This is a genomic window from Paraburkholderia lebeckiae, assembly GCF_014201005.1.
Taxonomy (GTDB): Bacteria; Pseudomonadota; Gammaproteobacteria; order Burkholderiales; family Burkholderiaceae; genus Paraburkholderia; species Paraburkholderia tuberum.
Genome location: NZ_JACHDK010000003.1, coordinates 112,275 through 223,646, shown reverse-complemented (window position 1 = coordinate 223,646; position 111,372 = coordinate 112,275). Strand labels below are relative to the sequence as shown.

General features: G+C 62.5%; 110 protein-coding genes and 7 pseudogenes (2 of these 117 running past the window's edge). 63 read left to right on the top strand and 54 right to left on the bottom strand.

The features are described from left to right. The 13 genes from HDG39_RS07555 to HDG39_RS07495 form a co-directional block, all read left to right on the top strand. Positions 1 to 276, top strand: partial view of a hypothetical protein gene (locus HDG39_RS07555; protein WP_184004560.1) — the 3' portion only. Its footprint begins 243 nt before the window's first position; the window shows 276 of its 519 coding nt (coding positions 244–519); its start codon lies off the left edge, out of view; its stop codon occupies positions 274 to 276. A gap of 137 nt (positions 277 to 413) precedes the next feature. Beyond that, positions 414 to 590, top strand: a complete 177-nt coding sequence (locus HDG39_RS07550; RefSeq protein WP_184004558.1) for a hypothetical protein — start codon at positions 414 to 416, stop codon at positions 588 to 590. A 321-nt stretch (positions 591 to 911) separates the two neighbouring features. Next, complete coding sequence (locus HDG39_RS07545; protein ID WP_184004555.1) at positions 912 to 2,267, top strand: MFS transporter; 1,356 nt, start codon at positions 912 to 914, stop codon at positions 2,265 to 2,267. A 35-nt stretch (positions 2,268 to 2,302) separates the two neighbouring features. Further along, a complete protein-coding gene (locus tag HDG39_RS07540) occupies positions 2,303 to 3,520 on the top strand; it encodes an acyl-CoA dehydrogenase family protein (protein ID WP_184004552.1) in 1,218 nt (405 codons plus the stop codon). Between the two features lie 20 nt (positions 3,521 to 3,540). After that, on the top strand, positions 3,541 to 4,062 hold the full coding sequence (hpaC, locus tag HDG39_RS07535; protein ID WP_184004549.1) for a 4-hydroxyphenylacetate 3-monooxygenase, reductase component: 522 nt from the start codon (positions 3,541 to 3,543) through the stop codon (positions 4,060 to 4,062). Positions 4,063 to 4,064: 2 nt separating this feature from the next. Beyond that, positions 4,065 to 4,769, top strand: coding sequence for an EthD family reductase (locus tag HDG39_RS07530; protein WP_184005211.1), 705 nt, complete (start codon positions 4,065 to 4,067; stop codon positions 4,767 to 4,769). Positions 4,770 to 4,818: 49 nt separating this feature from the next. After that, positions 4,819 to 5,739, top strand: coding sequence for a LysR family transcriptional regulator (locus HDG39_RS07525; protein ID WP_184004546.1), 921 nt, complete (start codon positions 4,819 to 4,821; stop codon positions 5,737 to 5,739). Between the two features lie 161 nt (positions 5,740 to 5,900). After that, positions 5,901 to 7,208, top strand: a complete 1,308-nt coding sequence (locus HDG39_RS07520; RefSeq protein ID WP_184004543.1) for an MFS transporter — start codon at positions 5,901 to 5,903, stop codon at positions 7,206 to 7,208. Between the two features lie 136 nt (positions 7,209 to 7,344). Continuing rightward, a complete protein-coding gene (locus HDG39_RS07515; protein ID WP_184004540.1) occupies positions 7,345 to 8,247 on the top strand; it encodes a LysR family transcriptional regulator in 903 nt (300 codons plus the stop codon). A 206-nt stretch (positions 8,248 to 8,453) separates the two neighbouring features. Next, complete coding sequence (locus HDG39_RS07510; protein WP_184004537.1) at positions 8,454 to 9,662, top strand: CaiB/BaiF CoA transferase family protein; 1,209 nt, start codon at positions 8,454 to 8,456, stop codon at positions 9,660 to 9,662. Then, positions 9,659 to 10,435, top strand: coding sequence for an enoyl-CoA hydratase (locus tag HDG39_RS07505; RefSeq protein ID WP_184004534.1), 777 nt, complete (start codon positions 9,659 to 9,661; stop codon positions 10,433 to 10,435). The genes HDG39_RS07510 and HDG39_RS07505 overlap by 4 nt, the downstream gene beginning before the upstream one ends. Before the next feature lie 69 nt (positions 10,436 to 10,504). Beyond that, complete coding sequence (locus tag HDG39_RS07500) at positions 10,505 to 11,809, top strand: MFS transporter (protein ID WP_184004531.1); 1,305 nt, start codon at positions 10,505 to 10,507, stop codon at positions 11,807 to 11,809. 120 nt (positions 11,810 to 11,929) lie between these two features. Next, positions 11,930 to 12,898, top strand: coding sequence for a PDR/VanB family oxidoreductase (locus HDG39_RS07495; RefSeq protein WP_184004529.1), 969 nt, complete (start codon positions 11,930 to 11,932; stop codon positions 12,896 to 12,898). 15 nt (positions 12,899 to 12,913) lie between these two features. On the opposite strand, the gene HDG39_RS07490 is transcribed toward HDG39_RS07495, so the two are convergent. After that, positions 12,914 to 13,834, bottom strand: a complete 921-nt coding sequence (locus tag HDG39_RS07490; protein ID WP_013092856.1) for a LysR family transcriptional regulator — start codon at positions 13,832 to 13,834, stop codon at positions 12,914 to 12,916. Positions 13,835 to 14,009: 175 nt separating this feature from the next. Between HDG39_RS07490 and HDG39_RS07485 the strand changes: the two genes are divergently transcribed. From HDG39_RS07485 to HDG39_RS07460, 6 genes are read left to right on the top strand one after another with little or no spacing between them, the layout of a single operon-like run. Beyond that, positions 14,010 to 15,293 (top strand): aromatic ring-hydroxylating oxygenase subunit alpha, encoded by a 1,284-nt coding sequence (locus tag HDG39_RS07485; RefSeq protein ID WP_184004526.1) that lies wholly within the window; start codon positions 14,010 to 14,012, stop codon positions 15,291 to 15,293. After that, the gene (locus tag HDG39_RS07480; RefSeq protein ID WP_184004523.1) at positions 15,290 to 15,790 is read left to right on the top strand and encodes an aromatic-ring-hydroxylating dioxygenase subunit beta; all 501 of its coding nucleotides are present in this window, start codon (positions 15,290 to 15,292) and stop codon (positions 15,788 to 15,790) included. Before HDG39_RS07485 ends, HDG39_RS07480 begins: the two co-directional genes overlap by 4 nt. Positions 15,791 to 15,843: 53 nt before the next feature. Continuing rightward, positions 15,844 to 16,221, top strand: a complete 378-nt coding sequence (locus HDG39_RS07475; protein WP_184004520.1) for a hypothetical protein — start codon at positions 15,844 to 15,846, stop codon at positions 16,219 to 16,221. Further along, positions 16,214 to 16,744 (top strand): nuclear transport factor 2 family protein, encoded by a 531-nt coding sequence (locus HDG39_RS07470; protein WP_409339017.1) that lies wholly within the window; start codon positions 16,214 to 16,216, stop codon positions 16,742 to 16,744. Before HDG39_RS07475 ends, HDG39_RS07470 begins: the two co-directional genes overlap by 8 nt. Then, positions 16,741 to 17,883: an amidase gene (locus tag HDG39_RS07465; RefSeq protein ID WP_184004516.1), complete on the top strand. Its 1,143-nt coding sequence runs from the start codon at positions 16,741 to 16,743 to the stop codon at positions 17,881 to 17,883. Before HDG39_RS07470 ends, HDG39_RS07465 begins: the two co-directional genes overlap by 4 nt. 22 nt (positions 17,884 to 17,905) lie before the next feature. Next, positions 17,906 to 18,649 (top strand): SDR family NAD(P)-dependent oxidoreductase, encoded by a 744-nt coding sequence (locus tag HDG39_RS07460; RefSeq protein WP_184004513.1) that lies wholly within the window; start codon positions 17,906 to 17,908, stop codon positions 18,647 to 18,649. A gap of 28 nt (positions 18,650 to 18,677) precedes the next feature. Here HDG39_RS07460 and HDG39_RS07455 read toward each other — a convergent pair whose 3' ends face one another. The 7 genes from HDG39_RS07455 to HDG39_RS07425 form a co-directional block, all read right to left on the bottom strand. After that, the gene (locus HDG39_RS07455; RefSeq protein ID WP_221305650.1) at positions 18,678 to 18,815 is read right to left on the bottom strand and encodes a hypothetical protein; all 138 of its coding nucleotides are present in this window, start codon (positions 18,813 to 18,815) and stop codon (positions 18,678 to 18,680) included. Between the two features lie 273 nt (positions 18,816 to 19,088). Next, entirely contained in the window at positions 19,089 to 19,958 is an 870-nt protein-coding gene (locus HDG39_RS07450) for an MOSC domain-containing protein (protein WP_184004509.1), read from the bottom strand. A 187-nt stretch (positions 19,959 to 20,145) separates the two neighbouring features. Continuing rightward, entirely contained in the window at positions 20,146 to 21,147 is a 1,002-nt protein-coding gene (locus HDG39_RS07445; RefSeq protein ID WP_260327576.1) for a 2Fe-2S iron-sulfur cluster-binding protein, read from the bottom strand. A gap of 94 nt (positions 21,148 to 21,241) precedes the next feature. Next, positions 21,242 to 22,168 carry a diiron oxygenase gene (locus HDG39_RS07440; RefSeq protein ID WP_184004503.1) on the bottom strand — a complete coding sequence of 309 codons (927 nt, stop codon included), beginning with the start codon at positions 22,166 to 22,168 and terminating at the stop codon, positions 21,242 to 21,244. Between the two features lie 179 nt (positions 22,169 to 22,347). Then, positions 22,348 to 23,250, bottom strand: coding sequence for an EamA family transporter (locus tag HDG39_RS07435; protein WP_184004500.1), 903 nt, complete (start codon positions 23,248 to 23,250; stop codon positions 22,348 to 22,350). 107 nt (positions 23,251 to 23,357) lie between these two features. Continuing rightward, entirely contained in the window at positions 23,358 to 25,265 is a 1,908-nt protein-coding gene (gene asnB / locus HDG39_RS07430; protein ID WP_184004497.1) for an asparagine synthase (glutamine-hydrolyzing), read from the bottom strand. Between the two features lie 176 nt (positions 25,266 to 25,441). Continuing rightward, positions 25,442 to 26,200, bottom strand: a complete 759-nt coding sequence (locus HDG39_RS07425; protein WP_184004494.1) for a crotonase/enoyl-CoA hydratase family protein — start codon at positions 26,198 to 26,200, stop codon at positions 25,442 to 25,444. A gap of 218 nt (positions 26,201 to 26,418) precedes the next feature. On the opposite strand from HDG39_RS07425, the gene HDG39_RS07420 reads away from it, so the two are divergent. After that, positions 26,419 to 27,192, top strand: coding sequence for an AraC family transcriptional regulator (locus HDG39_RS07420; protein ID WP_184005207.1), 774 nt, complete (start codon positions 26,419 to 26,421; stop codon positions 27,190 to 27,192). Between the two features lie 304 nt (positions 27,193 to 27,496). On the opposite strand, the pseudogene HDG39_RS07415 reads toward HDG39_RS07420, so the two are convergent. Then, positions 27,497 to 27,935: pseudogene (locus tag HDG39_RS07415) on the bottom strand (response regulator transcription factor); the annotation flags it as partial. A 128-nt stretch (positions 27,936 to 28,063) separates the two neighbouring features. On the opposite strand from HDG39_RS07415, the pseudogene HDG39_RS07410 reads away from it, so the two are divergent. Continuing rightward, positions 28,064 to 28,608 (top strand): annotated as a pseudogene (locus tag HDG39_RS07410) (flavin reductase). 110 nt (positions 28,609 to 28,718) lie between these two features. Here HDG39_RS07410 and HDG39_RS07405 read toward each other — a convergent pair. The 3 genes from HDG39_RS07405 to HDG39_RS07400 form a co-directional block, all read right to left on the bottom strand. Next, positions 28,719 to 30,365, bottom strand: a complete 1,647-nt coding sequence (locus HDG39_RS07405) for an NRAMP family divalent metal transporter (protein ID WP_184004488.1) — start codon at positions 30,363 to 30,365, stop codon at positions 28,719 to 28,721. Between the two features lie 46 nt (positions 30,366 to 30,411). Then, the gene (locus HDG39_RS34925; RefSeq protein ID WP_018424053.1) at positions 30,412 to 30,546 is read right to left on the bottom strand and encodes a hypothetical protein; all 135 of its coding nucleotides are present in this window, start codon (positions 30,544 to 30,546) and stop codon (positions 30,412 to 30,414) included. Positions 30,547 to 31,261: 715 nt separating this feature from the next. Next, on the bottom strand, positions 31,262 to 31,642 hold the full coding sequence (locus HDG39_RS07400) for a BON domain-containing protein (RefSeq protein WP_018424054.1): 381 nt from the start codon (positions 31,640 to 31,642) through the stop codon (positions 31,262 to 31,264). 398 nt (positions 31,643 to 32,040) lie between these two features. Here HDG39_RS07400 and HDG39_RS07395 point away from each other — a divergent pair, with 398 nt between their 5' ends. Continuing rightward, on the top strand, positions 32,041 to 32,163 hold the full coding sequence (locus HDG39_RS07395) for a hypothetical protein (RefSeq protein WP_260327574.1): 123 nt from the start codon (positions 32,041 to 32,043) through the stop codon (positions 32,161 to 32,163). Between the two features lie 543 nt (positions 32,164 to 32,706). Here the strand turns inward: HDG39_RS07395 and HDG39_RS07390 are convergent. Together HDG39_RS07390 and HDG39_RS07385 are read right to left on the bottom strand one after the other, a co-directional pair. Then, the gene (locus tag HDG39_RS07390; protein WP_184004486.1) at positions 32,707 to 33,465 is read right to left on the bottom strand and encodes an SDR family oxidoreductase; all 759 of its coding nucleotides are present in this window, start codon (positions 33,463 to 33,465) and stop codon (positions 32,707 to 32,709) included. Positions 33,466 to 33,518: 53 nt separating this feature from the next. After that, positions 33,519 to 33,713, bottom strand: a pseudogene (locus HDG39_RS07385) (helix-turn-helix domain-containing protein); the annotation flags it as partial. Between the two features lie 41 nt (positions 33,714 to 33,754). On the opposite strand from HDG39_RS07385, the pseudogene HDG39_RS07380 reads away from it, so the two are divergent. Next, positions 33,755 to 34,521 (top strand): annotated as a pseudogene (locus HDG39_RS07380) (MFS transporter); the annotation flags it as partial. 394 nt (positions 34,522 to 34,915) lie between these two features. Here HDG39_RS07380 and HDG39_RS07375 read toward each other — a convergent pair. Then, the gene (locus HDG39_RS07375; RefSeq protein ID WP_184004484.1) at positions 34,916 to 35,647 is read right to left on the bottom strand and encodes a GntR family transcriptional regulator; all 732 of its coding nucleotides are present in this window, start codon (positions 35,645 to 35,647) and stop codon (positions 34,916 to 34,918) included. 170 nt (positions 35,648 to 35,817) lie between these two features. Here HDG39_RS07375 and HDG39_RS07370 point away from each other — a divergent pair, with 170 nt between their 5' ends. The 4 genes from HDG39_RS07370 to HDG39_RS07355 all read left to right on the top strand — a co-directional run bounded on the left by HDG39_RS07370 (position 35,818) and on the right by HDG39_RS07355 (position 42,313). Further along, positions 35,818 to 37,038, top strand: a complete 1,221-nt coding sequence (locus HDG39_RS07370; protein ID WP_184004482.1) for a pyridoxal-phosphate-dependent aminotransferase family protein — start codon at positions 35,818 to 35,820, stop codon at positions 37,036 to 37,038. Between the two features lie 155 nt (positions 37,039 to 37,193). Beyond that, positions 37,194 to 38,480 carry an MFS transporter gene (locus HDG39_RS07365; RefSeq protein ID WP_184004480.1) on the top strand — a complete coding sequence of 429 codons (1,287 nt, stop codon included), beginning with the start codon at positions 37,194 to 37,196 and terminating at the stop codon, positions 38,478 to 38,480. 3 nt (positions 38,481 to 38,483) lie between these two features. Beyond that, positions 38,484 to 39,233, top strand: coding sequence for a 2-keto-4-pentenoate hydratase (locus HDG39_RS07360; RefSeq protein WP_184004478.1), 750 nt, complete (start codon positions 38,484 to 38,486; stop codon positions 39,231 to 39,233). 47 nt (positions 39,234 to 39,280) lie between these two features. Beyond that, the gene (locus HDG39_RS07355; protein ID WP_184004476.1) at positions 39,281 to 42,313 is read left to right on the top strand and encodes an FAD-binding and (Fe-S)-binding domain-containing protein; all 3,033 of its coding nucleotides are present in this window, start codon (positions 39,281 to 39,283) and stop codon (positions 42,311 to 42,313) included. 38 nt (positions 42,314 to 42,351) lie between these two features. On the opposite strand, the gene HDG39_RS07350 is transcribed toward HDG39_RS07355, so the two are convergent. Further along, the gene (locus HDG39_RS07350; protein WP_184004475.1) at positions 42,352 to 43,227 is read right to left on the bottom strand and encodes a helix-turn-helix domain-containing protein; all 876 of its coding nucleotides are present in this window, start codon (positions 43,225 to 43,227) and stop codon (positions 42,352 to 42,354) included. A gap of 234 nt (positions 43,228 to 43,461) precedes the next feature. Here HDG39_RS07350 and HDG39_RS07345 point away from each other — a divergent pair, with 234 nt between their 5' ends. From HDG39_RS07345 to HDG39_RS07335, 3 genes are all read left to right on the top strand, one after another. Continuing rightward, a complete protein-coding gene (locus HDG39_RS07345) occupies positions 43,462 to 44,364 on the top strand; it encodes a DMT family transporter (protein ID WP_184004473.1) in 903 nt (300 codons plus the stop codon). Positions 44,365 to 44,764: 400 nt separating this feature from the next. Then, positions 44,765 to 46,810 (top strand): NHL repeat-containing protein, encoded by a 2,046-nt coding sequence (locus HDG39_RS07340; protein WP_260327573.1) that lies wholly within the window; start codon positions 44,765 to 44,767, stop codon positions 46,808 to 46,810. Between the two features lie 94 nt (positions 46,811 to 46,904). Continuing rightward, positions 46,905 to 47,162: a hypothetical protein gene (locus HDG39_RS07335; protein WP_018424067.1), complete on the top strand. Its 258-nt coding sequence runs from the start codon at positions 46,905 to 46,907 to the stop codon at positions 47,160 to 47,162. Between the two features lie 107 nt (positions 47,163 to 47,269). Here HDG39_RS07335 and HDG39_RS07330 read toward each other — a convergent pair whose 3' ends face one another. The 4 genes from HDG39_RS07330 to HDG39_RS07315 form a co-directional block, all read right to left on the bottom strand. Then, positions 47,270 to 49,000 (bottom strand): FAD-dependent oxidoreductase, encoded by a 1,731-nt coding sequence (locus tag HDG39_RS07330; protein WP_184004463.1) that lies wholly within the window; start codon positions 48,998 to 49,000, stop codon positions 47,270 to 47,272. A 117-nt stretch (positions 49,001 to 49,117) separates the two neighbouring features. Then, entirely contained in the window at positions 49,118 to 50,110 is a 993-nt protein-coding gene (locus HDG39_RS07325) for a DedA family protein/thiosulfate sulfurtransferase GlpE (RefSeq protein ID WP_184004461.1), read from the bottom strand. 388 nt (positions 50,111 to 50,498) lie between these two features. Continuing rightward, positions 50,499 to 50,750 carry a hypothetical protein gene (locus tag HDG39_RS07320; RefSeq protein WP_008921056.1) on the bottom strand — a complete coding sequence of 84 codons (252 nt, stop codon included), beginning with the start codon at positions 50,748 to 50,750 and terminating at the stop codon, positions 50,499 to 50,501. 457 nt (positions 50,751 to 51,207) lie between these two features. Further along, positions 51,208 to 52,608, bottom strand: coding sequence for a GntP family permease (locus HDG39_RS07315; RefSeq protein ID WP_018424071.1), 1,401 nt, complete (start codon positions 52,606 to 52,608; stop codon positions 51,208 to 51,210). Between the two features lie 328 nt (positions 52,609 to 52,936). Here HDG39_RS07315 and HDG39_RS07310 point away from each other — a divergent pair, with 328 nt between their 5' ends. From HDG39_RS07310 to HDG39_RS07290, 5 genes are all read left to right on the top strand, one after another. Then, complete coding sequence (locus tag HDG39_RS07310; RefSeq protein ID WP_184004459.1) at positions 52,937 to 54,403, top strand: sigma-54 interaction domain-containing protein; 1,467 nt, start codon at positions 52,937 to 52,939, stop codon at positions 54,401 to 54,403. Positions 54,404 to 54,502: 99 nt separating this feature from the next. Then, positions 54,503 to 54,766: a hypothetical protein gene (locus HDG39_RS07305; RefSeq protein WP_184004457.1), complete on the top strand. Its 264-nt coding sequence runs from the start codon at positions 54,503 to 54,505 to the stop codon at positions 54,764 to 54,766. Positions 54,767 to 55,305: 539 nt separating this feature from the next. Then, positions 55,306 to 55,509: a hypothetical protein gene (locus tag HDG39_RS07300; RefSeq protein ID WP_084754379.1), complete on the top strand. Its 204-nt coding sequence runs from the start codon at positions 55,306 to 55,308 to the stop codon at positions 55,507 to 55,509. Between the two features lie 143 nt (positions 55,510 to 55,652). After that, the gene (locus HDG39_RS07295; protein ID WP_184004455.1) at positions 55,653 to 56,852 is read left to right on the top strand and encodes a serine hydrolase domain-containing protein; all 1,200 of its coding nucleotides are present in this window, start codon (positions 55,653 to 55,655) and stop codon (positions 56,850 to 56,852) included. Between the two features lie 125 nt (positions 56,853 to 56,977). Next, positions 56,978 to 57,277, top strand: a complete 300-nt coding sequence (locus HDG39_RS07290) for an H-NS histone family protein (protein ID WP_018424077.1) — start codon at positions 56,978 to 56,980, stop codon at positions 57,275 to 57,277. A 203-nt stretch (positions 57,278 to 57,480) separates the two neighbouring features. Here HDG39_RS07290 and HDG39_RS07285 read toward each other — a convergent pair whose 3' ends face one another. Then, positions 57,481 to 57,732 (bottom strand): hypothetical protein, encoded by a 252-nt coding sequence (locus HDG39_RS07285; protein WP_184004454.1) that lies wholly within the window; start codon positions 57,730 to 57,732, stop codon positions 57,481 to 57,483. 297 nt (positions 57,733 to 58,029) lie between these two features. Between HDG39_RS07285 and HDG39_RS07280 the strand changes: the two genes are divergently transcribed. Beyond that, positions 58,030 to 59,631, top strand: coding sequence for a peptide chain release factor 3 (locus tag HDG39_RS07280; protein ID WP_184004453.1), 1,602 nt, complete (start codon positions 58,030 to 58,032; stop codon positions 59,629 to 59,631). 481 nt (positions 59,632 to 60,112) lie between these two features. Here the strand turns inward: HDG39_RS07280 and HDG39_RS07275 are convergent, their stop codons facing one another. Beyond that, on the bottom strand, positions 60,113 to 60,349 hold the full coding sequence (locus HDG39_RS07275; RefSeq protein WP_184004451.1) for a hypothetical protein: 237 nt from the start codon (positions 60,347 to 60,349) through the stop codon (positions 60,113 to 60,115). A gap of 407 nt (positions 60,350 to 60,756) precedes the next feature. Here HDG39_RS07275 and HDG39_RS07270 point away from each other — a divergent pair, with 407 nt between their 5' ends. The 4 genes and pseudogenes from HDG39_RS07270 to HDG39_RS07255 all read left to right on the top strand — a co-directional run bounded on the left by HDG39_RS07270 (position 60,757) and on the right by HDG39_RS07255 (position 62,716). After that, complete coding sequence (locus HDG39_RS07270; protein ID WP_184004449.1) at positions 60,757 to 61,485, top strand: hypothetical protein; 729 nt, start codon at positions 60,757 to 60,759, stop codon at positions 61,483 to 61,485. Then, positions 61,466 to 61,774, top strand: coding sequence for a phosphatase PAP2 family protein (locus HDG39_RS07265; protein ID WP_260327572.1), 309 nt, complete (start codon positions 61,466 to 61,468; stop codon positions 61,772 to 61,774). The genes HDG39_RS07270 and HDG39_RS07265 overlap by 20 nt, the downstream gene beginning before the upstream one ends. Before the next feature lie 119 nt (positions 61,775 to 61,893). Further along, complete coding sequence (locus tag HDG39_RS07260) at positions 61,894 to 62,091, top strand: heavy-metal-associated domain-containing protein (RefSeq protein WP_184004447.1); 198 nt, start codon at positions 61,894 to 61,896, stop codon at positions 62,089 to 62,091. A 224-nt stretch (positions 62,092 to 62,315) separates the two neighbouring features. Further along, positions 62,316 to 62,716, top strand: a pseudogene (locus HDG39_RS07255) (DUF305 domain-containing protein). Positions 62,717 to 62,879: 163 nt separating this feature from the next. Here HDG39_RS07255 and HDG39_RS34920 read toward each other — a convergent pair. The 12 genes from HDG39_RS34920 to HDG39_RS07205 form a co-directional block, all read right to left on the bottom strand. Further along, a complete protein-coding gene (locus HDG39_RS34920) occupies positions 62,880 to 63,164 on the bottom strand; it encodes a hypothetical protein (RefSeq protein WP_260327571.1) in 285 nt (94 codons plus the stop codon). Between the two features lie 150 nt (positions 63,165 to 63,314). Beyond that, positions 63,315 to 64,010 carry a glycine zipper 2TM domain-containing protein gene (locus HDG39_RS07250; protein ID WP_184004445.1) on the bottom strand — a complete coding sequence of 232 codons (696 nt, stop codon included), beginning with the start codon at positions 64,008 to 64,010 and terminating at the stop codon, positions 63,315 to 63,317. A gap of 290 nt (positions 64,011 to 64,300) precedes the next feature. After that, a complete protein-coding gene (locus HDG39_RS07245; RefSeq protein WP_184004443.1) occupies positions 64,301 to 64,534 on the bottom strand; it encodes a DUF1289 domain-containing protein in 234 nt (77 codons plus the stop codon). Between the two features lie 3 nt (positions 64,535 to 64,537). After that, complete coding sequence (gene dmeF / locus HDG39_RS07240) at positions 64,538 to 65,812, bottom strand: CDF family Co(II)/Ni(II) efflux transporter DmeF (protein WP_184004442.1); 1,275 nt, start codon at positions 65,810 to 65,812, stop codon at positions 64,538 to 64,540. An 8-nt stretch (positions 65,813 to 65,820) separates the two neighbouring features. Further along, a complete protein-coding gene (locus HDG39_RS07235) occupies positions 65,821 to 66,099 on the bottom strand; it encodes a metal/formaldehyde-sensitive transcriptional repressor (RefSeq protein WP_184004440.1) in 279 nt (92 codons plus the stop codon). A gap of 346 nt (positions 66,100 to 66,445) precedes the next feature. Then, complete coding sequence (locus tag HDG39_RS07230) at positions 66,446 to 67,174, bottom strand: cytochrome c biogenesis CcdA family protein (protein ID WP_184004438.1); 729 nt, start codon at positions 67,172 to 67,174, stop codon at positions 66,446 to 66,448. Beyond that, positions 67,174 to 67,560 (bottom strand): thioredoxin family protein, encoded by a 387-nt coding sequence (locus HDG39_RS07225; protein WP_184004436.1) that lies wholly within the window; start codon positions 67,558 to 67,560, stop codon positions 67,174 to 67,176. The genes HDG39_RS07230 and HDG39_RS07225 overlap by 1 nt, the downstream gene beginning before the upstream one ends. Before the next feature lie 77 nt (positions 67,561 to 67,637). Then, positions 67,638 to 67,853: a GDCCVxC domain-containing (seleno)protein gene (locus HDG39_RS34915; RefSeq protein ID WP_260327570.1), complete on the bottom strand. Its 216-nt coding sequence runs from the start codon at positions 67,851 to 67,853 to the stop codon at positions 67,638 to 67,640. Between the two features lie 93 nt (positions 67,854 to 67,946). Continuing rightward, entirely contained in the window at positions 67,947 to 68,444 is a 498-nt protein-coding gene (locus HDG39_RS07220; protein WP_184004435.1) for a DoxX family protein, read from the bottom strand. Continuing rightward, positions 68,441 to 69,244, bottom strand: coding sequence for an HvfC/BufC N-terminal domain-containing protein (locus tag HDG39_RS07215; protein ID WP_184004433.1), 804 nt, complete (start codon positions 69,242 to 69,244; stop codon positions 68,441 to 68,443). The genes HDG39_RS07220 and HDG39_RS07215 overlap by 4 nt, the downstream gene beginning before the upstream one ends. Continuing rightward, positions 69,216 to 70,106 (bottom strand): MNIO family bufferin maturase, encoded by an 891-nt coding sequence (gene bufB / locus HDG39_RS07210; protein WP_184004431.1) that lies wholly within the window; start codon positions 70,104 to 70,106, stop codon positions 69,216 to 69,218. The genes HDG39_RS07215 and bufB overlap by 29 nt, the downstream gene beginning before the upstream one ends. A 15-nt stretch (positions 70,107 to 70,121) precedes the next feature. After that, positions 70,122 to 70,442 carry a BufA1 family periplasmic bufferin-type metallophore gene (locus HDG39_RS07205; RefSeq protein WP_184004429.1) on the bottom strand — a complete coding sequence of 107 codons (321 nt, stop codon included), beginning with the start codon at positions 70,440 to 70,442 and terminating at the stop codon, positions 70,122 to 70,124. 264 nt (positions 70,443 to 70,706) lie between these two features. Here HDG39_RS07205 and HDG39_RS07200 point away from each other — a divergent pair, with 264 nt between their 5' ends. Continuing rightward, the gene (locus HDG39_RS07200; protein ID WP_184004427.1) at positions 70,707 to 71,234 is read left to right on the top strand and encodes a sigma-70 family RNA polymerase sigma factor; all 528 of its coding nucleotides are present in this window, start codon (positions 70,707 to 70,709) and stop codon (positions 71,232 to 71,234) included. Beyond that, positions 71,231 to 71,896: an NrsF family protein gene (locus HDG39_RS07195; protein ID WP_184004425.1), complete on the top strand. Its 666-nt coding sequence runs from the start codon at positions 71,231 to 71,233 to the stop codon at positions 71,894 to 71,896. Before HDG39_RS07200 ends, HDG39_RS07195 begins: the two co-directional genes overlap by 4 nt. 5 nt (positions 71,897 to 71,901) lie before the next feature. Here the strand turns inward: HDG39_RS07195 and HDG39_RS07190 are convergent, their stop codons facing one another. The 3 genes from HDG39_RS07190 to HDG39_RS07180 form a co-directional block, all read right to left on the bottom strand. Beyond that, positions 71,902 to 72,516: a class I SAM-dependent methyltransferase gene (locus tag HDG39_RS07190; RefSeq protein WP_184004423.1), complete on the bottom strand. Its 615-nt coding sequence runs from the start codon at positions 72,514 to 72,516 to the stop codon at positions 71,902 to 71,904. Positions 72,517 to 72,971: 455 nt separating this feature from the next. Continuing rightward, positions 72,972 to 73,211, bottom strand: coding sequence for a DUF2442 domain-containing protein (locus HDG39_RS07185; protein ID WP_184004421.1), 240 nt, complete (start codon positions 73,209 to 73,211; stop codon positions 72,972 to 72,974). A gap of 136 nt (positions 73,212 to 73,347) precedes the next feature. Then, positions 73,348 to 73,737, bottom strand: a complete 390-nt coding sequence (locus tag HDG39_RS07180) for a response regulator (RefSeq protein WP_260327567.1) — start codon at positions 73,735 to 73,737, stop codon at positions 73,348 to 73,350. Positions 73,738 to 73,914: 177 nt separating this feature from the next. Here HDG39_RS07180 and HDG39_RS07175 point away from each other — a divergent pair, with 177 nt between their 5' ends. Next, the gene (locus tag HDG39_RS07175; RefSeq protein WP_184005203.1) at positions 73,915 to 75,672 is read left to right on the top strand and encodes a hybrid sensor histidine kinase/response regulator; all 1,758 of its coding nucleotides are present in this window, start codon (positions 73,915 to 73,917) and stop codon (positions 75,670 to 75,672) included. Between the two features lie 308 nt (positions 75,673 to 75,980). Here the strand turns inward: HDG39_RS07175 and HDG39_RS07170 are convergent, their stop codons facing one another. Together HDG39_RS07170 and HDG39_RS07165 are read right to left on the bottom strand one after the other, a co-directional pair. Continuing rightward, a complete protein-coding gene (locus HDG39_RS07170; RefSeq protein ID WP_184004419.1) occupies positions 75,981 to 77,756 on the bottom strand; it encodes an SWIM zinc finger family protein in 1,776 nt (591 codons plus the stop codon). A gap of 372 nt (positions 77,757 to 78,128) precedes the next feature. Further along, on the bottom strand, positions 78,129 to 78,680 hold the full coding sequence (locus HDG39_RS07165) for a hypothetical protein (protein WP_184004417.1): 552 nt from the start codon (positions 78,678 to 78,680) through the stop codon (positions 78,129 to 78,131). Between the two features lie 419 nt (positions 78,681 to 79,099). Between HDG39_RS07165 and HDG39_RS07160 the strand changes: the two genes are divergently transcribed. After that, positions 79,100 to 79,372, top strand: a complete 273-nt coding sequence (locus HDG39_RS07160) for a hypothetical protein (protein ID WP_184004415.1) — start codon at positions 79,100 to 79,102, stop codon at positions 79,370 to 79,372. A gap of 599 nt (positions 79,373 to 79,971) precedes the next feature. Here the strand turns inward: HDG39_RS07160 and phaP are convergent. Further along, entirely contained in the window at positions 79,972 to 80,544 is a 573-nt protein-coding gene (gene phaP / locus HDG39_RS07155; protein WP_184004413.1) for a TIGR01841 family phasin, read from the bottom strand. Positions 80,545 to 81,360: 816 nt separating this feature from the next. Here phaP and HDG39_RS07150 point away from each other — a divergent pair. After that, on the top strand, positions 81,361 to 81,624 hold the full coding sequence (locus HDG39_RS07150) for a helix-turn-helix domain-containing protein (protein ID WP_184004411.1): 264 nt from the start codon (positions 81,361 to 81,363) through the stop codon (positions 81,622 to 81,624). A 23-nt stretch (positions 81,625 to 81,647) separates the two neighbouring features. Here HDG39_RS07150 and HDG39_RS07145 read toward each other — a convergent pair whose 3' ends face one another. Next, a complete protein-coding gene (locus tag HDG39_RS07145; RefSeq protein ID WP_409259160.1) occupies positions 81,648 to 81,851 on the bottom strand; it encodes an RNA chaperone Hfq in 204 nt (67 codons plus the stop codon). 176 nt (positions 81,852 to 82,027) lie between these two features. On the opposite strand from HDG39_RS07145, the gene HDG39_RS35790 reads away from it, so the two are divergent. From HDG39_RS35790 to HDG39_RS07130, 3 genes are all read left to right on the top strand, one after another. Then, on the top strand, positions 82,028 to 82,393 hold the full coding sequence (locus tag HDG39_RS35790; RefSeq protein WP_184004410.1) for a cold-shock protein: 366 nt from the start codon (positions 82,028 to 82,030) through the stop codon (positions 82,391 to 82,393). Positions 82,394 to 82,535: 142 nt separating this feature from the next. Continuing rightward, a complete protein-coding gene (locus HDG39_RS07135; protein ID WP_184004408.1) occupies positions 82,536 to 82,715 on the top strand; it encodes a DUF2934 domain-containing protein in 180 nt (59 codons plus the stop codon). A gap of 552 nt (positions 82,716 to 83,267) precedes the next feature. Further along, a complete protein-coding gene (locus HDG39_RS07130) occupies positions 83,268 to 83,657 on the top strand; it encodes a response regulator (protein ID WP_184004406.1) in 390 nt (129 codons plus the stop codon). Positions 83,658 to 83,741: 84 nt separating this feature from the next. On the opposite strand, the pseudogene HDG39_RS07125 reads toward HDG39_RS07130, so the two are convergent. The 3 genes and pseudogenes from HDG39_RS07125 to HDG39_RS07115 all read right to left on the bottom strand — a co-directional run. Continuing rightward, positions 83,742 to 84,263 (bottom strand): annotated as a pseudogene (locus HDG39_RS07125) (error-prone DNA polymerase); the annotation flags it as partial. A gap of 60 nt (positions 84,264 to 84,323) precedes the next feature. Then, positions 84,324 to 85,031, bottom strand: coding sequence for a phosphate signaling complex protein PhoU (gene phoU / locus HDG39_RS07120; protein WP_184004404.1), 708 nt, complete (start codon positions 85,029 to 85,031; stop codon positions 84,324 to 84,326). A gap of 186 nt (positions 85,032 to 85,217) precedes the next feature. Beyond that, positions 85,218 to 85,670, bottom strand: coding sequence for a hypothetical protein (locus HDG39_RS07115; RefSeq protein WP_184004402.1), 453 nt, complete (start codon positions 85,668 to 85,670; stop codon positions 85,218 to 85,220). A gap of 384 nt (positions 85,671 to 86,054) precedes the next feature. On the opposite strand from HDG39_RS07115, the gene HDG39_RS07110 reads away from it, so the two are divergent. Beyond that, the gene (locus HDG39_RS07110) at positions 86,055 to 86,240 is read left to right on the top strand and encodes a DUF3562 domain-containing protein (protein ID WP_128590512.1); all 186 of its coding nucleotides are present in this window, start codon (positions 86,055 to 86,057) and stop codon (positions 86,238 to 86,240) included. A 156-nt stretch (positions 86,241 to 86,396) separates the two neighbouring features. Then, positions 86,397 to 86,621, top strand: coding sequence for a hypothetical protein (locus HDG39_RS07105; protein WP_184004400.1), 225 nt, complete (start codon positions 86,397 to 86,399; stop codon positions 86,619 to 86,621). A gap of 22 nt (positions 86,622 to 86,643) precedes the next feature. Here the strand turns inward: HDG39_RS07105 and HDG39_RS07100 are convergent, their stop codons facing one another. Next, a complete protein-coding gene (locus HDG39_RS07100; protein ID WP_311666001.1) occupies positions 86,644 to 86,931 on the bottom strand; it encodes a CHAD domain-containing protein in 288 nt (95 codons plus the stop codon). 794 nt (positions 86,932 to 87,725) lie between these two features. Then, positions 87,726 to 88,532: an IS5 family transposase gene (locus HDG39_RS07095; protein ID WP_260327565.1), complete on the bottom strand. Its 807-nt coding sequence runs from the start codon at positions 88,530 to 88,532 to the stop codon at positions 87,726 to 87,728. A gap of 792 nt (positions 88,533 to 89,324) precedes the next feature. Here HDG39_RS07095 and HDG39_RS07090 point away from each other — a divergent pair. Further along, complete coding sequence (locus HDG39_RS07090) at positions 89,325 to 91,820, top strand: bifunctional acetate--CoA ligase family protein/GNAT family N-acetyltransferase (RefSeq protein ID WP_184004396.1); 2,496 nt, start codon at positions 89,325 to 89,327, stop codon at positions 91,818 to 91,820. 42 nt (positions 91,821 to 91,862) lie between these two features. On the opposite strand, the gene HDG39_RS07085 is transcribed toward HDG39_RS07090, so the two are convergent. Both HDG39_RS07085 and HDG39_RS07080 read right to left on the bottom strand, forming a co-directional pair. Beyond that, positions 91,863 to 92,408 carry a hypothetical protein gene (locus HDG39_RS07085; RefSeq protein WP_184004394.1) on the bottom strand — a complete coding sequence of 182 codons (546 nt, stop codon included), beginning with the start codon at positions 92,406 to 92,408 and terminating at the stop codon, positions 91,863 to 91,865. Positions 92,409 to 92,522: 114 nt separating this feature from the next. Beyond that, positions 92,523 to 93,308, bottom strand: a complete 786-nt coding sequence (locus HDG39_RS07080) for an IclR family transcriptional regulator (RefSeq protein WP_184004392.1) — start codon at positions 93,306 to 93,308, stop codon at positions 92,523 to 92,525. A 258-nt stretch (positions 93,309 to 93,566) separates the two neighbouring features. Here HDG39_RS07080 and HDG39_RS07075 point away from each other — a divergent pair, with 258 nt between their 5' ends. Genes HDG39_RS07075 through HDG39_RS07060 form a run of 4 tightly spaced genes read left to right on the top strand, consistent with a single transcriptional unit; the run spans position 93,567 to position 97,123 of the window. Then, positions 93,567 to 94,607, top strand: coding sequence for an aldo/keto reductase (locus tag HDG39_RS07075; protein ID WP_184004390.1), 1,041 nt, complete (start codon positions 93,567 to 93,569; stop codon positions 94,605 to 94,607). Positions 94,608 to 94,614: 7 nt separating this feature from the next. Continuing rightward, positions 94,615 to 95,445: an amidohydrolase family protein gene (locus HDG39_RS07070; RefSeq protein ID WP_184004388.1), complete on the top strand. Its 831-nt coding sequence runs from the start codon at positions 94,615 to 94,617 to the stop codon at positions 95,443 to 95,445. Between the two features lie 33 nt (positions 95,446 to 95,478). Next, positions 95,479 to 96,222, top strand: coding sequence for an SDR family oxidoreductase (locus HDG39_RS07065; RefSeq protein WP_018424084.1), 744 nt, complete (start codon positions 95,479 to 95,481; stop codon positions 96,220 to 96,222). Positions 96,223 to 96,274: 52 nt separating this feature from the next. Further along, positions 96,275 to 97,123: an ureidoglycolate lyase gene (locus tag HDG39_RS07060; protein WP_184004386.1), complete on the top strand. Its 849-nt coding sequence runs from the start codon at positions 96,275 to 96,277 to the stop codon at positions 97,121 to 97,123. An 87-nt stretch (positions 97,124 to 97,210) separates the two neighbouring features. Here HDG39_RS07060 and HDG39_RS07055 read toward each other — a convergent pair whose 3' ends face one another. Next, entirely contained in the window at positions 97,211 to 97,645 is a 435-nt protein-coding gene (locus tag HDG39_RS07055) for a PaaI family thioesterase (RefSeq protein WP_184004384.1), read from the bottom strand. Between the two features lie 285 nt (positions 97,646 to 97,930). Between HDG39_RS07055 and HDG39_RS07050 the strand changes: the two genes are divergently transcribed. Beyond that, positions 97,931 to 99,553: a methyl-accepting chemotaxis protein gene (locus HDG39_RS07050; RefSeq protein ID WP_184004382.1), complete on the top strand. Its 1,623-nt coding sequence runs from the start codon at positions 97,931 to 97,933 to the stop codon at positions 99,551 to 99,553. A 131-nt stretch (positions 99,554 to 99,684) separates the two neighbouring features. Here the strand turns inward: HDG39_RS07050 and HDG39_RS07045 are convergent, their stop codons facing one another. Continuing rightward, a complete protein-coding gene (locus HDG39_RS07045) occupies positions 99,685 to 99,888 on the bottom strand; it encodes a cold-shock protein (protein ID WP_018424088.1) in 204 nt (67 codons plus the stop codon). A gap of 308 nt (positions 99,889 to 100,196) precedes the next feature. Then, complete coding sequence (locus tag HDG39_RS07040; protein ID WP_184004380.1) at positions 100,197 to 101,324, bottom strand: AGE family epimerase/isomerase; 1,128 nt, start codon at positions 101,322 to 101,324, stop codon at positions 100,197 to 100,199. Between the two features lie 327 nt (positions 101,325 to 101,651). Here HDG39_RS07040 and HDG39_RS07035 point away from each other — a divergent pair. From HDG39_RS07035 to HDG39_RS07010, 6 genes and pseudogenes are all read left to right on the top strand, one after another. Continuing rightward, positions 101,652 to 102,154: pseudogene (locus HDG39_RS07035) on the top strand (MgtC/SapB family protein); the annotation flags it as partial. Between the two features lie 151 nt (positions 102,155 to 102,305). Continuing rightward, on the top strand, positions 102,306 to 103,652 hold the full coding sequence (locus HDG39_RS07030) for a hypothetical protein (protein WP_184004379.1): 1,347 nt from the start codon (positions 102,306 to 102,308) through the stop codon (positions 103,650 to 103,652). A gap of 154 nt (positions 103,653 to 103,806) precedes the next feature. Next, on the top strand, positions 103,807 to 103,965 hold the full coding sequence (locus HDG39_RS07025; RefSeq protein ID WP_018424094.1) for a hypothetical protein: 159 nt from the start codon (positions 103,807 to 103,809) through the stop codon (positions 103,963 to 103,965). A 497-nt stretch (positions 103,966 to 104,462) separates the two neighbouring features. Further along, on the top strand, positions 104,463 to 104,777 hold the full coding sequence (locus HDG39_RS07020) for a hypothetical protein (RefSeq protein ID WP_184004377.1): 315 nt from the start codon (positions 104,463 to 104,465) through the stop codon (positions 104,775 to 104,777). A 213-nt stretch (positions 104,778 to 104,990) separates the two neighbouring features. Continuing rightward, complete coding sequence (locus HDG39_RS07015) at positions 104,991 to 105,869, top strand: 3-hydroxyacyl-CoA dehydrogenase family protein (protein WP_260327629.1); 879 nt, start codon at positions 104,991 to 104,993, stop codon at positions 105,867 to 105,869. Between the two features lie 110 nt (positions 105,870 to 105,979). Then, positions 105,980 to 106,591, top strand: a complete 612-nt coding sequence (locus HDG39_RS07010) for a flavin reductase family protein (protein WP_184004373.1) — start codon at positions 105,980 to 105,982, stop codon at positions 106,589 to 106,591. Between the two features lie 147 nt (positions 106,592 to 106,738). Here the strand turns inward: HDG39_RS07010 and HDG39_RS07005 are convergent, their stop codons facing one another. Continuing rightward, positions 106,739 to 108,184 (bottom strand): polyhydroxyalkanoate depolymerase, encoded by a 1,446-nt coding sequence (locus HDG39_RS07005; RefSeq protein WP_184004371.1) that lies wholly within the window; start codon positions 108,182 to 108,184, stop codon positions 106,739 to 106,741. A gap of 226 nt (positions 108,185 to 108,410) precedes the next feature. On the opposite strand from HDG39_RS07005, the gene HDG39_RS07000 reads away from it, so the two are divergent. Then, the gene (locus tag HDG39_RS07000; RefSeq protein ID WP_026226457.1) at positions 108,411 to 109,064 is read left to right on the top strand and encodes a glutathione S-transferase family protein; all 654 of its coding nucleotides are present in this window, start codon (positions 108,411 to 108,413) and stop codon (positions 109,062 to 109,064) included. A 45-nt stretch (positions 109,065 to 109,109) separates the two neighbouring features. Here the strand turns inward: HDG39_RS07000 and HDG39_RS06995 are convergent, their stop codons facing one another. Both HDG39_RS06995 and HDG39_RS06990 read right to left on the bottom strand, forming a co-directional pair. After that, positions 109,110 to 111,083 (bottom strand): methyl-accepting chemotaxis protein, encoded by a 1,974-nt coding sequence (locus HDG39_RS06995; RefSeq protein ID WP_184004369.1) that lies wholly within the window; start codon positions 111,081 to 111,083, stop codon positions 109,110 to 109,112. Positions 111,084 to 111,277: 194 nt separating this feature from the next. Next, positions 111,278 to 111,372 carry the 3' end of a heavy metal translocating P-type ATPase gene (locus HDG39_RS06990; RefSeq protein WP_311665908.1) on the bottom strand. 2,548 nt of this gene lie beyond the right edge of the window, so 95 of the gene's 2,643 nt are visible here — the last part of the coding sequence; its start codon lies off the right edge, out of view — the gene reads right to left on this strand; the stop codon is at positions 111,278 to 111,280.

Below are 111,372 nucleotides of genomic sequence, written 5' to 3'. Positions count from 1 at the left end.
AACTCGCTGCGTCGGCCGTCCTACTACGGCGGCGGCGTGTGGGCGCCGGAGTTCGCGCATTGGGGCATCGTTCGGATCGCGGCGATCGGCGGGATCATCTCTGGCTATAACTACGGCAACTGGGGGCTTGGCAGCAATCACACGATCGGCCCGGTGGTCGCGCCGATCGTGATGCTCGAATACAAGCGCGTCGGCGCGAACTTCATCGTCATTCCGCCGATCCCATCGGACAATCTGCCCTTTACGATTGGTTTTCAGCTGAAGGTAAAGTTCTGACGGAGCCCCAAGCAACGTGAGCGATCGCCCTCAGGTGAGGTTTTTCGGGAGCCAAAGGCTTCCGTTCTACTCGGATTGAGCAATTGCCGCGAGCGCGAGGTCTCGAATGCGGGGCCGACCTCCTGGAACTCCTCACCATGGCGCACAAAGCGTCGTTCTCTCGACTCCTGGAAATCCTCACCATCCTGGAAGACCTCACCTCAACAGGCTCGCTTCAACTTTTAGCCCTGAATTTCAGCGTGTTTTTCGCGCACTGGACACCGACGCGCTCCGCGCTCGCTGGTCCGAAACGCAATCGTTCACCGCAACGCTGAAGCCAGCGAAGCACGTGCTGCGCGCTTCGACGCACCTCATTTCTATCCCCGTTCCGACGCACACCGCGTGAGCAGTCGCGCATCCCGCCCACTGCTCCCGAAAACCCTCACCGTAGTGCCACCTCCTGGAACTCCTCACCATTCGCGCGTCGCTCGATCCGGGCCTCGCCCATGCACGCCATTCATATCGACCATTTTTGGCCCGAATTTGACCGCGTTTATCGCCGCTCATATCGTGCAGCCATGTCGTCCGGATGTGATTCGCCCCGCTGCGTAGAGCCATCGTCATGCGGGAACCTCAATCTTCGTTCTCCCTGAGCCATGAACTCTGACGCCGTGAATTCCGATCTGAGCGCCCCGCTCGCATCACGCCGATCCGCCGCCGCGACGAGCGGCGTACGACGCGCGGTCACGACCGCCGTGCTGGGTCAAATCCTCGAATGGTATGACTTCTTCCTGTATGGAACGGCCGCGGCGCTGGTATTCGGCAAGCTGTTCTTCCCCGTCGGCAGCGATCCGCTCACCGGCACCATCGCCGCGTTCGGCGGCTTCACGGTCGGCTTCATCGCGCGGCCGATCGGCGGCGTGCTGTGCGGACATCTCGGTGACCGCTACGGGCGCAAGCTCGTGACGATGCTGACGCTGTTCGCGATGGGCACTGCGACTATGTTGATGGGCGTGCTGCCCACCTACCAGCAGATCGGCCTCGCCGCGCCGGCGCTGCTCGTGTGTCTGCGCATCGTGCAGGGGCTCGCCGCGGGCGGCGAATGGAGCGGCAGCATCCTGCTGATCCATGAGAACGCGCCGCAATCGAAGCGCGGCGCGCTCGCCGCGTGGAGTCCGTGCGGCGCGGCGCTCGGCTTCGTGCTGTCGACCGGGGCGTTCCTGCTGGTGCAGAACCTGTCGTCTGCCGATTTCCTGAGCTGGGGCTGGCGCATTCCGTTCCTCTGCAGCGCCGCGCTCGTCGCGCTGGGCTTGTGGATGCGCCGCTCGGTCGGCGAAAGCGCCGCGTTCGCTCGAGCGAAGGCAACCCGTCGCGACACTCGCATGCCGGTGATCGAAGTGTTGCGGCAATGTCCTCGCGAAGTGCTGACGATCTTCGGTTTGCGCTTCGGCGAAGGCGGTGCGTCGTACATCTTCTTCGCGTTCTCGATCGCGTATGGCCAGTTCCTCGGCATCAAATCGAGCTGGATGCTCGGCGGCCTGACCCTTTCGATGCTGCTGATGATTCCGTTCTCGCTGTTCTTCGGCTACCTGACCGACAAGGTCGGACGCAAGCCCGTGTATCTCGCCGGCGCGATTGCGATGGTGCTCGTCGCATGGCCGTACTTTGCGCTGCTCGGCTCCGGCGAATACTGGAAAGTGATCACGGCCCTCGTGCTGGCGAACAGCCTCACCCTCGGCATCCTCGAAGGCGCGCAGCCTGCGTTCATCAGCGAACTGTTGCCGGTACATCTGCGCTTCTCGGGGCTTGGCATCGGGCGCGAAATCTCCTCGGTGCTCGGCGGCGGCCTGTCGCCGATGATCGCCACGGCGCTGCTCGCGCACTATCGCAGCGCGACGCCGGTCGCTCTGTATCTCGGCGTGCTCGGCCTGATCACCGTGATCGCGACACTGCTCGCCCGGGAGACCTATCCGAAAGCGATGCGCATCGAAGCGCATCAGGAAACCGAATGACATCGTTCACATCACCGAATCAAGAGGTAACGCGCATGCACGCCGTTCATACCGCCAGCGCCCGCGCTTGCACCGCCGACGCACCCATCATCGACACGCAGGAGGACTACCCCGATTACACGGGCCCGCTGTCGCTCGATGACCTGATCACCGAAGTCGAGCGTCGCCGCGACGAGTTCGATGCGGTTTCACACGTCCCGCGCGACATGATCCTGAAGATGAAGCGCGCGGGCATCTTCCGCGCGAGCACGCCGAAACGCTTCGGCGGCGACGCGCTGCCGCCGCCACACTTTCTGGCGATGCTCGAACGCATCGCGATCGCCGATGGTTCGACCGCATGGGTCGCGGCCTTTGGCTCCGCGAACACGTATCTTGCGTCGCTGCCGGTCGAGACTCAGGCCCGCATCTACGCGTCCGGTCCAGACCAGGTTTTCGCGGGCGGCCTGTATCCCCTGCAACCGGCCGAGCATGCGCCCGGCGGCTACGTCGTGTCGGGTCAATGGCGTTTCGCGAGCGGCTGCAAGGGCGCGGACTGGATCGGCGTCGGCATCGGTGGCGCGCCGGGCAAAGTCGGCGACGCGAACACGGGCAAGCCGTTCACGGCTGTGTTCCCGGCGAGCGAAGTCGAGATCGTCGACAACTGGAACGTGGTCGGCATGCAAGGCACCGGGAGCCACGATCTGCGCCTGAAAAACAAGTTCGTCGACGAGCAATGGACCTTCGTGCGCGGCGGTGCGCCGCTGATCGACGAGCCGCTCTACCGCTACCCCGCCGTCGCATATCAGGCGCAGGTGCATGCGGCGGTGAACCTCGGGCTCGCGCGCGCGGCGCTCGACCTGTTGGCCCGTATGTCCGGCGTAACCAGAACGACGACCGGCGCGCCGCGTCTTGCCGACCGCGCGTACTATCGCTCGGGTCTCGCGCAGGCCGAAGCGAATCTGCGCAGCGCGCGCGCGTTCTTCTTCGAGTCGGCGCAAACTTCGTGGCGCACGGTCATGGCGGGCGACCCCGTATCGCCCAGCGAGGCCAATCTGCTGCGGCTCTCCGCGACGCATGCCGCGCATACGTGCGCCGAGGTGGTCATGCAGGCGTACAAGATGGCTGGCATCGGCGCGATCTATCGCGAGAGCCGCATGCAGCGGATGGTGCGCGATTCGATCGTCGTCACGCAGCACGCGTTTCTCGGCGAAGGCAGCTACGACGCGTCGGGCGCGCTATTCGTCGGCATACCGCCGGTCACGCCCTATCCCTGAGCGACGTAGGAGCGACTGTCATGACGCACGACGAAACGCGCACGCACTTCCGCAACGCGATGGCTTGCCTCGGCGCGGCCGTCAACATCATCACGACCGATGGTCCGCGCGGGCGCTGCGGCATCACCGCGAGCGCGGTCTGTTCGGTGACCGATACGCCACCGACCATGCTGGTGTGCATCAATCAATCGAGCTATGTGCATGACGTGATGCACGAAAACGCGAACCTGTGCATCAACATCCTTGGCGCGCACTGCCAGGACCTGGCGCGCGTGTTCGCGGGCATGACGGGTTGCTCGATGGACGCGCGTTTCGATCAATGCGCATGGCAGCCGGGAGCGCTCGGCGCTCCGGTGCTTGGCGACGCGCTCGCGAGCCTCGAAGGACAGATCGTCGACAGCAAGACGGTGGGCTCGCACTCGGTGATGTTCGTGCGGATCGAGCGGATCGCCACGCGCATTGACGGCGATGGCCTCGTCTACTTCGGCAGGCAGTTCCACCGGCTTGCGCGTGCCGGTGTCGCGGCTTGCGAGGCGGCATGATGATGCAAATCTGTCTCTTTCTGATCGGCACGAGCGACGCGCGGCAGTCGCTCACGGACCCGCCCGCGCTGCTGCGGGCCGCCACGCAAGTCGCGGGGCTGCGCAAGCTGATCGTGCACGAGCCGATCGCGGGACAGGTCGATGCGCGTATCGCGCCGGCGGCGGATGCGCCGTCGTGCGTGTTGCAGTGGTACTTCGACGAACTCGAGCCGCTCGAAGCCGCGCTCGAACCTGACGGCGCGATCGCGCACGCGTTGCATTCGGCCATGCGCGCCGAATTCAGCCCGCAAAGCTTCTCGCAGCAGGTGATGGCCGTGCGCATCTTCGCGCCGCCGCAGGCTGCGTCGGTCGAAGACAACGCGCAACGCTGCACCTATCTGGTCGCATACGAAGGCGTCGCGCAAGACTTCAACGCGTGGCTTACGCACTATCTGGCGCATCATCCGCCGTTGATGCTGCAATTGCCGGCGCTGCGCGAAATGGAGATCTACACGCGCATCGACAGCCGCAGCGGTTTGCCGTTTGCGCGCGCGAGCGCGATGCAACGCAACAAGGTCGTGTTCGACGATGCGAGCGCGCTCACCGATGCGCTCGCGTCGCCGGTGCGCGATGCGATGCGCCGCGACTTCCACGCGCTGCCGCCGTACAGCGGGGCGACGCCGCATTTTGCAATGCGCAGCATCTACGGTAACCTCGCCGCATATTGACCGGCGCGTCGCGCGGCCAGCGACATGCCTTAGTTTGCGAGAGCTGCGCATGAACAAGCTGAATCCCGGCATCGCCGATCTGAATCTTCTGCGCGTGTTCCTCGCGATCTGGGACCTGCGCAGTCTGACGGCGGCCGGCGATCGGCTCGGTCTCACGCAACCGGCGGTCAGTCATGCGCTGCGCCGCTTGCGCACTCTGTTCGAAGACCCGCTGTTTTCGCGCACGCCCAACGGCATGGTCCCCACCGATGCCGCGTACCGCCTTTATCCGCCGCTCGCGCAAGCGTTCGCGATCATCAACGAAGCCGTGCAGCAGCTGGCGAAGTTCGAGCCGTCGACCGCGCGACGGGTGTTTCGCGTGTCGATGTCGGACATGTCGGAGTTCTACTTCTTGCCCCCGCTCGCCGCGCTGCTCGATCGCGAAGCGCGCGGCATCCGCATCGAGGTTGCCAATGTGCCGGTCGAGTCGGTCAGTGCGGCGATGCGCGTCGGCGAAGTCGATCTTGCGCTCGGCTATGTGCCGGGTCTCGACGCGGGCTGCGTGAGCCAGACGCTGTTCGTCGACGAGCACGTGTGCGTGGTGCGCGCCGGTCATCCGTTGCGCAAGACGAGGCCGAGCCGCGAAGATCTGACCGCGCTACGCTACGTGTACGCGAGCACCAATGCGACCGGGCATCGGATGGTCGAGCAATGGCTCGACGAGCTGAACCTGAAGCGCGAGGTCGTGCTGCGGCTGCCGCATTTCGTCGTCGCGCCCGAGATCGTGATGAATACCGATCTTGCTGTGATCTTTCCGAAAAGCATCGCGAAGCGCTTCAACCGCGGCAAGGCGTTCCGGATTCTGCCGCTGCCGTTTCCGCTGCCGCCGATCGAAATCCAGGTGCACTCCCACTCGCAGTTCGCGGCGGACCCCGGCATCGCGTGGCTGCGCGAGACCATCCATACGATGTTTCATCAGCCGGCACGCTGAGCTTGCCCGCGGGTGCCCGGGAACGCCGGGGCATATTAGCTGCACTGATACCCGCCCTGCTTTTCGGCTAATTTGACGCCACTACCTGTCGCCTCGACACTGCGTATCGTGCGAAGCCTTTTCTGAAAGGCCGCACTCCCCCAATTCAGATGCGAGCAGACATGTCCTCCGTTCAATCCCCGATCACGGCCGAGCGCGCCACGGCAGAGTCGGATCGCGCACTCAGGAAAATCATCATTGCGTCGGTGGCCGGCAACGCGATGGAGTGGTACGACTTTTTCGTGTACGGCACCGCGGCTGCGCTCGTGCTCGGGCAACTGTTCTTTCCCGCGCACGCGGACCCGTTGATCGGCACGATCGGGGCGTTTGCCGCGTTTGCGATCGGGTTCGTCGCGCGTCCGCTGGGCGGCATCGTGTTCGGGCATATCGGCGACCGCTATGGACGCCGCGCGTCGCTCGTCTGGACGCTGCTGATCATGGGCTTTGCGACCTTCGGCATCGGGTTGTTGCCGACCTATGAGCACGTCGGTCTGGCCGCCCCAGCGGCGCTCGCGGGCTTGCGCTTGCTGCAAGGCATCGCATCAGGTGGCGAATGGGGCGGCGGCGTGCTGATGATCAGCGAGAACGCTCCGCCCGAAAAACGCGGCTATTTCGCGGCGTGGAGTCAGCTCGGCGTGGGCGGCGGTTTCGTGCTGTCGGCGGGCGCGTTCCTCGCGGCGCAAGCGCTGCCTCACGATCAGTTCATGTCATGGGGATGGCGTCTGCCGTTTCTCGCGAGCATCGTGATTTTCGCGCTCGGCGTGTACATCCGTCACAACCTGCCGGAGAGCCGCGACTTCGAGAACGCGGAGAAAGCCGGCAAGACCGCGCATATGCCGGTGCTCGAAGCGATCAAGCGTCACCCGAAAGAGATCCTGATGGCGATGGGTCTGCGGGTCGCGGAAAACGGCGGCGCCTATATCTTTCTCGCGTTCTCGCTCGTGTACGGCAAGTTCGTCGGCATTTCGAATTCGGTGATGCTGACCGGCGTGATGCTCGCGATGGTGGTCGAAATGGGCGCGATGCTCGCGTGGGGCAAGCTGTCGGACCGCATCGGGCGCAAGCCGGTGTATATGATCGGCGCGGTGTCGCTCGCGGTGATGGCGTTTCCGTTCTTCTGGCTGCTCAACACGCAGTCCACGCCGCTGATCTGGCTCGCGCTGGTGCTCGGCACGGCCGTCTGCCACGGCGCGATGATCGGCACGCTGCCCGCGCTCGTCGGCGAACTGTTCAGCACCGAAGTCCGCTATTCCGGGGTGGCGCTGGGTCACGAAGTCGCGTCGATCTTCGCGGGCGGCCTGTCGCCGCTGATCGCGACCGCGCTGCTCGCGCACTACCAGGCCTACTGGCCGGTTGCCGTGTTCCTGATCTTGCTCGGTCTCGTTACCGTCGTCACGCTGAGGTTCACGCACGAAACGCGTCAGCCGTAATGCTTCGCCTGCCTGGCGTGCAAGCCTTCGCGCGGTGACGTGTATGGCGCGAAGGCTTCGCTTTGGCCCGCGCAGTCTGAGGTAAAGGAGTGCGGTAACATGGCACTCCCCCAAGACCCGGTCCTCATGTCAGCGCATGAAAGTCGACACCACCACCGTTCGTCTCGTCGTCGCGATGGTCGAAGAGGGCAGCATCTCGCGGGCGGCCAACCGGCTGGGGCTCGCGGTGGCGGCGGCGTCGCGGCGGCTGTCGGATCTCGAGGAGCAACTCGGCACGAAGCTCTTCAGGCGCGTACCGCACGGCGTGGAAATCACCGAGTCGGGTGGCAAGCTCCTCGGCTATCTGCAGCAGGTCGACACGCTGGTGGACCGGCTCGCGAGCGAGGCGCAGGCACTCGTGAGCGGGTTCGACGGGCGCATCGTGATCGGCGCGCCGAAAGCCGTGATCATCGAGTTTCTCGCCGCGGATATCGCCGCGATCCGGAATGCCTACCCGGGCATCTCGCTGAAGATCGTCGAAGAGAACAGCCGCATCGTGCAGCAGATGTTGCGCGACAAGATGATCGACATCGGCATCTACGAAAAGAAGAGCGGCTTTCTCGATCTGCCGCAAATGCGCTATCGCGAGGACCGGCTGGTGCTCGTTTATAGCCGCGCACATTTCCATCTTGATCCGCAGCCGATCACGCTCGACGCCTTGCTCGAGCTTCCGCTCGTCAGCCTCGGCAAGGGCTCGGCAATCCTTGCTGCCGTGCAGCGCGCGTTTCACAGCCGCGGCCGCCGCTTCGATTGCGACTATCTGGTCAATGGTTTCGACACCATGCTCGCCGTGGTGCGGCACGGGCTCGGCGTGGGTCTGATGCCGCCCGACGTGCTGCGCAGCTTCCATCCCGAGGACGGCCTCGGCGTCGTCGAGCTCGCGGGTGACTGGCATCAACGTAGCTACGTACTGTCTTGCGTGGAAGGACATGCGCAGGCGCAGACGCTGCGCAACGTCGAAGCCGCGCTCACGGCCGGACGGCGCGTGGCCGGCCGCTGAAGCGCGGGCGCAGCAGTTCCTGCGCTCGACGCCCTCGACTGCAAAGCACCCCCTTCGTCTTTTGCGAAACCAGGTATGACCGTCGCATTCTTGCGGCGGCACCCTCGCGTGCGCGACAGTTGACGCACGCCAACACGGTGCCGCAACGGCCGGCCGCGCGACGTGCTTCGCGCGACAGCGGCCCGGCAGGAAAAACAGGAGACGACATGACGCAAAGCCACGCCCAAACACCCTCCAACGACGACGCGGACACGGACAACCGGCCGTTGCCGCTACAAGGCATCCGCGTGCTCGACGTCAGCCAGGTGATGGCAGGCCCGTTCGCCTGCATGATGCTCGCCGATCTCGGCGCCGACGTCATCAAGGTCGAACCGCTCGAAGGCGACCAGACGCGCGGCGCGATGGGCTTCAAGATGAAAGGCCCGGACAGCATGGGCTTTCTGAACATGAACCGCAACAAGCGCTCGGTCGCGCTGGACCTGAAGACCGACGAAGGGCGCGAGTTTTTCTACAAGCTGGCCAAGACCGCCGACGTGATCGTCGAGAACTATCGGCCCGGCGTGGTTCAGCGGCTGCGGATCGATTACGAGACGATCCGTGAAATCAACCCGAAGATCGTCTATGCGAGCATTTCGGGCTTCGGTCAGAGCGGCCCGTGGTCGCAACGTCCCGGCTTCGACCTGATGGCGCAGGCGATGTCCGGCGTCATGAGCGTGACCGGTTACAAAGGCGGCAAGCCCGTGAAAGCCGGCGTGCCGGTGGCCGACATCGGCTGCGCGCTGTTCGCCGTGTACGGCGTGCTTTCCGCCTATATCGGCGCACAGAAAACCGGGCAGGGGCAGCACGTCGACGCGTCGCTGTTCGATTCGGCGATGGCCTTCTCGATCTGGGACATGTCGGATTACTGGGGAACGGGTGTCGAGCCGACACCGCTTGGCACCAGCAACAAGATGAGCGCGCCGTACCAGGCCGTGAAGGCTCGCGATGGTTACTTCGTGATGGGCGCAACCAACCAGAAGCTGTGGTCGCGTCTTTGCGAACTGCTGGAGCGGACCGATCTGCTGACGAATCCCGAGTTCGAGACCGTTTCGCTGCGCCTGAAGAACCGCGAGGCGCTGATCGAATCGCTCGAGAAGTCGTTCGGCCAGCGCGACTGCGAGGCATGGATCGAGACGATGCTGGCCGCGGGCATTCCCGCCGGACCGATCCTGTCGTATCCGCAAGCCTTCAGCAGCGAACATGCGCAGTATCGCCGTATGTGCATGGAGATCGACCATCCGGTTGAAGGCAAGGTCAAGAACATCGGCTTTCCGGTCAAGATGCTCGGTACGCCGCAGCACGTGCGACGCCATCCGCCGCGGCTGGGCGAGCACAACGACGAGCTTTACGCAGAGATCAACGGGGCCGCGAAATGAGCGAAGCGACGAGTGAGAAAGTCAGGCTCGAACGTCTGACGGAGTCGGTCGCGCAGATCGTGATCGACCGCCCCGAGCGGCACAACGCGATGTCGATTCCGATGTACGAGACCTTGCTGGCATTGATCGACCAATGCCGCGCGGACGAAACCGTAGGTTGCATCGTTCTACGCGGCGCGGGCGGCAAGTCCTTCATCTCGGGCACCGACATCGACTACTTCCGCGACTTTACGGCGGGCTCGCAGGGCGTCGAATACGAAGCGCTCGTCGAACAGGTGATCGACGCGGTCGAACGCATTGCGGTGCCCACCGTCGCCGCGATCGACGGTTGGGCCGTGGGTGGCGGACTCGCCATCGCTACCGCGTGTGACTTTCGCATCTGCGCGGAGGGCTCGCGCTTCGGCGCGCCGATCGCAAAGACGTTATCGAACACGCTGTCGTCACGCAATCTCGCGCGGCTCGTGGCGGCATTCGGCGTGCCGCGCGTGAAGAAGATGCTGCTGCTCTCCGATTTCCTCAGTGCCGCCGAAGCGCACGCGTGCGGCTATGTGTACGACGTCACGGCGAAGGAACAGGTCGGCAACGCGGCGTGCGCGCTCGCCGAGCGGCTCGTTGCGCTATCGCCCGTGACGCAGCATGCGGTCAAGGAGAGCTTGCGGCGCATCGTGATCGATCAAAGCCTCGCAGACGAGGATCTCGTCGAGCAGGTGTACGGCAGCCAGCGGTTCCGCGACGCCGTCGCGGCCTTCGGCTCGGGAACGCCGAAAGGCTGAGCGTCCCGGATCGCACGCGCAATCGCGTGGCTTCACCACAAAAAATAAACCGCATCTGGAGGACGACACATGAAACGCCTGTCGCTGAAGGCCACTACCACCGTGCTGGTGATGTTGTGCCTGATGTATTTCATCACCTATGTGGATCGCGTCAACATCAGTACGGCAGCGGGGCAGTTCAAGAGCGAGCTCGGCCTCAGCAATACGCAGCTCGGCATCATTTTTTCGGCGTTCGCGTATCCGTACGTGATCTTCCAGTTTGTCGGCGGATGGGTCAGCGACCGCTTCGGCGCGCGCCGCACGCTGCTTGCATGTGCGGCAATCTGGGCCGTGGCGACCGCGCTGACCGGCATGGCGGGTGGTTTCGCTTCGCTGATCGCGGCGCGCCTGCTGCTGGGTCTCGGCGAAGGCGCGACGTTTCCGGCCTCGACCAGCGCGATGGCCTCGTGGATCGCCCGTGACAAGCGCGGCATGGCACAGGGCATCACGCACTCGTCCGCGCGGCTGGGCAATGCCATCGCACCGATGCTGGTCCTCACGCTGATGACCGCGTTCAACTGGCGCCTTTCGTTCTATCTGCTCGGTGCAATGAGCGCCGTCTGGCTGGTCCTCTGGTATCTGACCTACACGGAGCGTCCCGTCGATCACCCGCGTATCACGCGCGCCGAACTGGATAAACTGCCGCCTCCCAAGACGCGTCCGGTCGATCCGCGCGGCACGTGGATGCGCCTGTATAAACGCATGGCACCGATCTCGGCCGTGTACTTCTGCTACAACTGGATCCTGTGGCTGATGCTCGACTGGATGCCGCTGTACTTCATGCATTCGTTCCACCTGAACATCAAGAAGGCCGTGGTGTTCACCTCGGGCGTATTCGTGGCGGGCGTGATCGGCGATCTCGTCGGCGGCATGGTGAGCGACCGCCTGTTGCGCAGGACCGGCAACGTCAAGCTCGCGCGCAGCTATCTGGTGGCCTCGTGCATGGCGTTGACCGCGCTGTCGCTGGTTCCCGTCGTGCTGCTGCACGATCCGATGATTTCGCTGATCTTCCTTGCCGCGGCGATGTTCTTCAACGAAATGAACGTCGGCCCGATGTGGGCGATTCCGATGGACGTCGCCTACGACCGCTCCGGCACGGCCAGCGGCATCATGAGCGGCACCGGCTTCACTGCGGCGATCGTGAGCCCAGTCATCGCCGGGTTGGTCGCCGACCGGTTGCACAGCTGGGATCTGACGTTCGTACTGTCGATCGGCGTGATGCTCTTCGGCATCGTGCTGAGCTTCTTCATGAAGCCGAACATACCGTTTTCGAATGACGCGACGCAGCCGCGCAGCGAATCGCAACGCAAGGAGGACGCGCTGTCGGGCGCTTGACACTTCAGCATAAAATAAATCGTATTGATGCAAGCACGGTTTTTTAATCTATTTTGCTTATCCGATGCGGGGCGCTAATCTCGGCATATCGTCCCCCCAGGAATACATCGGAAGGCAATCATGGAAGCGCAAACCCTGAAGGTTCGGGTCGACGCCTTGTGCGAAGAAGCACACGGGGTCCGCTCGTTCAGCATTTCGCGGCTCGATGGGCTGCCGTTCGAGCGCTACGAACCCGGCGCCCATATCGACGTCACGAGTCCTTCGGGCGTCACGCGGCAATACTCGTTGTGCGGCGACCCGGAGTGTATCGAGTCGCAGATTTTCGCGGTGAAGAAGGAGGAGCAATCGCGCGGCGGCTCGCGCTCGCTTCATGAAGAGGTGAGCGTCGGCACCGAGCTGTCGGTCGGCGCGCCGCGCAACCTTTTTCGTCTCGAAGAAAGCGCGGACGAGCACATCCTGATCGGCGCGGGCATCGGCATTACGCCGTTGCTGTCGATGGCTTATCGGCTCGCCGCGCGGCACGCGCGCTTCGCGCTGCACTATTTCGCCCGCGGCGAGGCGCACGCGGCCTTCATGACGCTGCTCACGCGCGAGCCGTTCGCACGGCACGTGAAGCTGCATTTCGGCGTGCAGCCCGAGGAGCTGAAACCCGCGCTCGATGCGTGCCTGCTCGATGCAGGCGCGAACGCGCATGTCTATACGTGCGGTCCCTTGCCGTTCATGGATTTTGTCGTAGCGAGCGCTCAGCAACGCTTGCCCCCGGAAGCGATTCATCTCGAACGCTTCAAGGCGGAGCCGGCGCCCGCGGCCGAAGCGTCGCTCGATAGCTTCGACGTGCAGCTCGCGAGTAGCGGTCAGACGGTGCGAGTCGATGCGAACACGTCGATCGTCGACGCCCTCGCGTCGATCGGTATCGAAGTGGACACGTCATGCGGCGAAGGCGTGTGCGGTACCTGCATGGTCGATGTGGTCAGCGGCGAGCCCGAGCATCGCGATCACTGCCTGAGCAAGGCCGAGCGCGCAAGCAATAGCGTGATCTGCTGCTGCGTGTCGCGCTCGCGAACCCCCGTGCTCGTGCTCGACCTCTGATTCACCTGCGCGCAATCACATTTTCTCGAAGCCCGCGAGGATCTCGGTGATGAGGCCGCGCATCCACGCGATGCCTTCGTCTTCGTGGAAATGCTCGTGCCAGTGCATCGTCACGGCGGCCTTCGGCAGCGGCACGGGCAGTGCATAGATCCGGAACGCGTCGCCGCGGTTGAGGATATGCGCGAGCCGTTCGGGCAGCGTCGCGAACAGATCCGTCGCGGCGAGCACGCCAGGCACCGCGACGAAATGCGGCAACGCGAACGCGATATTGCGGCCGACGCCTTGCGCGCGCAGCGCGTCGTCGAGCGCATGGTGGCTATGTTCGAGCGAGCGCACCTGGATGTGCGACGCGGCCAGAAACCGGTCGAGCTTCAGCGTGTCACCGCTCGGCAGGTCGCGGCGCTTGCGCGTCATGCACACATACGATTCCTCGAACAGCAGGCTATGCCGCGTGCGCGGCAGCAGCGACGGCAGATTGCCGATCGCGAAGTCGAGCCGGCTCGAGCGCAGCGCCTCCTCGATCTCCTCCACCGGCAACGGCTCGACGACCAGCTTCACGCGCGGCGCGGACTTCTGCAGCGCCGCGCACAGCGCGGGCAGATAGGCCATTTCGCCCGCATCCGATAGCGACAGACGAAACGTGCGCGTGCTCGTCGTCGGATCGAATCGTTCCGCGTAACGCAGCGCCTGACGCACGGTGTCGAGCGCGTGGCCAACGATTTCCGCGAGTTCGAGCGCGACGGGGGTCGGCTGCATACCCGCGCGCGTGCGGATAAAGAGCGGATCGTCGAACATCGTGCGCAGACGGCCGAGCGAGTAGCTAACCGCAGGCTGCGACAGCGCGAGGCGTTCGCCCGCTTTCGTCAGGCTGCGCTCCTCGACGATCGCCTGAAACACTCTCAGCAGATTGAGATCGACGTGGTCGATGGAGGTCATGGGGTCTCTTGTGATATCAGCCGAACTTATTCGGCAACCTGTTTTTAATCGATTTGACGCATGATCGTCGCAAAGCGAGACTGATGTCAACGAGAGGATGCGCTGATGTGTTGCACGCGACTCGTCGCGTCGATGCGCGTCTTCATTCCAACCACGCAACTGTCCCCCGCATACGATGAGTACGCCGACCTATCAAACCATCGACACCAGCGCTTTAGCCAGGCGCGCCGAGGCCGATCGCATCGCGCCTTCCCTGTACTACGATCCCGAGCTGTTCGACGTCGAACTGGAGCGCATTTTCTACAAGACGTGGATCTGGGTCGCGCATGACAGCGAGCTGCCGAAGCCTGGCGATTTCATCACGACGACGATCGGCCGGCAGCCGGTGATCGTCGTGCGCGACAGGAGCGGCGCGGTCAACGTGCTGCAAAACCGCTGCCGGCATCGCGGCGCGACCGTGTGCGAAGAGCACAAGGGCAATGCGAAGGGCTTCACGTGCCCGTATCACAGCTGGTCTTATGCGCTCGACGGCACGCTGCGCGCTCTGCCGTACGGCGACGGTTACGAAGGCGTATGCGAAAAGGGCGATCTGCCGCTGAAAAAGCTGCGCGTGGGTGTCTATCAAGGCCTGATCTTCGCGAGCTTCAACGAAACGATCGAACCGCTCGAAGACTTCCTCGGCGGCGCGAAGCCGTGGATCGACCTGTTCATGAAGCAGGGCGCGGGCTATCCGATCAAGGCCAACGGCGAGCACAAGTTCAGGTTCAAGGGCAACTGGAAGATCCAGCTCGAAAACACGACGGATCTGTACCACTTCCCGGTCGTGCACAAGTCGTGGATGAAGTCGATCGACGACGAGACCGCCGCCGCGATCACGAGCTTCATGACGAGCGACCAGGCGTTCTGCCGCTCGCTCGGTAACGGTCACAGCCTCGCGGTGCTGATGCCCGAGATCGTCGATCTTGACCGCGACGATGGCGCGCCGCTGCCCGAGCGCTTCAGCGAACTCGCCGCGCAACTCGCGCAAAAGCACCCGCCGGAAGAAGTGCGCCGCATCGTGCGCTCGCTGATGGGCGTCGGCTTCAACCTGAACCTGTTCCCGAATCTCGCGCTGTCGATGGCGTTCTTCCGCGTTCTGCGGCCGATTTCCGCCGAGGAAACGGAGATTCGCCACGTCGCGCTCGCAATGGACGGCGGTCCTGAAGAAGCGAACCGCGTGCGCCTGCGCATTCACGAGCACTTCCAGGGCCCCTTCGGCTTCGGCAGTCCCGACGACGCCGAAGCGTGGGAGCGCGTGCAGCGCGGCTCGCATGCGGGACCGGACGTACCGATCCTCGTCAATCGCGGTCTGAATCGCGAAACGACCGCCGCGAATGGCGAGAAAACCGCCCACGCAACCGATGAAACCGGCATGCGCGAAGCCTACAGGCAATGGCGCGCAATGATGGAGCAGGCATGATGGACGACAGAAACGTACTCTTTTCCCACCAGACGTTTGCGCGCGCGATCGAGTTCATCTGGCGCGAAGCCGAATTGCTCGATCGACGCGACTATCGCGAGTGGCTCGAGTTATGGGACCCGGCGGGCCACTACGTGGTGCCGATCGATCCGAACGCGACCGATTACGCGGCAACGCTGAACTACGCATACGACGATCAGCAGATGCGCGAGCTTCGCGTGCAGCGCATGACGTCGGGCTATTCGGCATCCGCGTCGGATGCCGCGCGCACGGTGCGCACGGTGTCGCGCTTCACGCTCGCGAGCGATAGCGCGGACGTGGTCGAAGTGAAGTCGTCGCAGATCATCATCGCGTACAAGCGCGGCACGTCGACGATCTTCGCGGCCGATCTGACGCACAAGATCAGCATGGCGAGCGGCGAGCCGCGTCTCGTCGAGAAAGTGATCCGCCTGATCGATTCCACCGATGCGCTGAGCGCGATCGGCTTCCTGCTCTGACCGGTCATCATGCCGACACTCGAAGTCTATTTGCCGAACCAAGGAACGTTCCCATGAGCGACAACCGAAACCTGCCTTTGCGTGTGCTGTTCTGCTGCGGCGTCTCGCAGAACTTCTTCGACTTGCCGCGCGAACAGACCGGCGAAGTGTGGCAAGCGTACGGCAAGATGCTGAACGCTATCGAAGCGATGGAAAACGTGCGCGTGCTGGGCGTGATGGACGACGATCGGCTCGTGGTCGGCAACGCCGATGGCGCGCCGTGGACGTTCTACGTCATGGCCGACGTCGCCGACTTCGATACGGCGGTGGCCGTGTGCAATCTGTATCGGACGACGCCGGTTGGCGACTACAATCTGTGGCGCTACGGCAAGATCGAGGCGCGCGTGGGCCGTGCGCTGACGGTGCCGCCAGCGGTCTCCAACCATGCGTGACGCGATGACCGATCCGGCTATCGACGCGCTGCTCGCGCGCGTCAAAGCGCTAGAAGCACAGAACGCGGTGCGTAACACCATCGCGCGCTACATGGCGTTGTGCGATGTGCCAATGCGCGCGCTCGAAGGCGAGGCGCTCGCCGCGCTGTTCGCCGAAGACGCCATCTGGGAAGGCATCGGCCCGCAGTACGCGAACAAGTTCGGGCGTCTCGAAGGGCCGGCGCGGATCGTCGCGATGCTGCAGCATTATCTGCCGCCCACGCCGCACTTCGCGACCAATGTGCACTTTCTGACTGGGGAGCATATCGAGGTGAACGGCGACACGGCGAAGGGTCGCTGGATCATGCTGCAGGCTTCGGGTTATGTCGATGCGAAAGCGGAACTGATCGCGGCGCGCCTCGAAATCGACTTCGTGCCCGCCGCTCACGATGCGGGCGCGACATGGCTGATCCGCCATTTCCGTACCGAGCGTCTTTTCGATGCACCGTGGCAAGTCAACCCGACCCAGGGAGTTTCGGCATGAGCGCATTTCTGCAGACATTCGATCTGAGCGCGACGGACAACGCCGACGCGCCGACGATCGCGATCAAGGACAGCATCGACGTCGCCGGCCACGCGACGACAGCGGCAAGCCGCGCGCTTGCCGACGCACCGCTTGCATCGGAGCACGCCGAAGTCGTGCGGCGTTTGCTCGACGCCGGCTGGCGAGTCACTGGCAAAACCAACATGCACGAACTCGCGTTCGGCATGACCGGCATCAACGACTTTTCCGGCACGCCGGTCAATCCGCAGGACGCGGCACGCATTCCGGGCGGATCGTCGAGCGGGTCCGCGTCGGCGGTCGGGCAGAAGTTCGTGGACGCCGCGCTCGGTACCGACACCGGTGGCTCGGTTCGCGGTCCCGCCGCATGCTGCGGCGTTATCGGGCTGAAGCCGACGTTCGGCCGCGTGTCGCGGCACGGCGTGGCGCCGCGCGTCACGACACTCGACTGCGTTGGACCATTCACACGCGAGACGGACACGCTGATTCGCGTGATGACGGCGATCGATCCTTCGTTTCGCGCTGACGATGCGCGTCGAGACGTTTCGCAGTTGCGCATTGGCATGGTCGCAGTCGACGCGGATGACGACATCGCCAAAGCAATCGCCGACGCGGTCGGAAAGTCCGAACTCGCCACGCAAGCGATCGAACTCGCGTCCCTGAAGGACGCATTCACGGCCGGCCTCGCGGTGATCAACGCGGAGACATCGCGCGCATTCGGCCATCTGGTGGCAAGCGGCAAGCTCGGCGCCGATATCGAAGCGCGCCTGCGCGCGGCCGCGGCCACGAGCGCCGCCGATCTCGATGCGGCGGAACGCGTGCGCCGCACGTTCACCGACGAAGTGGACCGCGCGCTCGACCGGGTCGACGTACTCGTGCTGCCGACGCTGCCCGCATTGCCGATCACGCTCGAAGCAGCACGCGCAGGCACGTCGGTGATCGGCATGTCGTCGTTGATCCGGCCGTTCAACCTGAGCGGGCATCCGGCGCTGAGCCTGCCCGTTCCGATCGAACGCTCGACGCTGAAGGCGGGCCTGCAAATCATCGGTCGCAAGAACGACGACGAAACGGTGTGCGCATTCGCCGCGCACCTCGAAGCGCGCCTCGCGCAATCCGCCTGAACGCAATCAAGGAGTCAGCAACATGTCGAACAGAATCGCGCTCGTGACGGGTGCCGCGCGCGGACTTGGCGCCGTTGTCGCGCGTCGTTTTCACGAGGCAGGCTACAGGGTCGCGCTGGCCGATATCGCGATCGAATCCGCGCAAGCGCTCGCGCATGAACTCAGCAGCGACGGCTCGAGCGCCTGCGCAATCCGGCTCGACGTCACGCGCAAGGCGGACTTCGAGGCGGCGCGCGACGCGTTGCTGGAACGTTGGGGCGGCGTGGACGCGCTCGTCAACAATGCGGGCGCCTCGAAGGTCGTGCCCGTGATGGACATTACCGCCGAGCAGTTCGATCAGGTCATCAACGTGAATCTGCGCAGCGTGCTGTTCGGCTGCCAGGTATTCGGGCAGTACTTCGCGCAGCGCGGCGTGGGCCGCATCGTCAATATCGCGTCGCTGGCGGGGCAGAATGGCGGCTCGGCAACGGGCGCCCACTATGCGGCCGCGAAGGGCGGCGTGCTGACGCTGACCAAAGTCTTCGCGCGCGACCTCGCCGCGCGCGGTGTGACAGTCAACGCGATCTCGCCGGGGCCGCTCGATTTGCCGATCGTTCACGAGAGCGTGCCGGCGGACAAGCTGGCAAAAGTGATCGAAGCGATACCGGTCGGCAAGCTCGGGGCCGCGTCGTATGTTGCCGATGTCGCGGTGATGCTCGCTTCCGGTGACGCTTATTTTGCCAATGGCGCGTGCTGGGACGTCAACGGAGGCTTGTACATGCGCTGAGGCGTCTGCAAGGGCCGAGGCGGCCGGGTCATTCCGGCCGCTCGTCCGGCGGGCTCCATACTTCGAGCACGCCGCGCACGAGGGTCGGAATCGACGAAGCGCCGAGCTTTTCCCTGATGCTCGCGCGCCTGCATCGGAGGGCTGATACGTCGAACCGGCCGAACATGGTAGCACCGGTGGAACACCATGCGTCGGAGTGCGACGCGTTTTGCGAGGTGGCAGTTTGTGAAGTTGATATCAACCTATCGCTAACAACAGTTATCAACAGTGAGGAGATATTTGGCCAAAGTTCTGATGCCATGCATTCGCGTGCGGTGTCAAACTGAAGGCCATGCGCGATAACCCGCAGCATGGATCGATTGCGACGACCCCGATATGCCTCCACAGTGACGCAGTTCAGCGTGCGCGGGCAGATCGTGGTGCTGTCGCGCGAGCACACTCAATCGCCGAGACCCAGTTCCGCGTCGAGCGTTTGATCGACTTCGAGGAAGCTGCCTGTGCCGTGCACAATGACGGCGTTACTACCGAACGTCAGTGCGCCATCAAGACGCGGATTCGCACGATAGGTCTGCATCGTGTCGGTTGGCTCGTGCCGCCATGAGGGGTTGGGCGCGCCGGTGCGTTGGTCGATCGTCTGCACCCTGCAGCGTGTGCACAGCTTCACGAGGCGCAGTCGCATTGGCATGCCGTCGGCTTGTGTGTCGAGATGTTCAACGCAGTCTTCCTCGTATGCGTCGAGGCCGGACACAACGATGTTCGGTCGGAAGCGATCTAATGGAATCGCTGGCGCGCCTTTGGCGACGAGTCGCCGATTCAGGTCGTTGAGTGAAGTCTGTCCGATCACCAGCAACGGATATCGGTCTGCGAAACAGGTCGACGCGTCAAGGTCGCCGGTCCATTTGCGGCTGCACGCGCGTCGTACGCCGGGCGCGAAGCGTGTGAGCTTCGCCGACGTGCCGAGGTAATCCGTGAACCATGCGGCGGTTTCCGTGCCGGTGTCGATCGCATCGACGGTGTCGTGCCAGACGGTGACCGTCATCGTCACAAGTTGCGCCCATGCGACGCCGTCAAGCGGCGTGCGCAGCGCCGGCATGCCGGGCGCGGTGACCACGAGCGCGTCGTCGTCGAAGGCAGTGCGCACAAGCGCGAGGCGAGGATGCGTCCGCTGCGTGATCATCTCGCCGTGTGTGTCGGTCACCATCCAGTGACGATCATACGCAAGCCCGGTGTCGAGCAGTTGCGCGCGGCGCAGTGCGATGCCGCCGCAGGACTTGATCGGATAAACGAATAGCTCGCTGATAACTGGCATGGCGCTGGTTTCGATCGATGCAGAAAGTAAAAGCGCGATTATCTATCGCTCGTCAAGAGTCAAAAACAGTTCCAATCTTTTAGGTGGGCAAAATTGGAACAAATGGGTCGGGCAGTCAGACATAGGTCCGTTGTCCCCAGTCCCGATGCGGCTATCGGGGCGGCCCCTCGCGTCGCCGGAGAAACATCTATAGTTCGAGCGTGATGATCTCGCCGACAGGGCGACTGCAACACGCAAGGCGATATCCCCTCTCACGTTCGATGCTCGTCAGACCAATTTCCGACGAAGATTCCACTTCGCCATCGATTAGACGAACACTGCAACGACCGCAGATCCCCATTCTGCACTGACTGGGGATTACAACGCCATGCACTTCCAGCGTCTGAAGCAGCGTATCGCCTCGTAATGCTGTTATCACGCGATTGCTATCCGCCAACATTAGCTTACAAGGGCTTTCGATTGCGGGTGGCGACAGGGCTGGTATCCTTGTACTTCCGCTATCTAATTGATGCTGGTCGAGAATCACCGCGTTTGGAAATACACCGACGAGCTTGCACTCCCAGTCGGCGACGAACGAACTGCTTCCACACAGCACGATCGCCCCTGGCACTGGCATTCTGTCAGCAAGGCTGACAGGATCCGGGCGACCCGACATCAGATAAGAGATTCCCTCACGGACACGTTCTCGAGTGACAAATGTCGTCACGGACAACCATGGATGACGTGCTTGCAATGCCAATAATTCGGTAAAGTAGAGCAGGTCGTTCAACTGCGGCACACAGACGATTAGATTCACATCTGGGACTTGGGCGCCATGGTCAGCCAGCGCTGCCAATCCTCTGACCAGCCCCAATGGCAATGTAACACCCACCCCAGCGCACACCATCAGCACGGTCCCGTAGCGCAACAGCGATCTGGATGTCAGAACCCCCGACACGCCCTCTGCGATCAGCATCGAATTTTGCGTCAAGGATTGATGGATCGACGCGGACACGCCGTAGCCAAGCTGACGCTTGACTGCGATTTCTATGAGACCTTTATCTGGCCTGCCGGCGATTGAATAGTTTCGCCGTTGCACTTTGTTCTTCGCATCCGGATATTTCAGCAGTAGGTGTTTCCCATAATCGCACTCGTCGTAGCGTTCTGAATCCAGCAGGCGCAGCCAGTATGCATTGACGGAATTCGACATCCGGACAACGTTCTCACATCTAAAATGAAGTGGCCCTTTCATTCGGTTCTCTGGTCTCATTCGTCCATGGGTCTCTGGTTGGATGTATCCAACCTCAGGCTGTCCAGTAGGGGATCGCTTGCAAACCCAGCCTGTCGAGTAGAGTCATCACCGAGTCCTGGTACACCTTGACCTGACCTATCTTGTGCGAGTCCTGAATAATCTCGTCGCGGTTGGGGAAGTCGATGTGCGTCAGCACCGCTGACCACGCTCCCATTTCGTTATCGGCAAACATGTCGACCGTCTGAGGCACCACCCGAGCAAAATAGGCTCGTTCGCTTTGCGAAAACGAACCGATGATATGCTCAGCCGCGACACTGAACACGCTTGAGTGTCCCCATTCATCGATAGCGTGAGCGCGTGTGACTTCCTGGCAGATCGGTTGAATGAGTGTATCGTCAGACAGTGTCCTCAAGTAGTCGGTTATCAACGTCTCGCTTGCGCAGGCGATTGCGAACCGCGTCAGACGACGCTCCGATTCCGAGCCACAATGGGAAAGCAGTCGCGATCGCCAAGTCACAAGGTTGAAATCTGTGTAGTCGACCGGCCTTAGGTTGCGCTGCAGATAGATGTAGTTGCAAGCGCTAATCGACATCTTCGTATGCAAAGCTTCGTCGAGTAATGCCTCTCCCATTACCTGCTGCAACTCATATCTCGCTTGTCCGTTACCGACAGGAGACTTGATGAGATCCTCGCAGGCCGGCGTGACAATGTCGCATTCGACGTACACTGTCTTCAGGTTGTAAATTGCCCATGCATACGACAACACGGCTGATTTTAATTCAGGTCGAGCGTTCAACCACCGCGGGTGCGACCGGAAAGGCAGGAGTGATTCCGCGAAATCCGGTTTTTCGGGGCTGAACGCGATCGAGTTGTAATCCAATGGACCCTTGTTGACCATGGCCCGATCACGCCAAAGAAGAGAAAGTTTCTTTAGAGTTTCTTTTACGTGACTCGATTCAACATTAGCATCGGTAAGCATGTTTAACTTTGCGAAAGGTGATGGAGCCCGCCGTGCGTTGTATGGCAGGCTAGTATTGTGGAGGAACGAAGCGAGATCGAATAGGAAATTGGACGGGCTTGATGCCGTGATTCGTCCTGCGACGGCATAGTGCCTGCTCGCGGCGATGCCGTGCCGGACGGAAGCGCTCTATGGCAGCATCAAGCCTTCGACGCGCTCGAGGAAGCTGTCCGCACCGAAACTGGCGCGTTGCCCCTCCTGTACATGCCGATGGCGAGGCCTGCAATAATAACCACAATCGAAACCAGTTCGACCGGATGTACTTGCTCCCCGATAAGGAGCATCGAAGTTACGATTCCAAACACCGGGATCATCAGCGACAGCGGGGCAACCGTCGATACCGGATAAAGCTTCATCAGCGAGTTCCATCCCCAGTACGAGAAGTGGGTAGCAAGGTAAACTTGGAAGACGAGCGAGAACAAGGCAATGCCGTTGATGTTTTGCCAAGTGACCACGAACGGATGTGCCCCCTCTACCAGCCAGGTCCCGAGCAGCAGTGGAATGGGCGGAAAGAGGCTAGCCCAGACCATGAAGGAGAAGATTTCCTTCACCCCGGACTTTTTGATAAGCACGTTGCCAACGCTCCACGAAACTGCGCTCAGAACGATCAACGCAATGCCGAAGATCTGGTGTGCACCTTTTTGCGCGAGGAAGATTCCGGCCAGTCCAAGCAGCACCACGAAGGCGCCAATCCACTGCGCAGGACGTAAGGTCTCGCGAAACAGCAACGCCCCCCAAAACATCGTGAAAAATGCGCTCAACTGGATGATCAGCGATGCGATGCCTGGAGCTACGCCTGCTGCGATTCCGTAGTTGATGGCTCCCCACATGCCAACGCCAAATATCAACCCATACGCTGCCACATAACCGAAATGGACCGACGGTCTGCGGATAAAAAAGACCAGCGGAATGGCGGCGAGCGCGAAACGGACACCGGTCAGCACAAACGGATCCATTGAATCCAGACCGAGTTTGGTGATGGGAAAATTGATGCCCCATACGAAGGTGACGAGTAACGCGAGGGTTAAGTGTTTCTTCTCCATGCTTTCTCCAGGTAAAGAAGTGCTGCGGCCTGCGTGGGACACACGAAACGATCCACTGGAAAGACCGGCCCTTGGGTAAGGAAATATCAAGGACCGGTCAAGTGGTACTAGCTCAGCGAAAAGCGTTTTTGCAGCAGGCAAAGCCCGGCGATCTCCATCAGGACATGGTCGGCCGCAGCGCGTTGTGCTGCCGGCAGCGACCGGGCGGTAATGAGGAAGTCGCGCACAAGCGACACCTCAAAGAACGGTAATGAACTCAGCAGCGGGCTGGATAATGTGTCTGCGATCAGTTGGAACATCTTCGAGGCTGGGTTCAGGAGCGATGGAGGTGCGCGGAAGTATTGCTTCTTCCGGTCGTAGATCTCCTGTGGCAAATACGGACGCATCGCTTCGCGCAAGGCATATTTCTCGACACCACCGCGAATCTTCATCCAGACCGGCAGCGTGGCCGCAGCCTCCACAACCCGGTGATCGAGAAGCGGCGGCCTTCCCTCGAGGCTTCCCGCCATCTCCAGCCGGTCACCCAATGTCGTCAGGACGAGATTGGGCAAGCTCGATTTGGCAACCGCGTAGAGGGACTTGTTGACCGGGTCCCACTCGTCGAAGCTCCCGCCTCCCAGACGGTCGTAGAACTGCCGATAGGGTGACGCGTGCGCAAAGCGTTCGCGATAGCCGTTCTTGTAAAATCCCATCAACGGCCGGAACAGCGCCGACTGCGTCTCGATCCACGAAATGCTGTGACCGAGATTGCTGTTCACCCACCGCACGTCGTTGGTTGGTTCCTCGAGGAAGCGCTCGCCCTGCGTAGCCATCCTGTCCGCGAGGCGCTGGATTTCGTCCCGGTTTTGGTGTTCGTTATTGAATTGGACCATGTCACGACGGTAATGCGGGTAGCCCGCGAATACCTCGTCCGCCCCTTCTCCAGTTAGCACAGCTCGCATGCCCTTGCTTTGAATGAACTTGCAAAGCATGTATTTGGCGATGCTGTGAGCATTGGAGAACGGTATTTCCGTATGCCACAGTGCGTCTTCGAAATGATCAGCCAGATCGTCCTGACTGACCGAAAGCACATGGAGCTCAGCATCGTTGTGCTTTGCGGCTATCTCCGCATAGCGCCGCTCGTCGTACCCATCTGCTCCCTCAAACGACAGGTGAAATGCCTGCAAAGGTTTTTTCGAAAGAGTCGTCGCCAAGCCGAGCATGGCGGAAGAATCCAGGCCGCCGCTAAGCGAGACGCCAACGGGTACGTCAGCGTGCAACCGAAGACGTACCGCATCCTCGACGGTATTGCGCACACGCTCGATCATCGACACTTCGGTTTGTTCGTGGTCGATGTTTTCGCGAGCGGGGAACTGCCAGTCCCAATAGGTCTTCTCCTGCAGGCCGCAGTTGTCTGTGAGCAGGAAGGTTCCGGGCTTTACGCTACGCACCCCATTGAACAGCGTCCGGTCTCGAAGGGTGAAACCGCGGTTCGCATAGGCTTCGTGGTCCCATCGTGCCGGAAGCCCCGCAGCCACCATCGCCTTAACTTCGGAGCCGAAGTAGATTGCTCCATCATGCTCCGCGTAATAGAGTGGCTTCACGCCAATCCGGTCTCGAGCGGCGAACAACGTACCGCGGAGCCGATCGTATATCAAGATCGCGAACTCGCCCCGCAACTGCTTGAGTCCACGAACCCCGTGCCGGCGATAAAGATGCATTGCAATTTCGCTGTCCGACGAGGTCTTGAACCGACATCCCTGTTCTTCCAGTTTGGAGCGGATGCGGGCGTAGTCGTAGAACTCGCCGTTGACCATCATGACAAGGTCGCCTTCATCAGCCACGATCGGCTGGGTACCATTGCTGAGTCCGACCAGCCCGAGCCGCACGTAGCCGAACGCGACTTTCCCCTTGGGGTCGAACCAGGTGCTTTGGCTATCGGGTCCCCGATGGTGAATCGCGGCCATCGCTGCGTCGAGTTGGTTGGGCGCGAACTCGCGCGGTTGTTTAGAGAAAATTGCAACGTAACCACACATATTAGTCATCCGAAGTTATGCAGATTCGTAGGGTAAGGAAGATGTTTGGGAATCGGAACATTCCTTGTCTGGCGGCCGGCCGGTGCATTTTTTGCTCTACTATCCTCGAGGGCCGCTGGAGCATGGCAAGGCCCTGTTGCGAGTCGGATCTGTCGAACAGTCTTTCCCGGACGGATTCAAGCTTTCTTGCGATTCAGGAAAGCATCCATGAGTACGGATGTCTCGGGACCTGATTGGACCACTGATGCAATCAGCGCTTCTGTGTACAAGCCTTCATCATGACCTTGCTCAACAATTCGCGGCAGCGCATGGATGATCGCGTGATTCGTCATGGGAAGATTTTGAGCGGCGATAGTAGCCAGCTCGACTGCCTTATCTACCGCCGCACCAGTTGGCACCAGATATTGCGCGACACCTCGCGACACGCTTTCTGCGGCCGCGAGAGGGCGTCGAGTAAGCATCATGTCCATCATTAATGCCGTGCCAGCCAGTCGGGGAAAGCGGACAGAAGCACCAACGCCGACATACAAACCACGCGCGCCTTCAGGCAAAGAAAAGTACGCGCTTTCATCCACCACACGGATATGGCAGGCGGTTGCAATTTCGAGGCCGGCACCAATAGCCGCACCGGAAATGGCTGCGATAACTGGGACCTTCCCAAACTGGATAAGATGAAAGACCTCGTGCCATTGCCGGAAAAAATTGAAACAATCGATAACGGATTGCCCTTTAACTTCTGTGAGGTCGAGACCCGAGCAAAAGTGCTGGCTGGTACTGTAAAGCACCGCCGCTCCGATATCATCGGGAATAGTTGAAAATATTTCACGCAACTCTAGCAGCATTGATTTTGGCATTGCATTGCGCTTTTCCGGCCTATTTAGGCCTACCAACAAAACGTTTTTTTGGCGAGATACGCTAACTAGAGATTTTTCCATTTGTACCAGCTCGATTTGTGTGCTCTCGACAAAGATACTAGCGTGTCGTCAACAATCTTTAATTACAAAATTGGGCCGTTATATGTCAAAATAAGGCCACAAGCATCATGCAACAAAAGTTTCACGGAGTAGACTCGCGCACCACGCGGGATCTTTTTTTGAGACTAGCGTTGTGGAGCGAAACCGATTCGCCTTACATGGGAAAACAGAAAACAATGATGAACGTCGAGTCGACCGCAATTGATGTGACAGCCCTCAAATTCAGGCCAGGTGATGTTTTCGGCCGGCATTCTCACGACGAAGGTCAATTTGCATACGCAGCGACCGGCTGTGTCTCCGTATTTACGGATAAAGGGAACTGGATTGTCCCGGCACATCGGGCGATCTGGGTTCCCTCCCAAATCAGCCACGAAATGCATATGCACGGGTCGGTCACGATGCTGAATACATTTATCGGGCACGACGCAGCCCGGATGGCTGCGTTACCGCCTTCCTGTCAGGTCTATGGCGTGTCCGATCTACTTAGACAACTGTTTGATGCCATGCTGGCGTTACCGACCGGTGCGCGCATGCGGCGCGCACGCCTTGAGGCGATCTTGCTTGACGAATTGAGTGGTATGCCGCGACTGCCTTTAAGCGTGCCGGTGCCACAAGACCCGAGGCTATCCAAGGCATGTCGGTACCTACTGGATGCGCCGACACAGGCGATGTCGATCGAGAAAATGGCAAATCTGGCTAATATGAGTCGCCGGACGTTTACCCGGCAGTTCCGAGAAGCAACTGGCGTTAGTTTCGTAGCCTGGAAGCAGCAGGTTTGTGTGCTCGATGCACTATCTCGGCTGAGCCAGGGCGCGAGCGTAAAGGATGTGTCTGTCGACCTGGGATACAGCAGTACAAGTGCTTTTTCCGCCGCATTCAAACTTCTTCTCGGTGACGCGCCGGTTCGTTACCTCTCCAGATACGGCGCACTCACTCTTTCATCTAATTCGTGAAGCGCGGGCGGCGATCTGCCCGAACGCGGTGAAGTTTGGGGTTGTCGAATGAGAGGCTTTGGAAATGGATCGGTGAGGCGGAACTCGACCGCGGACCGAATGGATGATCGCGTTTATTCGCGATCATCCGCTGGCCTACGTCGCGAACCGATCAGTCTGATGCTGCCGATCGCCCCGTCGACCTAATACCGGCATGCGGCCTCACGGTCGGATCCGGGTGTCTTGAGACCCAGGGGGCCGCACCTCACTCGTTCTGAGTTTCCCCTCGCAAATCCGAGTTGCCGGGTAATTTCGAGTTGGCGCATGTGTTTCGCGTGACGCCGGGACGCGAGTTTCATCGCGCGTTGAATGCGCTCGAGCATCTGTTGCGAGTTGTACGGCTTCTCGACGAAGTCGATCGCACCGTGCTGCAAAGCGCGCACCGACATCGGAATATCGCCGTGGCCGCTGACGAAAATGATCGGCAAGGTTGCGCCGCGACGGTTCAGTTCTTCCTGCACGTCGAAGCCGCTCACCACCGGCATGCGGACGTCCAGCACGAGACAGCCGGGCACGTTGATGTCGAAGGCGCGCAGGAAATCCGCGGCGCTGACGAAGCCCTGCGACTGGATGCCGACCGATTCGAGCAGCCACGCGAGCGACGTGCGCATGCCGTTCTCGTCGTCGACGATATAGACGATGGGGGCGGCATCGGTGACGGGGGGCGGTCGCTTCGCGGCATTGGAATGGGCAGACGCGTGCATGGAAAAGGCACGCGGGAATGATCGTCAGAGGGCTTTCATGATAGCCGGCCGAAAAGCGGCCGCAAAGCCTCGCTAACGCTACCGGTTCATCTCGCGATGACTGGCAACCGAACACAGGAGACTTCAATATGTCGAGCCAACCAGTACAAGTTGATGCCGGGATCGATGAAAACCGCCAGCAGTTCAGACAGGCGATGGCGCACCTCGGCGCGGCGGTCAACGTGATCACCACGGCGGCCCCGCACGGCTGCTGCGACATCACCGCGAGCGCGGTGTGCTCGGTCACCGACACGCCGCCGACGCTGCTGATCTGCCTGAACCGGTGAGCGCGATGCACGCGGTGTTCGTCGGAAATCGTGATGCGTGTATCAACGTGCTGCCCGCGAGCCTCGAAAGTATCGCGCGGCACTTTGCGGGCATGACCAGTCTTTCGATGGAGGATCGCTTCAAGCTGCCTGTCTGGGATCAGGGAGAAAGCGACGTGCCGGTGCTACGCGGCGCGCTCGCGAGCTTGCAGGGGAAGATCGTGGCAGCGAAGGAAGTCGGCTCGCACTCGGTCATGTTCGTGGAGACCACGCAGATTCGCGTGCGCACCGACGGCGACAGCCTGATTTACTTCGACCGGAATTTTCACCGGGTGCCGCGCGCGTGGACGGGGCAATGGGTCATTTGAAGCGCTGCCGGCCGGTTCAGGCTCCGGCAGCGCTTACGATGTCGCTCCGGACATGGCTCCCGTAAAACCTCACCATTGCCCGGACCTCCTGGAACTCCTCACCATTCGCACTACTTCAGCAACGCCATCTGCACGACCTTGACGATCACGAGCGCGATCGCGAGCAGCAGATAGCCGCGCAGCACGCTCATCCAGACGCGTTTGGCGAGCGTCAAACGCGGCGGCGGCAGTTCGTCGAGCGGCGGCATGCGCCACGTGTTGCGCGCGTCCTTCGCATAGACCGGAGCCGGCTCGGCCGCGGACTCGCCGCGCAGCTTGCGCATCCCGAAGCTCGCCACATACCCGACGACCGCGAGCGACGTGCCGCCCGCCAGCACTTCGATGATCGTTTCCGCCGCGATGTCCGGATAGATCACCGACGCGGTCAGGATGATCGACAGCATCACGAGCACCCAGATCACCGCGCCGGTAAACAGATTGAGCTTCTTCGAATTGGCCCACGGACCGAGCACCGCGCGATCGTTGCACAGCAGCAGCAGGAACACGGTCGCGCTCGGCAGCAGTACGCCGGCGAGTGTCTGCACCGCTTCGGTCAAGAGACCGAGCGGGCTGCCTGGAATCAGCACCAATGCCGCGGCGGCCGCGACGATCGCGAAGTACACGACGTAGAAGCCCTTCGCATCCGACACGCTACGGTGCAGCGAATGGCGGATCTTGAACACGTCGCCGATCGCATAGGCGGTCGATAGCGACACAGCCGCCGCGCCGATCACGCACGCGTCGAACAGCGCGATCGCGAACAGCACGGCCGAGGTACGTCCCGCGTATCTCTCGAGACCAGCGATCACACCGCCCGCGTCCGTGAAGTTGCCGAACCCGGGCCGTCCGTCGAACAGCGCCGCGCTGAACGAGATCATCGCGACCGCGCCGATCAGTACGAACACGATGCCGATCCACAGGTCGGCTTTTTCGTAGTTCATGAAGCGCGGCGTGATGCGCTTGTCGACCACATAGCTTTGCTGGAAGAACAGCTGCCACGGAGCTACCGTCGTGCCGACGATGCCGATTACGAGCAACATCACGTCGGACAGCTTCGAGTGCGCGGGCCAGTTCGGAATGACGAAGTCGCGCGCGATCTGGCTGACCGGCGGATGAATCGACACGAGCACCGGCACGAGCAGCAGGCTCAACACGCACAGCGCGACCGCGAAACGCTCGAAGCGGCGGAAGTCGCCGGTGCTGACGGCGGCCATCGTCAGCGCCGCGGCGATGCACACGCCCGCGATCTTCGAGACGCCGAAGAAGTCGAGCACGAACGTGATGCCGATGAATTCCGTCACGATGGTTAGCGCGTTCAGCAGGAACAGATCGACGACGCTGAACGCGCCCCAGAACTTGCCGAAGCGCTCGAAAATAAGCCGCGCGTGGCCCACGCCCGTGACCGCGCCGAGCCGCAACACCATCTCCTGATTGACGAACAGCACCGGCACCAGCAACAGCATTGTCCACAGCAACGTGGTGCCGTAGTTCTGGCCGGCCTGCGTGTAGATGCCGAATGCGCCCGCGTCGTTGTCGCCGACCATCACGATCAGACCGGGGCCGAGGATCGCGAGCAGCGTGCGCAGGCGCGCCCACCAGCTCGTGCGTGGCGCGATGTCATGGTGAGCGATCGTGCCGAGCGCGCCCTTGATATCGCCGACGTGTGCCGAATCGAGCACGGCACTGCGCGCGGAGGAAATGTTCGTCGGAGTAGACATGTCGTTCTCTCCTGGTTGTATTTGTCGAAGGTCGGATCGCGAAACGCTATGCCACGCGCGACATCACGCGACGGCAGAAGGCGATGAACGGATGCGGTGCGTGCAGCACGAGCATGCCGTCGTAATGGGCGCGCGATTCCTGCACACGCGGGAACTGCGAAAGAAGAAGGCCGAATTGCATGAGGGATCTCCGTGCGCCGGTTTCGACGCGCTGGTGGAAAGCCAGCAGACACGGAGGCCGCGTATGTCCAGGCGCGGCGGTGGAGGTCTACTCGCTTTCCTCAGTTAATAGAACGGGGAAGCGGCATAAGTGATAACTGTCACTGTCGGGCATGGCGGCTCCTTGTCGGTGTGTAGCGGGGACTGCATTCGAGCGTCTGAAGCGTTGGCTACGCACGTTCGCTACGCACGTGTTTATCCACGCGTTCGCGCGCATTGCGTTGAACTGATTGCGTTGACTGACAACGCGCGCAAACGCGACCGCAAGCGCAAAGCTCGCGATGCGACGCCGTATCGGCGCGGGAACGCGCTTGAACGCGGCGTTCCTGTCGTGCGGATACGACGTTACTTTAGGTGCACGGGAAGAATCTGCGGCGCGCACCGTCTGCCAGCTGGCAAGACGGCGGCTGATGAAGAGAGCGCGGACGTCCTGCCGGTCAGGCAGCGAATCTGTTCGAAAGTCGGCTACTGCAGGTGTCCAAGGCGTAAGCCCCATTGGTGATGATTTTTGAATTCTAGGGTTCGCCTTCCGCCGAGGTCAACCTGTTTCTTAAGCAGAGCAGAAAAAATGTGCGGCGCGCGACGGTGGGCACTTTGAATGACATGCGGGTCGAGGCCGATATGGGGGTAGGTCGAACAGGGCACCGATCCGTCCGGCCGATGCCACCACGCCGTGCTCACTGATTGGCGCGCCGTCGCTCGGTCAGCCGGTTATGCACGCTTGTGACGCCGCGAACCGATCGCGCGGCGTTGCCGGCTCGCGCAATTTGCGATTGCCGCGGCACGGTGCCGGTCAGCGTAACGATGCCGTGACGCGCTTCGACACGGATGTTCGCCGAATTGAGGTTCGTGGTGCGCGTGAATGCGCGGCGGACGTCGCGGACGATCGCGCTGTCGGACCGGTTGTTGTTCCGGTTCGAAGCCGCTGGGACCGACTGGCTTTGCATCGACGCGTCGTTCGGCATCTCGCGCGTCTGTGCGTTTGCATAGGTCGCGCAAGTCGCGATGGCCACCGCGAACATTGCACCGATGATTCTGCTCGCGCCGTTTGTTTTCATTCTTCCTCCTTTGCCGGTTTGTCAGGAACTGCCGTTCGAGCCGCGTGCTGCCAGCGGGGAAGAGGCGGCGCAACGCACCACCGCCTCGCGACGAGTCATCGACCGTCGGCCCCGATTATATTCTGCGGCGCACGCGCCGATACTGATAGGTGAGAAGATTCGGGAGCCGCCGAGGTGAGAATGTGCGCACCTGTACGCGCACTTCAAATGAAGGTGAGGGAATTCGGGAGTCGCCTGGACGGTGCTACAAATTGCGAATGGTTTCCTGAGCAACTAATATCGCATTCCCAACGTTGCTTCCTTTTCGTCAGGTTCGCCCACGTCGATGCAACGTTTCCGTCTGAGGCGTCATGCGGTCAGGCCGTCTATCCGGAAGCCGGCGAAGGCGGCGCGCGCAATTGGATGATCAGAACGACGACGAAATTTGCGGCCATCTGCCCGCGCAGGTTAGAACGGCGATCGTCGACGCGATGAAGAACGTCGTCGCGGTGCATGGGCTGAAGAACGCGCCGATCGAATGAACGTGGCGCGTGCATCGCGTCAAAGGTGAGGATTTTCGGGAGTCGTGCGAGGCGGTTCTTTTGCAACTAACCGGCCGGGCCAGGAACGGCACAAACCGCGCGGCAAGAGGCTCGCGGGAATGCGCGCATTTATGCCTGTCAGCCATAGGTGAGGATATTCGGGAGCCGTCGATGCTGTATCGGGCGACGGCACGTCGTGCTGACGTACAAAACGCGCTTCGTGCAGTCGCCAATCATTGCATCCGTCGCGGTGACCGTGCGCCCGTTGTGTAACGTAAGTCGTTGAATGTCCAGGCGATCTGCCGCGTACGCGGCCGGCATCGGCGATGCGAATCGGCTGCGTTCGATCAAAGGTGAGGGTTTTCGGGACCGGTGTGTGAGCGCCGCAATGCGCTCGCTGAAATGCCCCTTCGAGTCCTCTTTTCACCTCAAAGGTGAGGCATTTCGGGAGCAATGCCGACGGTAACTGACGCCGATCCGCCACCGCTCCGTGCTTGAGGTGAGGATTTTCGGGAGCGCAAATGCCCGGCAGCAATAGGCCGTTCAGGCCGATTTCGCGATCTCGCGAATGTCCGCGACCGGCGTCTGCCCGAACGCATCGCTGAGCGCATAGTCGATCAGCTGCGCCGCGCATTGCTCGGGCGTCGACAGTTGGCCGTTGCGTTTCAGCTCGTCGAAGCGCTGGCGCATCGGGAACTGCTCTTCGCCGCTACCGCGAATTTGCGCCTGCATGTCCGTATCGATCACACCCGGCGCGAGGCTGCAGATGCGCAGGGCGCGATTCGCGTCGAGCGCGACGGCGCGCGCGTGATGATCGAGCGCGGCCTTGGTCGCGCAATAGATGCTCCAGCCCGGATACGCGTTGCGCGCCGCGCCGCTCGAAATGTGCACGATGCGGCGGTCGGTTGCGTCGACGGCCGCGGCGGCGAGCGCGCTCGCGAGCATCAGCGGCGTCGCGACGTTCAGGCTCACCGCGTCCGCGACGTTCGCGGCGTCCTGTCCTTCGATGGGCCCGATCGGCTGCACCATGCCCGCGTTGTTGATCAGCAGCACCGTCTGCGCGCCGCGCACGAAGTTGCTCAGTGCGTCGGTGGCGATCCATTGCGCGACGCGTGCGGGCTCGGCCAGCGGCAGCTCGATCTCTTCGAGTTGCGCGGCAAAGCGCGCCTTCAGCGCGGCATGCCGCGAGCGCGACAGACCCAGCACCGTGACGTTGCGCGCGAGCAGTTGTTCCGTGAGCGCCGCGCCCAGGCCGCGCGTATGGCCGGTGACGATCGCGCGAATTGGAGAAGAGGAGGTCATGTCGTTCCTGGTGATCGTTGTCTTGCAGAGTCGATGATTTTCTCACGCCGTATTCACACCGGGCGAAAGCGCTCGCGATACTGCATCGGCGTCATGCCAAGCCGCTTCGTAAACACGATGCGCATGCGGTCGGCGGTGCCAAAGCCGCAATCGTAGGCGATCGTCTTCAGCGCCGCGGCGCTGCTTTCGAGCAGCTTGCATGCGGCATCCACGCGCGCGCGTTCGACGAATTCATGCGGCGTCACGTTTTCCACGCTCCAGGCCGAGTCGTTCGACCAACTGCTCGCGGGGGCTTGTGATCGGCCATATGGACGGCGTGCTCGGCATGCCCGGTTGGCACTGGCTGTTCCTGCTCGGCGGCTTGTCGTGCGTCGTGCTCGGTCTGCTGGCGCTGAAGCTGAAGGATCGCATCGACGACGCGGGCTGGCTGTCGTCGGCGGAAAAGAGCCTGCTCGCTGCGCAGATCGCGCAGCAAAGCCGCCCGGCAGAGACCGGCCATTCGCTGCTGGGCGCGTTGAAAAAGCCGGGCTTCCTGACGCTTGGGCTCGTGTACGTCCTGATTCAGGTCGCGTCGTACGGCCTGAATTTCTGGGCACCGCATCTGATTCACGTGGCGGGCACGAAGAATCCCACCGTGGTCGGGCTGCTGACTGCGGTGCCTTATGTGTGCGGAACGATCGGCATGGTGGTGGTCGGGCGCCGGTCGGACGATGTCGGCACTCGGCTTCTTCGCCGCGGGATTCTTCGACAAGCAGACCACCTTGCTGGTGGTCGCGCTTGCCGTGATGGGCGCGGGCGTGGTCGCGTCGATCCCGGCATTCTGGGCGCTGCCGCCAAAGCTGCTGACGGGCGCGGGCGCCGCGCTGTATCGCGTTGATCAACACGCTCGGGCAACTCGGCGGGATCGTGAACCCGGTGATGGTCGGACGCGTGAAGAATCTGACCGGCAGCACGACGCCGGCGCTGTATGTGATCGGCGCGATGAGCGTGGTGTGCGCGCTGATCGTGCTGTATGGGTTGCCGGAGTCGTTGCGCAGTCGTGAGACGACGCAGTGAAATCGAGGGTGGAGGGCGCGGCCGTTGGCTTGCATCGCGTGAGGTGCCGCGCCGCTGCCCGCTCCCGCATCCGCGCACGATAGGCCTGCCGCATCAAACACTTGGCAGGCCTGTGCGCAGGTTGTCCACAAGCTTGTTCCCAAATTATGTGGACAACTGGACTTCGAGGTCGGCGCGAGCGATACGGCATCCTTGCTAAGCGCACTCGCCAGTATCACGGACTCCGTAGCGACGCTCACTGCCTACGCGTGCACCGCGCGCGGATAGTTCTCACGCTTCAAGCACTTAAGCTCGCTGTGCGAAGGTTGTCCACAGGCTTGCCAACAATTTAGGTGGACAAGTTTTGTTTGCCGACGGAGTGGCGAGGAGCGGGATTCGGCATCAGTTGTCCGCATCACGTCTTCAACACGGAGGCCGAAGCGACCACCTCCTCCGGCACCTGCACCTGCAAAACCGCATCCCGCTTATCAAGCAGATGCTGCCGCAAAATCGCGCTGAGCTTCTTGCCGTCGCGAGCCTCGAGCGCCTTCAGCATTTCATCGTGATCGTGAATCGCGCGGTCCCACTTCGGCGTCTGATAGTTCGAGCGAAAGCGCAGCGCCTGCAGCCGCCGGTTGACCGACACATACGTCTGCCGCAGCGCCGAATTTCTCGCCGCTTCGTTGATCTTGTCGTGGATCGCCTGGTTGCGACTGTAGTAGCCCGGCAGATCGTTCTGCGCGCGGCACGCCAGCATCGCGTAATGCAGCGCCTTGATCTCTGCGAGTTCGGCCGCCGTTATGCGCTCGGCCGCGAGTTCGCCGGAAAACGCTTCGAGGCCGCTCATCAATTCGAAGGTTTCGCGCACTTCCGCTTCCGACATCTTCGATACCGACGCGCCCCGGTTCGGCGAAATTTCGATCAGACCTTCGGCGGCCAGCACCTTCAGCGCCTCGCGCAGCGGCGTGCGCGAAATGCCGAGCGTTTCGCACAACTCCCGCTCGTTCAGTTTCTTGCCGGGCTCCAACGCTCCCTCGACGATAAAGCGGCGGATGTGCTCCACCACCGTGTCGTGCAGGCGCTGACGCTCGACCTTCGGCATTAGCGGGCCAGCGGTTAGACCCGCATCGATATCCGAATTTTGCATACAAAAACCCTCAGCTTCATATGAATAGGATTTTATCGGAACCGCATCGATTAGTTAATCAGTGTCCACACGCGGGTAAACACGGGCCTGAACGGCCAATTTTCGTCTTGGAAGCGTCACGGTTCATCTGATATAGTTTTTTGCATGCAAAATTCAATTGGAGGACTCTGATGCTGAAGCTAGATTTTCATCCCGCTGGCCGTCATTTCCTGCAGATTCCGGGGCCGAGTCCGGTGCCCGATCGCATTCTCCGCGCGATGAGCTATCCGACCATCGACCATCGCGGACCCGAATTCGGCGAACTGGGTCTCAAGGTGCTCGACGGTATCAAGAAGATCTTCAAGACGCAGCAGCCGGTCGTCATCTATCCTGCGTCCGGCACGGGCGCATGGGAAGCCGCATTGTCGAATACGCTGAGCCCCGGCGATCACGTGCTGATGTTCGAGACCGGCCACTTCGCGACGTTGTGGCAAAAAATGGCCGAGAAGCTCGGCCTGAAGCCCGAATTCCTGGGGCTGCCAGGCATCGAAGGCTGGCGGCGCGGCGTGCAGCCGCAGATGATCGAAGAGCGTCTGCGCGCCGACACGCAGCATGCGATCAAGGCGGTCTGCGTCGTGCACAACGAAACCTCGACCGGCGTCACGTCCGACATCGCCGCCGTGCGTCGCGCGATCGACGCCGCGGGCCATCCGGCGCTGCTGCTCGTCGACACGATCTCCGGTCTCGCGTGCGCTGATTATCGTCATGACGAATGGGGTGTCGACGTGACCGTGTCGGGCTCGCAAAAGGGCTTGATGCTGCCGCCGGGCATCAGCTTCAACGCGATCTCGCCGAAGGCGATGGCCGCCAGCCAGCACGCGAAGCTGCCGCGCAGCTTCTGGGACTGGACGGAAATCGTCGACATGAACAAATCCGGCTACTGGCCGTACACGCCGAACACGAACCTGCTGTACGGACTGCATGAAGCGATCGAGATGATTCTCGGCGAAGGGCTCGACAACGTGTTCGCGCGTCACGAGCGGCTCGCCGAAGCGACGCGCCGCGCGGTGCGCGCGTGGGGGCTCGAAATCCAGTGCGCCGATCCCGCCGTCTATAGCCCCGTGCTGACGGGCGTGATGACGCCCGACGGTGTCGATGCCGATGAGGTGCGCAAGCTGATCTACGAACGCTTCGACATGTCGCTAGGCACGGGCCTCGGCAAGATGAAAGGCCGCATGTTCCGCATCGGCCATCTTGGCGATTGCAACGATCTGATGCTGCTCGCGACATTGGCTGGTTGCGAAATGGGTCTGCGGCTTGCTGGCGTGCCGCTCAAGGAAAGCGGCATGCCGGCCGCGATGGAGTGGCTGAGCCAGGCACCGAAGACGCCGGGGTTGAAGGCCGCGGCTTGATTGTCGGGCGCAGGGAGCGCTTCCCTCATCGAGCCGCGCGCAGAACGCGGCCAGAACAACATGCAATGCGTCCATAGCGGCTCTCGCGGCCGACGGGCGACGGACGCAGCGCGCCACTTCAGGCGCGCCGTCGACATATGCCATGGAGAGCGACGATGAAGCGGTTTCGTTTGACCAGTGCGACCAGTATCGTTCTAGTGATGCTCTGCATCATGTACTTCATCACGTACCTCGATCGCGTAAACGTCAGCACCGCGGCCGCGGGTTTCGGCAAGGAATTCAATCTCACGCATACGCAGGTCGGGCTCGTGTTCTCGGCCTTCGCATATCCGTATCTGGTGTTTCAGGTGATCGGCGGCTGGGTCAGCGATCGCTTCGGCGCGCGACGCACGCTGCTGTTCTGTGGCGCCATCTGGGGTCTCGCGACGGTGTTCACGGGCTTCGCGGGCGGGCTCGCTTCGTTGCTCGCCGCGCGGCTCGTGCTCGGTTTCGGAGAAGGCGCGACGTTCCCGGCTGCAACGTCGGCGATGTCGCGCTGGGTCGCGAAGGAAAAGCGCGGCTTCGCGCAGGGCATCACGCACGCGGCGTCGCGAGTCGGCAATGCGGTCGCGCCGGCGCTCATCGTGATCGTGATGACCAACTGGGGCTGGCGTGAATCGTTCTTTATCTGCGGCGGGCTAAGTCTGGTGTGGGTGGTCATGTGGGCGCTCACGTTCACCGAGCATCCGAAAGATCATCCGCGCATCACGGCCGAGGAACTCGCGGTGCTGCCCACGCCGAAGCCGAAGGTCTCCGGCCTGCCGTGGGGCAAGCTGTTTCGCCGCATGACGCCGGTCACGATCGTCTACTTCTGCTACGGCTGGACGCTGTGGCTGTTCCTGAGCTGGATTCCGCTGTACTTCCTGCATAACCAACATCTGGAATTGAAGAAGTCGGCGATCTTCGCGTCGGTCGTGTTCTTCGCGGGCGTGATTGGCGACACGCTCGGCGGCATCGTCACCGATTCGATCTTCAAGCGCACCGGCAGCCTCAAACGCGCGCGCAGCTGGATGGTGTCGGTGTGCATGCTGTTCTGCCTGCTGTCGCTGATTCCTCTGATGTTCACGCACGACCTGACGCTGTCGATTGCCTGTCTCGCGTCGGGCTTCTTCTTCGCCGAGATGACGATCGGCCCGATGTGGGCGATCCCGATGGATATCGCGCCGGAATTCGCCGGCACCGCGAGCGGCATGATGAACACGGGCTCGGCGCTCGCCGCGATCATCTCGCCGGTGATGGGCGGCTTTCTGATCGACCACTTTGGCAACTGGGATCTGCCGTTCCTGGGCAGCATGTTGCTGATGGGCATCGGCGTCGTGCTCGCGTTCCGCATGCAGCCGGAGAGCCGCTTCGAAGTTGGCGCGTCGGAGAAGGCGCACGTTTCCACCCGGATGGGCGTGTAACACATGACTTCATCATTGAGTCAGCTGCTTGCCGATGCGCGTCGCAATCGCACGGTGCTCGATACGTTGCCGCCGGAGCTGCTTCCTTCCGATGCCGACGCGGCCTACGCAATCCAGCACGAAATCTTGAGCGCGTGCGGCGCGCGAATCGGCGGCTGGAAGATCGGCGCGAAATCGGCGAGCGGACCGATTCAAGGCGCGCCATTGCCCGACACCGATCTGCACGCCGACGGCGCGCGTCTGTCGCGCGAAGGCTTCGCGCCGCTCGGTCTCGAACTCGAAGTCGCGTTCCGTTTCGGCCAGCGTTTCGAGCCGTCCACGAAACCGTACCGCGAGGACGAAGTGCTCGGTAGCATCGGCTCGATCGGCGCGACCATCGAGATCGTCGCGAGCCGCCATGCCGCGTGGCCTGCCATCGACAAACTCGCGCAGCTCGCGGACCTGCAGAATCATGGCGCGCTAATCGTCGGTGAATTCACACGGTATCGCGAGGATTTTCCGTTCGTCGCGCCGTCGCTGCGCTTCGCGTTCAACGGAGGCAATGTCGTCGAAACGACGCCCGCGAATCCTGCCGGCGATCCGCGGCGGCTGTTGACGTGGCTCGTCAATCACGCGAGTTCGCGCGGCATTGCGGTGACGCCGGAGATGGTGATCACCGCCGGTTCGTACACCGGCATGTTCTTTCCGCGCGAGGCGGGCACCGTGAGCGGACGTATCGAAGGACTCGCGCCGGTGCATCTGACGCTGTACTAGGTAATTCGAGCCGTGCGGTTCAGGCGCGCTCCTCACAGGCCGACGAAATGACGAATCCCACTGCGGGCTTGCTCGTCAAGCCGATCCATCTGGTCCCCTCCGCCGCGCGCGCAACGAGTCCGCTCGCGCAGCATCTGCGCAAAGCGCTGCGCGGCGACGTGCTGTTCGATCTCGCCAGCCGCGGCCGCTACGCGACCGATGCGTCGATCTATCAGATCACGCCGGTCGGCGTCGTGGTGCCGCGCGATCAGGACGACCTGCGCATCGCGCTCGAGATCGCGCGCAGCGAGAAAGTACCGCTGCTCGCGCGCGGCGCGGGCACGAGCCAGTGCGGGCAGACGGTCGGCGAAGCGCTGGTGGTCGATACGAGCAAGTGGCTCAACAACATCGTCGCGTTCGATGCCGACGCGCGCACCGTGACGGTCGAACCCGGCGTCGTGCTCGATCATCTCAACGCGTGGCTGAAACCGCATGGACTGTGGTTCCCGGTGGATGTATCGACGGCTGCCCAGTGCACGATCGGCGGCATGGCCGGCAACAACTCATGCGGCTCGCGCTCGATGGAATACGGCAACATGGTGCACAACGTCGACGCGATCGACGCGATTCTCGCCGACGGCAGCGAAGCGCGCTTCGCGTCGCTGCGCGAGCCGCCGCAAGGCGAGCGCTTGCAGCAGATCGTCGCGGGCGTCACGCGGATCGCGCAGCGCGAGCGTGACGAAATCGTCGCGCGCGTGCCGAAGGTGCTGCGCCGCGTCGCGGGCTACAACATCGATCTGTTCGACTGCCAGAATCCGCGCGCCTATACCGATGACGGCAGCGCGAACCTCGCGCACCTGCTGGTCGGCTCGGAAGGCACACTCGCATTCAGCCGACAGATCACGCTGAAGCTCGCGCCGCTGCCCGCGCACAAGGCGCTTGGCGTGGTCAACTTCCCGACCTTCCGGCAGTCGATGGCGCTCACGCAGCACATCGTCAAGCTGAAGCCGGTCGCTGTCGAACTCGTCGATCGCACGATGATCGATCTCGCGTTGAGCAATCCCGCGTTTCGTCCGGTGATCGAGAAGGCGCTGGTCGGCGACCCGCAGGCGATTCTGCTCGTCGAGTTCGCGGGCGAGGATCGCGACGCGCAGCTCGCGTCGCTGAAGCAGCTCACGGAGTTGATGGGCGAGTTGGGCCTGCCCGATGCGGTCGTCGAGATGCCGGACGCAAATGCGCAAAAAGCGCTGTGGGAAGTGCGCAAGGCTGGTCTCAACATCATGATGAGCATGAAGGGCGACGGCAAGCCAGTGTCCTTCATCGAAGATTGCGCGGTGCCGCTCGAACATCTGGCCGACTACACGAGCCGGCTGACCGACGTGTTTCATCGCCACGGCACCGAAGGCACGTGGTACGCGCATGCGAGCGTCGGCACGCTGCACGTGCGGCCGATTCTCGACATGCGCCGCGACGGCGCGACGAAAATGCGCGCGATCGCCGAGGAAGCAGCTGCGCTCGTGCGCGAGTACAAGGGCGCGTATTCCGGCGAGCATGGCGACGGGCTATGCCGTGGCGAATGGGTTGCGTGGCAATATGGGCCTCGGCTCAACGAGGCGTTCAGCGAGATCAAGGCGTTGTTCGATCCGGACAACCGCTTCAATCCCGACAAGATCGTGCGTCCGCCGAAGATGGACGACGCGCGCAATTTCCGCTTTGCGCCGGGCTATCGCGAACAGCGCATCGAAACGGCGCTCGACTGGTCGACGTGGAACGTGAAGCGCGACCCGCTGACGGGAGAAGAAAGCGCGCCGGGCAGCGGCGACGATCTGAGCGGCGGCCTCGCGAAAGCGGTCGAGATGTGCAACAACAACGGCCACTGTCGCAAGTTCGACGCGGGCACGATGTGCCCGAGCTATCGCGTGACGAAGGACGAGCAACATTTGACGCGCGGGCGGGCCAACACGTTGCGGCTCGCGATTTCGGGGCAGCTCGGCGAAAGCGGGCTCGCGAGCGATGACGTGAAGGAAACGCTCGACCTGTGCGTATCGTGCAAGGGCTGCAAGCGCGATTGCCCGACCGGCGTCGATATGGCGAAGTTCAAGATCGAGGCGCGGGCGGCGCGTGTCAAGACGCATGGGGTGCGGCTGCGCGACAGGCTCGTCGCGTTCATGCCGCGCTATGCGGGCGCGGCGAGCCGCATGCCGAGGCTGCTGGCGCTCGCGGACAACGTGCCGGTGCTGTCGGCGTGGTTCAAGCGCTCGGTCGGATTCGCGACCGAGCGGAGTTTGCCGCGGTTCAAGAAGGCGTTTCTGGCCGACGCGGTGTCCGCAAAGCCTGCACGCAACGCTGCGCAGGCGTGCGCGCTGAAAGAAGTCCTGCTGTTCGTCGATACCTTCAACAACCACCTCGAGCCCGACAACGCGCGCGCCGCGCAACAGGTGCTCGAAGCGGCGGGCTACACGGTCCACTTCAATGCACGCCCGGGAGAGCGTCCCGTGTGTTGCGGCCGCACGTTTCTCGCGGCGGGTCTCGTCGACGAAGCGAAAGAGGAAGCGCGGCGCATGCTCGAGCTGTTCAGGCCGTTCGTCGAACGTGGCGTGCCGGTGGTGGGGTTGGAGCCATCGTGTCTGCTGTCGTTGCGCGATGAATTTCTGCAGTACGGTTTCGGCGAAGAGGCGCAGCGCCTCGCGCAGCACGCGTTTCTATTCGAGGAATTTCTCGTGCGCGAAGAAAAGGCCGGACGATTGCAGCTCCAATTGAAGCCGCTGCCGATGCAGCAGGCACTCGTGCACGGCCACTGCCATCAGAAGGCGTTTGACGCATTCACGCCGGTGCAGACCGTGCTGAAGTGGATTCCCGAGTTGAAGGTATCTACGGTCGAATCGTCGTGCTGCGGCATGGCCGGCAGCTTCGGCTATGAAGCGGAGCACTACGCGAGCTCGCAGGCGATGGCCGAGCTGGCGCTGCTACCCGCGGTGCGCAAGCTGGACGCGGCCACGGTGATGGTCGCCGACGGCACTAGCTGCCGGCATCAGATTCACGACGGCGCGGGCGTCGACGCGATCCACGTCGCGCGCGTGCTGGCGATGGCGCTGCGATGACAAGGAGCTAACCGCAAAGCGAAACTCGAACGCGAATCTCAAACACCGATAGCCTGCCGGAACCCACTCGGCGTCACCCCTATTGCCTCGCGAAACCGGTGACTAAAGTGACTCGCGTTCGCATAGCCACACTGCCCGGCGATCTGCGCGAGCGGCAACGTCGTCGTGCGCAGCAGCGTGCGCGCGCGATCGAGCCGCTGCCGCGCGACCCAGGCGGCGGGCGGCAACCCGAACGACTCGCGAAACATCCGCGCAAGATGAAACTCCGATAGCGCCGCGACACCCGACAGCTCCCCGAGCGTCAACGGCTGCGCGAGATGACTGTCGATATAGTCGCGCAGGCGGCGCCGCGTCGCGGCCGACAGCCCGCCTTTCAGCGCCACGTTCGCGCGCCGTACGCCTTGGCCGCGCAATAGCAGGCTCAGCACTTCGTGCGCGGTCTCGTTGGTGCGCAGCAGACCGTCTGGACTTTCCCACTCCTCGTTGACGAGCGACTGACACAGACTCGCAATGCGCGGGTCCTCGAAATAGGTGCGATCGGCGAGCGTCAGTTCGCGCGGTTCGCGGTCGAGCTCCTGCACCGCGCGTCGCGTGAAGTGTTCGGGCAGGAAGTACAGATGCATGAAGTGCATGTGGCCGCGCACCCACCAGCGCGATTCGTGATCGCCGGGCAGTGCGCACAGCCGCGACGGCGCGCCGTAGTGGCCCGGCATTTTCTGGCGCTCGGTGCGATAGCCGCCGTCCAGGTAGCACGACAGCGTGTGATGGCCGGGCCGTTCGTAGACGGTCTCGTCCTCCTTCGTGTCGCGAGTCCATAGCGCGATCGCGAGTCCGTCGCCGAGCCACGCGAAGCGGTCCAGATGCGCGTTCGCACTGGCGAGCGTGTGACAGACCGACTGCAGGCCAAAAGGCATGCCGGCGGTGGATATCACGGGGACGGACGGGGTGGGGTTCACGGCGGCGCGCGGAGGTTTCGGTGTAGGGTGCTGGTTGAGCGGGCAGTATACGGCGGGGTCCCGTCTGCCTGCGCATCGGCGCGAAAAAGTGCGCAATTTTGGACAATTGCGATCGGCGGCGCGGTTGCATAGTCGGGCTTTCTTCCATGCTGCACGTCATCGCAGTCCGTCATTGCAGTCTGAGGCCCGACCATGAATCTCCTCCTTTATGCCATCACCGTGCTGATCTGGGGCACCACGTGGATCGCAATCAAATGGCAACTCGGCGCGGTGCCGCCACCGGTATCGATTGCGTGGCGTTTCTGGATCGCCGCGCTGCTGATGTTCGCACTGGCGCGCATCATGCGCCGTCCGATCTGGCCGCCGCGCGACGCCTGGCGCTACCTCGCCGCGCAGGGTCTCGCGCTGTTCTGCCTGAATTTCCTGTGCTTCTACTACGCCGAACAGCTCGTGCCGAGCGGGCTCGTCGCGGTGGTGTTCTCGACCGCGCCACTGCTGAACTCGATTAACGGGCGGCTGTTCATGGGCCGGCCTCTGCAGCCGAGCGCGATTGCAGGTGCGTTGCTCGGGCTCGTCGGCATTGTCTGCCTGTTCGTGCAGCAGATGGCCGGGCATCTCAGCGACCACACCGCATGGCTCGGGCTCGGCGTCGCGTTTCTCGGCACGCTGTGCTTCTCGGCCGGCAACCTGCTGTCGAGTCGCATGCAGTCGATGGGCCTGCATCCGTTCGCGACCAACAGCTGGGCGATGCTGATCGGCGCTGCCGTCCTGACGCTCGGTAGTCTGTTCGCCGGCTATTCGTTCGCGGTGGAACCGTCGGCGCGCTATCTCGGTGCACTCGCGTATCTCGCGGTGTTCGGCTCGGTGATAGGCTTTACGGCGTACTTGATGCTCGTCGGCCGTATGGGCCCGGAGCGGGCCGCCTATTGCACGGTATTGTTTCCGATCGTCGCGCTCGCGGCATCGACGCTGTTCGAGGGATATCGGTGGTCAGCGCTCGCGGTGGTCGGTCTAATGCTCGTGGTGGCCGGCAATCTGGTGGCGTTCGATCTGACGCGGCGGATTTTCGAGCGTCGCCGGGGGGCGCGGACATGATGAGCGTCTCGCTCAAGCTGAGGATTTACAGAAGCAGAAAAAGCGACTGAATCTCTGATCGGTGAGTCTTTACGGGAACCGGTATTTACCAGTTTCGTGGAGGAAAGATTTTGTCTGAAACATGATTCTATGCAAATGGAATGAATTCGATGAATCGGCATTCAATAATCATTTTTCATCAATAAATTTACCATTTTTATGTGAGAGGATAAAAGGCACGAATCTGATGTGCGCGTCTCGCGCCTAGCAAGGACTGACTGCCGTGAAGCCTTTCTCCCGCCTTGGCTTGGCCGTGGTATTAATCCACAGCCTGTTCTCGCCGAATGTTTCCGCACAATCCCAATTGAATTACACGACCTCATGGATCGGTAATAGTTTCGGATTCGGCGACGGAAAATGGATGCAGCAGGATATTCAGGCCATTAGCGTCGGCGCCAATGGCACCGTTTATACGAATGCGCCGTGGGACGAAAGCGGCAGTGAAATCACCGCCTATCGCGCGGGCGATAAGCTCGCGGTGGCCGGATCGACGCACGGCTGGGGTGCGGCCGGCGGCGACGCGGTGGCCGTCAACCAGACGTACCTCTATGCGGCGATGTCGATCGGCAACGAGAACAGTGCGCTGGTCGGCGCCGACTATCCGCCGGCCAATCAGACCTGGTACGGCATCACGCGACGCACGCTTGCGAATCTCGCGACCGGCGCGCCGTTTTCCGGCGGCATCGGCAATAGCGCGAACGCGACGAAGAACAGTTTCGTCGCGGTCGATACGGTGAAGACTGGCACCGACGCGAGCATTCGCGGCCTCGCCGCAACCGACAGCGAGCTCTACGTGGCCGACACCTACGGCAACCGGATCGCCGTGTACGACGCGCAGTCCATGCAGCCGCTGCGTTCGTGGAGCGTCGCGTCGCCGGCCCGCATCGCGATCGACACCGACTCGACGCTGTGGATCATCAGCGGCTTCGGCACGGGCAATCTGAGCATCCTGCACTACCGCGCCGACGGCACCGCGCTCGCCGGGCCATTGACGCTGCCCGCCGGCACCGTGCCGCGCGACCTCACAGTGACGCCATCCGGCCAACTGCTGGTCGCCGACAATGGCGTTTCGCAGCAGATCCTCGTGTTCAACAAGGGCGCGGGCGGCCAGATGCAGGCGGGCACGTCGATCGGCACGCGCAACGGCATTTTCCACCCGATGCGCGGCGTGCCCGGCGATACGCGTTTCAACGGCATCACCGGCATCGGCGTCGACGCGGCCGGCAATCTGTACATCGCGCAAAACGGCGAGGGACCGCGCGCACCCGGCTCGGCATCCGTAGGGCAGGGCGCAGTGCTGGAGAGCTACGTGTACGGCAGGCGCGTGCTCAACTGGCGGCTCTACGGTCTGAGCTTCGTCGATAGCGGCGCGTTCGACCCGGCCACGCCCGCTTCCATCTACACGGGCTCGAAGCGCTTCACGCTCGATTACAGGCAGCCGGTCGGCCTGGAATGGTCGTATGCGGCGTTCACGCTCGATCGCTTCGACTACCCCGACGATCCCGCCTTTCACGAGCCGCGCGGCGTGCGTGGCGAACCGATGGTGCGCAGATTCGATGGCCAGCGCTTTCTCTATACGCTCGATCCGGGCGCGCACTATCTGAACGTCTATCGCTTCGATGCCGCGCATGGCGAGATCGCGATACCGTCGGGGATGCTCGCGCAGAATCCGCTGCCCGGCGCATGGCCCGCCGCGCAACCGACGTACGGCGAATGGCTGTGGCGCGACAGCAATGGCAATGGTGCCGTCGACGCGAGCGAGATCAGCGGCAATCCGTCGACCGGCAGCACGGTCGGCGACGGCTTCTGGTGGGTCGACGAACCCGGCAACGTGTGGCTTGCCACACCATTGAGCGGCGTGCGCGAGATGCCGCTGCAAGGTCTCGACTCCGCCGGCAATCCGATCTACACGTACGCGAGTGCGAAGATGTTCGCGATGCCCGCGCCATTCACGCGGCTCGCGCGGCTCGTCTACGTCGCATCGACCGACACGATGTATCTGTCCGGTTTCACGAGCGCGATTCCGTGGGACTCGACGCACTGGAAGGAAGCGGGCCCGGTGCTTGCGCGCTATGACAACTGGAGCAGCGGCACACCGACCCTGGTGTACACGGTCTCGCTGCCGTGGAATACGCAAAGCGATCCGCAGACCACCACGGTCGGCGTCGCGGTGGCGGGCAACTATATCTTCGTTGCCGAGCTGTACACCGATCGCATCGACGTCTACGACGCGCGCAACGGCACGGCGGTCGGTTACATGACGCCGGGCGCGAGCGTCGGCGGCACGAGCGGCTGGGTCGACGTGTATCTCGGCATCAGCGCGGTGCGGCGCGATAACGGCGAGTACGTGGTGCTGGTCGAAGACGACGCGCGCGCGAAGCTGCTGATGTATCGCTGGACGCCTTGACGTGGATCGCTGTCGCGCCGAACACGAATAGACGGCGGCGCACGATCGGTATATAACAACTTTACCAATGCACTCAATGGAGCGATGTTCGATCATGACGCAAGACGTTTCTCCCAAGCCGCCCTCCGACGATCGTCCCGAGATCGAGCAGCTCGACGCGGCGCTCAGTCACGTCGATCAGCAGGTGTCGTCAGGCGGCATTGCGTCGGGCGCCGCGAAAGGCATTGTGTACAGCCTGATCGAAACGCTCGGCGCGCTGGTCGGCGATCCCGACCTGCCGGAGCACGCGCGTTCGGGTTACGAAGGACTGCTGGAAGCCGCGCGCGAGTTGCGCGCGAAGTTGGACCGCTGAGTGGACCGCTGAACGCGCGGGTCCGCTCCGGCGCAGCCATCGTGCCGTCTGTTATACAAAAGCGCACTGTGTAACTCACCGTGCGCTTTTTTCATGCTCTTTGAGGCTCATGCCCCGAGCGCCACCTCTTCACCGCTCGTCTGCGCCAGCAACTGGTGAATCTGCGCGACCACGGCCGCGCCTTCTCCGACCGCCGCGGCCACGCGTTTCGTCGACCCGGCACGCGCATCGCCGATCGCATAGACGCCTTCGACCGTGGTCCCGAGATCGCACGCGGTGGCCGAGCCATCCGCGCTGATGCCGGTCAGCACGAAGCCTTTCGCGTCGAGCTGCACGCCGCAGGTACGCAGCCATTCAGTGTTCGGGTCCGCGCCGGTGAACAGAAACAGATGCCGGGTGTCGAAGTGATCGACGCCGCCGGGCAGCGGCCGCTTCAGCGCGACCGACACGAGCCCGTCCTCATCGCCTTCGAGCCGGCCGACTTCCGAATTCGGATGCACGAACACGTTCGGCAGCGAGCGGATGCGGTCGATCAGATAGCGCGACATCGTCGCCTCGAAACCGCTGCGGCGGATCAGTACGTGAACCTTGGCCGCGTGCGTCGCCAGATAGACGATCGCCTGGCCGGCCGAATTGCCGCCGCCAACCAGCACGACCTCCTGGCGCTTGCACAGCTTCGCCTCGACCGGCGACGCCCAGTAGTAGACGCCGCGTCCGTCGAAGCGCTCGAGCCCGTCGAGCGCCGGGCGCCGGTACACGGCGCCGCTCGCGATCACGATCGCCTGCGCGCTGATGTGGCCGCCGCATTTCAGCTCGAGCCGATACGGCGACTGCCCGCAATGCAGCGCTTTCACGTTGACTGGGATCGCAACGTGCGCGCCGAACTTCTGCGCCTGCACGAACGCGCGGCCGGCGAGCGCCTGGCCCGAGATGCCGGTCGGAAAGCCGAGGTAGTTTTCGATGCGCGAGCTCGCGCCCGCCTGGCCGCCCGGCGCGCGGCTGTCGAGCACGATCACCGAAAGCCCTTCGGAGGCCGCGTACACCGCGGCGGCAAGTCCCGCCGGCCCCGCGCCGACGATCGCGACGTCGTACACGTACGTGTCGTCGAGATCGGGCAGCATACCTAAGCGAGTGGCAAGCTCCGGCATGCTCGGATGACGCAGCACCGAGCCGTCCGGGCAGATCACGAGCGGCAGATCCTCGCGCTGCGCGGCGAACTGCTCGATCAGACGCAGCGCGTCTTCGTCGCGTTCGTCGATCACCGAATGCGGATGACCGTTGCGCGACAGGAAGCCTTGCAGCGTCACGAGCCGTGCGTCGCTGCTATTGCCGATCAGGATTGGCCCGCCCGCGCCCTTTTCGATCAGCGCCACGCGCCGCAGAATCAGCGCGCGCATGATGCGCTCGCCGAGTTCCGCTTCGGCGACGATCAGCGCGCGCAGGCGCTCGGGCGGAATCAGCAGCGCTTCGACGGGGCCGATCGCGAGGCCGTTCACCAGCGAGGGCTTGCCCGACAACTGCCCGACCTCGGCCAGGAAATGCCCGGCGCCGCGCTCGCTGATCACGTGCTCGCGGCCGATGCCGTCACGCTGATAGACCTTCACGCGCCCTTCGAGCAGCACGAACATGCCGGGGCCGGTGTGACCGGTCTCGAACAGCAGCTCGCCGGACTTCCAGTGACCGATCTCGCCGAAGCGGCGCAGCCGGTCGATCTCGGCGCAACTGAGCTCCGGAAACATCTGGTGCATGCGCGTCGATAGCGACGAAAACGGCGCGTCGGCGACGACCCCCTGCTGTCCTTCCACCTCTTGAGTCGAAACGTCCTGAGTCGAAAGCATCGAACCGCTCCTTCGATATTCATTGCACGATTGAACGCGAGGCAACGCGATGCGCGCTCCACGCCGGGACGAGCCGTGCCGCGCGCGTCAGGCGGACGCTGCCGCCGCTAATTCCAGCTAGACGGCTTTGGGCGCGATGTGGTCGACCGCGACTTCCGGCGGCGGCATCTCGGGCAGCGAGTCGACAGGCTTGCCCGAGTCGCGCCAGGCTTCCATGCCGCCGCGCAGCGGCAGCACGTCGGAGAAGCCGGCTTCGTTGAGCTGCTTGGCCATCCATGCCGCGGAAATCTCGTTCGGGCAGGAGCAGTAGATCACGAGCTTCTGATCGCGCGCATAGGTGGCGACGATGTCGTCGAGTTGCCGTTCATCGGCGAATTGCGCGCCGGGGATCACGAACGGATCGAGCTTGCGCTTCTCCTCTGAACGGATGTCGAACAAGACCGGCGCCCGGTCAGCCGCGAACAGCTTCGCGAGTTCGTCGACCTCGATGCGCGCGGACGCGAGCTTCGCGATCAACTGACGGCGCCGGATCCACCGGTACGCCGCGTACAGCACCAGCAACGCGACGACGACGAGCGCCGCCGTGCGCCCGAGCCGCCCGGCGATCGCGAACAGCATGTCGATCTGCCGCGCGAACAGCGCGCCGATGATCAGCCCGGTGCCGGACCACAGCGCGGCGCCGACGCCGTCATAGGTGAGGAAGGTGCGGTAGCGCGTGCGCATCGCGCCGGCCATCGGGATCGACACGATCGACAGCCCCGGCACGAACTTCGCGACCGCGAGCACGCGCACGCCCCAGCGGCCGAAGAAGCGCTCGGTCTTTTTCACGCAGGTGTCACGCGACAGCGACAGCCGGCAGATCGTCTTCAGCGTATTGCCGCCGTAGATGCGGCCCGCGACGTACCACGCGCTGTCGCCGATCAGCGTCGCGAAGATCGACAGCACGAGGACCGGCAGCAGTTGCGTGCCGACCGAGCCGGGGTGCATCGCGGCCATCGCGCCGAACAGCACGAGCGACGGCATGGCCGGCACCGGCAGCCCGAGCGCGGCGGCCAGCACATTGAGGAAGACGAGCGCCGGTCCATATTGCGCGACGAGGTCATGTAGCATCGGTTTAACATCCGCGGCCCTTGCGGGCGCAGCGTGGTAAGGAATGCACAGGGGAATTCAACGATTATGGACGTATTTTCGAGACGTGCAACCGGCCCGTCATCTGGCTGCGATCGGGCCGGCATGCGTGGCCGCATGTCCCGAGGCACAAGCGTGGCAACCGCTTGTGACAAGGTGCTGAAGGCTGGGTAAGCGTGCTCGACGAGACGCGCGAAAGCGCTTGCAAAAACCCGTAGGAACGCGGGGATTGACGGCGTGAGCGGAACAAACGGAAGCACGGCGACGCGCGCCCAATGCGAATAATCCCGCGCTGACGCGTCGAAGTGCGACGCAACCGGCGCGAGAGGCTGACGAGTCACGCGACGGTCACCCCCGCCGCGCGCCTGCTTTACTGACGATGATTGTGCTGCTCGCCCGGCAACTCGGCGCCATGCGCGCGGATCGCGGCGATCAGCTCCGCAGGCGTGATTTCGTAGCGCACTTCGCGATGTATGCCCGGCTTGCGCTCATCGACCTCGATCAGCAGGATGCCTTTGCCGTCTTCGGTCGATTCGAGGCGCAGCGAGCGAAGTTCGCGCGCCGTTGCGTCGTCGTATTCGGTGAGCAGGGCCATTGACCCGGAGGACCCGGTGATGCGCATCGAAGTTGTCCTTGTTGCGTTGGTGATGGAACCATTGTACGGGGCGGACGGCATGCCGTCTGCCGCGTCCTCGTGCCGTGTTGCGTCTGCCTCTGTCTCGCCGGGGTTTTAGTCGAGTGTGACGCTGTCGCTAGCGGATTCGCGGTTGCGGAGCGAGCAACCAGTTTAACGCGACTCCTCGTCGCGACGGATGCATTTTTCATGCCCCACCGTGGCGCGACGTGCGTTCGGATTTTGTCATGCGGGTGACGCGGGGGCGGGCTAGGAAGCGTTGGGCGCGCGCAAAAAAATAGCCCGTCCGGACAGGGACGGGCCGTTAAACGCCGTTGTTACTCGGGTCAGCCTGCCCTTGCAACATTGGGCGCTGACGACTCCATCCTGGTGCTTCGTTGGCGGGCTGTCGAGGTGGGAGTAATGCGGATCTATCAGATCAAAGTACTGTTTTCCGGTTCGGCGTTCACACGAGGCCGGTCGCGTAATACACCGCGATCACGAAGAACACCGCGAGCGTCTTGATCACGGTGACCGCGAAGATGTCGCGATACGACTGCCGGTGCGTGAGACCCGTCACGGCGAGTAGCGTGATCACCGCGCCGTTGTGCGGTAGCGTATCCATGCCGCCGCTCGCCATCGCGACTACGCGATGCAGTACTTCGAGCGGAATATGCGCGGCTTCCGCACCCTTGATGAACGTATCCGACATCGCGGCGAGCGCAATGCTCATACCGCCCGATGCCGAGCCCGTGATGCCCGCCAGCGTGCTCACCGACACCGCGGCGTTGACGAGCGGATTCGGAATGCTTTTCAGCGCATTGCTGACGACGAGAAAGCCCGGCAGCGCCGCGATCACACCGCCGAAGCCATATTCCGACGCGGTGTTGAGCGACGCCAGCAGCGCGCCCGCCACTGCCGCCTTGGTGCCCACCGCGAAGCGCTGGCTGACGCGACTGAACGCCGTCACGACGACCATCACGATGCCGAGCAGCAGCGCGCCCAGCACGGCCCAAATTCCCACGAGAGCCTTGACGCTCGTTTCGACCGGTGCATGCAGCCCCGGCAGGATGTCCGGGGTGACTGTGAAGGACGGGCCGTACCAGGTCGGAATCCAGCGCGTCAGCAGGAAGTTCGCGACGCCGACCATGACGAGCGGCGCGACCGCCAGCAGCGGATGCGGCAGCTGCTTCGACTCGACGCGCTCCGGCTCGTTGACGAGGTCGGTGCCGTAACCCTCGCCGGTCGCCATCGCGGCGCGGCGGCGCCATTCCAGATACGACAGACCGACCACGATGATGAACAGCGAGCCGAGCACGCCGAGCGTCGGCGCGGCCCACGAGGTGGTCTTGAAGAACGTCGTCGGGATGATGTTCTGGATCTGCGGCGTGCCGGGCAGCGAGTCCATCGTGAACGAGAACGCGCCGAGCGCGATCGCGCCGGGCATCAGCCGCTTCGGAATGTTGCTCTGGCGATACAGCTCGGCCGCGAACGGATAGACCGCGAACACGACGACGAACAGCGACACGCCGCCGTAGGTGAGCAGCGCGCACACCGCGACGATCACCGCGTTCGCGCGCGAGCGGCCGATATAGCGGATCGCGGCCGCGACGATGGACTCCGAGAAGCCCGACAGCTCGATCACCTTGCCGAAGACGGCGCCGAGCAGAAACACCGGGAAGTACAGCTTTACGAAGCCGACCATCTTGTCCATGAAGATGCTCGTGAAGACCGGCGCGACGGCGGCGGGCTCGGTGAGCAGGACGGCGGCGAGCGCCGCGATGGGCGCGAACAGGATCACGCTGTAGCCGCGATACGCAGCAAACATCAGAAACGCCAGCGCGGCGATAACGATGAGAAAGGTCATTGAGTCTCCATAGCCTGTTTGTTCTACATGTTTGCCGTCCTGATCAAGCGACGGGGCGGCGCGGTCGGAACGCAGGTTCCATGCCATGCCTGTCGCTTTGCTGCCGGCGCGCCGTGGCGCATGGCGCGGCCGCGCAGCGGCGGGCCGAGGCATCGTTGGCGGATTGTACCCAAGCGTCTCCGAAACGGGACTTCTACCCGGTGAAGATCACCTGAAACCAGGGTAAGTCATTATGCATAAGGCTTGTCGTGTGTCTCATTTTGGAGATAAATTCGTCCACAGATTGAGATCGATGCCATCAAAAACGATAAGCGGAGACAACGACAGCATGATGACCGACTGGACGGGCCTGCCCGCCACCTATGACGAGGTGCTTCGTCGGGCGATGGATTCGCTGTTTCGCACGTTCGAAAACTTCAGCGAAGGCACCTTCATCGTCGATGGGCAGGCGCGCGTCGTATGGATCAACAAGCGGTATGCGGCGCGCTTCGGCTTTGCCGACCCGCAGCAGGCGATCGGCCGCGATTGCGAAGCGGTGATTCCAAACAGTCTGATGCGCGAGGTCGTCAACACCGGCAAGCCGATCCTGCTCGACATCATGGAGACCGATCGCGAGCCGCTCGTCGTCACGCGCCTGCCGCTCAAGGACGATGCCGGCGTGACGATCGGTGCGGTCGGCTTCGCGCTGTTCGACGAGCTGAAAGCGCTGTCGCCCCTTTTTTCGCAGTACTCGCGGTTGCAACAGGAACTGATCGCGACGCGCCAGTCGCTTGCGCAGGCGCGCCGCGCGCGCTATACGTTCGGCAGCTTCGTCGGCACGAGCGCGGTGTCGCTCGAAGTGAAGCGCCAGGCGCGGCGCGCGGCGCAACTCGAAGCGCCGGTGCTGCTGCTGGGTGAAACCGGCACCGGCAAGGAGCTGCTCGCGCATGCGATTCACGGCGGCTCGGCGCGCGCGCACAAGCCGCTCGTCAGCGTCAACGTCGCGGCGATTCCCGAAACGCTGCTCGAAGTCGAGTTCTTCGGCGCCGCACCCGGTGCGTACACGGGCGCGGATCGCAAGGGGCGGGTCGGCAAGTTCGAGCTCGCCAACGGCGGCACGCTGTTTCTCGACGAGATCGGCGACATGCCGCTGCCGTTGCAGGGCAAGCTGCTGCGCGTGCTGCAGGACAAGGAATTCGAGCCGCTCGGCTCGAATCGGATCGTGCGCGCGGATGTGCGGATCATCGCGGCGACATCGGCCGATCTGCCCGCGCTCGTCGCGGCCGGGCGTTTTCGCGCGGATCTGTTCTACCGGCTCAACGTGCTGACGATCCATGCGCCGGCGCTGCGCGAGCGTCCGTCCGACATCGAGGCGCTTGCCTACGCGATGCTCGAGGATCTGGCCGCGCAGGCAGGCGGCGGCAGCCACTTCGAATTGCACGACGACGCGTTGCGCGTGCTGTGCGCGTACGACTGGCCCGGCAACGTGCGCGAACTGCGCAACACATTGGAGCGCGCCGTGATGCTGTCCGACAGCGAGCGCATCGACGCGCGCGTGCTCGCGCCGTTCATCGGCTCGGGGCAGGGCGGCGCGATGGCACCGGCGCGGACCCCGTCTGTCGCGGCCGCCAGCGTGGACGTGGCCGCCACCGCCGAACCCACCGCGTGGAGCGACGCGATGGCCGCGTTCGAAAAGCGCTTTCTCTGCGACGCGTTGCGCGCGAACGGCGGCCGCGTCATTGACACTGCGAAACAGATCGGCATGGGCCGCGCGACGCTGTACAAGAAGATCGCCGCGCACGGCATCGACGTTTGACTCGCCGCGCCCGGCCAGCCGCGCCGCGCCAACTGACGCAGCACGAGAGCAGCGTGGCACAATCGCGAGATCGAAAAACAAGACGTGACCGGGGTCTCCATGAAATGCCTTTCCTTCTTCGCGCGCCGCTCGAGCGGCATACTGGCCGTCGCCGCGATCGTCGCGCTTGGCGGTTGCAGCAGCAGTGCGCCGCTGTTTCTGCCGGACGGCCGTGCGACCACGCTCGTGCAATGCCCGGTCGGTTCCGACTCGTGCTCGCAACAGGCGGCCGCCAGTTGCAATGGCGCGTTCGACGTCGTGCGCCAGTCGAGCGAGGGCGGCACGTTGAGCCTGATCTACGCCTGCCGCGCGACCGCGAAGTAAGCACCTGATGCCGTGCCGGTGCAATGCCGGCGCGCGCGGCTGGCCGATCCGTTGGCGGCCTTCGGTTTTTTTCACCTGTTCCCGGTTATTCCCTGCCGATTCCCGATACGCTCGCGGACCATGCTCGTGTCATTCCCGTCACCACATGGCCGTCATAAATTCATGCGCCTAATGTGTGCCCGATAAGCGGTTAGCATGCGAATTGGGATAAGTAAGCCGCATGCGGCATTTTTACAACGTTGAGTCACCGCGCAGCGATTATCCTTTGCGCCCGGACCACGATTTATCTTTACCTTCGGGGCGTCGAACGAAGTCAGTGCGCCAGGCAACGGAACGTGAAATTTGACAGCAGTATTCTTTTTTAAACCGTTGGGGATTTAACCCCGGCGAGCAGAAATTGCCGGTTTTTTCCGACACAGGAGAAGTTCAGGAAGGTTTTTCGCTACTGGCGGGCATTACGTTGGCCGCGCGGGCCAACGCGGCTTCATGCTTTCGATTTTTTTGCTTCAACACTAATTCAATAAAATCCGGGGAAAGCAATGAATCATCAGCAACTCGAAAAAGACATCGAACATCTCGAGCACATAATTTCTCATATTTCCGCAGAAGACCGTATTCCTTTGTCTTACTGGCGTAACCGCCTTCAGCACGTTTCCGGCGCGGTTCTCGTGCCGGCGCAGGCAACCCGTGTCAAACGCCTCGATGCCGCGCTTTGCGCGTTGGAAAAACGGCAGAAAGCCTAATGTCGTCATTGTGTCCGCCAATCGGGATCGGCAGTTAGGAAAGCCGTCGTGTGCGCATTCGCCGGAGAGGTTTTATCGTTCGGTTTGATCGCCCAAAGCGACCGGGGCGCGCGCACGGTTTCTTTTACCGACACAGGATGAACATGCAGATAGCAGGACTTGCCGCGACCCGGCTCGCGACGCTGACCAACGCGATGCAGGGCTACGTGGAGCGGGGCGAAGTGGCGGGGGTGGTGTCGCTCGTATGGCGGCGTGGCGAAATCGGCTACTTCGAATCGGCGGGCCTACGCGACGAAGCCGCGCAATTGCCGATGGAGCGCGACACGCTGTTTCGCATCGCGTCGATGACGAAGCCGGTGACGAGCGCCGCGATCATGATGCTGATCGAGGAAGATCGCCTCGCGCTCGATGCGCCCATCTCGCGGTGGCTGCCCGAGCTTGCGGCGCCGCGCGTGCTGCGTGACCCGACCGGCCCGCTCGACCAGACCGATCCGGTACGCGCGCCGATTACGGTGCTCGACCTGCTCACGCATCGCGCGGGCTTCGCGTATGACTTCACGGCAACGGGTCCGCTCGCCGAAGCCTACGCAGCCGCGTTCAACGGCTTCGAGGCGAGCGGCGGCAACAGCGCGTGCCTTGCGCGCATCGCCGCGTTGCCGCTGATGTTTCAGCCCGGCTCGCGCTGGCACTACGGCGTGGCGACCGACGTGCTCGGCGTGCTGATAGAACGCGTGAGCGGCATGACTCTTGGGGAGTTTTTCCGCACGCGCATTTTCGCGCCTCTCGGCATGCGCGACACCGCGTTCTGGGTGCCCGACGCACAGCTTGCGCGCCTCGCCACCGCATACAACATCGATCCCGGCTCGCGGCGACGTGTGGTCGAGGATCATGCGGCGGCGAGCCGCTGGGCCAATCCGCAACGCTTTCAGAGCGGCGGCGGCGGGTTGGTCTCGACCGCCGAGGATTATCTGCAATTCGCGCAACTGCTGCTCGGGCGCGGCCGCGTCGGCGACACACGGCTGCTGTCGCATCGCTCGGTCGACCTGATGCGCAGCAATTTCCTGAGCCGCGAGCAGCGCCGCCTGCCTGCCTTCGGTCACGTGATCTGGGCGGGGCAAGGCTTCGGTCTCGGCCTGTCGATCGTCGATGATCCGGCGCAGCAATTGCCTCTCGGCTACCGCTCGCTCGGCTCGTTCGGTTGGCCCGGCGCGTACGGCACGAGCTGGTTCGCCGATCCGGTCGAGAACATGGTCGGCCTGATGCTGATCCAGCGCCGCTCGATCGACCCCTTCCCGATGGCCGCCGACTTCGAACGCCGCGTCTACGATGCGATCGATGATTGAGCGCGGCCGCCGCGCATGCGCTCGGCCGCGCGATTCACTATCCTGTGATTTATTCGTCTGATAGTGTCCGCCAACCATCCATCGCGATTTATCGCAGTGCGTTCAACCGAGGGGGGAACACCGGCATGGCCTCTTACAAACAGCTGACTGCGCAACTCGAAAAACTCCACAAGGAAGTCGCAGCCGCGCGCGAGAAAGAAGTTTCGCAAGCTATCGCCGATATCAAGCAGAAGATTGCCGAATACGACCTGACCGCCGAAGAACTGGGCTTGACGAGCGCCTCGCCGAAGCCGCGCCGCAAGTCGTCGACGACGTCGGTCGCCAAGTACCGCAATCCGAAGACCGGCGAAACCTGGAGCGGCCGTGGGCGCTCGCCGGCCTGGCTCGTCGGGAAAAATCGCGAGCGGTTTCTGATCGAAGGTTGAGCTTCGTCGTAGACGCCGATGCGTCCGGGTTCTCTGAAGTGATGCGTGGTTTGATCCGTATCGCACCGTTGCAAAGGTCCCGAAAACGCTCACCTTTGCGTGACGCCTGACCGTACACAGCGATATTCACCGATGCATTCGAACCACGCGGGATGCTTCGGTGAGCCAGGCTTTGTCGCGCGACGCACCTCCGCGGGTGCGAATCACCATCGTGCCGCACCGCTCCGCGCCGCTCGTCGAAAACCCGCGACAGCCTTTTCTGGCGGGCGTTTCAAGGCGTCGAGCCGGAACCTGTTGGTAGCGGTGCAAAGCTTTATCGCCGTTTTGCCGCGCGTCGCGTTGGTGACACCCGCGCCCTGGCAGGTGCGTGCATGCGCTTCGCGATCCTCACCTTTGACCGCAAATCGATATTCGCCGCCGCAAGTCCCGAAAACGCTCACCTTTGCCAGAAGCATGCGCGGTGCGCCGACGCCCGCGCCGTCGCCCCGCCCGGCGGCTGGGCCCTTTCGCCCGGCCGTCGCGCCAGACGTGTATCATTCGCACCTTGCGCCGTTTTTGCGCCAGCGATTCCCGCATTGTCGAACGCTGGGTCGTGACCCGTTCGCCACCCGTTTTCGGACGCGGCGCGAGCGCCGGCCGATCCGGGCCCGCGCCCGATTCTCGCAGCTCGACGCCGCCGCGCCACGCGCGGCATACCGGCCGCCCACGGCGCCGGGAACCGCCTGAACCCCTTTCCGTGACCGCCAGACCCGATGTCAGTCTCCGAACTCAAACGCCGCCGCACGTTCGCGGTCATTTCCCACCCGGACGCGGGTAAAACCACGCTCACCGAAAAACTGCTGCTGTTCTCGGGCGCGATCCAGATCGCCGGTACCGTGAAGGGCCGCAAGAGCAACCGCTACGCGACGTCCGACTGGATGGAAATCGAAAAGCAACGCGGCATTTCGGTCGCGAGCTCGGTGATGCAGTTCGAGTACGGCGATTGCGTGATCAATCTGCTCGACACGCCGGGCCACGAAGACTTCTCCGAGGACACCTACCGTGTGCTGACCGCGGTCGACGCCGCCGTGATGGTGATCGACGGCGCGAACGGCGTCGAAGCGCAGACGCTGAAGCTGCTGGAAGTCTGCCGCAGCCGCAAGACGCCGATCGTCACGTTCATCAACAAGCTCGACCGCGAAGTGCGCGAGCCGCTCGAACTGCTCGACGAGATCGAGCAGCACCTCGGCGTGGCGGCGGTGCCTTTCACATGGCCGATCGGCATGGGCAAAGATTTTCAGGGCGTCTACGACGTCCAGCGCGATCAGGTGCGCGTGTTCCGCGCCGGTCAGGACACGGCCGGCGGCGCGGTCGAAACGCTGCAGGCGCTGAGCAATGAGGAAGGCGAGCGTCGTTTCGGCCACGCGTGGGTGCGTGCGAAGGAAGAAATCGATCTGATCTGCGGCGCGACGCCCGAGTTCGACCGTGAGCAGTTCCTCGCCGGCCAGCAGTCGCCGGTGCTGTTCGGTTCGGCGATCAACAACTTCGGCGTGAAGGAGATTCTCGACGCGCTGGTCGACCTCGCGCCGCCGCCGTCGATGCGAATGACCGTGCAGCGTCCGGTGCAGCCGGAAGAGTCGAAGTTCACCGGCGTCGTGTTCAAGGTGCAGGCGAACATGGACCTCGCGCACCGCGACCGCGTCGCGTTCATCCGCGTGTGCTCGGGACGTTTCGAGCGCGGCATGGCGGTGAAGGTCACGCGCTCGAACAAGACGTTCCGCGCGAACAACGTGGTCACGTTCCTGTCGCAGCGTCGCGAGACGGTGAGCGAGGCGTATCCGGGCGACATCATCGGTATTCCGAACCATGGCACGCTGAGTCTCGGCGATACGCTGACCGAAGGCGAGCAGCTGCAGTTCGTCGGCCTGCCGTTCTTCGCTCCGGAAATTTTTCAGACCGTCGAAGTGGTCGATCCGATGCGCGCCAAGCAGCTCGGCGAAGCGCTGAGGCAGCTCGGCGAAGAAGGCGCGATCCAGGTGTTCCGTCCCGAAGCGGGCGGTCTGATGATTCTCGGCGCGGTCGGGCAGTTGCAGTTCGAAGTGGTGTCGCACCGTCTGTCGACGGAATACAAGGTCGACGTGCGCATGGCGCCGGCGCGTTACCGCCTGTCGCGCTGGGTGACCTGCGACGATCCGGGCGAGCTGCGCCGCTTCACCGACTCGTACTCGGCGCGAATCGCGCTCGATGCGTCCGATGCGCCGACCTATCTGGCCTCGCACGTGTCGGAGATCGAAGTCGCGCAGAAGGCGTGGCCGAAGATCGTGTTCAACGAGTTGCGCGAGCACTCGGGGGCGCCGTTCAGAAAGGCGATGTAAAACCACGAGTGTGTTTTTTAATAAAGTTCTCATTCTTGAAATAAGATCTTCATTCTTGAAATAAAGTTTTCATGTGATGGTCCGGTGCGGTCCGGGCCGTCCACAAGCAGCCTCAATTGCGGGAATGAATATCGAGACAAGATGAGGCGCCGGAAACACGGAACTTTCCGTCTCTGCCGTCGCGTCACTGCGAATGTCGACAAGACCTGGAATCTGGCGAAGTCGGTGACGGTGGAGTCCGCAGTCGGTCGCCCGTCACACAGGTGTGCTCAACGAAAATAGAAGCGTTTACAGGTAAACGCTTCTAGCCGTTTTCGCCCGGCCATTTCGATACAGCCTTGTTTAAACAGCGTAAACGCTTCTTATTGCAAGGTTGAGAATTGGCCGGTCCGGCGGATGAATTTCGGAAAAAGCCGACCGGAATGATGCACACGAGGGCGCGCCGTCACTTCCATCCCCGACCGTACCTCTGAGCACCTATCTAACGCATCGAGCCTGCAATCAACCACTCCACAGCCCCGGTCGGATAGTCCTCCGGCCACTCCCTTGCCAGCAAATCCACCGCTTCCCGCATCCGCAGCGCCCACTCGTCGTCGCTCGCACCCAAGCTCCCCGCCGTCATTGATGCCAAGAGCGATTTCGCGCAAGCCATCCTGTCGAGCGCGCGTCGCAAGCGTTCGCGCATCTCGTCCTGCAGGCCAAGTTCTCGCGTGACCAATCCGACGTCGGTCGCAGCGTCTGATAGCAGAAGCTCGAAGAGCTCTCCAAGGGGCGGTTTCTCGATATTGCCGACCGCAACTCATTGTTTGCTAAACGCGGGCTGCACGGGCGTTTTATTCTTGTCTGCAGGGTTGCCTAGTCGCGCACCTATCCGCCCCGCCCGGTGAAACTGGTAGTGTGGACTCGCACTGCAGCTTGGTTGGACTCCCGGTCTTCGATTGCCGTCGAGGACCACTACGCCTTGGGGACAATGCGCAGTAGGAGGCTCCTCTGTCGAGCATTCGACATATATCCGATGTACTTGATAACGCCCTGAAATCTCGGATAGACTTCGCTTCTGTTTGCTAAACGAAAGCTTAAAAGAGCCACTGCTGGCAAGAACCAAGCGAACATCCGGGGAAAATCATGCGCGCAAAAATCCGCACGGCGCTCGTCGCCGCAAGTCTTATTACACTGTTCGCTGGCTGCAGCCAGCCGACCGAAACCGTAATTCCTTCCGACACGACAAGCTGGGATACCAAGCTTGCACCGAGCATGCAAAAGCTCAGTGAAGAAGACCGCAAGCTCGCCGCGGGCTACCTTGTGCGAGTAAAGATGAGTGAGGTCTTTGGAGCTAAGGGCGGTATCCCGATTGGAATGACGCTCGGTCAGGCAATCGAAGAGCAGCGGAAATGGATTGCGGCGCAGAAAGAAAAAGAAGCTGAAGAAGCGGCGCTGAAAGAGAAGCTCCAGAAGCAGCGAGAGGAAGCGTTGGCGCGCATCAATCAGGCGGTCACGGTCACTCTGCTGGAGAAAGGCGAACGGTTTAAAGATTACCAGGTCGGGCGCTTCAGTGACCAGCAGACTTTTCGAATCGGTGTCAAGAACAAGTCTGAGAAAGCCCTTGCCGGTGTCTCCGGTGACCTTGTATTCATTGACGTCTTCGACAAGGAGGTCGGTCGGGTCAGCTTCAAGATTGCCGAAACCATTGCGCCGGGACAGGACTACGTGTGGCAAGGGACTCGCGACTACAACGAATTCATCTCCGAGCAGAAAGCCGTGTGGAATTTGGAAGAGGGCAAGTACAAGACCAGATTCGAGCCGGATACGCTCGTCTATGCGGATGGCACAAAGCTTGTCGGGGAAACGCAGTAATCCCACCGTTGCACGGCTTCGCATTGCGATTGCAACGAGCCTGTTCATTCTCCTCATCTCCTTCTCACGCCTTTATCTGGGCGTGCACTGGTTTTCAGATGTTCTCGCTGGAATCAGTTTCGGTGTGGCGTGGATAGCAACGGCGGCCGTGCTTCATTACGTTGGAGACGAAAATCAGAAGGATGCTACTTCGCTCGGTGTGGCGTCCTTCGTCACGTTTACCATCAGTGCGACAGTACACATCATCATGCAGCACGGTGGCGACATGATTCGCCCCGCCCCGGGGTAGCTTGACGGGCACCACCTGCAAGCGGCAGCTGAAAGCGAAAGTAGGCGCTTCGCGACTGCTTGACCTTCCCGCCGTGGGAAGCTTCAGGATGTGGGTTCCGGTTTGCCCAGGAGGTAAAAATGAAATTCGAAGTTCTGGATATGTCATGCGGCGGGTGTGCTAACGCTATTACGAGCGCGGTCAATGGCATTGACCCGGCAGCGAGGCTGAACATCGACGTGAATGCAAAGCTCGTGACAGTCGATTCGACGCTTGTGCCCGACCGTGTGCTCGCGGCAATTGAAGCTGCAGGGTTTCACCCCACTGTCAAAGCCTAAATGCATCGTGTCGTCCATGAGAGCCGAGTCGTGATTCGGGACGTCATGTCGTGGGGCTGTCCGCATTGTCCTTATGGCGCCGCGTTTCGAACCTGCGCCTTTGGATCAATGCGAGTGAGGCCCGACGTCCGAATGACGGCACCGCCAATAGCTACAAATGCTGACAAGAGCGTTTTTTGCTATCACCGTTACCCCGGGGTGACGTTTAATCAAGAAAATTCAAGATGCAAAGCTCAACCGCCCTTCGTGCCGCGTCCGTTTTCGCCTGCATGACGTTGGCTATCGCTGCTCTTCCCGCGAACGCTCAGCAGAGTGCGTCGATGCCTGGGATGAATATGCTCAGTTCGGCAGATACCGGGTCGAGCCCGTTGACAGCGGTGTTCAAGGAGGCTGGCGAGCGCATGATGAAAGTATGAGTTCCCCTCCGCACACTGGAGATGCCGATAAGGATTTCGTGTCACACGTGATTCCCCATCACCAGGGCGCCATCGAGATGGCCGAGGTGGAACTGATGAAGTACGACAAGGACCCTGAGTTGAAGCGACTGGCCAGGAACATCATCAACGCCCAGCACGACGAAATCGGCTTTATGCAGAGATGGCAGGCGAAACACGGCGGCAAGTAACTGCCTGCGTCAATGTGGGTGAGCGCCCCGATACGGACGCAACGCGAATCCGGCTAGGGCTACGCCACTTACCGGGCTGCGAGAAATGGCTCGTGTCGGGGAAGAGTCGCGCTCGGTCCCGTCTGCGACCAATCACACGCTATCGAAGGCCAGCAGCGGCAAATCAGTCGTCGTCCTCGTGACGATGGTGTTCCCATCCACGGTGCCGGCCGTGGTCATGCCATCGGCGCTCGTCGCGGTAACCGCCTTCATAGCCGTATCCGTAGCCATAGACTGGAGCCGGCGCGTAGACCACCGGGGGCGGCGCCTCGTACACGACCGGAGGTGGGGCGACATAGACGGGACCAGGAACGCCCAGAAAAACTCCGATGTTCGCGTGCGCGAATGCCGCGCTGGACGCACAGGCGGTGGAAATTCCCACTGCGAGAAAAAGGGTAGCGCGCTTCATGGAGTTCTCCTGTCCGGCCCCGCTCTGGCGGATGCCAGACAACGACGAACGACGCAGATTGTAGTGGTACCAAGCCGCAGCAGGTACAGCCGGATTGTCAATTCTGTAACCGGCAGTAACCGTAAAGGTCCCGCCGGTTATAGAGGCTGATTACGACGCGCTCAGGGAGTCGCCCGAGACATGAACGCGCTCACCGACCTGGACCGGCGGCTGCGTTGTGTAGTTGAAATTCCGGTAGCTGCCATCCTGCATCCTGACCTGCACCTGGTAGCTGGTCTCCTTGCGCACGGCATGCTCAATGCCGTTGCCCGCAAAGCCACCGCCGACGGCGCCGGCAATCGTTGCCAGAACGCGACCGCGTCCTCCGCCGACCTGATTTCCCAACAGCCCGCCAGCGACTGCGCCGCCTACGGCCCCGAGACCCGTTGTCGGCTCGGGTTGCTGAACCGTGTTGACGGCGACTACTTCGCCGGCATTCGGGTCAACGGCGACTGGCCGCTGCGCGGGCTTCGCCGAGGATTGATATGCGTCGTTGTTCCCGTAGCCCTGGGCCTGCTCAACTGACGCACTATGGTGATGATGGACGCGCGGCTGGGCGGGTGCTTCCTCCCGGGTTACGTGTTGCTCCAAGTTCGGTTGCGGCGAAGCGACCGGTGCGCTGGCGATTTGTGCCGCGACTGGTATAGCTTGCGTCGGAGGCGCCGTCACAGCCCGGGACGTCGGAAGAATGCCCGTCATCGCCGCAATGCCCGTAGCGCTGGCCAGGATGACTGCTACGGCTGCACCTGCAACCAAAGGGTGAATGCGACCGCGCTGCGGTGAACTGGACGTCAGGTTGGTGCTCATGTCGCGCTCCGTTGATGTGTATCAGGAAGAACGCCGCAACCGACAGAGCGGTGCACCGGGCCACTGCGAGATTTGTAAGCAGTTGTAGTGCGCTCCGAAGGGCTCAAGGAGAAGCCTCCTCAGGCGCAGGCCGTAGAAGAGTCAAGAACAGCCACGCTGTCAGACTGCGTTCGTTTTTAAGGTCAGGATACGGCGCCGGAACGTTGGTTTCCACTCAACGCGGACGCGGGTAACGGAGCACCCGCCAGGTATCAAAGTCCGCTGCGGAGGGCAACTTGATACGGACCTCGCTAACTCGTCTCGTCAGAATGCCCATTCGCGGTTTCGCCACCGGACAACGGTCGCGGTGATTCACGCTGCAGCTTCGCCATCCGGCGAGACCTGTCGTTGATGACCTGATGACGCCGGTGGTCGGTCATCGTCTTCCAGCCGCGAATTTCCTCGCGAGTACGGAGGCATCCCACGCACAAACCGGATTTGCGATCAAATCGGCACACGTCGATACACGGTGAGTTGACTGCCATTGCTCAAGCCGCCGCGCGGGTGGGATTCACCTCGACCGTCACATGCGACAGGCCCTTGAAGCGCTTGAGGGCCAAATGATAGAAGCTCGGGCTACGTTGCGATTCACTAGTCGCAACCGATACCACGGCGCTCATGTGACCAGGCCCCACGCGCCACACGTGAAGGTCGAGCACCTTGTCACCGTTGTCTTCAATCACATGACGCACGTGGTCGGCCATCTTCCGGTCCGGGTTCATGTCGAGCAGAATTCCCCCTGTGTCGCGCATCAAACCGTAGGACCAGTTCGCAATCACCAGTGCACCGATGACACCCGCGAGCGGGTCCATCCACAGCCAGCCAAACGCGCGAGCCAGCACGAGACCAATAATGGCCAGCACGGAGACTGCCGCGTCTGCCATCACATGGATGTAAGCAGACCGGATGTTGTGGTCACGGACGGCGGCTTCGCGAACAACGTCATGGTCGTGCTCGTGCTCTTCGAATTCGACTTCATGCTCGCCATCGGACAGCCGGACGATAGCCTTGAACGCGTGCGGTTCAGGGATGTCTTCTTTCGACTCCAGGTAGCCACCCCGGTCAGCAAACGCGAAAGGCTGCCGCGTGCCATCAGGCCGTATTGTCGTCACCGAGATAGCAGCCGCATCGAGCTTCGAATTCGAGGTTTCTGGCGTGATGCGGAATACCGGAGATACGCCATCTTCAAAGATGGATAAAACGAAAACACCTGATGGCGCGAATACGCGTTGAGCCTCGTCTTCGTGCGCATGCTCATCGTGGCCATGGCCATGGCTCTGTCCATGACTGTGACCATGATGGTCCCCGCTTAGCAACCAGACACTCGCAATGTTGACCAGCAGCCCGACCACCGCGATTGGAATTGCTTCGCCGAAGTGAATAGGCACAGGCGAGAGAAACCGCGAGACGGCTTCGTAGCCAATCAGCAGGGCAATCATCGCCAGCACGACGGCACTGGTGAACCCTGCCAGGTCACCGAGCTTGCCAGTACCGAAAACAAACCGCGAATCAGCCGCGTGTTTGCGAGCGTAGGTGTACGCTAACGCCGCAATCAGCATCGCACCCGCGTGCGTCGACATATGCAGGCCGTCGGCGACAAGCGCCAACGAGCCGAACATGCTCCCGCCGACGATTTCAACAAGCATCATCGCGCTGCACAGCGCAATCACCGCCCAAGTCTTGCGCTCGTTGCTTTCGTGAGCTGCGCCCAGAAAGATGTGGTCGTGCCCCGCCCCAAAAGCGGTGTTTTCAAATTCGCTCATTACTGCCTCTACTTGAAGTAGCTGTGGACCACTTCGATTAGCTGCTCCGTCGCACTACCGTCGCGCCCGTCGCCAGCTTCTTCTGCGTCGACCAGATGGGTGCGGATGTGGTCCTCAAGCACCACCGCCAGCAGACCCTTCATCGCGCCCCTGCAGCTCGTGATTTGCTGAAGGACGTCATTGCATCCGCGCTCTTCCTCAAGCGCACGCTCGATGGCCTCGACCTGCCCTTTGATACGACGGACTCTGTTCAGAAGCTTCTGTTTTTCGCGAACGGTGTGACTCACCGCATATCCGTCGCACCGTTGCATCTTCCCGGTTGTTCACAGATTCTGTTGGCAAGGCTGTGGATATTCTGAGTATGCAACCGCCAACTTGTTGACGCGTAGACGATTTCTGCGGTGGCGTCATTCTTCGTGCAGTAACAGTCACCTCCATCGCGACCGTGGCGTTGTGGCCTACGCGGCCAGTCTGCGAGTGGCCGCCCACTCGGGGTCCATTGCAACCGAAGCGTCAACGGGCAGCGAACAGAACAGGTGCCAGGGTTTGAGGCGCCGCTGCAATCAACCACGCTATCGGATGGCACACACAGTTCTTGAGGACGCTGGCAGTGGCGTTCCCGGATGTTGCCGGTCACAAGGCCGTTGTGAAGGCAATCAGCCACGGTGGACTTGCCGAGAGAATTGCAGTCTCGAGCACCTTGTCCAGGCCGGTTAGGGCAAGCACGCCGAATGCGACGAAGAATGCTCCGAAGATGGCCTTTCCGACCCTCGCCGCAGAACCAAGTCCGCCGCGCCACCTTGTCATCGACGCTCGCGAAAGCGTACCCAGTATGACCAGCGGAAGGCCGGCGCCAACACCAAACACCATCATCAGCAAGGCGACATCGGCAAGGTTTCGTCCCTGCGACGCGAGCGTCGTGGCCGCTCCTAATGTCGGACCAACGCACGGTGTCCAGACGACGCCTACGAGCAGTCCAATAGCGAACTGACCGGGCAGGGTCTCGCCCTTTACCTTGCTCAACCACCTCTGGCCCGCGCTGCCGAAGCGTGCGGTCGCACGACTGAACATTGTCTGCAGGCGGGCAGAGAGCACCACCAGTCCAAACAGAATCATCATCAGCGCGGCAACGTTGCGAAAGATGCTATCTTCGAAACCGAGCGATGCGCCCAGCGTCGCCAGAAAAATGCCGATGACTGAAAAGGAGGCACCCAATCCGAGCGCGAGTGCGAAGACTGCCATCCGGTGCGCCGACAACGCCGACGCGACGAGAACCGGCACCAGCGGCAGCACACAGGGGGACAACGTCGACAACGCGCCCGCCGCGAAGCTCAGTCCGAATGTCCCCAGTCCGAAGTCCATCACAAGGCCTTTGCGAACGTATCCCTGATATCCCGCTCGCGCGTTTGCCCTGTCGACCGGCCGACTTCGTGGCCACCTTTGAACACGACGAAGGTCGACTGCTGCGTCACCTTCATGGCGTGCTTCAGGGCGGCTTCCTTGTCGTAGTCGGCCACGAAGATAGTCACCTGCTTCATATCCGGTTGCGCTGCAAGGCGGTCGACAATCGGCTGCTGAACCTTGCAGGTCGGGCACCAGGTCGCATGGAAGTAGACAATGACCGGCTTGCCGGCGGCGTTCAACTGGTCAAACTGCGCCTGGCTGAACGCCTGTTCGCCGCCGACCGCACCGACTGCAGCAAAGGCAAGCGTTGCAACAAGAAAAATGCGCGCTATCGTTTTCCACATGCTCATTCTCCGGATACCAGCGGTGCACACATGTTATTCGTTTGACAGGAAAGGCCATTGCGCGTTTCCTCGGCAAATCAGCGGGCGCAACACGCACCCGCCTGTTGCACCGGGGGGCACGCCGTCGTGCCATATGAGCAGTAAACGCAGCAATCCCCGGCCTTCGGCTTGAGAACTGTTTTGCAGCGCTCGCACTCGTAAAACCACACGCAAGCATCGACGGGCATCATTTCTCGTTTGGCGTGCCCGCACATCGGACAGGTGATGGTCGATTCACGTATGACTGTCTTCATCACTTCGTCTCTCTGAATCTGGACTGACTACCTCATTCTTCCCGTTATAGTCGCCGAACCGGATGCGTCACTCAATGACAAAAAAGGTCGGTCTCAGTCTGCCGGGCGACGTGACCCATTGCTGGAGACGGTACTAAAGCGTCTATATAACAGATGGTCCACCGACCAGTTGCCCGCGCCCCGGCACAACAGAACCAGCAGCATGGCAGCCCACTGGATGTGCGTGGGCCACGCCTGCGGATACACAAACACCTCGATGACGGTCGTCATGCCGAGCAACACAAACGCGACGGGTCGCGTGGCCAGGCCCGACAGCAATAGAACCGGTGTCGTCAGTTCGATTGACACTGCAAGGTAAGCGGCGACCTCCGGCGGAAGCACCGGCAATCGATAGTCTTCCCTGAACAGTTCGAGCGCGGCGTTCCAGTCGGCAAGTTTGGTCATCGCCGAGTTCCAGAAGACCGTTGCCACAGCGAACCGCAATGGGAGCGCAAGGACCGTATACGGCACGCGCTCCAGCCATCCAACGACATGTAGTATGCGGCCGTTCAGCGTCGACCCGCGAAGGGCGGATTGAGATTCTCGTGTCATGTGCGCGGGCTCCCTGTTGTCGGACCGAACGTGCCGGCATCGACAAAACAACCCGATGCCAGGAGCGATGCGAGCCATACGTACGCATCCCTGTCCGACGCTTCGGCAAGCGCGTCGTGCAGTGGGTGCCCCGCAACCAACGCCGTTGTAATCCGCCATTGCCACTCGGCTATCTGCCTGACCTCTACGCCGGCCGCGCTCCGGTAAACGTGGAGCCAGACCGGGTCAGCATCCAGTCTGATATCCGCCAATGCTTTATCGTCGTGGGTCAATACCGCACGCCAGATTGCATCCACCGGAAAGTCTGATTCAAGCAGTCGGACAGCACGGCTCGACACAAAACGCACGGACTGCAACCCGTCTTCGTTCAGTCGCTCAAGGCGTCGCAGGTCGAGCGGCTTTGCGTCTGACGCATGCAGCACCTCGTTCACGGCCCATTCAAGGCGCGCGGTGTCCGGCAGATAGTCGAGCGACGCTGTTTCCCCCATCTGTGCCAGGAAATCCGGGAACGTCGCACCATAGCTATCGAGCTGCGCCTGCGACGGCGGGCATTGCGCAATGAACAATCGAGCCGCACCTTCGAAGAATTCTTCCCCGACCAAGGCCTGTACGGCCGGATAGGAAAGCTGCAACGCTTTGAGCAGGGTACTGTTCATCGTATTTTGATAAATGGCGAGCCGTGCCTGAGGGACTAGCCCTTCGGCTACTACGTATTTAGCTGCGGCGCCGTCAGCAAGACCGAGCAGGTCATTGCGGACCGCGCGTTGCAACTCAAGCAGCGTTGGCGCAGACGTTGTCATTCTGCTCCCCCTCCATAAATGCCTGCGCAATCGCCGCCTCCTCCATCAGGACTTCGAGCGTTGGCACGTCCGTATCCCACTCGATAAGGGTGGGAACGGGACCGAAGCGCTGGAGTGCCTGTTGAAACAGGGCCCATACCGGCGGGGCCACGCGCGAGCCGTGGTCGTCGATGCGAATGACCTGCCCATGGTCGAGCTGCCGCACACTGTGACCGGCCAGATGAATCTCGGTCACCGCCGACGGAGGCAGGGCATCCAGATAGGTCCGTGCATTCCATCCGTGATTGCGGGCACTGACATAGATATTGTTGACGTCGCACAGGACGCCGCACCCTGTGCGACGCGCGAGCTCCGTCAGGAACTCCCACTCAGGGATGGTCGAGTGGCTGAAGCGCAAATAGGTCGACGGATTCTCTATCGAGATGCGCCGCCGCAGATATGTCTGGACGTAGTCGACATGCGTACAGACGACCGCAAGCGCCTCTTCCGTCAGCGGTAATGGCAGCAGGTCCGCAAGGTAGGTGCCGCCACTCATGCTCCACGACAGGTGCTCGGAGACGAGGCCCGGCTCAATGCGGCCGACGACTGCGCGCACGCGCTCCAGATGGGTAGCGTCTAACCCCTCGGCGCTACCCAGAGAGAGCCCGACACCGTGAAGAGAGACTGGGTAATCGCGACGTATGGCATCCAGATAGCCCGGCGCGCTTCCGCCACCCATGTAGTTCTCGGTGTGCACCTCGAACCACGCGACCGGCGGGCGCTTTTCGAGCACCTCTTGATGATGTCGGAACCTCAGCCCAATCCCGGCATGTGCCGGTATCGGGCTGTCCACGGATTGCAAAGCAACAGAAGAGACGGGCATCGACGACTCCGCTGCTTATGCGGGCTTCAGCTTGCCGCCCTGGATTTTGCTGCAATCTCCAGCGGGGAGCAGAACGAATGACTTGGCGTCGCGTGCCTGGGTGGCCTGACCGGCGCAGGAGTGGGCGCCCTCCGCGCAATCGTTCTTCGACACGGCGTTAATGCCATAGCACTTCTCGAGTTTGTTCTTTTCCATCCGGGCCATGTTGTCTTTGACGACCTGGGGCATCTTGCTCATGTCCTTCATTTCCTGAGCCTGAGCCGGCAGCGCCTGTAGCGCAAGCGCCAGGCCGATTGCCGACGACAGGGTCGAAGCGGCCATAACATGTTTGTTCATCGCGCATCCTCCTGAGAGTTGCGGCCCTGCACCCGAGCCGTATAGGAAAGTTCGGCCGGTCGTCGCAAAAGGTTACGTCCCGGGTAAACTTTTCTACGTGACAAATGGCTGTCCTCGCAGCAGAATTTTCGGATGCCCCCGCATCCGCACACAACCAGCCCAGTCCCAGGTTCCGCGAGAGACGGCCCTGAGACGTCTGCATCTGGCCAACAGCCCGAGCCACCCGCCAGCCGTGCTGACGGCACGCTGGACTGGTCCAGTGCCATGGCGAGAGCACAGGCGGGCGACAGGGAGGCCTATCGCCGGCTGCTCCAGGACATCGCCCCCTATCTTCGCGCGCTCGCGGCACGCCACATCCGCAGTGATGAAGACATCGAGGACACGGTTCAGGATGTGCTGCTCACCGTGCACTCAGTCCGCAATACCTACGACCCGACCCGCCCTTTTGGACCGTGGCTGGTGGCCATTGCCAACCGGCGCATCGTCGATGGACTGCGTCGGCGCGGGCGCATCGGGTCACATGAAACCCTGGTGGAAACGGACCTGGAAACCTTTCCTGCTGCCGAAGCGAACCTACAGGAAGAGGCGGCAGATGCCCGCCTGGTCAGGGAAGCGATAGAACAACTGCCAGTCGGACAGCGCGACGCCATGCGAATGCTCAAGCTTGAGGAAATGTCCCTTCAGGAGGCTGCGGCTGCGAGCGGAACGTCGGTTGCCGCGTTGAAAGTGGCCACTCACCGGGCGATGAAACGGCTGCGTGGACTGTTACTGCCTCGAGGTAGCAAATCATGACCCGGACCTCCGACCTGATTGACGTGCTGGTTGCCGACGCAACGCCGGTCCGGCGCCTGCGTCATCCCGCGACGAGGGCTGCATGCTGGCTGTTGTTCGCGGGCCTCGTGATGCTTTTCGTCGGTATCGCACATGGGGTGCGTGCGGACCTGGCGCTCAAACTCCATCAACCTCTCTTTGTCACAGGCGTAGTCGCAGCCATGATGACCGGCGTCCTCGCAGCAATGGCGGCCTTCATCGCCAGCGTGCCAGGTATGTCACGTCGCTGGCTTCTGTTGCCAATACCTGCCTCGCTCGTTTGGGTGGCGACCATTGGCTATGGCTGCCTGACCAATTGGGTCTCCATTGGGCCGGACGGTATGTCTTTGGGAGAAACGGCCCGATGCTTCGCAACGCTGGTGCTCGTCAGCGTGCCGCTATCCGTGGCGATGCTCATGATGCTGCGCTACATAGGCCGCCTGTCGCCAACCCCGGTCACCATGACTGGAACCCTTGCGGTCGCGGCGCTAACCGCGATAGCGTTGTCAATCCTGCACCCGCTCGACGCCACGATGATGATACTGGTGTGGAATTTTGGTATTACCGCGCTGTTCCTATGGTTAAACGGCCGGTATGGACAGCGGCTCCTGTCATGGGTTGCCACTGCAGACAAACCAGTGTAGCTGCGTCACCGCTTGCGGAAGCAGCAGTACAGAAACTGCTGTCTGGAGTGACTGGGCGTCTCGTGGTCTTCGAGCGTGCTCGAGAGCAACTCGAATCCGGGGCCGATTTCATCGGACAGGCCTGCCACGTCGTATCTCGTCACGTCCAGCCCGCTGCACCTGACGGGTCCTTCCGGGCCGAACGTCGCAATGACCGCATGCGCCCCGGGCTTGAGTGAAGTCGTGAGCAGGCTGACATATGCGTCTCGCTGCGACGCTTGGGTCAGGAAGTGAAACGCAGCGCGGTCGTGCCAAACGTCATAGCGAGCTTCCGGCAAATGCACCAGTGTGATATCGGATTCGACCCACGTTACGTATTCGGCAAGCGTTCCCAACCGTCGTCTGGTTGCCTCAAGAGCGACGGCTGACATATCCAGAACGGTCAAATCCCGGTACCCGCGCACGAGCAAATCATCTACCAGTGTCGATTCGCCGCCACCCACATCGATGATGCTTTCGTCAAGGTTCGATGCAACTTCGCTAATCAGCCTCAGCGAGGTGTCAAGGTGCGGCCGATACCAGCTTACGGCGCTCGGGCTCTTCGCCCGATAGACATGGTCCCAATGTTCCTTGTTTTCCATCCGGATTCCTCGGCGACCGAAACTCTTGCATTCACCTCGAAAGTCTAGCGCATAGCCCGTCTAAATCGCCGGAAGCACTGAGCGACGCGGCGCACACCGTCATGCGCCGGGGGCACACCGGCACTTCCCACTCACATGGCGATTGCACTAGTAGATTTCGGGGAATTCGTCAGAACGTGTCGTCAGGGGGTGGCCGCATTTTGTGTCTGTAGTCAATTTTGTTGCGGCAGGTTCTAGTGGGTCACGCGTGTGCGTATGCTCACGACGCTCCCGTGGCATCGCCGTCGAAGGCTCCACATTATGAACGATTGGACTAAAGCCCGCGATGAACAGAATACTGATGTTTCCGGTTCGTTCCATGGCATCTCCCCAACAAACAATTGAACGTCGCCTCACGCGAAGTATGGCGACACCGCTCCAGTGCCAGGCAGGAGCCCCAAAGTATTTGAAAAGCGCTAGCGACGTGCCGTATCAGACAGAAAGGCAAGCAGCGCAGACACGCACACATCCTCATCGATTTCAGGCCAGAGCAACTGCTGGCGGTCCATCGAGATAGCAATGTGTTCGCGCTCAGTTGGCGTTGCCGCCTCCAGAACAGGAAACCAGTTCAATGGAAACCGGACAGCCCGGCCGTCGGACAGGTCCAGAAGCAAATGCGTGCTGTCGAAACGCACGTCAACTGCCGTCCCGCGCATGCTTACCTCCCGGAAGGGAAACAGGTTACAAGACAGGTCGCAACCGGGTGGCGTTGAGGAAAGAACGCCCGACGACGCGAGTCAGCACGACCTGCGTCGCCAGACGCCTGAGTGACGGGAACCCGATATCGAACGTTCAGTGCGGGGACGTGCTTCCTGGCGCGTTCTGGCGCGGTATGTCGAGCAGACAATGAATCGACTTTATCAACCGATTTATAGGGACTGGCTTCAGCAGCAGCACATCCCATAGTGGCTCCGCCGGTTCAGGCGGCAACGCGGCCGACAGCATGACCACCGGGATGTCAGCTGTCGCGGTGTCGCCCTTCAGGCGTCGACACAATTCGACGCCATCGACGCGCGGCATCATCCAGTCGGTCACAATAAGACCGGGACTCTCGATGGCAGCGACGGCGAGCGCGGCCTCCCCATCGCCGGCTGTGAGCACGCGGTATCCTTCCCGCTCCACCAGCAGTCGAAGCGGACGCAGAATATTCGGGTCGTCATCAACGAGCAGTACTATCGCCAATCTAGGTGCCGCGTTTGTATAGCAGGGAAATTGTTCGGTGCAGTAATGGTCATACCCAGGCTTGTCTGCGTCCCGGAAGGCGTTATTGCCCAGGTCTTTGTGGTGCAGCGCCTAAAATTCAATCGGCACGGTAATTTTTCCATTCAAGCACCCATCAGTTACCACCGTGGAGGCCATATGGCCGGACCGTCTGCATCATCGGCAGCGGACCGCGCGCGGCGCGAGGGTAGTCTCGCCACACCGACGCTCGACACGCGTCCGCATCGCCCGCCCGACTATGCGGCGGAAAGCAGCGCGATGCACCGTCTGGCACAGGCGCTGACGTCGTCGGACGGCGCCATGCTGCAGACGCTCTCGGATATGGCACTGAGTCTGTGCGACGCGGGCAGCGCGGGCATCGGCCTGGTGGAAACGGACACCGACGGCACGCCCATCTTCCGCTGGGTCGCGGTTTCGGGTGCATGCGTTGCCGCCGTGGGCAGCACCATCCCGATTGCGGAGAGTCCAGGCGGCGTGACGCTGGAACTGGCAACGGGGCAACTCTTTTCCTTTCCCCAGCGCCACTTCGCCTTTCTGAAACACATTGCCCCCGAGATTGTCGAAGAACTGGTTGTACCGATTCCGGGCGAACCTGAGCCGTGGGGCACCCTGTGGGTGATGTCTCACGACAGGGAACGCGTTTTCGATGCCGAGGACCGTAGAATCCTGACCAGCCTCGCGAACTTCACCTGTGCAACGCTCACGATGACCCGGGCGAAAGCTGACGCCGAAGCGCGCGCGGCAGAGGCGGAGGCGTCAAGGAATGCCCTGACTCTCGCCGAGGCACGCAAGGACGACTTCATTGCGTTGCTGAGCCACGAACTGCGCAATCCTCTCGCACCTATCGACAGCGCCCTGACTGCCGCACGAAAGCTCGCTACAGATAATCCCGCCGTATTGTCTGCGCTCGGCATCGCCGACAGGCAGATGCGGATACTGAAACGGCTCGTCGGCGACCTGCTCGACGCGTCCCGGATAAGGCATGGCAAACTGTCTGTGCGCCCTTCGTACGGGCTGCTCCAGGATATCGTGGCCGATGCGGTGATGGCGATGAAAGCCGACGTCAGAAACGGTGAGCACCGCATCCATGTGACCATTCCGCCGTTTCCGGTGACCGTTCACGCCGACGCTGCCCGACTCACCCAGGTCATATCGAATCTGCTGACGAATGCCGTGAAATACACCCCTCCTGGCGGCGACATCACTTTGTCAGTCGAGGCACCGGACCTGAGCATCGAGCCGATACACGATTCATCGCCCCGCACTGCGGTCATCACGGTGAGGGACAACGGCGCGGGCATTTCGTCGTCACTGCTGCCACACGTCTTCGAGATGTTTGCCCAGTCGGCGTCAGCACGCGGAAAGGCAGAAGGCGGACTCGGAATCGGACTGGCGGTCGTGAAGCATCTGGTTGCCGCGCACAACGGCACGGTTATCGTTGCGAGCGACGGTGAAGGCCAAGGGACGGAAGTCACCGTGCAGCTTCCCATCGTCTGCAAAAGCATGAGTGCCCCCGTCGCGTCCGCGACACGCACCATGGCACCGACTCGCATCCTTCTCGTGGATGACAACGCAGACGCCACGGCGGCGCTCGGTACATTGCTGGAACTGGAGGGGCACGAGGTGAAGCGGGCACTGAGCGGACCCGACGCGCTCTCGATAGTGGAATCTTTCACGCCGGACGTTGCGCTGATTGATATCACGATGCCAGGGATGGATGGCATCGAGCTCGCACAACTACTTCGCCTTCGCGCCCAATGCTCCCTGACGAAACTGGTCGCATTGACCGGCAGTACCGATGCCCCAGGCAGACCTCAGATTGATGAGCGGATATTTGACTGCCATCTCATCAAACCGCTGTCGCTCGATGACCTCGCGGATGTCATGCGCTCATAGCGGCGCGGTCGGCGGAAAGTGTCGATGGCGACGGCATCATTCCCGGGCAGCGCCAACTCCGCCGATTCACTGGTCACGAAAATCTGGCACCGCTCGTGACACATCGAGGACGGCATCCGGGACATATAAAGGAGGCTAGCCCTCACGGCACATGCCGATGCCCCGAAAGGCCAATATGCCGTCGGCGGGAGTTCGTGCAGGGAACAAAACTCATCAAGGGTTCCCGCATCGTCGCCAGCTTCGAAACCCCGGGGCGAAGCGCATGCCCCAGGACCGGATTGGGCGCGCGCATGAGTAGACAGCCACGACTATCCCAGTGTCGCCAGCAGCTTCATGAAGTTGCGCTTGGCACGATAGGTCTCGCGGATGGTCTGCAGTTCATCGGCGAACTCTGCATGCTCCTTCAGTTCTGCTCGCAATTTCCCGATAGTCCGCACGATGCCGAACGCCTCCTCATACCGGGCATTACGCGTTCCACTCTCGGCGGCGATGGGTAGCAGGCGGTGATACAGGACGATGGCGTCATGCGGATGGGTCTTCCCGCGCACGGATGCCATCGTTGCCCACATGTGTGTCGCCACCGGACCGCCGCAGAACGTCTCCCAGGCAATATCGTGCTTGCGCCCGGCAAGAAAGATTTTGACCAGTTCGGTTCGCGTCGGCATCTGCCAGGAGCTGCGCTGCGCCTTGGTCGAGCCCTCTTCAGCACGAACAAGTTCCCACAAATGATTGAGCGCGCGCTCGCGCGTCGTATCGTGCTGGCCGGTAGCCTTTGCGACATCCATCAAGGCGGCGAATGCTTCTGCACCCGGACGCATCTCGAAGCGTTGCCACGCGAACGCATCGGCTTTCGCGAATTCGCCGCGGCGCAGGTATTCCTGAATGCAGAAATCGAGCAGGCGCTGGTCCAGGTTCTTTCCTGATTCCGCGAGGCCGCGTTCGGCCCACGCCAGTCCTTCGTCGTAACGTCCGTGCTTCGCGCAAAGCTCTGCGACCAGCAGGAAGCGGTAGGGACTCGACAGGTCCTTTGAGCGGATGCGAATCAGTGCGTCAATATCGCCGTCGAGGTCGGCCAGCGCCTCCATCGCGCGTTCCAGCCGCATGCGGAGCGGTTCGAACGACCGGCGAAATTCATTGCTCGGCGCCAGTGCCGGCAGGGCGTCCCATGCGCGCTCGACAAGCGTGCGGTACCGATGAATCCCAAGGTCGCCGAGCGGTTCGGCGTAAGCCGGCAACACATCGTAGAAGGTATCCCACACGCCGTCGGTCTGGAACCGGAACAGTCGCTCGGCAAGCTTCGTTGGGTCCGGCCGGGTCTGTCGGCATGCTTCGAGATGTACGGCGACAAGCTCCATGATGGCCGGCATCACTTCGCCGCCGGAGTCATCAATCTGCTCGAGACTTGCTTCGGCGCCGGCAATCGCCAGTTCCGCAAGCTCGACCAACTGGGTGGCCTGAGGACTGGCGAGCCGCTGCCGCAGCATGTGCGCGAGCGACATCAGCCCATCGCCGTACGCGCCGGCTTCGCGCCAGTCGAGCGGCCTCGAAATGCGCGTCGCCTGCCGTACCGCGGTCTTCATGCCCGGGAGGTCACTGGCGTTCGCCGCGCGCGCCGCGAACAGCAGCCTGTCGCGCAGCGCCATGTCGCGCTCGACCGCTTCCAGCAGCAGGTCGCGCACGGCTTGCGCATTCAGCGTCGCAACATATTCACGAATCTGCTCCTCGTACGTCTTGCGCTTTTTACGAGGCTTTGCCGGCTCTGATTCCTCGGCATGAAACACTTCCGCGCCGGTATTCTCGAGCCACGACAGGGCGACCGCGACCGCGTGCTTGCAGAAGATACCGTCCTCGCCGACCGGACAGTCGCATTCGTAGGTCAGCTCGCCGTCGTCGCCCGCGCCAAGCTCGACGCTGTACCGGTGCGTGCCGCGTACGTTCGCGCGAAGGACACCATCGCGCTCTTCGAGGCGCGAGACGGCGCCCTCGTGAAAATACGCCTTGCCGCGCCCGAACGTTTTTGTGTCCGCGAGCGACTGGATTTCGGCGAGGCTAATGACGTCGTGAAGTGGTGACTGGCTGGACATGGCGTGCGTTTGAGATATGCGAGAAGGAAGGATGCACGAGCCAATCGGCTGTGGCACGAATCCGCAAAACCAACGGCCACCCAAAGGCGCCCGTCGCATGCGAAATTCCCTGACTCTGCAGGAGGAATTCCAATTTCGGGAGGGACCAGGCGCGTCCGTTGGTACGACGTCTTTCCTTGAGCGATACGACAGATATAAGCAGTAGAGGGGTACTACCAGCACGGTTTGTCAGCGCCCCAAGCGTAACGCTCCCGTAGAGCGGCGGCGCGCACAATTCGGACCCTGTCGACGTCGACGAACGCAGCGGAATCACCGGCGACGTGGAGTCAGGTCAAGCGAACCGTTCATCTACCCTCACGCCGTCTCCACAACTTACGCGTCGGACTTCCACGGCCATGAGGGGTAGACTCGCCCACTGCTTTCAACGCTCTCCCGTTGGTCCTCGGCTTGTCCGCCATTGCGCTCGACATCGACAGCGCTCGGAGCCTCGTCCGCCTGCAAGTCTTCGGAACTGCCATCGGTCGAGTCAGCACACACGTCCTCGCCAGCTTTCAACGGCGGCAGGCCCACACCGAACCACGGAACTTCGCCCCGTAACGCAGCGACATACGCACGCCATCCCTCCACGTTGCCGGCAAACAGGCTCCGTCGAACAGTGGAAGCAAGACGCCTGCGATTCAGCTCAGGCTCAAGCAGTTCCCGTGGCCATGCGAGGAAGGCGTCTGACACTCGCTGAACAAACTGCTCGGCTGTCATCCGCGGCGATACCTGTTCCAGGAGCGGGAAGCCTCCAAGCGGGTCGTGCGCTGCGGCCAGTTCGCGTACGGTCTTGTGGCCGTCACCACATTTCAGGAGACAGTTCACGACCTCCAGTACGTCTCCAAGGTGAAGCAACAAGGCACGGCGCTCGAATGCATCATTCATCTGCTCATTTCTCTCTACGTGAGTCGAAGCACGATTCTAGCTCGTCGGTCGCGCAGCGCCGTGAGAGGCACGACGTTCGCGTTGCCTCGAGCGGCAAAGATTCAGACTTCTCCGCGGACCCGCTTGACAACGCGTCCATCCTGTCGATTTATCAGCAACCCGGAACTTCCAGTGCATGGCGAGGCGACAGGAGTCGCCCTCAGGCAACGCGGGCGCGCGGATTTCGATGGTCAGGGACGAGCCGGACTGTGCCGTCGGTCGTCCGGTTCCTGGCAATTCTCTGAGGCCCACTCACCTCGAAATATCCGGTTTCAGAAATCACAAACCCCTGGTCAACATTGCGAGCGTCTGCGGCGTTAAGGAGATGAACGGTGCGAAACCGTACCGTTACCTGAACGGAAAACTTGCTGGAGCGGAACATGAAAAACACCAACGCGCAGTCCCTGCGTTGTCAGGTCGAAAAGTGGCTCGCACCGGCTCCCACGATGCACGTTCATGTGACCAGATTCAGTCGCGCCGCAGGGGACGGGAGACGCTACGTGTGCGTCGAAGCATCGTCACCAGCCGGAGCGCGCGCGTTGTTTTTCTTCAGGCACGATGACGGCAGCTGGAGCGTGTTCCCGCCCACTGTCAACAGGCGGAAGTCAACTGCAGAGCATGCTCTGGTGCAGGTGGCCGCCCCCACCTTTTGATGACGGTCACGAGTTCGCCGCGCTCAATCGAGGCGCTCGGGATTCAATCTGGTTTCGGGCCGGTGCACGGCTATTGAGCCGCATTTTCGCAGGATGGGCGAAGTCCACGGACACGTAGGGCGCCACTGCACGGCGCGTCGGTCGTCCCGGCACAAATCGAGCAAGTGTGAGCTATGCAGGTGAAGACCGCCCGAGCGACGGGAACTGGATGTCGAACAAATCTGACGCCGATTGTCGTCGTCGAGATGGGAGGGGGAACCGGTTGGTGTGCATGATGCCGGTGCAATCCGGGCACACAAGATATTCATCGGAGCCGGGAAAGCAAGGCGACAGCTCACCCGCCGCGGCCCCTTGAAGACACGGCTCCTTCATCAAGGTACATTGGTAACTGTGATTGGGCTAAGGCTTGCAACACTCACGCTCACTGAAGTAAATGCGCTCTTCGAATTTTGTCGGGAACGGACGATGGCAACTGGAACAGTGAGTCTGTTCCTCTAACCAGCAGCTAGACCGGCGCGCACGGCTGCCAAGGCGCCACGCATTGCGTGTTCACCTTAGCTCGCCGCGCCGTGCGACCCCGGGTTCAACGTTCCTTCAAATTATTGCTTCGCCGCTTTTGCTGCTTTCTCGACTGCCTGGTCAGCCGCTTCGGTCACCTCCGATGCGGCTTTTGTTGCAGCGGCCAGGTTACTTTGCGCGACTTCGACTGCCTGCTTCGTGGCCTTTTGCACGCTTTCCTGACTGGTGTTGGCCAGCGTGAAAGCTTGTTTCAGAAATGCGATTGTGGCTTCGGAGCCGACCGGGGCGTTTTGCGCGAGATTCTCGACGAACGATTGAACCTGGCGGCTGACCTCCTGGTACCGCGCATTGACGACCTCTGCCAGCTGCGTTTGCGTGGTCGACGCAATCTCCGCAACCTGACGTTCGTATGTCAGGACCTTCTCCGCCGAGTGCAGCGCCAGCGCGTCTTGCAGACCGATAACTTCCTGTCGGTCCTTTTTCGCCAGCCCGTCTTGCTCGCGTTGGTGCCAATCGGCAAGCGTCGTTTTCGCCGTATCCAGATTCAGTCTGACGAGCTTTTCCTCGCCCTCCAGCATTCTGCTGGCCAGGCCGAAAAAGAAGTCAAGATTAGCTTGCTGCGCTGTAGCAGCCTGTCCCTGAAAATCAGCCATGTTCGCCTCCGGAAGATGTATGCCCAACGCCCAGCATGTTCGGCAACGGTGACCTACTGATGAAGCGCGTCGTATGGAAGCTCCCGAGCAGCTGCATTTTCGGCACCGGCTCCGCAGGCGTATTGGTCTTGGCCACGAGCCCGTACAACGTCCTCAGCACTGGGCTGCGTAAGGGTGCTCTGCGGACGTCGACAGATGCAGGAGCTGCAAACGACGAAAATACAATTACAGGACGGCAGCGGTCGGGGCGCCAATTGAATCTGCCTATCTGGGGCACACTTGAAAAAGGGTGTTTTTTCTCTCGCCGCCACCTGCTGGATGCGTCTGCGTCCTTATTGCGATGGCGCTTTCGCCGGAGACCATCATCGCGATGTGTGACGAGGTCGTGGAACAGCACGCCGCTCTTTTCCACGCAAGCAGATATTCGCCACTGGAACTTCCCGGACCCGCTGGTGACCAAAGCCGGTGACGCACGAACAGGTGCCGACCTCCGGGTAGTTTTCCGACAGACCTACGTCTGCGAGCGTTGTCATTGCGCTGCTACTTCACTCGAAGAAAGCGGCGGAGTGACTTCTGACCCCGTACGGGATAGGGAAAACGGTATCCGTGTCGATTACACCGGGCATTTAAAGCGTTAACTCAGAGCGGGGAAGGCGCGCCGCAACGGGCGTTCAGGTGCAGTGAAGTTCACGCGAACGACATGCCAGCCCGAGTGATGGCGTTCGACCGCAAGCATCAACATCGAAGTCGTGTCATACCTTCGTAGCCTGAAGCACGTAGGTTTGGTCACGATGAGTTACAGGAGCATTGCACGTCATGAATCGTCGTCTGAATCTTGATGTACATCTGCAAGGCACTCTCAAACACAACGGCTCCAGGCGGGCCTTCGCTGCACGACTGGACATGACCATCAAGCGCGCCAAGGTGACCTCCGGTCGGGTGGCCAGGTCACTCGGCGTACCGGAACACGAGGTGACCCTTTGGCGCGCCGGAGTTACCGTTCCGAAGAGCACGGATTGTGCGCGCCTTTCTGAACTTCTCGACGTGGACGTCGTCTGGCTATGCGCAGGTCAAGCGTAAGCGACAGCATGTCATGGCAGTTCTCATCGGACACGGCCTCGCACGCGGTTCGGCTTGTCGCCACTCACCGGCGCCTCGGTCGGGTCACGTGCCTGGCTCCTGCCACTGACCGGCAGCACGGTCGAAATGGCATGTTTGAAGACAAGTTGCGCAGCGAGGCCAGACTCCAGCAGAACTGCAAACTGGTCAAAGTCGGCCAGTTGACCGCTCAGTCTGATGCCGTTCACGAGGAACACGTTTACGGTGGTCTTGTCGTTCTACGGTGGTCTTGTCGTTCAAGAGCATCTGCAAAAAATCGTCTTGTACGCTCGGGCGTCCGGCCATGTTCGTAGTCAAAGCGATAGGCCCTTAGATTGTACCGGCGATACCTGAAGCCGCCAGCCTTTTCGAGTTTGGACACACGATGGCGACCGGTACAGTAAAGTGGTTCAATGACGCAAAGGGTCTTGGTTTCATCACGTCGGATGGCGGCGGCGAAGACCTTTCGCTCATTTTTCGGAAATCAGCGGGGACGTGTTCAAGTCGCAGCAAAGAGAATCAGGAGGTCAGCTTCAACGTGAAGATAGGGCCGAAGGGCAAGCAAGCCGCGAATATCAAGCCAGTCCAGGAGATAGTCTGTCTCTTTGCCGCCTACGGCGCCGGTTCGTCAGGCGTCGTACGTTCAAGGCGGAGTCGGCCAAGAGCGCCTGTCGAAAAAGCAGAATCCGCCACCAAGCGCCGAGATTGGAAGTCAACGCGAAGCGCGGCGCGGCGGCGTCATCACGCATGACTCGGACGCCAATTGCTTCGACAAGTTCGTCGGCGTGGGCCTTTCTGCTCCCGCATCGACGCTTTCGCCTTCCGCTGTGAAACTGGCACGCGGAGCAACTTCACGAGTAGCTGCTCGCGAAAAATCTCTGGAGGATTGAGCAATGGACAACGTTTCGCGGGAAGAGAAGATTCGTGTACGGGCCTACGAGCTCCGGGAAAAAGACGGCAGCCCCGACGGTCGCGCCGACGAGTATTGGGAGCAACCCCGCGCACAGATAGAAGAGGAAGAATCCGATGCCGACGGGAGCGGAGCCGACCTAAAGGGTCGGCTGCCGCTGTGACGAAAACTGGAATGGCGCTGACGAAGAGCCGCCATTGACCGCTTGGTCGAGTTGCAATTATTGAAGGCGGGGCGACAGCGGCGCAATGCTCGCAACGAGCCTCTTCGTTGTCGCTTTGCGCCGACCACTCGACGTTCCGGACGCTATTCAGCGTCGCTGGTGTCCTGCCGCACCACGCTCCTGACCGCGAGGCTGACCTGGCAGGTTAAACGGCGTGCCTCCGCAGCGACACCCTTGTCAGTAAGTCTTCTTCATTCCACTGCTGTCAGAGGCGGGCGCATTCATTCCCTCTTCTTCTGCATTTTCGGCTTCGTCTGTTTCTGCGACATATCGCCCGACTTACCCATGGTGTTTGCGCCGGACGCGCCAGATGGTGACTTTGTAGCGCCGCTTGCTTTCGGCGTTCCCATTCCGGTGCCACCCTGGCCTGCACCGGCGCCCCCTCCACCACCTGTTCCCGCACCCTGCGCGTATGCGGCGTCGATGCATGGCCCGTGAACTTTGACCTGCATCAAGCTGCCAAACGACATGTGGCGACTCTTGCAATTGGTCATGACAAGCGTACTGCTGGTAGACGATGATGCGGAGGCTTTGGCCGCGTGGGGCGCAATCTGTGCCACTGACGGATTTGATGTAAGAAGCGCGAGCGACGGCCAGTCAGCATTGGCAATGTTCATCGAATCCCCAGTCGACATAGTGGTCGCCGACTGGCGCATGCCGGTGATGTCGGGCAGCGAACTCTGTCATCGTTTGCGCACGCTGCCTGGACTAGCTGACGTTGCTTTCATACTGGTTTCCGGCGAACCCAGTCCACCGGCCTTCATCAATTACGACGGCTTCCTTCCCAAACCCGTGGACGGACCGGTGTTGCTGGCCACAATGCGACGGCTGCTGGCGGACCACATAACCCATCGCGAGCAACTGCGCCGCAAGACAACGTAGTCGAAAAGCCGCCTCTTGTGCTGACGAGGGAAATCGAAATATGCTGTTGAAAGGAAATGCAGATTCCAAAGGCACGTTGGTAAGTCAGCAAAAATTTCTGCTCGCAGTAATCAGGCCGCCAAGCAGGTGAGACATATCGACAAGGCGCTGCGCGACCAGATGTCGAACCTCACCTTCGCATTGCCATGTTCCGTACACGGCAAGTAGCGATGCGCCGAGCGCTTCCTTTCTCTGCTTCTCGAGCAGGCTCGGCTACACGATTACATTCACGTTGCCGGTCTCGTCTTCAAGCGTCACAAACATGCCCCCCTTCGCAGTGCCCGGCCGTTGCCGTGCGGTAACAAGACCGCAGCCTCGTGCGAGCCGCTCGTCGCGATAGGTGCGCAGAGTCGACGCTGGCATCAGCCGGTTTGCGAGCAACTCCGGCCGCAGCAGTTCGAGCGGATGTCGACCAAGCGTAAGACCGACAGACCGATAGTCAGCGACGATGCCAGCACTTTGCTCAAGCGACGAGTCCCAAACGCTGATGGCCACATCGACCGGCAGCACCTTGACGCCATGGCGTTGTGCATCCCGTACTAACTGCGAAGGCGAGGAGAAGCGCATCGCTGTCAGTCCGTCTTCGCGACCGATGCGCTCCCTGCTTCGTCCTGCTTTCACGCACTATCATTGACCGAATGCTTCGCGTTCGAGTTGTTCACGGGAAACGTGGCGCACGTCCTTGCCTTTGACTACGTAGATAATGAATTCCGCTATGTTCGTCGCATGGTCGCCAATGCGTTCGATGGCCTTTGCGATGAAGAGGTAGTCCAGCGCGATGGGGATGATTCGGGGAGCCTCCATCATGTACTTCACCAGCTCATGGACGAACAAACGAAACTGGTCATCGATAGCGTCGTCGTCGCGGACGATTTGTGCTGCGGCAACTGCGTCGAGGCGCGCGAATGCATCAAGCGCACCGCGGAGGATAGTCATGGCCATCTCACCGGATAACGCGATTTCCGCGACACTGATGGTCGGTGCATTGTGGTCTTCTGCAATTCGTCGAGTCCGCTTAGCGACCTTCCGCGCTTCATCCCCAGCACGCTCGAGGTTCGTGACGATTTTCGAAATGGCCATCAGCAGACGCAGGTCGCGTGCAGCCGGCTGGTACCGCGCGATGAGGTTGATGCACTCTTCATCGGCCTCCGCTTCGATGGCATTGACTCGACGCTCGTCGGCGATGATTCTGTCGACCAGGTCCAAATCGAGGTGGTTAAGCGCCTGCATCGCATTCATGACTTGCGATTCAACGAAACCGCCCATCTCGAAAACCTTGGACAATACGTGGTTGATGTCAGCGTCGAATCGACTGGAAAGGTGGTTATCGGGCATAGGAATCCGTGCCAGTCGACCCAGCTGTTTTTGTAATCGCCGCGCGGTTTCGTGACCGCTCCATCACGTCATGGCGCGTGTCGTATGGAACAGTGGCCGATGTTCCAGGAACCGCGCAGGAGCATTCAGCGAAGCACAGCGGCGAACCCCGGCCCGCACGGGCAATCCGCTCGGACCGTCGTACAGCTACGATTTTGCTGGTCGACCAGTCTTGACGGTTTCGACCGCAGAAACAGCTGCCAGCAGACCCTCGGCAGTGGGGGCCGAGTCCAGCAAGAGCAGACCAGCGCGAAGAAGCTCGCTTTTTTTCACCGAGACGCCTGCGTCGAGACACTTCTGTTTCAGCGCCGCGATTTTCTCGTAATCGGACCTCGGCATCGTGAAGCTGTCGCGAACCACCTTCTCTTTCTTCGCGCGTTTCGCTTTCACCCCGGCTGCCGGACTGACTTGCGCTGCCTCAACGGGTTTCGCGCGCTTCTGTTTGCCGGCCTTCGTCGGAGCCGGCTGGGCATCTGGCGCTGCGGCTGCGGCCACGCTCTTCTCATCTGCTGGCTTCTCATCGGCTTTCGCATGGCCGTTGACATTCTTCGGGAAGTGAAAGGCCTTCTTCGTCGGCTTCCTCACGCTGGGTTCACTCATGACCATCTCCAGACTGATAAACGGTATAAACAGTATATACCGTTAATTTGCGATTGCCAGACCGCATTCGAGATGCCGCCCTCATGCCAGGACCATCAAGTTGTCCACACAATCTGTTTGCAAGGCTGTTGACAATTCCCGGGCAAGCGGGACAAGTAGCTGAAAAGATTGATTTTGTGCAGTGCGCGCCGAACATGTGCATTTCGCAGCTCATCTGTGTCGGGCACCAAGCAGTGGAGTAAGCGCACCAGTGGTCGACAGAACACAAAAGCGTCCCTAAAGACAAAACGAAACGATAGGTCTATTCAATTTGCATACGGTTGGGCAGCGTCGTCTAATCGACCTCCCGAGGTTGCCGTTCCTACTCAACGCTAGGAGAGTGCCATGGCCCAGCCCAACGCTGAGGATGTCATCAAGGCTATTGCCTCTGACACCAATACCCCCACCGAGACCGTGTCGAAGCTGTATGAGGACACGTGGGCCGAATACAGCGACGGCGCGCGGGTGATGGATTACATGACAGTTCTCGTGGCCAAGCGTGTTCGCGAGAATTTGCGACATCGGCACTAGGGCCGAATTGACATCAATAAACCATCACGACGCCGTGCAACGCCGCATTCTGCCGCATTGAAGAAGGGCACCGAAAGGCTCCTGCTCCTGTATCGTTGACGTACCTCATGTGATTGAGTAAGTTCGACTGGTCATAGTTACTACAGGGCGGTGTTGATGGTCGAAGATTACGAAACAACCAGGGAAATCGAAGTCGAGTTGGATGGCACCCGCTATCGGGGCCGCTACCGCGTCATGAGCGGCACGGTTATCGTCTACTTCGAGGACGAAATCAAGTTCGCCAGCCATGACATGAACGGGCCTGACGTAGTTGCTAGATGGCTGCTGACCGACCTGTCGCGACGGGTCGAGTCGAGGAAGCGGAAAGCGTCTGGTCGCTAGAATGATTCAGGAATGGCTGTACTCACGGCCCCACCTGACAGCCTGTACGCAGCATTTCGAGCGCGACCCGTCCGTGGAGTTGCTGCTGCTCCCCCAGATATTTGACTGCCTTCTTCAACGCATGCGGTTCGCCGAGCTGAAAAGCATATTCGCGGAGTAAGGTTTCGCTGGTCACCAAGTCGTTCAAATGGCCAAGGTGCTCCTGGACTTGTGCGAGTTGTTCAATCGCCGCCAGGTAGTGGTCGTCAAGTACCGGCGCGAAGAATTCGAGTGAATATCGCAGCTCGAAAGACGTGAGCCCGGTGCCCACCAAGAGCTAGACATCATTGTTCTACTCCGACGGGTCTTCAGGCTAGAGCAGATTTATCACGCGCCCAAGAGACACTATGACAAAGAGGAAATTGCTGACGTCCTCGTCATAACTGACGACCTGTGCCTCATTGTGCAAGCTAAGGATTCGCCGAATACGGAGCAAACGCTGAATCGCAGGCTGGAGCGAAAGAAATCTGTCTCTGTGCGCCAGGTCAAGGAGGCACTCAAACAAGTGTCTGGAGCTGTGAGCTACCTTCGCAAAACGCGCCCGCTTCGGATGATTCTCGGCGACCGAGAAATCTCAACCGACCTCAGCAATCGCAACGTGCTCTCGCTGGTGGTGGTCCGAGAGCTGTTTATCGACACATGCGCTGATTACAGCGAGGCATTGTTCGAAACGTTCGAGCAAACTGGACAGCCCGTGCATTGCCCTCGACTACGGAGAGCTCCACCAGTACACGACCTATTGCGCGGACCAAGGGATGTTCCTGGGAGCATACTTTCAGGTGTGCGACACGGCGCGCGAATTGGGCGAATTTCCGCGGCTACGGTTCGGTATGAGAGATGTGCACGCCTTGTGGCCACGTCAAGCCGTCGACACGATGATGAAACCTACTGAGACCACCAGGGCGGGTCTGTGGATGAGCTACCGGCGACATCGTCTATACCGGCAGGCGGGCCGTCAAGCGCGCAAGCAAACTTTAACGAAACGCTATCCGTCGTGCTGCAAAAAAACGAACGTTAGTGGATTCCGCGTTGCCGTCATGGCCATTCGGAAATTCCTAGAAGGTGTTATGCACTTTTGTTAAGGGCTGCAAAGTGGACGAGCATGAGCACGGAGAAAACGACGAAATGCAAACCAGCCAGGGTTTCGGGCAATCGCTCGTAGTCTCTGGCTAGTCTGCGGAAGCGGTTGAGCCAGCCAAAGCTGCGTTCGACCACCCAGCGGCGCGGCAACAACACGAAGCCCTTTTTCGCCTCCGGCAGCTTGATGACCTGAAGCTCGATGCCTTCGTCGCGTGCAGCCTGCGCGGGTTCTTCGCCGGTGTATCCTGGTCGGCGAACGCTACCTTGACAGTCTGGCCCGTGGCCTGCTGAACCTGCCGCGCCAGTACCCCGACCTGCGCGCGCTCCTGCTCGTTGGCCGGGCGTCACATGCACGGCAAGCAACTGTCCCAAGATATCGACTGCCATGTGGACTTTGCTGCCGCGTTTGCGTTTGTAGCCGTCGTAACCGGCGCGAGGTCCACTCTCGCAGGTCGACTGCAGCGTGCGTCCGTCGAAAATAACCGCGCTCGGTTGACCACGGCGCTCCTGCGCGACCCGGATGACCGAACGCAGGTCACTGACCATCGCCTCGAAGCAGCCTGCCTGAATCCAGCGCTGCGTCTGCTGATAGACCATCTCCCAGGGTGGAAAGTCATTGGGCAGCAAACGCCACGGTGCACCCGCGCGCACAATCCAGCGCAATGCATTGAACATCTCGCGCAGCTCGTAGCGGCGCTGGGGTGCGTCCTTGTTCATCAAGGTCAGGTAAGGAGCGGCGAAGTACCATTCTTCATCCGACACATCCGTTGGGTAGGGTCTGCGGTTTTTCATCCCGCCAGGGTACCAGGTCTGGCCGAAAGTTCATAACACCCTCTAAGGCTTTTCGGCAAGCGCTCATGGTTCGGTAAGGTCTTCAAGGGACAGCTGCCAAAGACAGCCGAAACACTTCACCAGCTAGCTGAAACTGTCGAATCTATCCAGTGTCGGCGCGCACAATGGGCCCATGACCAATGGCCGGCAGACTTACCGCTTACTGCTTGGCGACTGCGAGCGCTTGCATGTGTGAAGTTTGGCAAGGGAGTGTCCCCAACGACGATTGATTTCATCGACCAACTCGTCGCAGGGAGGAACTCAGGAAAAGCACCGGCAGTTAGTAGCGCAAGCCTCCGTGCCAGGCGCTAGTCTCCATAAACGAGCACGGCTGCGCCGCTAACGGACATGCATTGGCGGCGTGGCCTGCCGACGCCACATGTACGGAACGGCACAGCGTTAGGCCACCAGGCGACGCAGGTTGGCAGTCCGGCCTCAACGGCGCAGAAAATGAATACTTTGCGGAGTCGACGCGTTGCGCTTGACTGCCTGCCACATGAAAACTTTCGCATGCGTAGGCGGACGTGGAGAACGGTAAATCAAGGACTTACTGGGCCTTCACGTGATAACTCTTTCTGAACGGACAGCGAGTCCGCTGGTTTCGAAGCAAAAAAGCCGCGTCGTTCGACGCGGCTTTTTACTTTTCCGCCGCAACAACGTCCCGCGCCAGCGCGCGACTTCGCCTATGCTGACGGAACCACCCGCCCCGCCGCGAAGCCGGCTCCAATTCCTGTCCAACCGCATGGAGCGCCCGTGACCGTTCGCAACCTCGACGCCTTGTTTCGCCCGAAATCCGTCGCCGTGATCGGCGCGTCCGAGCGGCCGGGCAGCACCGGCGCCATGGTCTGGGCGCGTGTGCTGGAAGGCGGCTTCGACGGCCCGCTGTGGCCGGTCAATCCGAAGCACGCGACGCTCGGCGTCCACCCGGTGATTCCCGACGTCGGCGATCTGCCGCAGGCGCCCACCGTCGCGGTGATCTGCACGCCGCCTGCGACGTGGCCCTCGTTGATCCATAAGCTCGGTGGCATGGGCACGCGCGCCGTAATCATCGTTGGCGAGGTGCGCAGCGATGAAGACCGGCTCGAGCTGCGGCACGCGCTGTCGGCGGCGCGGCCGCATCTGTTGCGCATCGTCGGACCCGGCAGTCTCGGCGTCGTGTCGCCGGCGCTCGGCGCGCATCTGGGCGCGCCGTCGTGCACGGTCAAGGCGGGCGGCGTCGCGTGGGTGTCGCAGTCGAATGCGCTGACCAACGCAGTGCTCGGCTGGGCACGAGCGCGCGGGCTCGGTTTTTCGCACGCGGTGGCGCTCGGAGCGGAGGCCGACGTCGATGCCGGCGACGTGCTCGATTACCTCGCGAGCGACCCCGGCACCCGCGCGATCCTGCTCGAACTCGACAGCGTGCGGGCGGCGCGCAAGTTCATGTCGGCCGCGCGCGCGGCGGCGCGCAACAAGCCGGTGCTTGCGCTGCGCTCCGGCCGCGACGATCCCGCGGACGGTCTCTACACAGCGGCGTTCCGGCGCGCGGGCCTCGTGCGCGTCGACGCGCTCGACGATCTGCTCGACGAAATCGAAACGCTCGGCGTCGGCCGCGTGGCGGCGGGCGCCACCGCCACGCTGATCACTAGCGACCGCGGTCTCGCGACGCTCGCGCGCGACGCGTTCACCGCCGCCGGCGGCCTGCTCGCGCCGTGGCCGGCCGCGGCGTCGGACGCGCTGCGCGAGGCGTTGCCGCTCGCGGTCGGCGGCAATCCGCTGCTGCTCGGCGACGGCGCGCGTCCTGAGCACTTCGGCACCGCGCTGAAGCTGCTCGGCGAGTATCGCGAGACCGGCACCGCCGTCGTGGTGCACGCATCGACGCATGGCGCGCCCGTCGACGATGTCGCGCAGGCGCTTATCGAGCATCAGCGTTTTGCCTATCGCGGACTGCTCGCGTGCTTTTTCGGCGGTGTCGATGCGGCAAGGCGCGACGCGCTGCATGCGCAGGGCATCCCGGTGCACACGACGCCGCAGCGGCTCGCGCGCGCCTTCGCCCGTCTGGTCGATTACCGGCTGGGCCGCGAACTGCTGATGCAAACGCCGGAAGGCCTGCCTGCGCAGATTCCCGAGTCGATCGACGCCGCCCAGGCACAGGCTCGCGAAGCGTTGGCGGCGGGCGCGAGCGAGCTTGCCGGGGCGGCGGCGGCGCGGTTTCTATCGCGGTTCGGGTTGCGGGTGGAGGGCGCGGAAGGAGGGGGCGCCCACGCGTCGGGCGCCGATGCGCCGGGCGCCGATGCACCGAGCGCCGATGCGCCGGGCGCCGATGCACCGAGCGCCGATGCCGACGGCGCCGCAAAGCCCATCGTCGACGTCGCCGTCGAACTGCACGACGACGACAACTTCGGCCCCGTGTTCCGCTTCGCCGCACCGCCGATCGACGGCGTTTCCAGCGGGATGCACGTGTACGGCCTGCCGCCGCTCAATCCGATGCTCGCGCGCGACATCGTCACGCGTTCGCACTACGCGAGGCTGGTCGCGCCGGAGCCGACGCTCGCGGCGTTGACGGCGGTGTCGCAAGCGGTTTGCGACGTGCGCGAGATCGTCGGCCTGTCGTTGAAGCTCAGGGTCTACCGGGACCGGGTGACGGTGGTCGATCCCATGTTGCGGGTCGGCGCGCAGCGCAGCCGTCTCGCGATCGTGCCGTATCCGCGCCGCTTCGAGGAAACGATCGACTGGCAGGGGATGCGTGTAACGGTGCGGCCGATTCGCCCCGAAGACGAAAACGCGCATCGCGAGTTCGTGCAGGCGATGACGCCGGAAGATTTGCGGCTGCGTTTTTTCGGTTCGGTCGGCGCGTTCGACCACTCGCAACTCGCGCGCATGACGCAGATCGACTACGACCGGGAAATGGCGCTGATCGCGACGGTCGACAACGAAGACGGCGTCGCGCAGACGCTCGGCGTGGTGCGCGCGGTAGCCGATCCCGACAACGAGACGGCCGAATTCGCGGTGACCGTGCGCTCGGATCAGAAAGGGCGGCGCCTCGGCCAGTTGCTGATGCAGCGGATCATCGCGTACGCGCGGGCGCGCGACACGCACTGGCTGATCGGTGAAGCGTTGCGCGAGAACGCCGCGATGATCGCGCTCGCGAAGGCCAGCGGCTTCACGATCACGCGGACCGATGACCCCGGTGTGGTCGGCTTCCGGATGGCGCTCGACGAAACGGCGGGGGCGGACCCGAAGTCCGCCGCGCAAAACCAGCCGGCGCGTTGAGCGGCTGACGTCGCGAACCGCTCAACGCATGGCTTCACCGCCTCACGCCGCCAGCTTCTGTGCCGCCTCATCGACCTGCGCGCGCGTGACCGACAGCTCGTCAAGCCATGCCTGCGCATACACGGCGCCGGTTTCGCGTTCGAGCCGCGCGATCGTCGCGGCGCAGCGGTTCGCGTCCTTCAGCGTCGAAATGAACGCTTTCACCGACTCACCGCCCTTGAACGCGTCGAACAGCGGCACGCGAATTTCGTCGGGCAGCGCACGGGTGGTCCATTGGTACGGCTTACCGTTGAACGTCAGCGACGGCGGCAGCACGCGCTCCTTGCGCGCGGCCGGAATCAGGCCGTAGGTGCGCGCCGCTTCGCCGATCTGCTCGGGCGAAAACAGCTCGTCGGGCGTGATGTGGAACTGCTGGATGAAGGTCTCGATGCTTTGCATCGCGGCGGCGCGGTCGTCGCGGCGCTTCTGCGCGTGGGCGACGATGTCGCGCAGTTCGTCGGCTTCTTCGGCGGTGATCGTGAAGCTCGACTGCTTCTGCTGGAGTTCGGAAAAACGCTGGAATTCGGAATCGGTCAGAAGTTTGGCCATTGCTCAATCGATGCGCGCGCATGAGCCCGTCATGCGGCGTTATTTTGGAAGGGCCGCCATTCTAAACCATGTGCGCGTGCGCGCCGCCGCGCACTTTACCGCGCAACATACCGATCACGCCGCCTGCTCGCGGAACATCGACAGCGCCTGCACCGTGTCGCGCAGCAGCGTGGTGGCCGCTTCGAGCGTCGGCGCGACGTATTCGTCGATCCGCCGCAGATATGGGCAGGTCAGCACCGCGATCGCCTGTCCCGACGGCGCGAGTATCGGGAACGTCACGTCGGTGACGCCGAAGGTCTGCTGGCTGTCCTTCTGCCAGAAGCCCGCCGCGCGGATGCGCTCGCAGGCCTCCTCCAGCGCGTCGCGATCGAGCGTCACTTCGCCCTTCACCTTCGTGTGCTCCGCAAGCATCTGCCGGCGCTGCTCGACGCTCTGGAACGCGAGCATCACGCGCCCCGAACCGGTGTCGATCAGGCCGACCCGTGAACCGAGCCGCACTGACATGCCCCATGTGCCCGGTCCGTCGACTTGCGCAATCACCAGCAGGTTGCCGCGGTCGTAGACGACGAGGTGGCAAGACTGCTCGGCCGCGTCGGCGAAACGCTGCATCAGCGGCAGCGCTTCTGCGATCAGCCGGTTCATTGGCGGATGACGGTGCGCGAGCGCGAACAGCTTCAGGCTCAGCGAGTAGCGGTCGCCAGCCGCCGAGCGCACCACGTATTGGCGCGCGACGAGGCGTTCGAGCATCCGGTACATCTCGCTCGCGTTGCGGCCCAGCTGCCGCGTGATTTCGGCGCGCGTGAGTCCTTCCTTCTGCTCGGACAGTAGCTCGAGAATGTCGAGGCCTTTATCCAGCGCGGGGGCGCGATAGCGGTCGTCGTCCTTGTCTTCGGCGTCCATCGTGAGGGTCGGAGAATTCGGGCTGGAGTTCTTATTATCTGGTGTACGCGGGCGAGTGCGTAGCATTTCGCGAACTGATGGCCTATGTCCAGGGAAAACCCAGGCATCCGCGCCGCGTCGTTTTCTTGACTTGGAAAAATTCGAATATGAATAATACGTTCATTGGTGAATAGATGCACTCCCAAGCGGTGCGCGGAGTGTGACCGCCGCACCTCGCCGCCGCATGGTAAAAAGACCACAAAATCTGGAGACACGCTCATGTCGGCATCGATCGTATCGAAAATCGGGCAGCGGCGCCGTATCGGCCGCGGCTCGTTGCAGGTGAGCGGACTCGGGCTCGGCACGGCGCCGCTCGGCGGCCTGTACCGCGACCTGTCCGACGAGGAGGCCCAAGCGACGATCGCCGCCGCCTGGGACGCGGGTGTGCGCTACTTCGACACCGCGCCGCACTACGGCAACACCAAGGCCGAGCATCGGCTCGGCGCCGCGCTGCGTCACTATCCGCGCGGCGAGTATGTGCTGTCGACCAAGGTCGGCCGCCGCTTCGTGCCGCGCACGTCGCGATTCGACGACCGCGAAGGCTGGCAGAATCCGTTGCCGTTCGAAGCGATCTACGACTACACGCACGACGGCATTCTGCGTTCGTTCGAGGACAGCCAGCAGCGCCTCGGCATCATCGATATCGACGTCCTGCTCGTGCATGACATCGGTCGCGTCACGCACGGCGACCAGCATCCGCACTACTGGCGGCAACTGACCGAAGGGGGCGGCTTCCGTGCGCTCGAGCGCCTGCGCTCGACGGGCGCAATCAAGGCGCTCGGCCTCGGCGTCAACGAGGGCGCGGTGATCCTCGACGCGATGGCCGAGAGCGATATCGATTGCGCGTTGCTCGCGGGCCGTTATACGCTGCTCGAGCAAACCACCCTGGACGACCTGCTGCCCGCCTGCGAGGCGCGCGGCGTCAGCATCCTGCTCGGCGGCGCGTTCAATTCGGGCATTCTGGCGCGGGGCGTCGAAGGCGATCTGAAGTTCAATTACGGCGCCGCGCCGCCCGAGGTGATCGAGCGCGTCGCGCGTCTGGAGGCGGTGTGCCGCGCCCATGACGTTCCGCTCGCCGCCGCCGCGTTGCAGTTTCCGTATGCGCACCCGGCGGTCGCCACCGTGCTGACCGGCGCGCGCAGTGCCGGCGAATTGCGCGAGAACGTCGCGTCGTTCGAACTGCCGATCCCCGCGGCCTTGTGGTCCGCATTGCGCGACGCGGGCCTGCTCGACCCCCGTGCGCCCGCGCCCGAGGACTGATCCGACCATGCCGATCGATGCTCACCAGCACTACTGGGACCCCGGGCGGGGTGACTACGAGTGGCTGACGCCGGAGCTGAAAATCCTCTACCGGCCGTTCGGGCCTGATGATCTGAAGCCGTTGCGCGAACAGGCCGGCATCGAGCGAACCGTGGTCGTGCAGGCCGCGCCGACGCTCGACGAAACTCGTTACCTGCTCGACATCGCGCGGCACGAGCCGTCGATCGCGGGCGTGGTCGGCTGGGTGCCGCTGTTGTTGCCGAACGCGCCCGATCTGATCGAGGTGCTCGCGCGCGAGCCGAAGTTCAAGGGCGTGCGGCCGATGCTTCAGGATCTGCCCGACGACGGCTGGATCGCGAATCCCGATCTCGCGCCGGCGATCGAGGCGCTGATCGCGCACGATCTCGCGTTCGATGCGCTGATCTACGCGCGTCACGTGCAATACGTCGAGATCTTCGCGCAGCGTTTTCCGGCGCTGCGCATGGTGGTCGATCATGGCGCGAAGCCGCCGATCCGCTACGGCCAGGCGGGCTACCAGGTATGGCGCGACGCGATCACGCGGCTCGCCGCGCTGCCGCAGGTGCACTGCAAGCTGTCGGGTCTCGCGACCGAGGCCTCGCCCGGCTGGAGCGAGGACACGCTGCGGCCCTACGTCGAACATCTGCTGAACACCTTCGGTCCCGCGCGGCTGATGTGGGGCAGCGACTGGCCGGTGCTCGAACTGAACGGCGACTATCTGCTGTGGCATTCGGTGGTGACCACGCTCGTCGCGTCGTTGAGCGACGCCGAGCGCGACGCCGTGTTCGGCGACAACGCCACCGCGTTTTATCGGCTTTGATTTCGTTAGCAGCCCATTCAACTGGAGTCGTAGATGACACAAAGACTGGCCGGCAAAACGGCCCTGATCACCGCGGCGGGACAAGGTATCGGTCTCGCCACCGCCGAACTGTTCGCGCGCGAAGGCGCGCGCGTGATCGCCACCGATATCCGCATCGACGGACTCGCCGGCAAGCCGGTCGAGGCGCGCAAGCTCGACGTGCTCGATGGCGCGGCGATCAAGGCGCTCGCCGCGGAAGTCGGCACGATCGACGTGCTGTTCAACTGCGCGGGCTTCGTACACTCAGGCAATATCCTCGAATGCAGCGAGGAGGACTGGGATTTCGCGTTCGACCTCAACGCGAAGGCCATGTACCGTATGATTCGCGCGTTCTTGCCGGCCATGCTGGAGAAGGGCGGCGGCTCGATCATCAACATGTCGTCGGCGGCGTCGAGCGTGAAGGGCGTGCCGAATCGCTTCGCGTACGGCGCGTCGAAGGCCGCGGTGGTCGGCCTGACGAAGTCCGTCGCTGCGGATTTCGTCACGCGTGGTGTACGCTGTAACGCGATTTGCCCGGGCACGGTGTCCTCGCCATCGCTCGAACAGCGAATCGCCGCGCAGGCTCAGGCGCAGGGCGCGTCGCTCGATGCGGTGCAGGCCGCCTTCGTCGCGCGTCAGCCGATGGGCCGCATCGGCAAGCCGGAGGAGATCGCCGCGCTCGCGCTGTATCTCGCGTCCGACGAGTCGTCGTTCACGACGGGCCAACTCCATGTAATCGACGGCGGATGGTCGAACTGATTCTGATTGACTGACGAACCGAACACTACTGAACGTAAAGGGAAGTGCAACGATGAAATTGCTTCGTTATGGGCCGAAAGGCCAGGAAAAGCCGGGCCTGCTCGACGCGCACGGCAAGATTCGCGATTTGTCGAAGGTGGTGGGCGATATCGACGGCGCTGTGCTCGGCGATGAAAGTCTCGCGAAACTGCGCGCGCTCGATCCGGCAACGCTCCCGGTCGTCGAAGGTAATCCGCGCGTTGGACCGTGCGTCGGCAAGATCGGCAAGTTCATCTGCATCGGCCTGAACTATGCGGATCACGCGGCGGAATCGAATCTGCCGGTACCGGCCGAACCGGTCATCTTCAACAAGTGGACGAGCGCGATCAGCGGCCCGAACGACGACATCGAAATCCCGCGCGGTTCGAAGAAGACCGACTGGGAGGTGGAACTCGGCGTCGTGATCGGCAAGGCGGCGAAGTATATCGACGAAGCGAACGCGCTCGAGCACGTGGCCGGCTACTGCGTCATCAACGACGTGTCGGAGCGCGAATGGCAGATCGAGCGCGGCGGCACGTGGGACAAGGGCAAGGGCTTCGACACGTTCGGCCCGATCGGCCCGTGGGTCGTCACGCGCGACGAAGTCGCCGATCCGCAGAACCTGAGCCTGTGGCTCGAAGTGGACGGCCATCGCTACCAGAACGGCAGCACGAAGACGATGATCTTCAGTGTCGCGAAGCTGGTGTCATATGTGTCGCAGTGCATGAGCCTGCAGCCGGGCGACGTTATCTCGACCGGCACGCCGCCGGGCGTCGGCATGGGCGTGAAGCCGAACCCGGTGTTTCTGAAGCCGGGGCAGACGGTGCGTCTGGGTATTGAAGGGCTGGGCGAGCAGACGCAGAAGACTTACGCGGCGGAGTAACGCGCTTTCGCTTTCCGTCATCTTGCTGTGAAATGAAAGGCCGTTCCTGTTTCGCGCAGGAGCGGCTTTTTTCATGGCGTCCCGGCTTTAAGCCCCCGCCTCCTGCTCCCCGTTCTCCCCGATCCGATTCACGGTCCCCTGCGCGACCGCCACCAGCTTCTCGCGGTTCCCCTCCATCACGAACACACTGCATTGGCACGTCGCCTGATGCCTGCCCGCATAGACAACGCTAGCGCGCGCGATCAGCATGCCCTTCACTGCCGGGCGCAGATAATTGATTTTGTACTCACCGGTCACGACTCTCGGACCCAGCGACAGCGCGCCAGCGAACGTCAACGCATTGTCGGCGAGATAGCTGATGACGCCGCCATGTACGAAGCCATGCTGCTGCCGCAGTTCATCTCGAATCGGCAGACACAGGGTGAGCTCGTCGCTGCCGGCGTGCATCAACTCCGCGCCTAGCAGCATGCTGAACGGCTGGGCGTGCAGTGCGCCGCGCGCCCGGTCGAGTAGGTCGGTCATCGTGGTTCCTTCGTGCAGGGTCTGGGTAGTGCATCGGTGCAGCAGAGCATCCGCGCGGCGTGCGCCACGCGGTCCCTACCCACTCTAGGAAGTGCAACTGCACTGCGCAAGGTGATTCCGCGCGACCAGCGGCGCATTGTTGCGAAAAACGGCCCCAGTCGCGACGATCGACGATGAAACCTGCATGTAGAGCGCTTTTTGCGGGAATTGGCCTCAAGCCGCCAATCGGCCTGCCGTTAACCCTGGTGTAACCCCCCGTCATCCTTTGTTCCCAGGTGTCCCACGATGTTCAGCAAGATCAAGGTCGCATCCGGCCTCCTATGTGTTCTGGCCGCGTTCTGCGTCTTCCAACTCGTCACGGTAGGGTTGGGCTTCTGGTCACTGGCGCGGACGCACGACGACGTCGGCGATCTGTCGAACGTCGCGCTAAAGCAGGTCGACGCGGTCAATCAGACCACGCAGCGCCTGATGGACGCGCGCATCAATCTGTCGCGTGCCGGCACGCGCATGGTGCGCGGGGGCACCGAGCCCACGGACATCGTGCAGCACGCTCGCGAACAGCTCGCCGCCGCCGATCAGTCTTTCGCGGCCTTCATGAGCGCGCAGAAGACCAGCGACGAAAACAGCGCGCGCGCCACCGCGCTCGCCGAACGCTACAAGACGCTGCTTGGCGCGCTCGCGGAGCTCGCGCAGTATCTCGATTCGAACAACATCCAGGCCTTCCTCGATCAGCCGACGCAGTCGTTTCAGGACGCCTATCTGGCGGAAGTGCACAACTTCGGGCAATTCGGCGACGCCGCGAGCCGCGCGTCGCTCGATTCGATCGATGCGCGCGTGGCGGCGTTTCGCATCGTCAGCGTGGTGATTTTGCTCGTGCTCGTCGCCGGCACGCTCGCCGTCTATACGGCGCTGCGCCGCGGCGTCGTGGCACCGCTCGAGGAAGCGGGGCGCCACTTCGAGCGCATCGCCCAAGGCCGTCTCGATCAACCGATCGCCGCACGCGGCAGCAACGAAATCGGCCGTCTGTTCTCGGGCCTCGCCACGATGCAGGCGAGCGTCGCACGCACCGTCAAGAGCGTGCGCGAATCGGCCGACTCGATCCATCTTGGCGCCAACGAAATCGCGACCGGCAACGCCGATCTGTCGGCGCGCACCGAAAACCAGGCGGCATCGCTCGAGGAAACGGCATCGAGCATGGAGGAACTCACAGCGACCGTGCGCCAGAACGCCGATCATGCGCGCGAAGCCAATGCGCTCGCCGAGACCGCGCTTGACGCGACGTCGCGCGGCAGTGAAGTCGTCGATCAGGTGGTCGACAAGATGCGCGGCATCGCGCAGAGCTCGGACAAGATCGCCGAGATCATCTCTGTGATCGACGGCATCGCATTCCAAACCAACATCCTCGCGCTGAATGCCGCCGTCGAGGCGGCGCGCGCGGGCGAGCAGGGCCGCGGCTTCGCGGTCGTGGCCGGCGAAGTGCGCGGCCTCGCGCAACGCAGCGCGCAGTCGGCTAAGGAAATCAAGACGCTGATCAGCGAATCGGTCGCGGAGATTCAGGGCGGCTCGACGCTCGTCGAGCGCGCTGGTGAAGCGATGAGTCATGTGTCGGCGTCGATCTCGCGCGTCACGCAGATGATGGCCGAAATCAGCGCGTCGTCGCTCGAGCAGAGCACCGGCATCGAGCAGGTGAATCAGGCGGTCGTGCAGATGGACGAGATGACGCAGCAGAACGCGGCGCTCGTCGAGCAGGCCGCGGCGGCGGCGGCTTCGCTACATCAGCAAACCGAGCAATTGAAACAGGCCGTTTCCGTGTTCGAAATTTCTGAAAGTGTGTTGCGTACGCAACAGCGCGGAGCAATGTCCGTCGCAAACGCAGAATTCGCAATAACCGGAATGCATGCGCTTTAAGCGGCGACGCTTGAAAACGGACGCAGAAATAGAAAATGGCTCGCGTAAAGCGAGCCATTTGCATTAGACGCAAGCGCCTGTAGAGGCGCCTATCGTGACGTCCAGGTCTGTCTCAAAGTACCCGAAGGAACTTAGACCGGCTGGATGTTTGCAGCCTGCTTGCCCTTCGGGCCTTGCTTGACTTCGAACGACACTTTCTGGTTTTCCTGCAAGGACTTGAAGCCCGAAGACTGGATTTCCGAGAAGTGTGCAAACAGGTCTTCGCCGCCGTCGTCCGGGGTGATGAAGCCAAAGCCCTTTGCATCGTTAAACCACTTAACAGTACCTGTTGCCATTTTTGATCCAAATAAATGTTGTGTATTGCATCGCGACCGCAATCGCTCCAATGCGAGAGCGAGCGCGAGGGGAGAGTTGTATCACGTCTTTATGACAGACGCCAATCAACCTGCGTCCGGGTATTCCCCGGTTTTGATGTTTTTTCGCGCTTTGAGAACGTCTGACGAGAACTTTTTTGCGCCAGGGTTTACCAGCGGCATAAAATTTCTCCCGCGACCCGGCGGCGGACATTCGTCCGTGCGTGCCGCACCTTATTGAGACGATCAAGCGTTGAACTTCATCTATCACTGGCCAAATTCGGCTAAGTTCACGCTCGAAATTCGGCGTCCGCAGACAGCGCCGCGTAGGCGGTGGCCAGATGATAAGGCGTCGTTGACGGCATGTCCGCACGTGCAATTTCGCCGCTCGAAGTCTTGCATTCGAACCAGCCGTGTTCATGCAAAAAGCATCGCTGAAAACGTGCGATCTGTTGCGGCAGCACCGCGCGCACGGCCGGATCGTCGTGACTGGCGAGCGCGCGCAGATATTCCGTCTGCGCCCAGATCCGCTGGGTCGCGTCGGTGACCTTGCCGGCCTCGTTGAGCGATGCGCACACGCCGCCGTTGTCCGGGTCCACACCATGCTGCTGCGCGAAGGTGAAGGCGCGCGCCAGCGCTTCGGTTAGCCCTGTGCCGTCGAACAGCGCGCCCGCCTGCCTGACCAGCCAGTACCACTCAAACTGATGTCCCGGCTCCAGACGGTTGCCGCTCGCGCCGATCGGCAATTCGGCGATACAGCCGCTCGGCGCATGCACGAAGTGTCGCGCGACCGCGCCAGCGAGGCGGCGCAACGCGGCGCCGAAGACGTTGTCGCGCGTCGCCTCGCAGGCGGCGAGCCACGCTTCGGTCAGGTGCATCAGCGGATTCTGCAACGGCGTGGCGGTGACCTTCGAAAAGTCGACGTTGAGCGCGGCGTTGAACAGATCGCCGTCGGCCGCGAAGTTCGACTGGATCAGCGCGGTCGTGTTGTGCACGAGCTTGAGCACATCGAGGTTGTCGGAGCGCCGCGCGTATTCCGCGCACGCGAACACGACGAACGCATGCGTGTAGAGGTCCTTGGTCGTGTCGAGCGGCACGCCGAGTGCGTCGACGCTGTAGAACCATCCGCCGTGGTCGGTGTCCCGAAAGGTGCGGGTCAGCGAGTCGAACAGCACGCGCGCGTGTTCCATGTCGCCCGCTTGCGCAAATGTGAACAATTGGCGCGCGCACGCCATCGCCCGGTAGCGTCGCGCGGGCAGCGGCTCGCCTCCGGTGGCGTCGAGCGCTTCGTAGGGCAGCTGCAACGCGTGGTTGAAGCCGGGCCCCCGCCACATCGGCAGCACCACGTTCGCGAAGTGCTCGCGCAGCGCGGTCGCGACGGTGGTCGTCGAAGCAGGGGGAGGGGTCGTGCTTGGCATGGTCGGTTGGTTCGGGCGCGCAACGTGCGCAGTGTATCGAGGCAGCGTTCAGGGCGGCGGTTCAGGATTCCGCTCGCCGAGACTGCTGCGGTGTGCGGCCTAGCATAAAGCAAACGCCTCGCGCTGACAGCTTGGGTCAAGCATCCGAAATGCTCGACGCTTACGCGGGGCGACAGACGCATCAGGCGCGGCAGATGCACGAGCCGCATGGAATGCGCAACGCGAAGCGCACTGAGCTGCCGCCGCCGCTCATTTCGGATAGGGAGGAACAACGATGCTCGGTAATCTCGAACTTATCTCCCGTCTCGTGCTGGCAGCGGTGCTCGGGAGCACGTGATACTCGATCCGTCGCGGATGGCCGCCCCGGTCGTGTCGGGCATCGGCTTTCCAGGGGCGGGCTCGATCCTGCTGCGCGGCGAGATCGTGCGCGGGCTCACGAGCGCGGCGAGCCTGTGGTCGGTCGCGGCGTCGGACTGGCGGTCGGTGGCGGCATGTATACGGCGTCGATTGCGGCGACCATCATCGTCCTGATCATCCTCGCCGGCATCAAGCCGCACGAGCGGCGCTTCATCACGGCCACGCAGCGGCATCAGCTGACGATGCTGGTCGAGCGCGAAACGCTGACGTTCCATTTGTTCCACGACGAACTCGGCACCGCGAGTCCGCGCGTCAAGCAATTCGTGATGCAGTAAAGCGACGATGCGAACCAATGCGACGAAGTGATCGTCACGCTGCATCGCGTGTCGATTCCGGAATACGAGTCGATCGGCGCTCGCCTTTGGCAATTGCAGGGCGTGCGGGAGTCCCGGGGCGACGACGCGAGGTCGTGAAAGGCGCGTGGGGCACGAAAGGGCGCAAATCGTCGGGTAATGGCTTCGGCGCGGGCGGAGCGCCATGCGACAATGCTGGCTCTAAATATTCCAATGGCAATGACAAGCGGCATCCGGCGCCCCGTTCCTGGCGACGACCGCTTTTTCCTCTATGGCAGAATCCGCAGCATCCCCGCAGTCCATGTCCCGGCGCGTCGCTTCGAAGAAGCAGCGCCAGGGCGCCGTCTCCACCGAAACCGAAAACAAGCTGGCGCGCGCGGCGCGCTCGGCGCAACGCCTCGCGCAACTGAGCGGCGTCGCCCGCGACGACGGCACGCTCGACCTGTTCCCCGACGATCCGACCCGCGCAACGCTCGAGGCGATGAACATCGACGTCCGCCAAGGCACGCTGCACGGCTTCGAACTGCCGGACGTGGTGCTGCAGGCGGTCGGCGCATTCGATGAACATGGGTCGCTCGACAAAACTGCGCGCCGCGCACCGCGTGCGGCGAAGCTGGATGCGTCGATGCCGGTGAACGGGCAGTTGAGCGGGTTTGACGTCGGGCCGGTGGTGGCGGTTGCGGATGCGTCCGCAAACGAGCCGGCGAACGGCGGCCCCGACGACGCAGCGCCGAACGCCGCAGCAAACACCGACGACAAGCCCGCGGCAACGGCGCGTGAGCCATCCGCGCCGCTCAGCTCGGCGATGGCCGCCGCGACCGTCGCGCGCAGCGTGAGCGCGTTGCGCCAGGCGGCCGAAGCGGAGTCGGCTGCGACGGCGGGCGCGGGCAAGCCACAGCAGCGTTTCGCCGCGACGTTCGCGAAAGCCGCGACGGCATCGCGCGATGCCGCAGCGGCTACCGCTCCGGCTTCGCTTGCAACGTCCGCTGTGACCGACGGCAGTAGCATGAACCAGTGCGCCGACGAGCCCGCGACGCGTACGCAATCCGCCTCGCCAGAGGCCGTGACCACGAAACTGGACGACAAGCGATCCGTCCCCGCGCCGTTGACGACACCCCGGTCCTCGTCCGCAGACAACCATGCCGGATTCGCCACTTCCTCGCGTGACGCGCGCCGCACCGACGCGGCGGCCGCCGCGCTACGCTCAGAGCCGGAACTCGACCACGCGCGTGCCACCGCGTTCGCCGATACGGTAGATGCGCTCTATGGCGTGATCGCCGATCAACGCCGCGCCGCGACCGATCATTCGCGACGCGTGAAATGGATGCTGTCGATCGTGGTCGGTGCGCTGCTGGTGACGGTGGCTATCGGCATCGCGCAGACGCTGCTGCTGATGCGCCTCACGCGCGAGACGACGGCACAGCAACACCGCATCGAACAGATGATGCAGAACCAGCAAGCGGCGATGGTGAGCCTGCTCGACGCGCATACGGCGACAGCGAACGCCGCGTCGGCGCCTGCGGCCACGACCGCCACCGCAGCGCCCGTCCAGCCCAGCGCTACGCAGACGCGCGCGAGGCACGCCCGCGCTTCGCACGGGCGCCCGCCGGGTCATTAAAAGGGGACGTTGTCGCGATGCAACGCCGCCCGGCATCGCGGCTGCCCGCCGCAGCGAAAATTTGCTGCATTGCACTAGCTTTTCCCTAGGGGAAACCCCTATAATCACGACTAAGGGAAAACCCTAGCAATGCAGTCACTAACCGGGAGTCGCCATGAGCTACATCTTTGCACTGTTCCAAAAGGTCAGCGACCTCTTTGCGTCGCCCCATCTGCCGCTGGATTCGGACTACTCGTACGCAGCGCGTGCCCGTGAAGCAGAGCGTCTGCGCCGCGCGCAGGCCACGCTGTTCGGCATCAAGCTGACGGACTAAAAACCAGCTGCACCTCCCGAGCGCGCGACAACGCGCCGGGGCGCGCACCTCGAGTGCGCTTCTCATCGAGCCACTATTCGCGAAATGCGGATCGTGGCTTTTTGTTTTTTGGGGCGCTCTTATCGCGATGCACCATTGCGCGACGAGACAGACGTATCAGCGCCAGGCCTCCAACGTCTGTCCGAATCCTTGCGAAATATTTCGGGGCCGAAATGAATGTAACCAGCTTTCACGCTGATTCAGCGAGTCGAATGAAAGCGTTGCCCGTAAGTCTTTGTTGAATGAAGCGCAAAAGCGAAGCCGCGCTTCCATCATCAAGCCCCATCTATGAAATGCTCGCTTACAAGTGCTAACGTCTTCACGCGATCCGGGCCGCTAAAGTGAGTCTCAAGCGTACGGCGTCTGGTTCGGCTCACAAGCGAAGCGAACGAAGCGAATCGCACGATCCGAACAAACACGGACGCTGGCCTGGAATAAAACTTTGACGGGAGGTCATTATGAAAAACTTTGGCAAGGCATCGCGCTCGCTGATCGCAACGCTGCTTGCGGGCGGCGCACTTGTCGCGGCTGGTAGCGCATTCGCGCAGGACCGCGTGATCGTCGAACACGGTCCGGCGCCAGTCGTGTACGGCCAACCGCATATGATGCCGGTGGGCGTGTCGATCAACATCGGCTGGCACGGCGATCGTTACTGGGACGGCCACCGCTACTGGGAGCACGACGAGTGGATGCGCCATCATCCGCACGACTACGATCCGCACCACCGCGGCGGCGATCGCGACGATCACCGCCCGCCGCCCTCGCGCTACTAAAGCGCGCCTGACGGCGCCGCAACAGGCGGCGTGAGTCCACGAAGCCGATCTTCCCTCGAGGGGAAGGCCGGCTTCGTCGCATTTGGGCGTGCGAGTCCGACCGTGGTATTGCGCGTGCTGCGCTATGCTTCGGGACTTTCATCGACGGCAGCGGGAGCGCGTGTGGGCAAGACGACACAGGATGTAGCGATAGGGGTGGTGGGCACGGGACTGATGGGCGTCGGCATTGCGACGCAGGCCGCGTTGCATGGATACCGGACGATCGTTCACGACGTTGATCCGGCGCGACTCGCGAGCGTCGCGCCGAAAGCGCAAGCCGTGCTCGACGAACTGATCGACGCGGGCCGGATCGACGATGCTGCCAAACAGGCGGCGCTCGCGCGCATCGAAACCAATGCGCAACTCGATGCGATCGGGCAAGCGCGCTTCGTGATCGAGGCGATTCCCGAAGTGCTCGAACTCAAACACCGCCTCTACGCGACGCTGACCAGCCTGCTCGCCGATGATGCGATCCTCGCGAGCAACACCAGCGGCTTCCCGCCCGACCAGCTTGCCACCCCGCTGCTGTGCGCGAAAGAACGCTTCGTGATCGCGCATTTCTGGAACCCGCCGCACATGATTCCGCTCGTCGAGGTCGTGCCGGGCACCGAGACCGCGCCCGAAGTCGTGCAGCAAACCGCCGGACTGATGAGCGCGATCGGCATGGAGCCGGTCGTGCTCGCGAAGGCGATTCCGGGCTTCGTCGGTAATCGGCTGCAGTTCGCGGTGCTGCGCGAGGCATTGCATATCGTGCGTTCGGGAGCGGCAACACCCGAAGTCGTCGATCGCGTGATGAAAGCTTCGCTGGGGCGTCGCTGGGGCATCGTCGGACCATTCGAGGGCGCGGACATGGGCGGACTCGACACGTTCGTCGACATCGCGTCGCATCTGATGCCGCAACTCGCGAAAGACGAGGACGTGATCGATCTGCTGCGCGCGCAGGTCGACGCTGGGCGTGTCGGCGTGCGCAGCGGCGCGGGTTTTCATGACTGGGATGAAGCGCGCATCTCGCGGGTAAAGGAAGGGCGCAAGCGCGTGATCGGGCGCGGCTAGTGCGGTATAAATAGCCGTTCCGTGCCTGGCACTCCGCCGCTTTTCGCGCTAACTGCCACACGCGTCGCAAGCGAACCTAAGTCAACTCCAAGCCAACCCCAAGCCACTTCATGTCTCACTACTTCTACGACCCCGCCGCCGGTCACGGCTTGCCGCACGATCCTTTCAAGGCGATCGTCGCGCCGCGGCTGATCGGCTGGATTTCGTCGCGCGATGCCGAAGGCACGCTCAATCTCGCGCCATACAGCTTTTTCGGCGCGTTCGCGACCTTTCCGCCGATCATCGGTTTTAGCAGCGAGGGCCGCAAGGACAGCCTCGCCAACATCGAGGCGACCGGCGAATTCGTGTGGAATCTCGCCACCCGGCCGCTCGCCGAGCAGATGAACCGCTCGTCGGCGCCGGTCGCGCCGCACGTCGACGAGTTCGCACTCGCCGGTCTCACGCCCGCGCCGGGCCGCAACGTCGCCGTGCCGCACGTGGCCGAATCGCCGGCCGCGCTCGAATGCAAGCTGCTGCAGATCGTGCGTCTGCATGACGTCGACGGCAAGCCGATGGACAACTATCTGTCGCTCGGCCAGGTGGTCGGCGTGCACATCGACGAGGCCTATCTGAAGAACGGCCTGTTCGACACGCACGCCGCGCAGCCGATCATGCGCGCGGGTTATCGTGCCGACTATGCGCAGATCGGCGAGATGTTCCAGATGATCCGGCCAACGGCCTGAACTCGCCCTCATCAGCTTCCGCTGATTAGCTCCACTGGCCTGCTCGATGCTCGCAACCGCCGCTCCACCGCGCCGGTATCGATGCCGGCGCGGTGCCAGCTTCGACGCCGTGGCGTGACGGGACGGTTTGATGGAGCGGCGGATCGCTCAGGGTGTCACCGGCGGCGGTTTGCGTGGGGAGTGCGCGGACGTTTTTGCTGCGGAGTTGCCGTTGTCGCTCCTGCTGCCGCTCTCGCCCACGGGCGCATCCACTTCCACCTCGACAACAGAGGCCGCGACCGGCGCGGCCGCCGTGACTTCCGCTGCGGTCGCCGCGGGCACCGGCTGGATCGGGCGCGCACGCGAGTTGACGAGCACCGCGCGCGGTTCATTGTCGTAAATCACGGCCCGCACGCGCGGATAAATGTGGCGCTCCCAGCGACGTCCGCTGAACACGCCGTAGTGGCCGACGCCCGTTTGCACGTGATGCGTCTTCAGATACGGCCGCAGACGATCGCACATGTCCTGCGCGGCGAGCGTCTGACCGACTGCGCAGATATCGTCCTTTTCACCTTCCACGGTCAGCAACGCGGTGCGGCGAATCTTCGACGGGTCCACCAGACGCCCCTCGACTTCGAGCGCGCGTAACGGCAGCGCATGCTGCTGGAACACGGTGTCGACGGTCTCCAGATAGAAGTCGGCGGTCAGATCCATCGTTGCGAAGTACTCTTCGTAGAACGTGCGAATCGTGTCGGCTTTCTGCGGATCGCCCTTGCCGCGCTCGTAGTACATCGTTTCGAACGAGTCGGCGTGGCGGCCCGGATTCATCGCCATGAACGCGGCCAGCTGCACGAAACCCGGATACACGCGACGCTGCGCGCCGGCGAAGCCGAACGGCACCGCGCTGATCAGGTTGCGCTCAAACCACTCGATCGGCCGGCTCCTGGCCAGTTCGTTGACGCGCGTCGGATTGATGCGCGTGTCGATCGGGCCGGCCATCAGCGTGATGCTGGCCGGCTGCGCGGGATGGTCGTCGGCGGCCATCAGCGCGACGGCGGCGAGCGCCGCGACGGTCGGTTGACAGACCGCGAGCAGATGCGTGCCGGACCCGATCGTCGCGGTGAAGTCGATCACGTGGCGCACGAATTCATCGAAGCCGAAGCGGCCTTCGCCGAGCGGCACGTCGCGCGGGTTGTGCCAGTCGGTGATATAGACGTCGTGCTCGGTCAGCATCGTGCGCACGGTTGCGCGCAGCAGTGTCGCGAAGTGGCCCGACATTGGCGCAATCATCAGCACGCGCGGCTGCGGCGTTGAAAGCACGGCGTCCTTGCGAAAATGCAGCAGCGAGCAGAACGGCGTGCGCGCGACGACTTCCTCGACCACCGCGACCGGCTCGCCTTCGGTGACGACGCTGTCGATGCCGAACGGCGGCCGCTTCGGCGTGAGTCCGCCGAGCATCAGAAGTTCGCACGTCGCGCGCAGCGAGCGTCCGTGCGGCGTCTGAGCGAATGCCGACCACGCATCGAGCGAACGGTTCGCCAGCGCCGCGCCGTGCCGCAGCGGTAGCAGCAGGTCGGCGCAGGCCTGATAGGCGGGATAGGCGAACAGATTCATACTTTCGAATGCGCCAGAAAGACCGGAACTCAAAATAAAAGCAAGTGGTGCGCCAGGCGCTGGCGCGCGTTGCCCCGTGTATAGCGTCATGTCTGCGTGCGTCGGCATATCCCTTGCATGCGTAGGCGAAATGGGCCGGCCTTGCCGCGCTTTGGTGCGCGCGCGCACCGCGGCGTGCATGGATGCAGGCGCGCGCGGCGCAATGCCCGATCTGGAGGACACACGGATGGGAAATACTACGCTTACGATAAGCAGCAGGAATTATTCGTCCTGGTCGCTGCGCGGCTGGCTGCTGACGAAGTTCAGCGGCTTGCCGTTTGAGGAAATCGTGGTGCCGATCGACGACCCCGCGACGCGCGCCGAACTACTGCTGCTGTCGCCGTCGATTCTGGTGCCATGCCTCGTGCACGACGGCGTCAAGGTCTGGGACACGCTGGCGATCGCCGAATTTCTGAACGAGCTGAAGCCGCAAGCCGCGCTGTTGCCGCACGAGATCCGCGCTCGTGCGCATTGCCGCTCTATCTGCGGCGAGATGCATTCGGGGTTTGCGTCGTTGCGCTCGGCCCTGCCGATGAACCTGAAGGCGCATTTCCCGGGCTTCAAGGTATGGGCGCGCGCGCAATCGGATATCGAGCGGATCGTGACGATCTGGCGTGAATGTCTGAAGGAGTACGGCGGCCCGTTCCTGTTCGGCGAGCGGACCGCCGCGGACGCGATGTACGCACCGGTGGTTACGCGTTTCGTGACCTATGACGTGCAACTCGATCCGGATATCGTCGAATACGGGCAGCGCATCATGGCGCTGCCCGAAATGCGCGAGTGGATCGCGCTCGCGCGTCAGGAGGTCGAGGAGATCGACGAACTGGACGTCGAGTTCTGAGCGCGGCGGCCCCCCGTCCGCCGCCGTCGGCATTAAGCGGATCCGTCAGCCGCGCTCGCCTTCGAGCTTGAACACGCTGACCAGCTGCGCGAGCCGCGCAGCCTGCTCGCGCAACTCGGCCGCCGCGGCTTCCGCATCGACGACGATCGTCGCATTCTGCTGCGTCGCCTCGCCGATCTGCGTGACCGCCAGATTGACCTGCTCGATGCCGCCCGACTGCTCGCGCGATGCGACGTTGATCTCGCTCATGATCGCGCGGACCTGGCCGACCTGAGCGACTATTCCCTGCATCGTCGCGCTCGCCTCTTCGGCGATGCGAAAACCGCTTTTCACGTTCGCGCTCGACGCCGCGATCACCCCCTCGATCTCCTTCACCGCCGCCGCGCTGCGCTGCGCGAGCGCGCGCACTTCCGACGCGACGACCGCGAAGCCCTTGCCGTGCTCGCCCGCGCGCGCCGCTTCGACGGCCGCGTTCAACGCGAGGATGTTGGTCTGGAAGGCGATGCCCTCGATCACCGTCGTGATCTCGGCGATCTTCTGCGACGAGCGGCCGATCTCGCCCATCGTCGACACCACGCGCTCGACCGCGCGGCCGCCTTCGAGCGCAGCGTCGGCGGCGTGGGTGACGAGGGTGTTCGCTTCGGTCGCGTGATCGGCATTCTGCTGCACGGTCGACGTGATCTGCTCCATGCTCGCCGCGGTTTCTTCAAGGCTGCTCGCCTGCGTCGCGATGCGCATCGCGATGTTGCCGCTGCCGCTGGCGATCTTCTCGGTGCCCGTCGACATGTCGGCCGACGCGTTGCGCACCTGGGCGACGATGCGCGCGAGGCCTTCGCCGATGCCGTCGATCGCCAGCATCAGGCGGCCGATCTCGTCGGCGCGCGCGCGGCCGTGCTGCGCGACGCGCACGCTCAGATCGCCCGCGGCGAGACGCTCCGACGCACGCGCGGCTTCGTCGAGCGGACGGCTGACGAGCCGCCGCACCGCGACGAGGAACACGATCGCGAACAGGCCGACCAGCGCGAGGCCGAGCAGCAGGAAGGCGTTGCGGGTGCGCACGATGTCGGCCATCACTTCGTCGCGCGGCGCGACGCCGCCGACGAGCCACTGCCACTCCGGCACCGTGACGAACGACACGAACTTGTCGCGCGCGTCACTCTCGCCGAGCGTCGCGTCGGCCGAACGGTAGTCGAGCTCGCCCTGCTTCATGTCGAGCATGCGCTGATACGGCGCGTTGGCGTCGTCGGCTTTCTGGCCCGCGGCGGCCGGATGCACGAGCAGCTTGCCGCGCTCCGCGCCGCTCGACGCGTCGAGCACGAAGTAATAGCCGCTCGTGCCGATCTTCAGCGCGTGGATGCCGTCCTCGACCGACTGGATCTCCTTGTCCACGTCGACGCCGACGAACAGCGCGCCGATCACGCGGCCGCTCGCGTCGGCGATCGGCCGGTACTGCGTGATCATGCGCTTGCCGAACAGCATGGCGAGGCCGGTGTACGAGCGGTTCGCGAGCAGCGGCGCATACGCCGGCCCCTTGCGGTCGAGCAGCGTGCCGACCGCTCGGGTGCCGTCCTGCTTCTTCAGCGAGGTGGTCACGCGCACGAAGTCGTCGCCGCTGCGCGCAAACAAGGTCGCGACCGCGCCGCTGCGTTCGAGGAACTGGTCGGGAATCGTGAAGTCGAGATTCAGCACCTTGCCGCCGGCCTTGAAAGTCGGCGTCGCGGTGCTCCCGATGTCGACTTTCTGCGTGTCGTCGAGCGAAAAGTCGGTGGGCAGGAAGCTCGCGAACAGCGCCATCGACCGATCGACTTCGGCCGACAGCGCCTTGTCGAACAGCTCGATCATCGCGGCGATCGAGCGGTCTTTTTCGGCGATGCGGGCGAGCACCTGGTCGCGGACCTGATCGCCGACGGCGCGTGCGAGCGCCCACGCGAAGGTGCTGAAAATCAACGCGACCAGCACGCACGAGAGCACGGCAAGCCGCGCGCCGACGCTGGCGCGGCGCAAGAAGAGAAAGTTCATGGGCAGGCGTGAAAAAGGGGACAGGCGACGCATGTCGGGCATGGCCCCGAACGGCATCGATTTACTGGTTTACGGCTCGGGAGACGGCGGCTTTAGGGCGACTGAAAGCCGTTCGTAATGGGATGAAAGGGGCCACAAAAAAACCGGCCCCGAAAAAGGGACGAGGCGGAATGCCGAAGGTGTTGCTGCGTTGCTCAGCGCACCCGATCGACGGTTCGGCCGGGCGCGCTTCGCCACGTCCGCAGCAACAACGCATTGGTGACGACGCTGACGCTCGAAAACGCCATCG

Excerpts from the sequence above, each read along its gene's own strand:
- HDG39_RS07340 (WP_260327573.1), top strand. The coding sequence starts at position 44,765 with ATGCAGCAGGATATTCAGGCCATTAGCGTCGGCGCCAATGGCACCGTT.
- HDG39_RS07050 (WP_184004382.1), top strand. The coding sequence starts at position 97,931 with ATGTTCAGCAAGATCAAGGTCGCATCCGGCCTCCTATGTGTTCTGGCC.
- HDG39_RS07550 (WP_184004558.1), top strand. The coding sequence starts at position 414 with ATGGCGCACAAAGCGTCGTTCTCTCGACTCCTGGAAATCCTCACCATC.
- HDG39_RS07280 (WP_184004453.1), top strand. The coding sequence starts at position 58,030 with ATGTCAGTCTCCGAACTCAAACGCCGCCGCACGTTCGCGGTCATTTCC.
- HDG39_RS07250 (WP_184004445.1), bottom strand. The coding sequence starts at position 64,010 with ATGAGCACCAACCTGACGTCCAGTTCACCGCAGCGCGGTCGCATTCAC.
- HDG39_RS07420 (WP_184005207.1), top strand. The coding sequence starts at position 26,419 with ATGAACGTCGAGTCGACCGCAATTGATGTGACAGCCCTCAAATTCAGG.
- HDG39_RS07330 (WP_184004463.1), bottom strand. The coding sequence starts at position 49,000 with ATGCTTTCGACTCAGGACGTTTCGACTCAAGAGGTGGAAGGACAGCAG.
- HDG39_RS07400 (WP_018424054.1), bottom strand. The coding sequence starts at position 31,642 with ATGAAAACAAACGGCGCGAGCAGAATCATCGGTGCAATGTTCGCGGTG.
- HDG39_RS07305 (WP_184004457.1), top strand. The coding sequence starts at position 54,503 with ATGAAATGCCTTTCCTTCTTCGCGCGCCGCTCGAGCGGCATACTGGCC.
- dmeF (WP_184004442.1), bottom strand. The coding sequence starts at position 65,812 with ATGAGCGAATTTGAAAACACCGCTTTTGGGGCGGGGCACGACCACATC.
- HDG39_RS07015 (WP_260327629.1), top strand. The coding sequence starts at position 104,991 with ATGGGCGTCGGCATTGCGACGCAGGCCGCGTTGCATGGATACCGGACG.
- phoU (WP_184004404.1), bottom strand. The coding sequence starts at position 85,031 with ATGCCCGATAACCACCTTTCCAGTCGATTCGACGCTGACATCAACCAC.
- HDG39_RS07510 (WP_184004537.1), top strand. The coding sequence starts at position 8,454 with ATGACGCAAAGCCACGCCCAAACACCCTCCAACGACGACGCGGACACG.
- HDG39_RS07375 (WP_184004484.1), bottom strand. The coding sequence starts at position 35,647 with ATGCAAAATTCGGATATCGATGCGGGTCTAACCGCTGGCCCGCTAATG.
- HDG39_RS07205 (WP_184004429.1), bottom strand. The coding sequence starts at position 70,442 with ATGAACAAACATGTTATGGCCGCTTCGACCCTGTCGTCGGCAATCGGC.
- HDG39_RS07285 (WP_184004454.1), bottom strand. The coding sequence starts at position 57,732 with ATGCTTCTGGCAAAGGTGAGCGTTTTCGGGACTTGCGGCGGCGAATAT.
- HDG39_RS07360 (WP_184004478.1), top strand. The coding sequence starts at position 38,484 with ATGACTTCATCATTGAGTCAGCTGCTTGCCGATGCGCGTCGCAATCGC.
- HDG39_RS07505 (WP_184004534.1), top strand. The coding sequence starts at position 9,659 with ATGAGCGAAGCGACGAGTGAGAAAGTCAGGCTCGAACGTCTGACGGAG.
- phaP (WP_184004413.1), bottom strand. The coding sequence starts at position 80,544 with ATGGCTGATTTTCAGGGACAGGCTGCTACAGCGCAGCAAGCTAATCTT.
- HDG39_RS07440 (WP_184004503.1), bottom strand. The coding sequence starts at position 22,168 with ATGCTTACCGATGCTAATGTTGAATCGAGTCACGTAAAAGAAACTCTA.
- HDG39_RS07200 (WP_184004427.1), top strand. The coding sequence starts at position 70,707 with ATGGCGAGAGCACAGGCGGGCGACAGGGAGGCCTATCGCCGGCTGCTC.
- HDG39_RS07515 (WP_184004540.1), top strand. The coding sequence starts at position 7,345 with ATGAAAGTCGACACCACCACCGTTCGTCTCGTCGTCGCGATGGTCGAA.
- HDG39_RS07300 (WP_084754379.1), top strand. The coding sequence starts at position 55,306 with ATGAATCATCAGCAACTCGAAAAAGACATCGAACATCTCGAGCACATA.
- HDG39_RS07345 (WP_184004473.1), top strand. The coding sequence starts at position 43,462 with ATGAATCTCCTCCTTTATGCCATCACCGTGCTGATCTGGGGCACCACG.
- HDG39_RS07220 (WP_184004435.1), bottom strand. The coding sequence starts at position 68,444 with ATGACACGAGAATCTCAATCCGCCCTTCGCGGGTCGACGCTGAACGGC.
- HDG39_RS07080 (WP_184004392.1), bottom strand. The coding sequence starts at position 93,308 with ATGGACGCCGAAGACAAGGACGACGACCGCTATCGCGCCCCCGCGCTG.
- HDG39_RS07000 (WP_026226457.1), top strand. The coding sequence starts at position 108,411 with ATGGGAAATACTACGCTTACGATAAGCAGCAGGAATTATTCGTCCTGG.
- HDG39_RS07320 (WP_008921056.1), bottom strand. The coding sequence starts at position 50,750 with ATGCGCATCACCGGGTCCTCCGGGTCAATGGCCCTGCTCACCGAATAC.
- HDG39_RS07055 (WP_184004384.1), bottom strand. The coding sequence starts at position 97,645 with ATGACCGACCTACTCGACCGGGCGCGCGGCGCACTGCACGCCCAGCCG.
- HDG39_RS07185 (WP_184004421.1), bottom strand. The coding sequence starts at position 73,211 with ATGCGCGGGACGGCAGTTGACGTGCGTTTCGACAGCACGCATTTGCTT.
- HDG39_RS34915 (WP_260327570.1), bottom strand. The coding sequence starts at position 67,853 with ATGAAGACAGTCATACGTGAATCGACCATCACCTGTCCGATGTGCGGG.
- HDG39_RS07425 (WP_184004494.1), bottom strand. The coding sequence starts at position 26,200 with ATGGAAAAATCTCTAGTTAGCGTATCTCGCCAAAAAAACGTTTTGTTG.
- HDG39_RS07085 (WP_184004394.1), bottom strand. The coding sequence starts at position 92,408 with ATGGCCAAACTTCTGACCGATTCCGAATTCCAGCGTTTTTCCGAACTC.
- HDG39_RS34920 (WP_260327571.1), bottom strand. The coding sequence starts at position 63,164 with ATGAAGCGCGCTACCCTTTTTCTCGCAGTGGGAATTTCCACCGCCTGT.
- HDG39_RS07495 (WP_184004529.1), top strand. The coding sequence starts at position 11,930 with ATGGAAGCGCAAACCCTGAAGGTTCGGGTCGACGCCTTGTGCGAAGAA.
- HDG39_RS07455 (WP_221305650.1), bottom strand. The coding sequence starts at position 18,815 with ATGTTCGGCCGGTTCGACGTATCAGCCCTCCGATGCAGGCGCGCGAGC.
- HDG39_RS07040 (WP_184004380.1), bottom strand. The coding sequence starts at position 101,324 with ATGCCAAGCACGACCCCTCCCCCTGCTTCGACGACCACCGTCGCGACC.
- HDG39_RS07460 (WP_184004513.1), top strand. The coding sequence starts at position 17,906 with ATGTCGAACAGAATCGCGCTCGTGACGGGTGCCGCGCGCGGACTTGGC.
- HDG39_RS07545 (WP_184004555.1), top strand. The coding sequence starts at position 912 with ATGAACTCTGACGCCGTGAATTCCGATCTGAGCGCCCCGCTCGCATCA.
- bufB (WP_184004431.1), bottom strand. The coding sequence starts at position 70,106 with ATGCCCGTCTCTTCTGTTGCTTTGCAATCCGTGGACAGCCCGATACCG.
- HDG39_RS07195 (WP_184004425.1), top strand. The coding sequence starts at position 71,231 with ATGACCCGGACCTCCGACCTGATTGACGTGCTGGTTGCCGACGCAACG.
- HDG39_RS07245 (WP_184004443.1), bottom strand. The coding sequence starts at position 64,534 with ATGGCAGTCAACTCACCGTGTATCGACGTGTGCCGATTTGATCGCAAA.
- HDG39_RS07435 (WP_184004500.1), bottom strand. The coding sequence starts at position 23,250 with ATGGAGAAGAAACACTTAACCCTCGCGTTACTCGTCACCTTCGTATGG.
- HDG39_RS07005 (WP_184004371.1), bottom strand. The coding sequence starts at position 108,184 with ATGAATCTGTTCGCCTATCCCGCCTATCAGGCCTGCGCCGACCTGCTG.
- HDG39_RS07525 (WP_184004546.1), top strand. The coding sequence starts at position 4,819 with ATGAACAAGCTGAATCCCGGCATCGCCGATCTGAATCTTCTGCGCGTG.
- HDG39_RS07500 (WP_184004531.1), top strand. The coding sequence starts at position 10,505 with ATGAAACGCCTGTCGCTGAAGGCCACTACCACCGTGCTGGTGATGTTG.
- HDG39_RS07025 (WP_018424094.1), top strand. The coding sequence starts at position 103,807 with ATGAGCTACATCTTTGCACTGTTCCAAAAGGTCAGCGACCTCTTTGCG.
- HDG39_RS07310 (WP_184004459.1), top strand. The coding sequence starts at position 52,937 with ATGATGACCGACTGGACGGGCCTGCCCGCCACCTATGACGAGGTGCTT.
- HDG39_RS07150 (WP_184004411.1), top strand. The coding sequence starts at position 81,361 with ATGAATCGTCGTCTGAATCTTGATGTACATCTGCAAGGCACTCTCAAA.
- HDG39_RS07290 (WP_018424077.1), top strand. The coding sequence starts at position 56,978 with ATGGCCTCTTACAAACAGCTGACTGCGCAACTCGAAAAACTCCACAAG.
- HDG39_RS07115 (WP_184004402.1), bottom strand. The coding sequence starts at position 85,670 with ATGAGTGAACCCAGCGTGAGGAAGCCGACGAAGAAGGCCTTTCACTTC.
- HDG39_RS07045 (WP_018424088.1), bottom strand. The coding sequence starts at position 99,888 with ATGGCAACAGGTACTGTTAAGTGGTTTAACGATGCAAAGGGCTTTGGC.
- HDG39_RS07325 (WP_184004461.1), bottom strand. The coding sequence starts at position 50,110 with ATGCTACATGACCTCGTCGCGCAATATGGACCGGCGCTCGTCTTCCTC.
- HDG39_RS34925 (WP_018424053.1), bottom strand. The coding sequence starts at position 30,546 with ATGCAATTCGGCCTTCTTCTTTCGCAGTTCCCGCGTGTGCAGGAATCG.
- HDG39_RS07030 (WP_184004379.1), top strand. The coding sequence starts at position 102,306 with ATGGCAGAATCCGCAGCATCCCCGCAGTCCATGTCCCGGCGCGTCGCT.
- hpaC (WP_184004549.1), top strand. The coding sequence starts at position 3,541 with ATGACGCACGACGAAACGCGCACGCACTTCCGCAACGCGATGGCTTGC.
- HDG39_RS06995 (WP_184004369.1), bottom strand. The coding sequence starts at position 111,083 with ATGAACTTTCTCTTCTTGCGCCGCGCCAGCGTCGGCGCGCGGCTTGCC.
- HDG39_RS07175 (WP_184005203.1), top strand. The coding sequence starts at position 73,915 with ATGGCCGGACCGTCTGCATCATCGGCAGCGGACCGCGCGCGGCGCGAG.
- HDG39_RS07355 (WP_184004476.1), top strand. The coding sequence starts at position 39,281 with ATGACGAATCCCACTGCGGGCTTGCTCGTCAAGCCGATCCATCTGGTC.
- HDG39_RS07490 (WP_013092856.1), bottom strand. The coding sequence starts at position 13,834 with ATGACCTCCATCGACCACGTCGATCTCAATCTGCTGAGAGTGTTTCAG.
- HDG39_RS07390 (WP_184004486.1), bottom strand. The coding sequence starts at position 33,465 with ATGACCTCCTCTTCTCCAATTCGCGCGATCGTCACCGGCCATACGCGC.
- HDG39_RS07480 (WP_184004523.1), top strand. The coding sequence starts at position 15,290 with ATGATGGACGACAGAAACGTACTCTTTTCCCACCAGACGTTTGCGCGC.
- HDG39_RS07165 (WP_184004417.1), bottom strand. The coding sequence starts at position 78,680 with ATGAATGATGCATTCGAGCGCCGTGCCTTGTTGCTTCACCTTGGAGAC.
- HDG39_RS07130 (WP_184004406.1), top strand. The coding sequence starts at position 83,268 with ATGACAAGCGTACTGCTGGTAGACGATGATGCGGAGGCTTTGGCCGCG.
- HDG39_RS07335 (WP_018424067.1), top strand. The coding sequence starts at position 46,905 with ATGACGCAAGACGTTTCTCCCAAGCCGCCCTCCGACGATCGTCCCGAG.
- HDG39_RS07370 (WP_184004482.1), top strand. The coding sequence starts at position 35,818 with ATGCTGAAGCTAGATTTTCATCCCGCTGGCCGTCATTTCCTGCAGATT.
- HDG39_RS35790 (WP_184004410.1), top strand. The coding sequence starts at position 82,028 with ATGGCGACCGGTACAGTAAAGTGGTTCAATGACGCAAAGGGTCTTGGT.
- HDG39_RS07445 (WP_260327576.1), bottom strand. The coding sequence starts at position 21,147 with ATGTCGAATTCCGTCAATGCATACTGGCTGCGCCTGCTGGATTCAGAA.
- HDG39_RS07465 (WP_184004516.1), top strand. The coding sequence starts at position 16,741 with ATGAGCGCATTTCTGCAGACATTCGATCTGAGCGCGACGGACAACGCC.
- HDG39_RS07075 (WP_184004390.1), top strand. The coding sequence starts at position 93,567 with ATGTCGGCATCGATCGTATCGAAAATCGGGCAGCGGCGCCGTATCGGC.
- HDG39_RS07270 (WP_184004449.1), top strand. The coding sequence starts at position 60,757 with ATGCGCGCAAAAATCCGCACGGCGCTCGTCGCCGCAAGTCTTATTACA.
- HDG39_RS07215 (WP_184004433.1), bottom strand. The coding sequence starts at position 69,244 with ATGACAACGTCTGCGCCAACGCTGCTTGAGTTGCAACGCGCGGTCCGC.
- HDG39_RS07070 (WP_184004388.1), top strand. The coding sequence starts at position 94,615 with ATGCCGATCGATGCTCACCAGCACTACTGGGACCCCGGGCGGGGTGAC.
- HDG39_RS07475 (WP_184004520.1), top strand. The coding sequence starts at position 15,844 with ATGAGCGACAACCGAAACCTGCCTTTGCGTGTGCTGTTCTGCTGCGGC.
- HDG39_RS07190 (WP_184004423.1), bottom strand. The coding sequence starts at position 72,516 with ATGGAAAACAAGGAACATTGGGACCATGTCTATCGGGCGAAGAGCCCG.
- HDG39_RS07470 (WP_409339017.1), top strand. The coding sequence starts at position 16,214 with ATGCGTGACGCGATGACCGATCCGGCTATCGACGCGCTGCTCGCGCGC.
- HDG39_RS07105 (WP_184004400.1), top strand. The coding sequence starts at position 86,397 with ATGGTCGAAGATTACGAAACAACCAGGGAAATCGAAGTCGAGTTGGAT.
- HDG39_RS07170 (WP_184004419.1), bottom strand. The coding sequence starts at position 77,756 with ATGTCCAGCCAGTCACCACTTCACGACGTCATTAGCCTCGCCGAAATC.
- HDG39_RS07065 (WP_018424084.1), top strand. The coding sequence starts at position 95,479 with ATGACACAAAGACTGGCCGGCAAAACGGCCCTGATCACCGCGGCGGGA.
- HDG39_RS07060 (WP_184004386.1), top strand. The coding sequence starts at position 96,275 with ATGAAATTGCTTCGTTATGGGCCGAAAGGCCAGGAAAAGCCGGGCCTG.
- asnB (WP_184004497.1), bottom strand. The coding sequence starts at position 25,265 with ATGTGTGGTTACGTTGCAATTTTCTCTAAACAACCGCGCGAGTTCGCG.
- HDG39_RS07230 (WP_184004438.1), bottom strand. The coding sequence starts at position 67,174 with ATGGACTTCGGACTGGGGACATTCGGACTGAGCTTCGCGGCGGGCGCG.
- HDG39_RS07540 (WP_184004552.1), top strand. The coding sequence starts at position 2,303 with ATGCACGCCGTTCATACCGCCAGCGCCCGCGCTTGCACCGCCGACGCA.
- HDG39_RS07530 (WP_184005211.1), top strand. The coding sequence starts at position 4,065 with ATGCAAATCTGTCTCTTTCTGATCGGCACGAGCGACGCGCGGCAGTCG.
- HDG39_RS07520 (WP_184004543.1), top strand. The coding sequence starts at position 5,901 with ATGTCCTCCGTTCAATCCCCGATCACGGCCGAGCGCGCCACGGCAGAG.
- HDG39_RS07020 (WP_184004377.1), top strand. The coding sequence starts at position 104,463 with ATGAAAAACTTTGGCAAGGCATCGCGCTCGCTGATCGCAACGCTGCTT.
- HDG39_RS07110 (WP_128590512.1), top strand. The coding sequence starts at position 86,055 with ATGGCCCAGCCCAACGCTGAGGATGTCATCAAGGCTATTGCCTCTGAC.
- HDG39_RS07350 (WP_184004475.1), bottom strand. The coding sequence starts at position 43,227 with ATGCCTTTTGGCCTGCAGTCGGTCTGTCACACGCTCGCCAGTGCGAAC.
- HDG39_RS07095 (WP_260327565.1), bottom strand. The coding sequence starts at position 88,532 with ATGAAAAACCGCAGACCCTACCCAACGGATGTGTCGGATGAAGAATGG.
- HDG39_RS07405 (WP_184004488.1), bottom strand. The coding sequence starts at position 30,365 with ATGTCTACTCCGACGAACATTTCCTCCGCGCGCAGTGCCGTGCTCGAT.
- HDG39_RS07315 (WP_018424071.1), bottom strand. The coding sequence starts at position 52,608 with ATGACCTTTCTCATCGTTATCGCCGCGCTGGCGTTTCTGATGTTTGCT.
- HDG39_RS07450 (WP_184004509.1), bottom strand. The coding sequence starts at position 19,958 with ATGCCAGTTATCAGCGAGCTATTCGTTTATCCGATCAAGTCCTGCGGC.
- HDG39_RS07225 (WP_184004436.1), bottom strand. The coding sequence starts at position 67,560 with ATGTGGAAAACGATAGCGCGCATTTTTCTTGTTGCAACGCTTGCCTTT.
- HDG39_RS07260 (WP_184004447.1), top strand. The coding sequence starts at position 61,894 with ATGAAATTCGAAGTTCTGGATATGTCATGCGGCGGGTGTGCTAACGCT.
- HDG39_RS07135 (WP_184004408.1), top strand. The coding sequence starts at position 82,536 with ATGGACAACGTTTCGCGGGAAGAGAAGATTCGTGTACGGGCCTACGAG.
- HDG39_RS07365 (WP_184004480.1), top strand. The coding sequence starts at position 37,194 with ATGAAGCGGTTTCGTTTGACCAGTGCGACCAGTATCGTTCTAGTGATG.
- HDG39_RS07160 (WP_184004415.1), top strand. The coding sequence starts at position 79,100 with ATGAAAAACACCAACGCGCAGTCCCTGCGTTGTCAGGTCGAAAAGTGG.
- HDG39_RS07295 (WP_184004455.1), top strand. The coding sequence starts at position 55,653 with ATGCAGATAGCAGGACTTGCCGCGACCCGGCTCGCGACGCTGACCAAC.
- HDG39_RS07010 (WP_184004373.1), top strand. The coding sequence starts at position 105,980 with ATGTCTCACTACTTCTACGACCCCGCCGCCGGTCACGGCTTGCCGCAC.
- HDG39_RS07485 (WP_184004526.1), top strand. The coding sequence starts at position 14,010 with ATGAGTACGCCGACCTATCAAACCATCGACACCAGCGCTTTAGCCAGG.